This window comes from Aquabacter sp. DMC10, from assembly GCF_056314145.1.
This window is the reverse complement of sequence record NZ_JBQUYX010000008.1, coordinates 53822-166811: the sequence shown is the minus strand read 5'-3', so window position 1 is coordinate 166811 and position 112990 is coordinate 53822. Positions and strand designations below refer to the sequence as shown.

The following is a 112990-nucleotide window of genomic DNA, read 5'->3' as shown; positions in this document are numbered from 1 at the left end:
GCGCCGGATTGATGGCCAGCGTGGTGCTGGTGGCCAGCAGGAGCGTGTAGCCGTCCGGCGTCGCCCGCGCCACGAAATCGGCGCCCACCGCCGAGCCTGCGCCCGGGCGGTTTTCCACCACGAAGGGCTGGCCGAGCTTGTCCTGCAGCCATTTGGCCACCAGGCGCCCGAGCGCATCGCTGGCGCCGCCGGGGGCATAGGGCACCACCAGGGTCACGGGGCGGGTGGGATAGGTCTGGGAAAAGGCGGGTGTCGCCGCGACGAGGCCAGAGGCCAGAAGCCCGGCGGCGAGAAGCCCGGCTCCGCCGCGCAACAGGGCACGGCGGCAGATGGGCGCGCGGGTGATGTCCATGCAAAGGCCTGCGCGGCCGCGCGAGGCGGGGCGTGTGTCGACCATGGCGTCCTCCCTTTCGGAAACGTCCTTCCACCCCATGGGCGGCGGCGCCTCTCGCATGTCGTCCGTTTATTGGACAAAGACAGTCTGTCCCGACTGTGTGCATGTGCTTAACATATTAAATTCATCCGCAGCAAGAGCCGTTTGCCGTCGACAATCACCACCAGGCGTGGCAGAAACGGCGTCCAATTATCGGACGGAAGGTTGGGCATGAGCGGGGAAAGCATGGCGGCGGCCGGCAGTTTCGCGCGGGCGCAGCTGCTGTTGCGGGCCATTGCCCAGGCGGGGATGGAGGGGGCCGCCTTGCGGGACCTGATCCGCGCCACCGGCCTGCCGCGCCCCACCGTGCATCGGGTGCTGGCCATGCTGGAGAGCGCCGGCTGGGTGACCCGCTCCGGCGAGGGCCAGGCCTTCCGGCTGGGGCTGGAATTGCTGGCGCTGGGCGCGGGCGCCGCGGCCTGCCATCCGCTGGAAACCGTGGCGGGGGCGGCCATGGCGCGGCTTGCCCTGGCCATCGCCCAGCCCGTCTATCTGGTGGTGCGCGCGGGGCCGGATTCGGTCTGCATCGCCCGCGAGGAGAGCGGCCGGCGCATCCAGACCCTGGTGCTCCAGGTGGGCAGCCGCGAGCCGCTGGGCATCGGCGCCGGGTCCATGGCCCTGCTCGCGGCTCTGCCTGAGGCGGAGATGCAGGAGTTCATCGCCGCCAACCGCGCGCGCTATCACCAGCGCCCCGATTTCGACGAGGCTGCCTTTCTCGCGGCGGTGGAGCGCACGCGCCGGCTCGGGTTCGCCGAGCATGACGACCTGTTCACGCCGGGGGTGAGCGGTGTCGGGGTGGCGGTGCGCAACGGCCGGGGGGAGGCCATCGCCGGAATCAGCACCGCCTTTGTCGGCGTCTGGCTGTCGGCCGAGGCGCGGGCGGGCATTGTCCCCCGCATCCGGGAGGCGGCGCAGGACATTTCCGCCCGCCTGGCCGGCGCTCCGGCCGGTTCGCCCGCCTGAGAGAGAGCCGCTTCAGGCGCCGATCCAGCCGGCCAGCACCGTCAGCACCAGGGGAATGACCGCGGCCGCGCCCACCGTCTGCGCGGCGGTGATGCCGGCCATAAGCGGGGCATCGCCGCCCAATTGCCGGGCCATGATATAGGCGGAGGAGGCGGTGGGCAGCACCTGGAACAGGAGGGCGGTGGTGAGCGCCGGGCCGGTCAGGCCGAAGGGCACGGCCAGCAGCAAGGTGGCCAACGGCATCACCAGGAACTTCACCGTGGAGGAGGAGACCACCGGCCCCACCCATTGGCGGGCGGTGGAGAAATCCAGCGCCGCGCCCACGCACAACAGGCCAATGGGCAGCGAGGCCGCCCCCAGCGCCTTCAACGCCGGCTCGATGCCGGGCGGCACATGCAGGCCCAGCACCTGGAGCCCGATGCCGCCGAGGCACGCCAGCACCAGCGGATTGGTGGCGAGCTGCCGCGCCACGCCGCGCGCCGTCAGCCGCGCCGCGCCGTGGCGGGCGAAGACGAGCACGCACAGCACATTGACGGTGGGCACGATGGCCGCGTTGCAGATGGCCGCGAGCGCAATGCCCTTGGCGCCGAACAGGCCCGCCGCCAGCGTGACGCCCACATAATTGTTGAACCGCACGCTGCCCTGGAACACCGAGGTGAAGGCCGGTCCATCCACACCCAGCAACGGCCGCGCGGCCACCACCAGGCCGGCCACCAGCAAGGTGGAGGCGACGAGCGTCGTCACCAATTCCCAGACCGGCAACTGGTCGAGCGTGGCGGTGGCAAGGCCGTGGAAGAACAGCGCCGGCAGCAGCACGAAATAGCCGAGCCGCTCGGCCTGCGGCCAGAAGCCCTCGGCCAGGAATTTGCGCTGCTTCAGGAACAGCCCGAGGGCGATGAGCAGCACCACCGGCGCCAGCGCCAGCAGGACGGCGCCCGTCATGGCCGGCCCTCCAGCATCGCCGGCGCGCCTGAGCGGCGCGCCGCAACGGCCGAAGCGCGCGAGCGGGAGGGCGGTGACGTGCAGGTCATGACAGGGGCGCCGGAACGGAGGGAAGGGCACATTAGGGCGCGGCTGGGCGCGCGAAAAATTCATAATTCTCGTCCCACCGACGAGATATAGTCATGGGTGGCCACGGCCTGCCCCCGCGGAGGGCATCCGGCCACCGGAGATCCCCATGTCGCTTCGCGCGCTGCGCAGCCTGAAGGCCATTGCTCATCACGGCTCCTTTGCCCGGGCGGGGGAGGCGGTGGGGCTCACCCAGTCGGCCATCAGCCTTCAGGTGCGGGGCCTGGAGGAGGAGTTCGGGGTCCAGCTGTTCGACCGCTCCCGCCGCCTTCCCGTCCTCACCGAGGCCGGCCGCATCGTGCTGGCGCGCGCCGAGGAGGTGCTGGCGCTTTATGATCGCATTCCCGAGGCACTCAGCGACGAGCGCTCCCTCACCGGCCGGCTGAAGGTGGGGGCGATCCAGACCGCCCTTTCCGGGCCCATGCCCGGCGCCCTGGCGGACCTGCGCCGGGCCCATCCGCGCCTGCGGGTCCATGTGGGGGCGGGCATGTCGGTGGAACTGGCGGCGCGGGTGGCCAACGGGGAACTGGATGCCGCCGTCACCACCGAGCCGGTGCGACCCCACCCGCCCGATCTGTCCTGGACCGAGCTTTATGCCGATCGCTTCTGGATCATCGCACCGCCCGGCCTTGGCGCGGCGGACGGGGCGCGGCTCCTGGCCGAGATGCCGTTCATCCGCTTCGATGCCCGGGCCTGGGCGGGGCGCATGATCGCGCGGGAATTGCGGCGGCTGGGGCTGAAGGTGCGCGAGGAGATGGTGCTCGACAGCCAGGAGGTCATCCTGCGCATGGTCGAGCGCGGCCTCGGCGTGGCCGTCCTGCCCTTGCCCGACGCCGTGCTGGCGGACGCGGCCCTGACGTGCCTGCCGTTCGGCGAACCGCAGATGAGCCGCCGCGTGGTGCTTCTGGAGCGTCAGGACCGGCCCAGCCGGCGGCTGTGCCTGGCCCTGGCCGCGGCCATCCGCGCCGCCATGGCGCCGCCCCGTGCAGCCGCCTCCACCGCTGCGAAGAAGGCGCGGCGCCGCCCCGCCGTCGGCCCGCCAGATCCCGCCGGATAGGGCCGGCGGGGCAGGCGGAAGCGGAACAATATGAGGCAGGTCGCGTTGAGGGGTCCCGAGGGCCTTTGCCCTTACCCCCTTCCCGCGCCGGCCCCCGTGTCCGGCGCCTTCACGGACCTGGATATGACCCTCAGAGGCATTCTGAAGCAAGAGACGGAAGGCCACCACGCCCGGCTCGACGGCGCCCTTTCCGCCTTGAACCTCGCGGACGCCTCCGATTATGGCCGGTTCCTGCAGATCCATGCGGCGGCGCTGCACCCCCTTGAGCAGCGGCTGGAGCTGGCCGGCGTCGCCGCCCTCCTGGACGATTGGCCGAGCCGGGTGCGCCGGCACTCCGTTGATGCGGACCTCCGCGTCCTCGGTCTGTCGCGGCCCGCCCCGGTCGCTGTCGGGCCCCTGCTGGGCACCGACGAGATGCTGGGCGCCCTTTATGTGCTGGAAGGCTCGCGACTCGGCCATGCCATGCTGCTGCGCCAGCTCCCCTCGGCGGCGCCGACGCGCGCGGCCGTGGCCTTCCTCGCGCATGGCGCGGGCGCGCGCCTGTGGGGCGGCCTCCTCGCCGCGCTGGCGGAGCGGGAGGCGCAGGCGGTGGACCTCGCCCGCCTGGTGGGCGCCGCACACCGCGCCTTCGGGGCCTATCTGGAGGCGGCCGCGCGGATCCTTCCCGCCGCGCCCGCATCCCTGTCCGCCACCCCGCCGCCCTGCCTGGACCCCGTGTCATGAGGGAGGCATCCCGTCCCGACCTTCTGGAGGCCTGCGCCCAGGAGCCCATCCGCATCCCCGGCGGCGTGCAGCCCCATGGTGCCCTGCTGGTCCTGCGCCCCGCTGACCTGGCGGTGGTGCAGGCGAGCGCCAATGCGGCTTATGTGCTGGGCTTTCCGGTGGCCCCCGACGCGACCCCCCGCCTTTGCGACCTGCCGTTCGGCGGCGGCGCTTTCGTGGACGACATCGCCCGCTGGGCCGCTGGCGGGGAAGGCTTCTATCTGAGGGCCCACGCCCTGGCTGGGCGCATGTTCGAGGTCTCCGCCCATCGCACGGCCCAAGGGCTGGTGGTGGAGTTCGAGCCCGCGCCCGACCTCGGCGAGACGGCTGAGAGCTTCTACCCGCTCCTGCGCGATTTTCTGGAAGAGAGCGAGGCCCTGCCGGATACGCTGAGCCTCGCGCGGGCGGTGGCGGGGCGGGTGCGGCGGCTCACCGGCTTCAACCGGGTCATGATCTATCGCTTCGACGGGGATTGGAACGGCACCGTCATTGCCGAGGATGGCGATGGCACGTTGCCCTCCTATCTCGACCTGCGCTTTCCCGCATCGGACATCCCGGCCCAGGCGCGCGCGCTTTATCGCCTCAACCGGCTGCGCCTCATTCCCACCTGCGATTATGAGCCGGTGCCGCTGGTGCCGGACCTGAGCCCGCTGGACGGGGCGCCGCTGGACCTGAGCTTTTGCGCCCTGCGCAGCGTGTCTCCGGTGCACTTGGAATATATGCGCAACATGGGCACGACGGCGTCCATGTCCATTTCCCTCATGGTCGCCGGCAAGCTGTGGGGCCTCATCTCCTGCCATCACGGGCAGGAGCGCCGGGTGGGCGCGCAGGTGCGCGCGGCGTGCGACTTTCTCGGCCGCATGGTGGCCCAGCAGATCGACGCCCGCGAGCGCGGCGGCGAGATCACCGAGCGCCTGCGCCTCCACCAGGTGGAGACGGAACTGGTCGCCCATCTCGCCCGCGCGCCCGCCTTCCAGGCGGGGCTGGTGGAGCGGGCGGCCCAATGGCTGGAGATCGTCAACGCCCAGGGCGCGGCGGTGCTCACCGAGGGCACCCTGCTGACCGCCGGCGCCACCCCGCCCACCGAGCGGGTGGCGGAACTGGCGGAATGGCTGCGGACACAGAACATCGAGCAGGCCTTCGCCACCGACTGCCTCTCCCGCCACTGGCCGCAGGGCCTCGACATGGCGGATGTGGCGAGCGGCATCCTGGCCGTTCCCATTTCCCGCCTCCATGCCAGCTTCATCATCTGGTTCCGGCCGGAAGTCGTCCGCACGGTCACCTGGGGCGGCGATCCCGGCGCGGCCAAGCTACAGGATGCAGCCGGCCGCCTTCATCCCCGCCGCTCGTTCGAGAGCTGGAAGGAACAGGTGCGCCATCGCTCCGCCCCCTGGCGGGAGGCCGAATTGCTGTCGGCGGCGGATTTTCGCGTGGCCGTGGTCAATTTCGTGCTCCAGCGGGCGGAGGAACGGGCGCAATTGTCCGAGGAATTGCAGCGCTCCAACAAGGAGCTGGAGGCCTTCTCCTATTCCATCTCCCACGACTTGCGCGCACCCTTCCGCCACATCGCCGGCTATGCCCAATTGCTGGCGGAGGAGGAGCCGGGCTTGAAGCCGCTCTCCCACCATTATCTGGAAGGCATTTCCCGCGCCGCGCTCTCGGCCGGGCAATTGGTGGATGATCTGCTTCACTTCTCGCAGCTCGGCCGCGCCAGCCTGAAGACCTCGCGCATCGACATGGCCAAGGTGATGGAGGAGGTGCGCCACAGCCTGGACGCCACCGAGACCGGGCGGGTGATCGAATGGCAGGTGGGCGACTTGCCGCCGTGCTGGGGCGATCCCTCCCTGGTGCGCCAGGCCTTGTTCAACCTCGTTGAGAATGCGGTGAAATACACCCGCGGCCGCGATCCCGCGCGCATCCGCGTGGAGGGCCGGTTGGCGGGCGACCGGGTGGTCTACTCCGTCGCCGACAACGGCATCGGCTTCGACATGGCCTATGGCGGCAAGCTGTTCCAGGTGTTCCAGCGCCTGCACCGGCCGGAGGAGTTCGAGGGGACGGGCATCGGCCTCGCGCTGACCAAGCGCATCGTCGACCGTCATGGGGGAAGCGTGGAGGCCAAGGGCGCCGTGGGACAGGGCGCGACCTTCAGCTTCTCCCTGCCCGCAAACGCGAAAGGAAAAGGACGTGGCGACGCTTAGGCCCATCCTCCTGGTGGAGGACAATCCGGCGGACGTGGAACTCACCCTGGCCGCCCTCAAGAAGACCAAGCTGGCGAACGACATCATCGTCGCCCGCGACGGGGTTGAAGCCCTCGACTTCATCTTCTCGCAGGGCAAGCATGCCGACCGCGATACCGGTCATCCGGCCGTGGTGCTGCTCGACCTGAAGCTGCCCAAGGTGGACGGGCTGGAGGTGCTGGAGCGCGTGAAGCGCCATCCGCGCCTGCGCGCCATTCCCATCGTGATGCTGACCTCCTCCCGCGAGGAGAGCGACATCGTTCGTTCCTATCAGTTCGGCGTCAATTCCTTCGTGGTCAAGCCCGTGGAATTTACCGCCTTCTTCAAGGCCATTCGGGATCTCGGCGTGTTCTGGGCGGTCCTGAACGAGCCCCCACCCGGAGACATCTGACGGCAATGGCGACCCCGCTCCAGTTCCTCCTGCTTGAGGACAGCCCCGTCGATGCCGAGCTCATCTCCCACCAATTGCGCAAGGTGGACGGCGCGCCCGAGGTGTCCCTTGTGAGCATCCGCCCCGATTACGAGGCGGCGCTGGCGCGCCGGACCTATGACCTCGTCCTGTCCGACTATTCCATTCCCGATTTCCTCGGCCTCGACGCGCTGTCCATCGCCCGGCAAATCCAGCCGCAGACGCCGTTTATCTTCATTTCCGGGGTGCTGGGCGAGGAGCGGGCCACCGAGGCCATGCGGGCCGGCGCCACCGACTATGTGACCAAGCGCGACCTTGCCCGCGTGCCCATGGTGGTGGAGCGGGCGCTGCGGGAAGCGCGCGACCGCCGCGCCGCCCGCGAGGCGGCCACTGCGCTTGCGCTGAGCGAGGAGCGTTATCGCAGCCTGTTCAATTCCATCGAATCCGGCTTCTGCATCTTCGAGGTGGAGTTCGAACACAAGGGCCGGGCCTGTGATTATCTGTTCCTGGAGGTCAATCCCGCCTTCGAGCGTCAGACGGGCCTGCGCGACGCGGTGGGGCGGCGCATGCGGGAGCTGGCGCCGGCCCACGAGCCGCACTGGTTCGAGGTCTATGGCGAGGTGGCGCGCACCGGCGAGCCGCGCCGCTTCGAGCAGAAGGCCAGTGCCCTGGACGGCCGCTGGTTCGATGTCTTCGCCTATCGGGTGGGGCGGCCGGAAGAACGGCGCGTGGCCGTGCTGTTCAACGACATCACCCAGCGCCGGCTCAATGACGAGGCGCTGAAGGAGAGCGAGGCCCATTACCGTTTCGCCGTCGAGCTGAACCCCCAGGTGGCCTGGACCGCCACCCCCGACGGCCAGTTCGACCGCGTGGCCGAGCGCTGGTCCGCCTGGACCGGGACCAGTGGGCTCTGCGAAAGCTGGACGCACGGTATCCACGAGGAGGATCGCGCCCGGTGCCTTGCCGCCTGGCGCAAGGCGGTGGAAACCGGGGAGCCCTTCGACGTGGAGCTGCGCATCCTGCGCAAGACGGGCGAAGTGCGCTGGGCGCGCTCGCGTGCCTTTCCCCGCCGCGACGAGAGCGGCGCCATCGTCAAATGGTACGGCACCACCGAGGACACGCACGAGCGCAAGCTCGCCGAGGAAGGCTTGAAGCGCCTCAACGAGACGCTGGAGCAGCGCATCATGGAACGCACTGCCGAACTGGTGCGCGCCCAGGAGGCCCTGCGCCAGTCGCAGAAGCTGGAGGCCATGGGCCAGCTCACCGGTGGCGTGGCCCATGACTTCAACAATCTGCTCACCCCCATCATCGGCTCCCTCGACCTGCTCCAGCGCCGCAATGTGGGCGACGCGCGCACCAAGCCGCTCATCGAGGGCGCGCTCCAGGCCGCCGAGCGGGCAAAAACCCTGGTGCAGCGCCTGCTCGCCTTCGCCCGCCGCCAGCCGCTCCAGCCCACTTCGGTGGATCTGGCGGCCCTGGTGAAGGGCATGGGGGAGCTGGTGGCCTCCACCTCCGGTCCCCGCATCAAGGTGACCGCGCAGGCGCCCGACACCTTGCCGCCCGCCCACGCCGACGCCAACCAGGTGGAAATGGCCATTCTCAATCTGGCGGTCAACGCGCGGGACGCCATGCCCGATGGCGGCGAACTGCACATTTCCGCGCAGGAGGAGGAGGTCGGCGCCGACCATGCCGCCAAGCTGCCGCCGGGCCGCTATTTGCGCCTCTCGGTGGCCGACACCGGCACCGGAATGGATGCGGAGACGTTGGCCCGCGCGGTGGAGCCCTTTTTCAGCACCAAGGGCATCGGCAAGGGCACGGGCCTCGGCCTGTCCATGGTTCACGGGCTCGCCGCCCAGCTCGGTGGCGGGCTGACCTTGCAGAGCAGGCTGGGGCTCGGCACCCGCGCCGATCTCTGGCTGCCGGTGGCGCGAGAACCCGCCAGCGAGCCGGCCCGGCCCCACGATGGCGATGTGACGGCGGGGCGGGGCACCATCCTGCTGGTGGAGGACGAGCAATTGGTGCGCATCTCCACCGCCGAGATGCTCAATGATCTCGGCTATCAGGTAGCGGCGGTCGCCTCCGCCGAGCAGGCGCTGCATCTCCTGGCGCAGGGGCTGAAGCCCACGCTTCTGGTCACCGATCATCTCATGTCCGGAATGACCGGGGCAGAGCTGGCCCATTCCGACGCGGTGAAGGCGGCGGGCCTGCCGGTGGTGCTGGTGACCGGCTATGCGGATGATCCGCGCGTGGCAGAGAACCTCGTGCGCCTCAACAAGCCCTTCCGCCGGGCGGAACTGGCGCGGGCGCTGGTGGATGCCGGCCAGAAGCTGCCGGGCGCCCCGGCGGCATGACCTACCCCGCCACGTCGCGCAGCACGTCCGAGCGGGCGGCGATCTGGGAGATGGCGGTGCGGATGGCGCTCTGGAAGGCCAGCGCCAGCTGCGACTGGGGCAGGTCCCGCCGGTTCACCAGGACGGGTCGGATGGCCAGTTCCGGCACGAAGCGCACCATGGCGAGCGCGCCATAGGCCCCCGCCAGCACCGGGAAGGGATCGATGATGGCCACCCCCAGCCCCCGCGCCACCATGGCGCAGGCGGCGGTGGACTGGTTCACCGTGCTGGCGATCTGGAAGCGCGGATGGGTCTCGTGAAAGGCGCTGCGCACCGCCCGCCCGAGGGTCGTGGTATCGGAAAAGGTGATGATGGACTCGCCCGCCAGCGCCTTCGCGCTCAAGTGGGCGGCGCCGGCCAGGGGATGGTCGCGGGGCAGCACGCACACCATGTCCGCCTCGCACAGAACCGAAGCCTCAAGGCCGGGATCGCGCACCGCCACATCTGCGATGGCCAAGTCCGCCTCGTTGCGGCTCACCTGCTCGATGGCATCCTTGGTGGCATAGGCCATCACGTCCACGGACAGGCTCGGCCAGTCCTTGCGCAACAGGGCGACCGCGTCGGGCACGATGGAATTGGCGATGGAGGAGGAGGTGGCCAGCCGGATGCGCCCGGACCGGCCGTCGCGGATCTGGTCGGCCAGATCCCGCAGGTTTTCCACGAAGCCCGCCAGGCGCTTGACCTCCGGCAGGAGAAGCTGGGCCTCAGGCGTGGGCTGGAGGCGCCCGCCCACGCGGCGGAACAGCGGGATGCCCAGTTCCTGCTCCGCCAGGTGCACGGTCTTGGTGATGGAGGGCTGCGACACCCGCAGCCGCCGGGCCGCCGCGCTCACGGAGCCGAGGTCCATCACCAAATCGACGATCAGCAGGTGACGGATGTTCATGGCGAAACCGGGCTGGCTCCCCCCGCGCGGCGCCAGCGGGTGCGCGGAAATCCCGCTTTGCGGCGAAGGTAGTAGCCTTGAGGGTAGCCTTGCGCCTTCCGGGTGTCGAGCCATGGCGGCGGTGTCGCTCACAGCCCCAGGAAGGCGGCGGCGTTGTGGTATTTCCATCGGGCGCGCACATGGTCGGGAATGGGGAGCGCGTCAAGCTCTGCCACCGTGCGGGCCACCGGCAGCATGGGAAAGCCGGTGCCGAAGATGATCTGGTCTTTCAGCACCTTGGCGCCATAGACGAGGAGCGCCTCATAGCCCGCATGGGGGCGCTCCAGGAGGCTCGGGCGCACCGAGACGATGCCGATATTCAGGTTCTTGTGCCGCCAGGCCACCGCGATCAGTTCCTGCACCCAGGGCCAGCCGGGCGGGGAGGCGCAGATGCGCAGGTCCGGGAAGGTGCCGGCCACTTCGTCGAGATACGCGGGGCGGCCATAATCCAGGAGGCTGGCGGTGGAAAAGTTGATGCCGCAATGGATGTTGACGGGGATATTGAGCTCCAGGCACGCCTCATAGAGCGGGAACAGCAGCGGGTCGTTGGGCTTCAGGCGCAGTTCGAAGCATTGCAGGTTGAGGCCCTTCAGGCCGAGGTCGCGCACCGCATGGCGCAACTCGTCCACCGCCGCCGGACCCTTGTGCGGGTCCACCCCGGCAAAGCCGATGAAGCGGCCGCCCTGTCCGGCACAGAACTCAGCTACGTCCTCATTGGCGATCTTGAAGCCGAAGGTGGTGGTGAGATCCCGCGCCTTGATGACGATGTGGCGGGCGTCCACGCCGTCATAGGAGGCCAGATAATCGGCGAAGGCGTCGGGGCCGATCTCGGCGGCGCTGGCGGTCTCGCTGGATTTGTAGACGCGGCGATAATTGGCGAGGTGTCCGGCCGTCTTCTGGAATTGCGGCAGCGGCGGGCGGCTCGAAAAATCGATGAGCATGGCGGCCTCCCGGGATCAGTCGACGGGCAGGAGTTGGGCGGCATCCGCCGGCCAGCCCACAAAGACGGTGGAGCCCAGCACCGGCCGGGTGCGCAGGCGGTGGTTCAGCTCCTGCACCAGGAAGGTGTCGCCATTCTCCAGCCGCACCACATGCTTGATGCAGCTGCCCACCACCATGGAGGTCTCCAGCACGCCCTTCAGCGCGTGGGTCTCGTCCGGCGCGGCGGCGATGTTGGCGCTCTCCGGGCGCACATGGAGCATGGCGGCACATCCCTGCGTCGCGGCGAAGGCCGGGCGCGGCACCTGGCGGGAGGACCCGTTGCCGAGCGCGATCACCAGCCGCTCGGCCGCCTCGCCCGCCACGGTGCAGGGCAATTGGTTGGAATGGCCGATGAAATCAGCCACATAGGAAGAGGCGGGGTTGAAGTAAAGCTCGTCCGCCGTGCCCACCTGCACGCACCGCCCCTCCCGCATCAGCACGATGCGATCGGACATGGAGAGCGCTTCCTCCTGGTCGTGGGTGACGCACAGCATGGTGATGCCGGATTCCCGGTGCAGCCGGCTGATCTCGATCTGCATCTCCTCGCGCAGCTTCTTGTCGAGGGCGCCGAGCGGCTCGTCCATGAGGATCAGAGCGGGGCGATAGACCATGCAGCGGGCGAGCGAGATGCGCTGCTGCTGGCCGCCCGACAATTCACGCGGCATGCGCGCGGCCACATGGGGCATGCGAATGAGGTCCAGCGCCTCCGCCACCCGCCGCTTGATCTCGGCCTTGGGCACCCGGCGCACGCGCAGCGGAAAGGCGATGTTCTCGAACACGCTCATGTGGGGCATGAGGGCGTAGTTCTGGAAGACCATGCCGAGGTCGCGCTTGCTGGGCGGCAGATTGGTGACATCCACGCCATCGATGCGGATGGTGCCGGAGGAGGGCCGCGTCATGCCGGCGATGAGGTTGAGCAGCGTCGTCTTGCCCGATCCGCTCGGGCCCAGCAGGCTGACAAACTCGCCCTTTGCCACGGTGAGGTTGAACTCGGCGACCGCGAGGAAGTCGCCATAGCTCTTGGTCAGCCGTTCAATCTCGATCATCGACACCGGGGAAACTCCTGAAAACGGCAAGCCGGGCCGCAAAGGCGGCGGGCGATCGCAAGGGGCTCAACGACGCGATCAACGACGTTTGGCATCGCGCAGGATCTCGCGGGCGGCATTGTGGCCGGGCACACCGGTCACCCCGCCGCCGGGATGCACCGAGGCGCCGCACAGATAGAGGCCGGGCACCGGCGTGCGATAATCCGCATAGCCCGGCGCCGGGCGGCGCATGAACATCTGGTCGGCGCTGATTTCCGCATGGTGCACATGGCCGCCCGGCAGGTCGAACACGCGCTCCAGGTCCGCCGGGGAATAGATGTGGCGCTCGCGGACGAGGGCCTTGAAGCCGGGGGCGTAGGTTTCCAGCGTGTCCACCACCGCGTCCCCGATGGCCGCGCGGGCGGCGTCGGTCCAGCCGCCCTTCAGGTCATAGGGCGCATGGCCCGCCATGATGCTCATGAAGTGCTGACCGGGCGGGGCCAGTGTCTCGTCCAGCACGGTGGGCGTCATGGCCACCATGAAGGGATGGGGGGCATAGTCGCCATATTTGGCGGGATCGAAGCTCTGCTCCAGATAATCCACGCTCGGGCCGATGCGCACCTGGGCGGGATAAGGGAAGCCGGCGGCGGCGGGATCGAACGCGCTGAAGCGGGGCAGGGCGTCCAGCGCCAGATGCACCTTGTAGACCGAGCCCCGCGCGCGCAGATTCTGCACCGATTGCGTCACCTCCGCCGGCACATGACGGGCATCCAGAAGCCGCGTGAAGGTGGTGCGGGCGCTGGCATTGGCGGCGACGCGCCCCGCCCGCAGCGTCTCGCCGGAAGCGAGCACCACGCCGGCGGCGCGGCCATTCTCCACCAGGATGGAGGCCACCTCCGCATCGGTGCGCACCTCCATGCCATGGGCCTTGCCGGAGGCCGCGATGGCGCCGCTGATGGCGCCCATGCCGCCGCGCACGAAGCCCCAGCCGCCCGCCGCCGTCTCATGGTCGCGCACCAGGGGGCGTAGCAGCACATAGCCGGTGCCGGGGGAGCGCAGGCTCGCGCTGCCGCCGCCGCCGGTGGCGTAGAAGCCCAGCGCCGCGCGGATGGCGTCGTTCTCGAACCAGTGGCTGAGCACATCATGGGCGCTCAGCGTCAGCAGGTCATAGAGCTGGTAGAAATCCCCCACATAGCCGCGCTTGCCCCACAGGAAGCGGGCGGCGGAGAGCAGGTCGCGCGGGTTGGAGGACACGTTGAAGGGCGTGTCCCAGATGATCTCGCGCATGATGGGCGCAAGGCGCCGCATATAGCGCCGATATTCGGGATAGGCGGCCGCATCCTTCTTGGAGAATTTGGCGATCTCCGCGCAGGTGCGGTCCTCCTCGTCGAAGAAGGTGAGCGAGCGCCCGTCCGGGAAGGGCTGGAACATGGGCGGGGGCTTGAGGATCTCATAGCCATAGCGCGCCAGCTCCAGGTCCAGGATCACCTTGGGCTGGAGGAGCGCCATCACATAGGAGGCGGTGGAGACCTTGTAGCCGGGCCACACCTCCTCGGTGACGCAGGCGCCGCCGATGAGGGGCCGGCGCTCCAGCACCAGCACCTTCTGCCCGGCGCGGGCGAGATAGGCGCCGCAGACGAGGCCGTTATGGCCGGCGCCGATGATGATGACGTCGTAGCGGGCATCACGCATTTGCGGTGTCCTTCCGGGCTGAGTCCTTCAGGTGCCAGCCGGCGGTCACCCGGTCATAGGAATTGACCCGCAGGTCCGCCTGCTCGGCTTTGAGCACGTGCTTGGCCACCTTCAGCGAGGGCGTCTTGGGCAGGGCGGTACGGAACTCGTAGAAGCGCGGCACCTTGAAGGGGGCAAGGTTGCGCTGGCAATGGGCGATGACGGCCTCCAGCGTCGCCGCGTCCGGCGCCTCGCCTTCCTCCAGCACCAGATAGGCCTTGATCTCCTCGCCGCGGGTCTCGTCGGGCACGCCGACGACGGCCGCCTCCATCACCACGCCGGAGGCTTGCAGCACCCCTTCCACCTCGCGGGCGGCGATGTTCTCGGCGGAGCGGCGGATCATGTCCTTGGTGCGGCCCACGATGGTGAAATAGCCGCGCTCATCCACCCGGAACACGTCGCCGGTGCGGAACCAGCCGTCCAGGAAGGCCTCGCGTGTCGCATCCGGGCGCTTGTAATAGCCGCGGAAGATGCCCTTGCCGCGCACCACCATTTCCCCGTCCTCGCCCGGCTTCACCGGCCGGCCCTCGGCGTCCACCACCTTGCATTCGCGGAAGGGGCCGGGCTGGCCGCAGGCGCCCGAGCCCACCATGTCGGTGGCCTCGATGGGCATGAAGAGGGTGGGCCCCAGCTCCGTCATGCCGAAGGCTTCCCGCGCCACCAGGTTGAAGCGCTCCTCCACCGCCGCATGCATGGCTTTCGGCAAGCCATAGACATTGGCGCGGACGATGGCGTTGCGGCCATCATCGGGATGGGGCGGCTGCTTGAAGGCGAGGAAGGGGAGCAGGCAGAAATTGATATTGTAGGCCCGCACCCAGGACATGAAGCGCGAGGCGCTTTGCTTGGCCGCCACATAGAGCGTGCCGCGCTGATAGAAGGTCATCAGCAGCAGCCACTGGGGGTCCATGTAGAAAAAGGGCGTGGAGGCCAGGATCCGCCGATAGACGCGCCCGTCGCGGGTGGCATTCACCTTGCCGGCCACCAGCCAATAATCCTGCGCCAGCAGGCACCCCTTGGGATAGCCGGTGGTGCCGGACGTGTATTGGATGTTCAGAAGATCATCGTGCCCGACGGGCTCGGCGGGCACATAGGGCCCGGCCCCCTCCACTCGGCAGGCCTCCCAGGACGGATGACCCGCCGCCATGCCATCCACCAGGAAGGCCCGTTCCGCCGGCACGGTGATGGCCCCTTCAGCGCGGGCGGCCTCAAAGATGGGGCGCACGCTCTCGTGCAGCACCAGGAATTCCGCCTCGCTGTCATTGACCACATAGGCCAATTCGCGCTCGCGATAATTCACGTTCACCGGCACCATCACCGCGCCCATGACGCCCAGCGCCAGCCAGGTGAGCGGGAAGGCGGAGATATTGGGCAGCATCACCGCCACCCGCGTGCCCTTGCGCACGCCATGGCGGGCGAAGCCGTGGGCGAGCGCATGGACGGCGGCCTTCATTTCCCCGTAAGTGGCGCGCTCGTCGCTCTCGAAGAAGTGCCAGGCCAGCTGGTCCGGCACGTCGGCGGCGACCATCTCGATGAGGGCGGCGATATTGTCCGGCAGGGGCTCCGCCTCGATGGCGGCGCGCCGCTCGGCGACGGGGCGCACGGGCGCGGACAGGACTTCAACCTTGGACATCAGTGACCTCGGGGAGACTTGCGCAGGGCTATCAGGGCGATGCTGAAGACGAGCGAGAGCACGGTCAGCATGGCGGACACGGCGGCGATGACGGGGGAGATTTCCCAGCGCAGGGCGCTGTACATCTTCACCGGCAGCGTCGTTGTTGCGGGGCCGGCGACGAAATAGGACGCCACCACTTCGTCGAAGGAGATGAGGAAGGCCAGCAGCGCCCCCACCACCAGGGAATCCTTGATCTGCGGCACCACCACCTGGAAGAAGACCCGGGCCCGGGAGGCGCCCATGATGATGGCGACGCTCTCCAGCGCCGGATCGATCTGGCGCAGGCCCGCGCTCACCGACACCACCACGAAGGGGGCGATCAGGATGGTGTGGGCGAGCACCAAGGCCAGATCCGTGCCGCCGATGCGGAAGGTGTTGAAGTTCAAATAGAAGCCCAAGCCCAGCACCACCACCGGCACCAGGATGGGGCTCATGAGGAAGAGGTTCAGCGCCCGTCGGCCGAAGAAGTCGCCCCGCACCAGCGCATAGGCGGCGGGCACCGCCAAAGCGAGGGTGAGGAGGGTGGAGGCCACCGCGATCTTCAAGCTCTGCAATGCCGCGCCCCACCAGGAGGGATCGGCGAAGAATTGCGCGAACAAAGCCAGCGAGAGCCGTTCGGGCGGGAAGGTGAGGTTCTGCGAGCCGTTGAGCGACACCGGGATGATGATGAGCGTCGGCATCAGCAGGAAGAGATAGCCGGCCCAGGCGACAAAGCCCCCGGTGGCCCGCCAGAAGCGCGTGGTGCGGTCGACCAGTTCGTTCATGGCGCCCTCACAGCACTTCCGCCTGCCCGCCCCGCACGCGGGTGAGCAAGGCGACGATGGCGCCGGTGATGACCAGCAGGATCACGGCGATGGCGGAGGCGGCGGGCCAGTCCAGCGTCTGGCGGGTGTAGAAGTCCACGAGGTTGGCCAGCATCATGTCCGTGCGCCCGCCCAGCAGAGCCGGCGTGATGTAGGAGCCGATGGCCAGCGACAGGCACATGAGCACGCCCGAGAGCACGCCCGGCAGGCTCAGCGGCAAGGTGATGCGCAGGAAGATGCGCAGCGGCCCCGCCCCCATGGTCTGCGCCGCCCGCGCCAAGGCCGGGTCCTGCGCCATCAGGTTGCTCAGGATGGGCAGCACCATGAAGGGCAGCAGGAAGTTCAGCATGCCCAAGAGCACGCCGGTGCGGTTGAACAGCATCTGGATCGGCTCTTTGTTGCCGAACACGAAGGCGATGGCGCGGTTCATGAGGCCCGCATCGCCCAGCACGATGGTGAAGGCGAAGCTCTTCACCAGGATGGAGGTCCAGAAGGGCAGCATGACGAAGATCATCATCACCGCCCGATGACGGGGCGACAGCCGGGCCAGATGCATGGCGATGGCATAGCCCACCACCAGGGTCACCGCGGTGGCCTCGATGCCGATTTCCAGCGTGGTGGTGAGCACCTTGCGGAACAGGGTGCTGGTCAGCAGGTCCAGATAGGTGGAGGGGGCGAGCTTGGCGCCGTTGAGGCTGGTCCAGAGGATGGAGCCGGCGGGCAGCAGGAAGAAGAGCAGCATCACCACCATCAGCGGCGCCAGCAGCAGCGCCACGAAGCGGGTTTCCAGGGCATGGTTCATGGCGCGGCACCGGGCATGCGGGGGGCCTTTCGGAACGGCCTTCGGGAACGGGCCTTCGAGAGGCCGCCCGTAAGAGTGCCTCGGGTGCGGCCGCAAGGCACGGGGCATCACGCCTTGCGGCGCGCGGGAGGTCAGGCAGAAAGGGGGCGCGGGCGTTTTGGAAACCCGCGCCCGCCTTCCGTCAGATCAGCAGCCACTCCGTGAAGCGCTTCTGCAGCTTGGCGTAATTGTCGGACCACCACTCGTCATTGACCACCGCATTGGCGGGGTTCTTGAGGTCCGGCATGTATTGGCGCGCGGCGGGGCTTGCGGCGGCAAGGCCCGCCTTGGAGTTCGGGCTGAAGAACAGCATCTCCGCGAACGCCGTCTGCCGGTCGGGTTTCAGGACGAAGTTCACATAGCGCATGGCCGCCTCGCGATTAGGCGTGCCCTTGGGCACGGCCAGATATTCCAGCGAGTTCAGCGTCTGCTTGGTGGAGATGGCGATGGAGGCGCCGCCGATCTCGGCGGGCCGCACGCGGCTGATATAGGAATAGGTGAAGTCCAGCTCGTTGGCGGTGACGAGGGTCACCGTCTGCGGCGTGGTCTCGATCCATTTCTTGATGTGGGGCTTGATCTTGTCGAGGGCGGCAAAGCCGCGCTCCACGTCCAGCGGATAGAGCTTGGCGGGCTCCACGCCGCTGGCGATCAGCGCCATTTCCAGCGTCTCGGAAATGCGCGGGCGCAGGCCCCGGCGGCCGGGATAGGTCTTCACGTCCCAGAAGGCGGCGAAATCGGCGGGGGCCTTCTCCGCCGGGGTGCGCTTGGGATCGAAGGCGAGGCCCCCGGCGAACATGTAGGTGCCCACATAAGTGGGGCCACCGGGCACGAACAGGTCCGAGCGGTCGACGATCTTGGTGTCCACCGGCTCCCACAGATTGTCCTTGGCGCCGGCGGTGATCTGGGGGCCGACGCTGTCGAACACGTCCCATTCCACGCGCCCGCTCTCAACTTGCGCCTTCATGCGGGCAAGGTCCGCATTGTCCACCAGGCGCACGGCGATGCCGGTGGCCTCGGTGAAGGGTTTGGCGAAGCACCGTTCCACGCCGGCGCGGTAGTCGCCGCCCCAGCAGGTGACGGTGAGCGTGGTGTCCGCGCGGGCGCGGCCCGTAATGACCAAAGGCGCCGCCAGCGCGGCGGATGCACCGATGAGCAGCGACCGGCGATTGAGGCCGTGCGCGCCCGTTCCCCTCTTTTGTTGTGTCATGTTCTGTGCCTTCCCCTCACCAACCGGTTGTTTCCGGATCAGGTCGCGAACCAGACCGCTTTCAGGTCCATGTATTTCTCGATGGCGTGCAGGGACTTGTCGCGGCCGAAGCCGGACTGCTTGAAGCCGCCGAAGGGCACCGACATGGTGCCGCGATCAAAGCAGTTCACCCACACGACGCCGGCCCGGATGGCGCGCGCCGCGCGGTGGGCCTTCTTCACGTCCCGCGTCCAGATGGAGGCGGCGAGCCCATAGATGGTGTCGTTGGCGACCGCAAGGGCTTCCTCGAAGCCCTTCACGGGGATGGTGGCGAGCACCGGCCCGAACACCTCTTCCTGGGCGATGGCCATGCGGTTGTCGACGCCGTCGAAAATGGTGGGCTCGACGAAATAGCCCCCGGTCTCGGTGAGCACCCGCCCGCCGCCGGTGACGATGCGCGCGCCGGCCGCGGCGGCACCTTCCACATAGCCCATGACCCGGCTCATCTGCGGGGCGCTCACCAGCGGGCCGAGGCGGGTGTCGGCGTTGAGCGGATCGCCGGGCCGCAGGGACTTGGCGATGGCCGCGACGCGCTCCAGCAGGTCCTCGCGGATGGCCTCTTCCACCACCAGGCGCGAGCCGGCGTTACACACCTGGCCGGCATTGGTGAAGATGCCGGCGGCCACGGCGCGGGCGGCGGCGTCCAGGTCATCGCAATCGGCCAGCACGATCTGGGGCGACTTGCCGCCCAGTTCCAGGCTCACGCGCTTGGCGTTGGAGCGGCCGGCATATTGCAGGAACAGCTTGCCCACCTCGGTGGAGCCGGTGAAGGTGATGCAGTCCACATCCATGTGCAGGCCGAGCGCCTGTCCGGCGGTCTCGCCATAGCCCGGCAGCACGTTGAGCACGCCCGGCGGCACGCCCGCCTCGGTGGCCAGTTCCGCCATGCGCAGCGCCGTGAAGGGGGATTGTTCCGCCGGCTTCACGATCACTGAATTGCCGGCGGCGAGCGCGGGGCCCACTTTCCAGGCGGTCATGGAGAGCGGATAATTCCAGGGCACCACCGCGGCCACGACCCCCAGCGGCTCGCGCATGACGAGGGTGGTGAGGTCCGAAGAGGTGGGGGCCACCTCGCCATAAATCTTGTCGATGGCCTCGCCATAGAAGGCGATGCAATTGGCGGCGCTGGGAATGTCGCCGTTGAAGGCGCTGGTGATGGGCTTGCCCACGTTCAGCGTCTCAAGCAGCGCCAGCTCCTCGCGATGGGCCAGCAGCAGCTCGGAGAAGCGCAGCATGATGCGCTTGCGGTCGGCGGGCGCCATGCGCGACCAGGTGCCGGCCTCGAAGGCGGCGCGGGCGACGCGCACCGCACGGTTCACATCCTCCGCCTCGCAGGCGGCGACCTGGGCGATCTCCTGGCCGGTGCCGGGAAACACGCAGGGAAAGGTCTTGCCGGACGCGGCCGGGACGGACGTGCCGTCAATAAAGGCCTTGGTCGGCAGCGCCACAGCCTTTGCCCGCGCCGCCCAGTCCGTCGTCAAAATCTGAGACATCCCAATACCACCCGAATTCCGCCGTCATCCGTGTTGACGGGGGAAGTGTCGAGGCGGCTACCCATATAGTCAAATATATAGTTTTACGTCATAAAGTGCGATAAAGTTATATGTAAGCAAATAAATTTCCGGTTGTCTGCGGCACGCGTCTTCCCTCACCCCGCCTGCGTGCAAGCGATGAGGAAAGGCGCGGCGGCGGGGAGGGTGATCTCCCCGTCCGGCACAGGGAGAAAGGCGCCGTCGAGCCCCCGCCAGTCCGCTTGCGGCCAGGGGTCGAGGAAGCGCACGTTCGCCGCCTCGCCCGCATCCTCCGGCAGGCGGGTGGCCACCACCACGCGGAGCTTCGCGCCGTCCGCCTCCCGCTCGAAGCCGAACCAGCCCCAGGGGGAGGGGGCGAGCCGCAAGGGACGATAAAGCCCGCCCTGCAAGGCCGGCGTCGCGCGGCGTAGCGCCAGGAGGCGGCGGGTGAGGTTGAACTTCTCGCGGTCGGCGGGGTCCAGCTCTCCACCGCCCTGAAGGGCGGCTGCGCGGGCGTCCCAGTCCACGGGGCGGCGATTGTCCGGGTCCACCAGGGAGAAATCGCGGAATTCCGTGCCTTGATAGAGGTCGGGCGTGCCGGGCAGGGTGTGCTGGAGGATCACCTGGGCAAGACCTACGAGCCGTCCCGCCGGCTCCAGCCGTGCCGCCAGCCGGGCGAGCGCGTCGCGCACGCTGGCGCCGTCCTCCCCTTCGATCACCGCCGCGCTGAAGGCTTGCGCATGGGCCTCATAGGCTTCGTTGGGGGTCTCCCAATTGGTGTGGCGCTTGGCTTCGCGCAGCGCCTTGGTGAGATATGCGCCCATGCGCGCGACGCTCACGGGCCAGACCGAGACGAGGGTTTGCAGGATCAGAACCTGATCCAGGAGGTCCGGCTGAAGCACGCCGTCCTCCTCCCGCGCCAAGGCGGTGCAGGCTTCCCGCGTCTCTTCCATGAGGTCGAGCCAGGCCTGGGGCATGGTGCTCAAGGCGGCCAGGCGCGCGCGGGTGTCGGGGCCGCGCTTGGTGTCGTGGGTGGCGAGGGGCGTGAGGTCGCGGGCGCCGGCCGCCGCACGCACCATCTGGAGGTCGTGCATCTGCCCTCCGTCCCGCGCGGGATGGAGGAGGCTGCCGCCCACCTCATTGACGCACAGGAGCACGGGATGGCGGTAAAGCTCGGTGTCCTCGAACCCCTTGGCCATGGCCGGCCCGCTCAATTGCTGGAAGCGCTGGCGGAAGCGGCGGTCGCTGTCGATGCGGGGATTGCGCAGCCGGTCCAGGAGCACGGCGGCGGCAGCGGCGGTGAGCGGGTCTTCGGCGGCGACGAGCGCCTCGCCGATGGCATCCCAGATGGCCTCGTCCTCCGGCGCGTGGCGGTCCCAGGTGGCGTAGGAGCGATAGACCGGGCAATGCACCAGCAGCGCTTCCACCGCCTGCCGGATGGCGCCGTCGGTGAGGTCGCCTTCCTGCATGTCGCGGTCGAGCCCGTCGCGGGCCAGCGCGGTGAGCGCGTCTAACTCGGCGGCGAGGCTCGCTTGGAGCACCTGGCGCTTGGCGTCCACGAGGCGGGCGGCGGGGGTGCCGGTGAGGAGGTTGTGGGTGCGCAGGTCCCGCTCCAGGGTGGCATAGCCCTCCTCATCCACGAACAGGCCGTTGATGTCGTTGAGGCGCTCATAGCCGGTGGTCCCGGTGATGGGCCAGGCGCGCAGCGCCTCCCCCGGTTCCAGGATCTTCTCCACCAGAAGCGGCACGCCCGTCCCCACCGCCGCCCGCAGCCGGGCGCAATAGCCGGCGGGGTCGGCGAGGCCGTCCACATGGTCGATGCGCAGGCCATCCACGAGACCGCGCTCCACGAGATCCAGGGGCAGGCGGTGAAGGAAGGCGAACACCTCCGGGTCTTCCACCCGCGTGCCCACGAGGTCCGTGATGTTGAAGAAGCGGCGGTAATTCAGGTCATGGGCCGCCGCGCGCCACCAGGCGAGGCGCCAGTGCTGGTCTTCCAGAAGGGCGGCGATGTCCGCCTCCGCCAGCACGGCCTCCAGCGCCGCGCGGCTGTCCTGCGTCAGCGCCTCCCCCTCGTGAAGGCCGGCTGCGGCGCGCAGCGTCTCGACGCTTTCGTGGCGCAGGGGATAGGCATGATCGGCATAGCACAGCACGATCGCCCCGCTCTCCTTGAGGCTCAAGGAGAGCGCGCCCGCCTCCAGCGTCGCCTTCAGCGGATCGCCCAGCACGGGCAGCATGAGCTTGCCGGTCTCCCAGAACACGTCGAACAGCCGCGCGGCGGGGGCGTCGGGGCCCTGCTCCAGCATCTCCACCCAGAACGGATTGTGGCTGGAGGCGGCCATGTGGTTGGGCACGATGTCGAGGATCACCCCCATGCCATGGGCGTTGAGCAAGGCGGCAAGCCGCTCGAAGCCTTCCGCGCCGCCCAGTTCGGGATTGATGCGGGTGGGGTCGGCCACGTCATAGCCATGGGTGGAGCCGGGCACCGCCGTGGTGATGGGGGAGGCATAGAGGTGGCTGACGCCGAGGCCGGCGAGATAGGGAACGAGAGCCTCGGCATGGGCGAAGGTGAAGCCGGCGTGGAATTGCAGGCGATAGGTGGCGATGAGATCGCGCGTCATGCGGTGGCAAGGCTCCCGGCGGCAAGGTTCCCGGCTTCAAGGCTCCACAGGGCGGCGGAGAAGGGGGCGAGGGCGAGGTGTCCGTCCGCGCGGTCGGCTACCGCGCCAAGGGCCGCATCGGGCGCGCGCCCGGCGCATCCCTTCGGCCGGGCGAGGGAGGCGTGATGCGCGCCGGCATTGAGCACCAGCACGAGATCGCCGGCCTCGAAGCGCCAGGTGACGGCGAGCACATCGCCCGCCCGCTCCAGTCGGCTGTCCCGATAGGGGCTCGCCGTGAGCGGCCAGACAAGAGACCGACGCAAGGCGGCCAGGTCGCGGAAGGCGCGCAGGTGCGCCCGGGCGTCCTCGGTGGCGAAACCGGCGGGGGTGAGCTTGGCGGACTGGAAGGTCTGGTCCGCCAAAGGGTCGGGAAAAAGGGCCGTTCCATGGGCGGCGAAGAAGTCGGCGAATTCGCCCCGCCGGCCCTTGCGCACCGCATCCGCCAAATCGCCCTGGAAATCGCAGAAGAAGGGGAAGGGGGTGGCCAGCAGCGCCTCTTCCCCCTGGAAGAGAAGGGGAATGGCGGGCGAGAGCATCACCACGAAACGCAGCAGGGCGAGGCGCTCGGGGGGCTGGGTGCCGGCGAGGCGATCGCCCAGCGGACGGTTGCCGATATGGTCGTGGTTCTGTGTGAACACCACGAAGGCGTCGGGCGGCAGATGGGTGGAGGGCGCGCCGCGCGGAGGACCGTTCGCATCGGGATAGGGCTCGCCCTGGAAGACGAAGCCTTCGGCCAGCGCCCGGCCGGCGGCGGCCACCGGATCGGCGGCATAGGGGGCGTAATAGCCGGTGCCCTCGCCTGTGGCGAGGACGTGGAAGGCATGGTGCCAGTCGTCGTTCCATTGGGCGGTGAAGAGCCCGCGATCGCCCTCCATCCAGTGGGCGGCATTGTCGTGGTTTTCCAGCACCAGATAGGCGTCGGGCCGCACCGTGCGGCAGGCTTGCGCGATCTCTTCCAGCAGGCGGCCGGCGCTGGAGGTGGCCAGCGCATGGACCGCATCCAGGCGCAGCCCGTCAAAGCCGAACTCTGAGAGCCAATAGGCGGCGTTCTCCGAAAAGAAGGCGCGCACCCGGGCGTCGTCCAGATTGATGGCGGCGCCCCAGGGCGTGGCGATGTCCTCCCGGAAGAAGGACTTCGCGTAAAACGGCAAGTAATTCCCGCTCGGCCCGAAATGGTTGTAGACCACGTCCAGCATCATGGAGAGGCCGCGCCCATGGGCGGCGTCGATGAGGGCGCGCAGGTCGTTGGGGGTGCCATAGGCGCGGTCGGGCGCATAGAGCAGCACGCCGTCATAGCCCCAGTTGCGGCGGCCGGGAAAATCCGCCACCGGCATCAGTTCCAGCACGGTGAAGCCGGCATCGCGATAATGGTCGAGGCGATCGATGAGGGCGCGGAAGGTGCCCTCCGGAGTCGCCGTGCCCACATGGATCTCGGCGATCACCGCCTCGGTCCAGGGCCGGACCAGCGGGGCGGGCACGGTGGGTGGGGCGGTAAGCACGCTCCAGCCGTCGGCATCCTCCGCCTGCATGCGCGAGGCGGGGTCCGGCACCGCCCGTCCCTGGACCTCGAAGCGATAGCGCGTGCCGGGCCGTACATCTGGCACGAAGCGCTCGAACATGCCGTGCGGCCCGTGGGCCATGGGCAGGAAGCCTGCTCCGTCCAGCTCCAGCATCACCTCCGCCGCATCGGGCGCGAACAGGCGAAAGCGCGCGCCGGTGGCGGCCCATTCCGGTCCGAAGGTCCAGGCGGGAGCGGGGGACGGGGGGACGGCCGGGCGTTCCCCGCCCGAGGACATGGCCGGAACGGCGGCGGGGGCGCTGGGGAGGGGGGGCATGGGGCTGGGGACCGTCCTCTTCAAATGCAGTCGGACAACGGCCCCGGCCTCGCCGCGTTCCGCCCACGCCGGAGATTTCGCCCCCAAGCCCGGCCCAAGGCCGGCCCAAGCCCGGCCCAAGTCCGGCCCAAGCCCTGTCGCCCGGCCCCCCTTGCCTTTGCCCTTGCCCGGTCCCGGGCGATACGGGCGCCAGCAACGAAAAAGAAGCGGCATGGCGGACGGAAAGGGACTAGAACATCCCCGGTCAGCGGCGGCACCGACGGGGCGAGCCTTATGCGACGCAAGACGGGAGATCCGGCCGAAGCCGCGCCTCTGGCGCAGCGGGTGTCCGTGGGCCATGGCGCATTCGGCGCCCGCCTGCGGACCTGGCGGCGGCTCAACGGCATCAAGCAGGCGGCGCTGGCCGAGAGGATGGGCGTCTCCCAGACCACCATTTCCATCTGGGAGAACGGCCACGACCTGCCCTCCGCAGAGCGGCTGGGGCAGTTGGAAAGCCTGATGGCGCAGACCGTCAGCTCCGAATTGGCGGTGGAGCGCCTGTTTATCGAACGTCAGGGGGGCGTGCGGGCTCTGTTCGACGTGGATGGGACCCGCCTTCTGGCCGTCTCGGAGGGATATCGGGCCCTCTGGCCGCAGACCGCTGCCCTGCAAGGCTCCTTCTTTGTGGAATATCTGGTGAACGAGGCGCTGCAGATCACCACCGACCCCGCCCTGGCCCAGGCCATCCTGTCCGGCGAGCTGGTGCTGGCCAGCGGCTACAGCCTGCGCATGACCAATCTGGAACTGGACGCGATGGCTCCCCATCGCTGGCATGCCTGCTTCCGCCGCTATGGGGCGCGGATCATTGTGGATGTGGTCAGCGAAGTGGGCACACCGCCGCGCGAGCCCGGCATCGACGACATCGTCTATCTCGATGAGATCAAGCCCGAGTAACGGGCATCCGGCCCGGCCGCGTGCCGTCAATTCCGCCAGTCCATCATTGGAAAAGTGCGGCGAGGCTGGCAGAACCGTTATAGACTTGGGCGATCAAGCCTGAGCATCGACACCATGCAGATCAAGATGCGACCTCCGATCGGAAAGCCGGGCGACGGTCCCGTGATGGATCGGCCTCACGCGGTCGGGCAGGGCGCGTTTGCGGCCCGCCTGCGGACCTGGCGGCGGGTCAATGGCATCAAGCAGGCGACGCTGGCGGAAATGCTGGGCGTGTCGCAGACGGCGGTCTCCATCTGGGAGAATGGCCATGACCTGCCCTCCGCCGAGCGGATCGCGCGCCTGGAAACCCTGATGGCCGACACCGCGCGGGATGAACTGGCCCTGGAGCGCCTGTTCGTGGAGCGCCAGGGCGGCATCCGCGCCCTGTTCGACGTGGATGGGGTGCGGCTCCTGGCCGTCTCGCGCGGCTTCCACGAGGTGTGGCCCCTCACCAGCGAACTGACCGGCAGCTTCTTCATCGAATATCTGGTGGACGAGGCGCGGCGGCTGGCGTCGGACCAGAAATATGCCCAGGCGATCCTGTCCGGGGAACTGGTGCTGGCCAGCGGCTTCAGCGAGCGCATGACCAATCTGGGCATCGACCAGATCATCCCCCACAACTGGCATATGTGCTTCCGCCGCTATGGCGCGCGCACGGTGGTGGATGTGGTCTATGAGCCCGGCTCCGGCGAGCAGGGATCGGGCATCGACGACCTCATCTATCTCGATGACCTCAAGTCGGAGTGACCTAACGGTAGGCGACGTGGGGCAACGGGCCTGTTAGGGTCCCCTCCCACAGTCCGTTCGGTCAGGGGGCGCCGTGTTCTATCCATCCGGTAAGCCGTTCACCCGCTGGTGGTGGTTCGCCAGCGAGATCCGCCGGGCCGACATCACCACCCAATTGGAATGGCTGGAGGCCAATGGTTTCGGCGGGGTTGAGATCGCCTGGATCTTTCCTCCCCGGGGCGAGCGGCCCTGGCGGCGGCTGTTTCCCGACATCACCCCGCAGGAGGAGGCGCTGCGGGCCAAGGCCGCGCCGTGGCTCTCGCCGGAATGGACCGAGGACGTGGTGTTCGCCAAGGCGGAGGCGAACCGGTTGGGCCTTGGCTGCGACTTCACCTTCGGCACTTTGTGGCCGTTCGGCGACAGCCGCGTGCCGCTGGAGGATGCCAGCCGGCAAATTCGCATCGACGCCACCGGCGCCGTCGGCTTCCAGGTGCAGGAGATCGACCAGTCCTGGGAGATGCCCGTCAAGGGGCGGGTGATCGACCACCTCAACCGTGACGCCTTCGCCCGCTATGCCGCGCGCATGACCGCCGCCCTGGCGCCGGCCCTGGGCGGGGCGCCCTCCGCCCTGTTCTGCGAAAGCTGGGAGGTGCGCTCAGAGACCTTGTGGACGGAAGGGTTCGAGCAGGACTTCATGGACCGCTACGGCTATGATGTCCGGCCCTATCTGCCGGTGCTGTGGGCACCGGGCAGCGACCCGGATACCCGCTACGACTATCTGGCGCTGCTGTCGGACCGCATCATCGCCCATTTCTACCAGCCCTTCGCCGACCATGCCCGCGCCGTCGGCGCCTTCTCGCGCGCCCAGGTGGCGGGGGCGCCCGTGGACATGCTGCACGCTTATGCCCTGCTCGACGTGCCCGAGACCGAGGCCATGCTGTTCGAGCCGGCCTTCGGGCGCATCGTCGCCTCGGCGGCGGTGCTGGGCGGGCGGCCGGAGGTGAGCTGCGAGGCGTTCACCTGCCTTTACGGCTTTCCCCGCTGGGTGCCTGACACCCACCAGTTCCGCGAGGAGGTGGGCGATCTCAAGCTGGTGGCCGATGCCCTGCTCGCCCATGGGGTGAACCATTTCGTCTGGCACGGCACCCCCTTCACGCCGGACGGGGCGCAGCGCGATTTCCATTTTTACGCCTCCGTCCATCTGGGCCGGACCGAGGGCGCCCTCAGCGCCCACGCGAAGGGGCTGAACGCCTATCTGGAGCGGGTCTGCCAGTTCATGAAGCGCGGCCGCACCTACTCCGACGTGGCGGTCTGGCTGCCTCTGGAGGACGGCCGGATGGAGCTGGACTATCCGCCCGAGCGCCAGATCCCCGGCTCCAGCCACCCCTATGAACTGCGTTATGTGCGGGCGCCGGACGAGTTGGACGGCCACCATCCGCTTTATGTGTCCAACGCCCTGCTGCGGGGCGTGCCGGTGGTCAATGGCACGCTGACGGTGGGCGATGCGGTGTTTCGCGCCCTCTATGTGGATGTGAAATACCTGGCGATCGAGGCCCTGGAAACTCTCGTGCGGCTGGCCCAGGAGGGCCTGCCGGTGGTCCTGAAGCAGATCCCCCTCCAGCCGGGCCGGGCCAAGTCGCCCCGCTATGCCGCCCTCATCGCGCAACTGCGGCGGGCCGGCGCCCATGGCGACCTGCGCCAGATCATCCCCTGGGCGCCGCTGGTGCGCGCCGACGACGGGAAGCGCCTGCCCGACCATTGGGCCCGCCAGCTGGGACCGGACGATGTGCTCATCTTCTTCGCCCATCCTCAGGCGCAGGGCCTGTCCATCCCGGTGGAGCACGGCCTTGCCGCCCGCTGCGGGCGGCAGGAGCGGCGGGTGATCCTGTCGCTGGGGCCGGATGTGCAGCACAAGGTGCGCCTGCCCTTCGCGCCCGGCCAGTCCCTCCTGGTGCGGGTGCGGCCGGCGGGCGTTGAATTCGTGGAGATCGTCTCGCCCCGCCCGGCCTGAGGGCGCGGCGACTCCCGCCTGCAAAGGCGGTCTGACGGGGGGCGCTCTTACCTTACGTAAGGGAACATAAGGGGCGCGCGCATCATTCCCCCCAGGAGCCTGATCCGATCGGGCCAAATCGCCGATCGGGGAGACAGTCTCTAAGTTATTGCCGGAGAACGTATTTCCGTGCGGCGTGCGATGCCGTCCGCGCGGGCGTTGCTCTGGACAGCCCAAGGGAGACGCAGATGGCGGAGCGCGCGCGCCACGCAACCTATGACCAACCCGTGGGGGGCTGGGGGTCCGCCAAATCGCTCCTGAAGCACGCCACCGAGCAAAGCGCCGTCTCCGCCTTCCCGGGCCTGTTCTCCGATCACAACAAGACCGGCGGCTACATGTGCACCAGTTGCGCCTGGGCCAAGCCCGCCGTGCCCCATGCGGCTGAATTCTGCGAGAATGGCGCCAAGGCCACCTTCTGGGACCTGACCTCCAACCGCACCACGCCGGACTTCTTCGCCGCCCACCCGGTGCGCGAGCTTCTGGACTGGTCGGACTTCGCGCTGGAAAACCAGGGCCGCCTCACCCATCCCCTGCGCTATGACGCCGACACCGACCGCTATGTGGAGGTGACCTGGGAGGCGGCATTCGCGGGCATTGGCGAGCGGCTGCGCGCGACCGCGCCCGACGCGGCGGTCTTCTATGCCTCGGGCCGGGCCTCCCTGGAGACCTCCTATATGTATCAGCTGCTGGCGCGGCTCTACGGCACCAACAATCTGCCGGACAGCTCCAACATGTGCCACGAGACCACCTCCGTGGCCCTGCCGCCCAGCATCGGCACGCCGGTGGGGACCGTGCTGCTGGACGATTTCGAGAAGACGGACTGCATCTTCGCCTTCGGCCAGAATGTGGGGTCCAACGCGCCCCGCCTGCTCCATTCGCTCCAGGAGGCGCGGGAGCGGGACGTTCCGGTGGTGGTCTTCAATCCCTTGCGGGAGAAGGGCTGGGAGGAGTTCGTCAATCCCCAGCGCCCGGGCCAGATGGTGGCCAACAGCCCCACCCCCATCGCCACCCAATATTACCAGGTGCGCGCCGGCGGCGACATTGCCGCCATGATGGGCATGGCCAAGGCGCTTCTGGCTTTGGACGACGAGGCGCGCCGGTCCGGCGGCGCGCCGGTCCTGGACCATGGCTTTATGGCGGAGCACACCGCCGGCTTTTCCGCCTTCGAGCTTCTGGTGCGGGAGACCGGCTGGGACGAGATCCAGCGGGCCTCCGGCCTTCCCCGCGCCGCGCTGGAGGCGGCGGCTCACACCTTCTCCAAGGCGCGGGCGGTGATCGCCATCTATGGCATGGGCCTCACCCAGCATCGCCTGGGGGTCGACAGCGTGCAGATGCTGGTGAATTTGCTCCTGCTGGGCGGCCATATGGGCAAGCCCGGCGCGGGCATCTGCCCCGTGCGCGGCCATTCCAATGTCCAGGGCCAGCGCACGGTTGGCATTGCCGAGAAGGCGGAACTGGTGCCGCTGGATCGCCTCGCCCGGCAATTCGGCTTCGAGCCGCCGCGCCAGGACGGCATGGCGACGGTGGAGGTGTGCGAGGCGGTGATCGCCGGGCAGGTGCGGGCCTTCATCGGGCTCGGCGGCAATTTCCTGCGCGCCATCCCCGAGCGGGACCTGATGGAGCGGCACTGGCGGGACCTGGACCTGTCCGTCCATGTGGCCACCAAGCTCAACCGCTCCCATCTCATCACCACCCGCCACACCTATCTCTTGCCGACCCTGGTGCGCTCCGAGATCGACCGGCAGGCCAGCGGGCCGCAGATCGTCACCATGGAGGATTCCACCACCTGCATCCACGCCTCGCGCGGCAAGCACGCCCCCGCCGCGCAGACCTTGCTGTCGGAGCCGCGGATCGTGGCGGAGATCGCCAAGGCCACCTTGCCGCCCAATCCCCGCGTGCCGTGGGATCGCTGGGTGGACGATTATGGCCTGGTGCGCGAGGCCATCGCAGAGACTTTCCCCGACGATTTCCGCGACTTCAACGCCCGCCTCGACATCCCCGGCGGCTTCCCCCGGCCGGTGGGCGCCCGCGAGCGGCAGTGGGAGACGCCCAACGGCAAGGCCAATTTCCAGATTCCGCAAGGGCTCTGCGCCAGCTTCGACGACGACGCCGATGCCCGGGTCCTGCGCCTCATCACGTTGCGCTCCAACGACCAGTTCAACACCACCGTCTATGGCGACGTGGACCGGCTGCGCGGCATCAGCGGATCGCGCATGGTGCTGATGATGAACCGCGACGACCGCCTGCGCCTGGGTCTTGAGGAGAATGGCCGGGCGCGGATGGTGACGGCGGTGAATGACGGCGTGTCCCGCGTCATGGGCGGCTTCCAGCTGATCGACTACGACCTGCCGCCGGGCACCTGCGCCGCCTATTTCCCCGAATGCAACGCGCTGATTCCGCTGTGGCATTATGCCAAGGGCAGCAAGACGCCCGCCGCCAAGTCGGTGCCGGTGCGCGTCCTGCCCGAGTGAGGCGGGGCATGTCCACCCCGTCCATGCCCGACCCCTCCATGCCCGCTCCCTCCATGCCCGCGCCGCCGGAGCTGGCACAGGAGGTCTTCCGGGCGCTGGAAGACAAGGCGGCGCTCCCGTTCGGCGCCCGCCTGGTGCTCGGCATCCTCGCCGGCCTCTATATCGGCCTCGGCGGCCTGTTCGCCACCGTGGTGCTGGCGGGCGCGAACGACCTGCCTTATGGCGTCGGGCAGGGGCTGGCGGGGCTTGTCTTCTCGGTGGGCCTCGCCTTGGTGCTGATCGCCGGTGCCGAGCTGTTCACCGGCAATGTGCTGATGGTCGGTCCGCTGGCGGTCCGGCGCCTGTCGCCGGGCCGGGTGTGCGGGGCGCTCGCCACGGTTTATGGCGCCAATTTCATCGGCGCGCTCGGCCTCGGCGTGCTGGTGCTGGCGGCGGGCGTGCACGAGGCCGGCGACGGCGCGGTGGGGCAGGCGGCCCTCGACCTGGGCGCCAGCAAGACGGGCAACGGCTTTGCCGCCACGCTGGCCAGCGCCACCCTTGCCAACATGCTGGTGTGCCTTGCGGTGTGGCTCGGCTATGCCGGCCGCACGGTGACGCAGAAGATCGCCGGCGTGGCCCTGCCCATCGCGGCCTTCGTGGCCGCGGGCCTCGAGCATTCGGTGGCCAACATGTACCTGCTGCCCTATGCGCTGATGGTGCAGACCGTCACTGGCGTGCCGGAGGCGGGGATCTCGGTGGCGGCCATCGCCGCCAATCTGGTGCCGGCGACCCTCGGCAATATGGTGGGCGGGGCGGCGGTGGCGCTCGCCTATGGGGCCGTCTATGTGCCGCCGCGCCCCGCCTCCTGAGGCGGCGTGTCGCCCGCTGCCGTCCCCTTTCTGCGGAACCACGGCGCGGACTTGACGTTAGGGCAAGTGATCTGCCCGGCGGCGCGTGATGGCGGGTCCGACGCGCGCCGGCCGGGCCTGCCCGCGTTTGCCCTTTCGCCACGGAGACCGGCATGGACCCGATCATCCCCTATTGCGGTCCCGCGCCCGCCCCCGAGACGGTGCTGGCCGCCTGGACCTTCGCCCCCCTGCCGCTCGCCCTGACGCTGGCCCCGCTCGCCGCCCTTGTCCTGCCGGGCGCCCGGACGGGTCCGGCCTGGCTTGCCGCCGCCGCGCTCGGCCTGGCTTTCGTTTCGCCGCTCTGTGCGCTGACGGTGGCGCTGTTCACCGCCCGCGGGCTGCATCACCTGCTGGTGGTCCTGGTGGCGGCCCCCGCCCTGGCGCTGGCCTTCCCCCGCCGCCTGCCCCTGCCGGGGGCCCTGGGCTTCCTCGGCCTGTCGGTGACCCTGTGGCTGTGGCACCTGCCCGCCGCCTATCGCCTCGCCTTCGAGAACCATGGGGTCTATTGGGCGATGCAGGCGGCGCTTCTGGGCTTTGCCTTCGCCTTCTGGTCGCAGCTGCTCCATGCCCGGCCGGCGGAGCGGGTGGCCGGCGTCGGCCTGGTTCTGGCGCTGGCCGGCCAGATGGGGCTGATCGCGGCACTCCTGACCTTCGCGCCCCGGGTGCTTTATGCCGAGCACCTCGCCACCGCGCCCGCCTTCGGCCTGGAGGCGCAGGCCGACCAGCAACTGGCCGGGCTTGTCATGTGGGGGCCGGGCATGCTGCCGCTGGCGCTTCTGGGCGGTCTGCTGCTGCGCCGGTCCTGGCGGGAAGCGATGCCCGCATGATCGCGCTGTTCAAGGCCCTCCACATCGCCGCCTTAAGCCTGTGGTGCGCGGGGCTTCTGGCCTTGCCGCTGGTGCTGCAGCTCTACGGCCGGCGGGCGGAGGTGCGCACCCAGGCGGGCTTTTCCGAATTCCGCCTGCTGGTGCACGCCGCCTATACGCGCATCGTGACGCCCGCCGCCGTCATCGCCATTGCCGCCGGCACCGTCCTGATCTTCGCGGCGGAGCTGACGGACATCTGGCTCGTGGCAAAGCTGGTGGCCGTGGTGGGCCTGGTGCTCGTTCATGTCTGGCTCGGCCATCTCTCGGTGGAGGCCTCGGCGGGCCGGGGCTCCTATGAGATGCCGCCGGCCCTCCTGGCCGTCCCGCCCGCCCTCCTGTGCATGGGGGCGGTGCTCTATCTCGTCCTCGCCAAGCCCGACCTCCTGCCCCTCGTCGAGGCCCTGCCGCGGGTGCTCACAACCCCTCAGGGCCGGTCGCTCCCCTCCGATTTGGTGCCGATTTGATAGTCGAAGACCAGCTTCCCGCCATGCCAGCCCGTGAGCGCCGTCATGCCCGCCGCCACCAGCGACAGAGTGAGGCCCACCGGCAGCACCGCCCCTTGGGGGTCGCCGATCCGCACCATCCAATTGGCGCCGAGGAGGGAGAGCAGCATCACCGCGAGGATGAAGTGGCTCCAGCTGGCGGAGCGGTTGCGGATGCCCCGCACCAGCAGCAGTTCCGCCGTCCCGGTGAGCCCCGCCAGCACGCCCATGGCGAAGGCGCCGAACACCCCATAGCCCGCCACATGGGACCAGAAGGCGGCGCCCGTCCACCAATAGAGCAGGTCCGCGCCCAGGGTGCAGAACGACAGGGCGATGGGAAAGGCCACCAGCATGGCATGGAGGGGATGGCCGGCAATGGCGATCCGGGACTCCGTGTCCTCCAGGGCCCGGCGCTCCTCCAGGGGGTCGAGCAGGGTGGGGCGCGTGTCCATGGGCTCTCCTTTGCGTGGTCTGCGACCTCTGCGGTGAAGTGCGCGGCCTTGGGCGCGGTTCCCGTGCTGCTCGCCGGATGCCGGGGGCCGCTCTCCACCCTGACGCCGGCCGGCCCGATCGCGCAGGACATGGCCTGGCTCTGGTGGGCGCTGCTCACCGGGGCGGGCGCGCTGACCGGGCTGGTGCTGGGGCTCCTGGTGCTGTCCTTCGGTCCGCCGCGGCCGGTGCGGGAGGCGCGCTGGACCTTCGGCCTCGGCGTGTGGTTTCCCCTGGGCGTGCTGACCCTGACGCTGGGCGCCGCCATGGTCGTGGGGGAGCGCATCCTGCCCCATGGCCCCGCGCTGGAGGTGCGCGCCCACGCCCGCCAATGGTCCTGGACCTTCACCCACCCCGGCCCCGACGGCCCCGTTGAGAGCGAGGGCGTGCTGCATATTCCGGCGGGCCGGCCGGTGGACGTGCTCATCACGTCGCAGGATGTGATCCATTCCTTCTGGGTGCCGCAGCTGGGCGGCAAGATGGATGCCATCCCCGGCCGGCAGAACCGCCTGCGGATCGAGGCCACCCGGCCGGGAACCCATGAGGGCCTGTGCGCCGAATTCTGCGGCCTCGAGCATGCCTCCATGCGCTTCGAGGTGATCGCCCATGACGCCGCCAACTGGCCGCCCGGTGCGTCCTCCATCGTCACGCCCGCATCACCGGAGGCCGCCCGATGACCGTCCGCGCGGAAGCCGCCATCGCCATCCCGCCCAATCCACCCCGCCGGGCGCTTGCCCTGCACCGCGAGCTCAACCGGGTGTGGGCCAATGATCGCGGGCTGTGGGGCCAGCTCACCAGCGTGAGCCACTCCACGCTCGGCCTGCGCTTCATGCTGACGGCCTTCGTCTTCTTCGCCATCGGCGGGCTGCTGGCCATGCTCATCCGGGCGCAGCTGGCCACCCCCAAGGGGGCCTTCCTGGACAATGGCCTCTACAACCAGATCTTCACGATGCACGGCAGCATCATGATGTTTCTGTTCGCCATTCCCCTGCTGGAGGGGCTGGCCATGTATCTCCTGCCCAAGATGCTGGGCACCCGCGACCTCGCCTTTCCCCGCCTCTCGGCGCTCGGCTACTGGTGCTATGCCTTGGGCGGCACCATCCTCATCGTCGCGCTGCTGGCGGGGGTGGCGCCGGCCGAGGGCTGGTTCATGTACACCCCCCTGTCGGGGCGCGCCTATGCGCCGGGCATCAATGCCGATGTCTGGCTGCTGGGCATCACCTTCGTGGAGATTTCCGCGCTCTCGGCGGCCATCGAGCTGATGGTCTCCATCCTGCGCCTGCGGGCGCCGGGCATGAGGCTCACGCAGATGCCGCTGTTTGCCTGGTACATGCTGGGCACGGCGGCCATGATGCTGGCGGGCTTTCCCCCGCTTATCCTCGGCTCGGTGCTGCTGGAGCTGGAACGGGCCTTCGACTGGCCCTTCTTCGATCCCGCGCGGGGCGGCGACCCTTTGTTGTGGCAGCATCTGTTCTGGCTGTTCGGGCACCCGGAAGTCTACATCATCTTCCTGCCGGCGGCGGGGGTGCTCTCCACGCTCATTCCGGTGCTCTCCCGCACCCCCATCGTCGGCTATGGCGCCATCGTGGCGGCCATATTGGGCATGGTTTTCCTGAGCTTCGGCCTGTGGGTGCACCACATGTTCACGGTGGGCATTCCCCATCTGGCGCTCGCCTTCTTCTCCGCCGCCTCCATGTTGGTGGCGGTGCCCACCGCCGTGCAGATCTTCTCCTGGATCGCCACCTTGTGGCGCGGGCGGCCGGAACTGAAGCTGCCCATGTTCTATATTCTCGGCTTCTTCCTCACCTTCGTCATGGGCGGGCTGACCGGCGTGATGCTGGCGGTGGTGCCGTTCAACTGGCAGGCCCACGACACCGCCTTTGTCACCGCCCACCTGCATTATGTGCTGATCGGCGGCTTCGTCTTTCCCATGCTGGCGGGCATCACCTGGTGGACGCCCATGATGAGCGGGCGGCGCCCCATCAAGGGCCTGGGCGAGGCCGCCTTCTTCATTATCCTCATCGGTTTCCACGGCACCTTCTTCATCATGCACCTGACCGGCCTCATGGGCATGCCCCGGCGCATCCCCACCTATGGGGACAACCCGGAATGGATGGCGCTGAACCTGGTTTCCTCCATCTTCGGCTTCGTGATGACCATCGGCTTTGCCCTGTTCGTCATCGACATCGCGCTGCAGGCGGTGCTGGGGCGGCGGTCGGTGCGCAATCCCTGGCACGCGCCTTCGCTGGACTGGGCCCTGGCCCTGCCGCCGCCCAATTACAATTTCGCCTCGCTGCCCGGTCCCGCCCTTCAGGCGGCGGGGGCGCAGGGCGCCACCTTGCCCCTGGCGCGGGGCGAGGGGCTTCTGGCAGGGGCCCCGCGCGGGCGCCGCGAGATCCTGGTGACGACGGTGGGCGGGGCGCGGCCCGAGCATGTGGCGGTGCTGCCGCCCAACACCCTCCTGCCGCTCCTGGTGGCGCTGGCCCTGTGCGCCTTCGTGCTGCTCATGCTGGCGGGCTTTTATGCCGTCGCCCCGGTGGCGCTGGTGCCGGTGGTGGCCCTCGTCTGGATCTGGGCGCGGCGCGCGCCCGGCGGCGCGGCGGGGGAGAGGGTCGAGGTGGCGCCGGGCCTGTCCCTGCCGGTCGGGGCGGGGCGCGAGCCGAGCCTGGCCTTGAGCGGCCTCCACGCCTTCCTGTTCGCCGATGGCGCCTTTTTCGCCGCGCTGCTGTTCGGCCTGGCCTTCCTGGGCCTGGTCTCGCCCGGGCCGGCCCTGCCGGCCTGGGCGGAGGCGACGGGCGCGACCGCCACGGGCGCCCTCGTGCTGCTGGCGGGCCTGGCCCTGGCCACGGCGGGCGCCCGGTCTGCCCTTGCCCGCACGCAAGCCGGGCGCGGGGCGGGCGGGCGCCTCGCCCTGACCTGCGCCGCCAGCCTTGTGGCGCTTCTCGCCTTGGCGTCGATCGCGCTTGGCCCCTTGCCCGATCCCACCCGCCATGCGGGCGACGCGGTGCGCGCGGCCCTTGTGGCCTATGTGGGGCTGCATGGGGCCATCGCTGTCCTCATGGGTGCCTTCGCTGTGGATGCCGCCCTCCGGGGCGTGCCGGCGCGCATGGGCGGGCTGCGCTGCCTGTGCGCCTGGCAGGGCTACACGCTGGCCACCACGGCCGTGGCCGTCGCGGCCCTCTGGGCGCAAGGGGCGGCGGCATGAACGGGCACGGCGGAATGGGCGGCGACGGCCCGCACGGGCGCGGCGCGATGGGGCATGGCGCGATGGGGCATGGCGTGATTGGCCATGGGAGATTGGGCGGTGCCAAGAAGGGGCGCGCCGAGATCCAACATGGCGACGGATCGGGCGACGATGACATGGGCGACGATGACATGGGCGACGATGACTTGGGCGGCGGCGGGCTTCGGTGGCTCGCCTGGCTCCTGGCCGGGCCCACCCTGTGGGCGCTTGCCTTTTCCGCCGCCTATGGCCTGCACGGCCTCGGCTGCGCCTGGGGCTGGCCGGCGGTGCCGATCGGCCCCGTTTCCCTCCACCGCCTGGTCCTGATCGCCGTCTGGCTCGCCGGCCTGGTGGTCTGCGGTCTATTGGCCTGCGGTCTGCGGCTCCCCAGCCTCCGCCCTGCCCTCGGCCCCGCCGCCCGCCTGCCCCGCCTTGGTCTCTGGATCGGCTTCGTCGCCATCCTCTTCACCCTGGCGCCGGTCTGGGTGGCGTCGAGCTGCTAAGGGATCATCTCAAAGCAACGCGACAGTAATCGCGCGACATCATCCACCCGGGGAAGTTCCGGAATGGAAGGATCTGGCTGACCTTCAGATCAGATCGGAAGCGACACCACATGTCCCGCCAAGGTGGCGATGTTAGAAAAGGGCGATCCGCCGGAATTGCGCCATTCCAAGCGTGTGCGCCTGCGGAAAACCATCACCGCCCGGTCTTGCGCCGCGTCAGGGAGTAGGAACGCAACCATGTCCTTCAAGAACTTGCCAGTCATGGCGAAGATCAGCTCGCTCGTCATTCTGCTCGGATTGTGCGCCGTTGGCGGCAGTCTTTTCTCCGCGCGCATGATGGGCCAGATGTCCGAGGCCCTGAAGGTGACCATGAAGGAGGATGCCGGCTTCATCCAGCTGGCGCGCATGAACCGGCAGCTGGTGGACATGCAGCGCGCCGCCTATAAGCTCGTGGTGGCCGACACCGACGAGGCGATCCGCATCGCCGACCAGGAAATGGACCGCATCCGCAAGCTTGTCGACGAGCGCGCGGCCCAGGTGGTCACTGCGATCCCGCGCCTTGAGGCGCCAATGGCCGACATTCGCAAGCGCGTCGACACGGTCCTGTCTGTGACGTGTGGCCCAACGTTCGATTACGCCCGCAGCTCGACCGATGCGGAGAGCATCATCAAGGCGGGCAAGATGATGGTGAAGGATTGCGAGCCGGCCATTGGTGAGGTCGTGGCGCTGAACGCCAAGCTCATCGACGAGGCTGTTGTCCAGAACAAGAAGAGTGCTGCGGTACTCGAAGACGACATCACCACCAAGACCTACACGATCCTGTTCGGCATGGCCGGCGTGGTGGTCGTGGTGCTCGCGATTGCCTTCCTGGTCTCGCGCTATGCCATCGCCCTGCCCATTTCCCGCCAGATCAGCGTGATGGGCGACCTGTCCAACGATCGGCTCAACATCACCGTTCCCGATGCCGACCGCACGGACGAGGTGGGTCAGATCGCCAAGGCCCTGGAGATCCTGCGCCAGGCGCTTGTCGCGGCCGAGGAGGCCCGCAAGGAGGCCGCCCTTCAGGAGATCCGTACCGCCCAGCGCCTGAAGGAGGAGCGCGAGGCCATCGCGTCGGACTTTGAATCCAACATGGGCGCGCTCGCCAACGCCTTCGCCTCCTCCTCGCAGGAAGTGTCGGACGCGGCGCGGGGGCTGTCTGCCTCGGCCGAGGAGACCTCGCGGCAGGCGGAGGCCGTTTCCCACGCCGCCAGCAATGCCTCCACCAATGTGCAGACGGTGGCCGCCTCCACGGAGGAGATGAACGCCTCGGTGCAGGAAATCGGCCAGCAGGTGGAGCACGCCGCCTCCATCGCCAATCAGGCCTCCGAGGCGACCGACACCACTTATTCGGAAATCCGTGAGCTGTCCCGGGCCGCCGCCCAGATCGGCGAGGTGGTGGAGCTCATCACCACCATCGCCGGCCAGACCAACCTCCTGGCGCTGAATGCCACCATCGAGGCGGCGCGCGCCGGCGAGATGGGCAAGGGGTTCGCGGTGGTGGCCTCCGAGGTGAAGGAGCTGGCCTCGCAGACCGCCAAGGCCACCGAGGTGATCGCCAGCAAGGTCACGGAAATCCAGGGCGCCACCCAGCGGACTGTGGGCTCCATCGAGAATATCGTGACGATCATCTCCAACATTCGCAAGGCGACCGCCACCATTGCCTCCGCCGTCGAGGAACAGGGCGCCGCCACCCGCGAGATCGCCTTCAGCACCCAGCACGCGGCCCAGGGCACCCAGGGCGTGAACGACAATATTGCCGGCGTGGGACGGGCCGCCGAACTGACCGGCGCGGCGTCCACCCAGATGATGGCCCTCTCCGGCTCCCTGTCGGATCAGGCCGCCAATCTGCAGGAAGAGGTGCGCCGCTTCGTCAGCAACCTGCGGGCCGGCTGATCCGGCGCGGCCCCCGCTGGCGGACGACCGCCATCGGGGTGGCCTCCCGCCACCATCAAGGCAAAGGGCGCGCGGCTCCAGGGCGGCGCGCCTTTTCGTTTGGACCTGATGCCGTGTCGCCGATCCGCGGGACGGGGACGGATCGAGGCCGGATGGGGGGCGGGCGCGTGGGGCGGGGGAGAAACACGTTCGCACGTGCTGGGTCTCATCGTGCCTGCGATGCTCGGCCGATACATTGATTTTTCAGGAAAAGTGGCGCTCCCAAGGGGACTCGAACCCCTGTTTTCGCCGTGAGAGGGCGACGTCCTAGACCGCTAGACGATGGGAGCCGGCCGGGAAGGCGCTTCGTATATCCGCGAACGGGGGGCGCATCAAGCCCTCTTTCGCGTGTCCGGCATATTCGCCGGGCGGGCGGGGGCGGGCTGTGGATAAGCGCCGGCGGATCCGCTGCGCCGCCGGGCCTCCGCCGCCGCGATCCTCCGGGCCGGGCGGCCTCCGCCGTCAGCCTTCCCTCGGGTCGGGCGAGCGGCGGGTGTCCGCTGAGGCCCGCGCCCCCTTGGCGGGGCGCGGGGCCGTTTGGCGGATCAGTCCAGCTTCACGCCGGTGGCCGCCGCCACCTTCTTCCAGCGGGCCACGTCGTCCGAGATCTGGGTGGCGAAGGCGGCGGGTGTGTTGGCGACGGGCTCGGCGCCCACGTCCAGCAATTGCTTCTTCACCTCGGGCTTGGCCACGGCTGCCGCCACCGCCTTCTGGAGGGCGTCCACGATGGCCGGCGGGGTGCCGGCGGGGGCGAGCAAGCCGAACCAGCCGGAGACCTCATAGCCCGGCACCGTCTCGGCCACGGTGGGGATGTCCGGCGTGCCCGGCCAGCGCTGGGCGGTGGTCACCGCCAGCGCCCGCACCTTGCCGGACTGGATGGCGGAGACCGAGGAAGGCAGATTGTCGAAGCCCACCGGAATATGGCCGCCGATCACATCGGTGAGCATGGGCGCCGCGCCCTTATAGGGCACGTGGGTCATCTTGATGTCCGCCATCATCTGGAGCAGCTCCGCGCTCATGTGCGGCGAGCCGCCGGCGCTGGTGGAGCCATAATTGATCTTGCCCGGATCGGCCTTGGCGAGCGCGATCAGCTCGCCCACGGTTTTCGCCGGGAAATCCGGGTTGACGATGATGACATTGGGCGTGCTCGCCACCACGGTGATGGGGGCGAAATCCTTCACCGCGTCGTAGTTCAGGTCCGCCTTCACGGCCGAATTGATGCCGTGGGTGTTGGCGGTGCCCATGAGCAGGGTGTAGCCGTCCGGCGTCGCGCGCCCAACGGCCGAAGTGCCGATGGCCCCGCCGGCGCCGGGGCGATTGTCCACCACGAAGGGCTGCTTGAAGGTCTCGGCCAGTTGCTGGGCGATGATGCGGGCGATGATGTCCGTGGTGCCGCCGGCCGGATAGGGCACCACCAGCTTCACGGGCTTGGACGGATAGGTCTCGGCGACGGCCGGCAAGGCGGCGAAGGCGGTGAGCGCGAGGCCGGCGGCCAGCGCCGTGCGCAGGACGGCGCGGCGGGGCATGTGGGTGCGATCCATGAGGTTTCTTCCCGATTGTTTATGAACGAAAGCGCCGGGCTCTTGTGGGCCCGGTCGCGGACGTTGGGTGGGGCGGCTCAGGCGGCGTTCAGGCCCTTCAGGCGGGGCATGAGGGCCTCGGGCACCTCGATCTCGAAGCCCAGCACGGCGGCGGAGAGCGCCTTGCCGTAATTGTCCAGCGCCAGGCTGCGGGAGACCCCACCGCCCAACGCCCCATGGGCGACGAAGTTCAGGGCGTCGATATTATCAACCTCATAGCGCAGCACCTCGCCGGTGATGGCCGCGCCATAGAAGGCCTTGAAGGCCTCCGCCGTGAGCTGGTCCTTCAGGAGCGGATAGAAATCCGGCTCATAGGCGAAGACGGAGATGTTGGAGGTGTTGCCCTTGTCGCCGGAGCGGGCATGGGCGAGGTGCTGGAGCTTCACGCGCGGCATGGGTGCCTCTCCTCAGCTGACGAAATAGGACACGGACGGCGTCACCGCCGTGCGCGGCACGAGGGTGGACCACACGCCGATCACCTCGCGGGTGCGATCCTGGTGGGGCACGCGCTTGCCCGTATGGGCGATGCCCGACACCGCCATGCCGTCCACCTCGCGGCCGACCTTGGCGGCCTCCTCGCGGGTGCGGGTGCGGGCGGCGACGCGCACCGCGATCTCATAGGGCTCGGGCGCATCGGCCGGGGTGGCGGCACCATGCACCGCATTGAGCCCCAGGAAGTCGATGCGCATGTCCTCGGCCTTCAGATCGACGATCTTGAAGCGCTCGGTGAGGATGGTCTTGGCCAATTGCGCGCGGCGCAGCGCGCCGGGGCCGGCATAGAAGAACATGTCCTCGCCGATAAAGCCCTCGGTGCAGCCCATGGAGACTTTCAGGGTGGGCGTGCGCGGCTTGCCGGTAAGGCCGGTGACGCGCACCCGGTCGGGGCCGACCTGTTCGAGCTTGGCCTGGGTGAAGTCCACCACCACGTCGGGGGTGATGTAATTGGCGGGGTCGTGCACCTCGTAGAGCATCTGCTCCTTGACGGTGGCGAGCGAGACCGTGCCGCCCGTGCCCGGCGTCTTGGTGATGACGACGGAGCCGTCCGCCTCCACCTCGGCGATGGGGAAGCCGAAATTCCAGGGCTCGGGCACGTCCTTGAAGCCGGGATCGGTGAAATAGCCGCCGGTCACCTGGGCCCCGCATTCCATCAGATGGCCGATGCCATTGCCGGCGCCCAGACGCTCATAATCATCCGCCGCCCAGCCGAACTCATGCATCATGGGGGCGAGGAACAAGGAGGGGTCCGCCACCCGCCCGGTGAGGACGATCTGCGCCCCCCGCCGGAGCGCCTCCACGATGGGCTCGGCGCCCTGATAGGCTTCCGCCGAGATCAGGGTGTTGCCGAGCGTGGCGGTGGGGGCGCCGTTTTCCAGGATGGTGTCGGTCAGTTCGATCACCCGCTCGGTGATGAGCGAGCCGTTGACGGACGCCACCTTCACGCCCGTGGCGCCCAGCTCCCGCAGCAGCTCCACCACGCGCTGGGCGGCGCCGTCCGGATTGATCCAGCCCTGGTTGGAGATGATCTTGGTGCCCCGCTTCAACGCCGCCGGCAGCACGGCGCGCATGCGGTCGTCCAGATAGGTGTCATAGCCCGGGAAGGTGGGGTCGCGGCGCGCGCGCACCTGGGCGGCGGAGATGGTGGCCTCCGCCATGGTCTCGAAGCAGAGATAATCCAGATCGCCCCGCTCCGCATTGAGCCGCGCCGGCTCCACCCGATCGCCCCACCAGGCCGAGCCGGAGCCGATCCGCACGGTTTTGGTCATGGCTGTCCTCCCGTCGTCATTCTCGTTGCGGCCATTCTTCATCCGGGGTGAAATGGCGCAATGCCTCGCGCGGCAAAGGGGTTGTGACCCTGCTTCACAGGGCGGTGCAGCATGAAGGGGAGGGGCCGTGGACAAATATGGCGAGATGACCGTCTTCCTGGCGGTGGTGGCGGAAGGCTCCTTTTCCGCCGCCGGGCGCAAGCTCGGGCTCTCCCCGTCTGCGGTGTCGAAGCTCATCGGCCGGCTGGAGGCGCGGCTCAAGGTGGCGCTGTTCGAGCGCGTGGCGGGCACCCTGCGCCTGACGCAGGAAGGCGACACCTTCCGCGCCGCCGGGGAGCGGGTGGTGGAGGCCATGGCGGCGGCGGAGGATGCGGTCAGCGCCGGCAGCGGGGAAGTCTCGGGCCTGGTGCGCATCCACACGGCGCTGACCACGGCCAAATATCTCATCGCCCCCCATCTGCCGGAGCTCATCGACCGCCATCCCGGCCTTCGGCTGGAATTCGTGCTGGGCACGGAGCGGGCGAACTTCGCCCGGCAGGGCGTGGATGTGGCCATCCATTCCGGCCGGCCGACCGAACTCTCCCTCATCGGCCGCCCGCTCATGCGCCGGCCCTGGACCATCGCCGCCGCCCCCTCTTATCTCGCCCGCCATGGCGTGCCGGCGCGGCCGGATGACCTCCTCTCCCACCGCTGCCTCAACTTCACCATCCGCACCCAGTGGAATTCCTGGACCTTCCACGAGGAGGAGGAGGGGCTGAAGACCATCGACATTCCCAGCCATATGGGCGCCGACCAGGGGGAATTGCTGCGCACCTTCGCGCTGGTGGGGCTCGGCATCGTGCGCCTCGCTCATTTCCACATCGCCCATGACCTGGCCGCCGGGCGCCTCGTGCCGCTGCTCACCGATTTCCAGGAGCGCACCGACGATGACCGCTTCTATCTGCTCTATCTGCGCGGCCGCGCCCGCGCGCCACGGGTCAAAGCGGTGATCGACTTCCTGGCGCGCAAGCTGAGGTGAGGCCCTTTGCCTCTGGTCAAATCCCGCCGTGGCGTGCACGGCTAAGCTGTGCCTCAGATCCGCCACGCGGGCGGCGGAGCGGGGCGGCGACAATAAAGTGGGGTGTGGACATGCTCATCGATCGGCGCAACCTGTTGCGGGCAACGGCCCTTGGCGCGCTCACGGCTCCCTTTGCGACGGGTGGCGTCCTCGGTTCCGCGGCACGCGCCCAGACGGCGGGCGGCGACGCGCGCCCCGGCTTCTTCAAGGCCAAGGACATTGCCGAGGCCGCCTATGTGTTCGGCCTGCCCATCGTGATGAATTACGGCGTGATGTACGAATACATCATCGACCGCAACAGCGGGCAGTGGAAGGCGCCGTTCAACACCATCTATAACGAGGCGCGGGTCTTCACCTGGCAGGACACCACCATCGTCACGCCCAATTCCGACACGCCCTATTCTTTGCTGTGGCTGGATCTGCGCGCCGAGCCCCTGGTCATTTCCGTACCGGACGTGGACCCCAAGCGCTATTATTCGGTCCAATTCTGCGACGGCAACACCTATAATTACGGCTATATTGGCAGCCGCGCCACCGGCAGCAAGGCGGGGAAATATCTCGCCGTGGGGCCGGACTGGCAGGGCGAGACGCCCGCCGGCATCAACGGCGTGTTCCGCTCCACCACCCAATTCTCGCTGGCCATCTTCCGCACCCAGCTCTTTTCCCCCTCCGACATGGACCATGTGAAGGCCGTGCAGGCGGGCTATCAGGTTCAGCCCCTCTCCGCCTTCCTGGGCAAGCCCGCGCCCGCCGCGCCCGCCGAGGTCTCCTTCCCCGCCTTCTCCAAGGAAAAGGCGAAGACGGACTTCCTGGACTATCTCGACTTCGCGCTCACCTTTGCCCCCGCCCGGCCGGAGGAGGCCGAGATCCGCGCGGGGCTCGCCCGCATTGGGGTGGGGCCGGGCAAGACCTTCAATTTCAAAACCCTGTCGCTGGAGGACAAGGCCGAGGTGCTGCTGGGCCTTGCCGAGGGCAAGCGCAAGGTGGATGAGAAGGCCGCCTCCATCGGCACCGATGTGAATGGCTGGCGCCTGTCCTCCACTTTCGGCGATGCCGCCTTCTTCAACGGCGACTGGCTGCTGCGCGCGGCGGCCGCACAGCTCGGCATCTATGGCAATGACGCGGTGGAGGCGGCCTATCCCGTCACCCGCGTGGATGCCAAGGGCGAGACGCTGGATGGCGCGAAGAAGGCCTACACCATCACCTTCCCCGCCGATGCCCTGCCGCCGGTGAACGCCTTCTGGTCGATCACCATGTATGACGGCAAGACGCAGCTGCTCATCAAGAACCCCATCGACCGCTATCTCATCAACTCGCCCATGCTGCCGAACCTGAAGCGCAATGGGGACGGCTCGCTGACCCTCTATATCCAGGCCACCTCCCCCGGCCCGGACAAGGAAGCCAACTGGCTACCGGCCCCCGCCGGCCCCATGTACATCGCCATGCGCCTCTATTGGCCGAAGGAAACCCCACCCTCCATCCTGCCCCTCGGCCAGGGCACCTGGCAGCCGCCGGGGATCGTGGCGGGGTGAGGGGACACGGGGCGGCGGGGGGTGACCTGCGCCGCCTTGGTGGGGGGAGGAAGCGGAGAAGAGGGGTCAGAGGGGAGGTTTCGAGCGTGGGGCGGCTGAACCCAACATTGTATGTCCGTGCGTGAAAATCGCTACGCTTCGCTAAGACACAGCAGCTATTTTGCGTTTGGGCTACCGATGCTTTACGAACCTCTGACCCGTTTTTGGATTTGATTATGCCGGTTGTAAACAAGCCTCCGCACGAACTCTCGCTCGATCAGGTCAATCCACGTTTTGGCCTGGCGCATGCTGATTCCGAAGCGGAGGCGTTAGAGATCCTCGCCGAAACCGCAAATTTAAAGGAGTTGTGGGATTCGATCGCAGAGCGCGGCTACGAGCCCTTCGAGCCGTTGGTGGCAATGGAAGAGGGTGGTCGACTTATTGTTCTAGAAGGTAATCGGCGCCTTGCGGCGGTCAAGCTTCTGCTGGACCCCAATCTGCTGAGCAAGGAAGCTTTGCGTCGTCGCATACCGCGGCTACCGGACGATAAGCTCGATACGTGCGGGCAATTGCCCGTGATTATGGTTCGTAGCCGCGAGGAAGCTGCGGGATACATTGGATTCAAGCACGTTAACGGGCCGGCGCGCTGGTCTTCTCTCGCCAAAGCAAAGTTTGGCGTGGATTTCTATGAGTCGCTGAGCGCGCAGCAATCCCCACATGAGCGGATGAAGTCTCTAACAAAGCAGCTTGGTGATAGTCGTGGCCTGATCGTCCGACTTTTGGTAGCATACAAAATAGTTCTTCAGTGCAGTCGTCTTGGAATATTCGAAAAATTAAATATAGATGAATCAAATATTGAGTTTTCTCATCTTTATACGCTAATCAACAATCCGGACAGCAGGGCTTTTATTGGGCTTTCGCGTGCTCCGCTCAGTGAAAGCATGATCCGCGATAACCCCGTCCCGGACACTCACTATGTCGAATTGACGCAGCTGATGTCGTGGTTGTACGGGGAGAGGTCTGTCATCAAAGCGCAGGGTACGGATCGCCCTCGTCTGCAACGGGTGTTGGCAAGCGATGCCGGGCTCAGGGAGCTAAAGGCCACAGGGGACCTGGGTTCGGCGGAAGCCGTCGCTGGACTAAAGAGCGACGATTGGCTTGAGATGCTAGCAAAGGCAACTACGATTCTTACGAAAGCTACCACCGACGCTGCAGTGGTTTCCGTCGAGCTTCCGGAGGAGAGTGCCGAACAAGCGCGTTCCCTTATCAGGCGCATCGAACTTCAAACTAGGCAAATCAAGTCCGTGTTGGAGTAGTGGCGGTGTTTAAGTTCGGCCTTTCCGTTTTAAACTCTCCCCAGGTCACGTCCGACGTCTTGGCGTACTGGGAAGTCACGGCATTCTTCATAAAATCGGCATCTACGCAACTAATTGAACTCGACGTTGATGAGGCAACCGAATGGTACATAAACAACGTAGTAGACGAAAAGTCTAGGGACGATTACAGATCCGAGCGGCAAACTGCAGAAACCGAGATGATAGAGAGTTTTACGCAGGCCTTGACGAAGGCCGCGCGACAGAGATCTGCGGACTTGGGAGACCACTATCCGTTCGAGTTGGCCGATGCCGAATTGCGGCGCAAGGATCTGTCTGCGCTATCTAGTGTTGCGCTAAATTACATATCGCTTCAGTTCTATCGCTTAATAAAATCCGGATTTGTTGAATTTTATGGAGAAGAATTATCTGATTCAAAAATTAAAAAACAATCATTTCTTCGGAAATTTACTAGAATATTTGAGAATATAGCTGCGTATGCCGTTGCTGGCCACGCTTCTGGTTCGGCATTTATGACGTCAAGCTGCAGAAGTTCAGAAACACTTCATGCATTACTCTCGTCAATCTGCACGGCAATGGGTGCTGGAAAGGTTCTGGCTTACGATCAATGGAGCCAAGTGCAGAAGGAAGCAAACGACGGCGGCGTCGACTGCCTAGTGCGTGTTGGATCGCCGAAGGACAGGGGGAATTCGTTTCTCCGACTTGTGGGGGCCAGTATTCAGGAGTCCCAGATAGATAATAAGATCATGGGTGTAGACGCTCGCGAGCGTTTCAGCCGATTCTTCGTGGAGAAACCCGCCGCCTTTCAAAGTGCTTTCGCTAGGCCCCAAGATGAGACGTCGCTCATTAGAATCAAATGCCACGAAAAAGATTGTCTTCTTTATTGTTATGATGAAATTATTCGTGGATTCGGGATGTTGCAGTTTCCGATACGTTCGATGAATTTAAGAAGGGTTGGTGTCAAGTCGAGGTTTGAGTTAAAAGAATTGCGTTCGGCTACGCTCGTGCATGAATTCGAGGAGCATTCGCTCAACTAAAAGAGCTTCGATAAAGGAGCTCTTTTTCTGACCGCTTTCGACTAAGACTATAAGAGACCTCAATTAGGCTTTTTTGAATGTGCCTGTAATTCTCCCTGACAAGCGGGTGATCGTCGTAAGTTAGAAGCCAATGCGGAGCGTTGCCCGTGCTAAGCCAGTTAGCGAGATCGCGATGCCTATCCTCGCTCATGCCGTCGTAATACAGTCGCCCTCCGGCCCCGACGTATGGTGGATCGATGAAGAGGAATGTGCTGGCGAGCCTATTCTGCTTACCAAGCTCTCGGCAAAATTCGAGGCCGTCTTGGCACGATAGGGTAATCTGATCGCGAAGTGCTCCAAGCGCGACAACCCGCTTGGCAAGCGTCTCTCTATTGAACCGCACGTCAATCTTCCACCTCCCCTCTTGGGAGTACCCCCCGATAGGCCCGGATCCAATAATCACGCCCGAGCGACTGGTGCGATTGACGAAGAAGGCGGCAAAGCCGAGCTCAAAATCGTAATCTGGCAGCGAGGTCTCATAGAGACGAATGAGGGCGTCGTCCCAAGTGGTCAAATTGACTTCGACCGACGCGATCTTCTCTACGAAGCGGTCGGTTTCTGTCAGCATCGCCCGCCAAGCCGAATAAATCCGTCGGTCAGCGTCATTCAGGAACAGTTGCTCAACTTTACCCGCGATCAGCAAATTCGTGGCAGCCCCTGCTCCGCCGCAGTATGGCTCCGCAAAGTTGGGGCGCGACATGTCAAACCGTTTAGCAAGTTCCGCAGCCAATAAGGGGGTCAGGAAACCCTTACCACCGGGATAGCGGAACGGCGAGGCGGCGTTGCCAACGTACGGCCGACCAAAATCATTCAAATCGATAAACTTAGTTTCTAAATTTCGCACGTCTCGACTCGCGATGATGGTTCATCGCACCATGGTCATCGAGTGTGGGATTGCCAAGGGGGGGGAAGAAATGCGAGAACCCCATTCGCCGATCTGCCACATTTGAACAAATCATGAACTTATCCTCCTGGCGCAATCCAAACGGCACCCGTGGAGGGCCGGACACGACCGGCCCTGACGTCGCCTCTTCCTGGCAGGCGGTGGTACTTGGCCCCTCCCGCCCGCCACCCCCCGCCCCCCCTCAATCCACCTTCGCCCCCGAGGCCTTCACCACCGCCCCCCATTTGGTGATCTCCGCCGCCACATAGGCCCGGAAGCTCTCGGGCGTCGAGGGCGGGCAGACGGCGCCCAGGTCTGCGAAGCGGGTCTTCACCTCCGGCAGGGCCAGCACCTTTTCCACCTCGGCATTCAGGCGGGTGACGATCTCGGCCGGCGTGCCCTTGGGGGCGACGAGGCCGTTCCAAGCGGTGGCCTCATAGCCCGGCAGGCCGGCCTCCGCGATGGTGGGCACGTCGGGGGCGAGCGGGATGCGCGCGGTGGAGGTCACCCCCAGCGCCCGCAGCCGCCCCTCCTTCACATAGGGAAGGGCGGACTGGGTGGTGTCGAAGATCAATTGCACATGGCCGGCAATGACATCGGCGATGGCCGGCGCGCTGCCCTTATAGGGCACATGGGTCATCTTGATGCCGGCCATGGTGGCGAACAGCTCGGCTGCCAGATGCGTGGACTGGCCCACCCCGGAGGTGGCGAAATTGATCTTGCCCGGCTCGGCCTTCGCCGCCGCGATCAGGTCCTTCACCGTCTTGAAGGGCGAGGAGGTGGGCACCACCAGCATCAGCGGGTTCTCGGTGAGCAGCGCCACCGGCGTGAAGTTGTCGAGGATGTGGTAGGTCAGGTTGGTGAAGAGGGTCATGTTGATGGCATGGGCGGTAGTGGCCACCGCGAAGGTATAGCCATCGGGCGCCGAGCGGGCCGCCGCGTCCATGCCCAGATTCCCGCCCGCCCCGGCCCGGTTGTCGATGACCACCGGCTGGCCGATGAGGGGGGCCACCTTCTCCATGACGAGGCGCGCCGTGATGTCGGTGGAGCCCCCCGGCGGATAGGGCACGATGACCTTCACCGGGCGGCTCGGCCAGGTGTCCGCACGGGCGATTTCGGACAGGACGGGGAGGGCGCCGGCGGCGCCGGCGGCGAGCAAAAACGTGCGACGGTTGATCATGGGTTTTTCCTCCGGGAATTGGTCTTGTTCTGTTGGGGCTAAGCCGAGATCACAGGCCCGTTCCGGCCACTGCGAACACCACGGCATCGAGGGCCACATCGGCGCCTTCGCCCACCATGAAGGGGTTGATGTCCAGCGAAACGATGCGGTCATCCGCCCGCATGAGCGCGCCCACGGCCACGGCGGCATCGCAGTAAGTGTCTAGATTTACAGGGCTTTCTCCCCGCGTGCCGGCGAGCACCGGGGCGATGCGGAGCCTGGAGAGGGCCTCGCGCACATCCCTCTGGTCGAAGGGCGGCAGCAGGAGGGCGACGTCCGGCAGCGCCTCCACATATTTCCCCCCCTCTCCCACCACCACGACCGGCCCGAAGACGGTATCCCGATGTGCTCCCAGCAGCATCTCCCGGCGTCCCCGGACCATGCGGGAGACGATCACCCCATCGAAGGAAGCGTTCGCGTTTTCAATGGCTTGGCGGCAGGCGGCGAAGGCATTTTCGACCTCTTCCGGGGTGGTGAGGCCGAGATGCACAAGCCCCAGCTCCGACTTATGCGCCACATCCCGCGAGCAGCCCTTTACCGCCACCGGACCCTTCAACTCGGCGAGCGCCGCCAGGGCCTCCGCGGGCGTCCGGCAGAGCCGGTGCGGCACCACGGGGATGCCGGAAGATTGAAGGAAATCAAGGCTTTCCGCCTCGTTGAGAAGCATCGTCTCGCCCGCGCGGGCCGGCACGTTCGCCACCGGCCCCACCTTTCGGCGCTCCGCCCGGGCGATCAGCTCGTGATGCCCGATCAACTGGCTAAGCGCTTGAATCGCCTCGGCTTCTCCGGTGAACACGGGGGCGCCATGGGCCTTGAACCGCGCGGCCACCGAGGGCTGGGGGGCGGCCACCACCACTGGCTTTCCGGTCGCCTCCGCAAAGGCCGCCGTATCCCGGGCAAAGGCATCCACATCATAGCCGGCGCCCGCCACGGGCACTCCGACAAAGAAGGCGTCCGCCGCCTTATCCTTTGCAATCACAGGCAAAATTTCGCTGAAGAGGCGGCTGTTGGTGAGCAAGGCGGCGGTGATATCAACCGGATTCCGGGTCGCCGCAAAGCTCGGCAGGATGGCCCCCAGCGCCTCCCGCGTCTCCTGCGCCAAGGGCTCCAGGCTCAGCCCCCGGGCGGTCGCCGCATCCGCCGCCAGAACGCAGGTCGCCCCGGAATTGGAAATGGCCACCAGGCGCCGCCCCTCCGGCTTCCAGCCCTTCAGATAGACCTCGGCCGCCATCACTAAGTCACTGGTATCCTTGGCTCGCCAGATGCCGTGCTCCTCCAGGAACGCGTCCACCACAGTGTCTTCATTGGCCAAAGCGCCGGTGTGGGAGCGCGCCGCCGCCTGTCCCGCAGCGGTGCGCCCGGACTTCAGCGCGATCACCGGCACGCCGCGCTTCCGCGCGATGCGGGCGGCTTCGGCGAGGTGCTCGGGGTCGGGAATGCTCTCCAGATAGAGCAGCAGCAGCTGGACGCCGGGGTCCTCCGCCACCGCCATGGCAAGCTCGCAAACCGTTACGTCGCAATCGTTTCCGGTCGCATGGGCATGGCGCACGCCGATCCCGCGCCCCCGCAGCAGGCCATAGGGCACCACGCTCATGGCGCCGCTCTGGCTGACAATGCCCACCGGCCCGTCCTTCGGCTCCGCCTCGATGAACATGGTGGAGAAGGAGGCGATGGCGCCGGTGCCGAAATTGGCCAGCCCTTGGGAATTGGGCCCCACCACGCGCATGCCCCGCGCCCGCGCCCGCGCCACCATGTCCTTCTGGCGCGCTACGCCGTCCTCGCCCTCGGTCTCGCCGAAGCCGGAACTCATCATCAAGGCCAGCTTCACCCCGCTCTTGCCGCAGGCATCGAGCGCCTCCACCGCCGCCGCGCCGGGCACCGCGATGATGGCCATCTCCGGCGCCTCGGGGAGATCAAGCAGCGAGGCAGAAGTTGCAAGCCCTTGGACTTCCGTGCGTTTCGGGTTGATGGGATAGACCTTGCCCTGGTAGCCGAAGCGCGACAGATAGAGCAGCGGCCGCCCGCCAATCTTATTAGGGTTCTCCGAAGCGCCGATCACGGCGATGGACTTCGGGTTGAGGGCGACATCCAGGCCGCTGCGCATCGGGTTACTCCACGCGTTCAAAATAGGGAACAAGCCCGGCGCCGAAGGGCCGGAAGCTGGCGGCAACCGCATCGCCAATGGCGACGCCGGGGGCCGCGTGGGCCATCAGGCGGAAGCCCTCCTCGGCATCGACGAGGACGATGCAATAGGGCGCATGGGCCCGCAGCTCCTCGGATGGGGCGCGGACCACAAGGGTGGCCGCATGCACGGTCCCGCGCCCGCTGGCGGGACGGGTTTCCACGCCCTTGGCGCCGCAGCTCGGGCAGAAGCTGCGGGCGAACAGCCAGCGATGTCCGCAGGGCCGGCAGGCTTGGAAGGCAAGGGCTGGCTGGCCCTTGGTCCAGTCGCCGGAGAATGGGGTTTCATCGCTCATGCGGCGCGCTCCAGGACCAGCGAGACGTGGGAGGACAGGACACCGCCATCGCCATGAAGCAGCGCCAGGGGGGCGTCCCCGGTGATCTGGCGGTCCCCGGCGCGGCCCAGCATCTGCAGGCGAGCCTCCACCAGGTGCGCCATGGCCCCGCCCACCCCGCAATGGCCGTAGCTCAGGAGCCCGCCATGGGTGTTGAGGGGCAGGGCCCCGTCGCTGCCGAAATGACCCTCGCGAGCCAGCCGCCCGGACTGCCCGCGCGGGGCAAGGCCGATCTCCTCCAGGAGGATGGCAAGCGTGATGGTGAAGCTGTCATAGATCGCGGCATAGCCGATGTCGGAAAGCGAAACATCGGCCTCCGCCAAGGCCTTGGTGGTGCTCGCCTGGGCGCCGAAATGGGTCAGGCTCGGCGCGGCGGTGATGTGCTGGTGGGTGTGGGCCTGGGCGGCACCGATCACCCGCACGGCGGGCCCGCTCAGCGCATCCCGGCTGACGATGATCGCCGCGCCGCCGTCGGAAACGGGGCAGCAATCCAGGAACTTCAGTGGCGTGGCGATGGGCTTGGAGGCCATCACGTCGGCGACTGTGATCGGCGTGCGCAATTGCGCACCGGGATGGCGGACCGCATTGCGGCGCATGAGGACGGAGAGTTCCGCCAGATCCTCTTCCCTCAGGCCGAATTCGTGCATGTATCGGGAGGCGACGAGGCCGTAATAGGCGGGAATGGTCGGCCCCAGCGGCACTTCGTAGATCGGGTGACCCACCTGGGCGAGGGTCTGCACGGCTGCATCCCGGGTCTGGCCGGTGAGCCGGTTTTCGCCCGCCACCACCAGGATGTTGCGCGCCGCGCCCGATTGCACCAGCCGGTGAGCCAGCATCACCATGGCAAAGCCGGTGGCACCGCCCAATTGAATGGCATGGGCATAGTCCGGCGTCAGGCCGAAATGCTCGGCAAAGACGGTGGACAGCATGAGGTGAGGCAAGGTGGTGGAATAGCCGGTGATGAGGCCGTCAATGTCGGCGCGCACCAGTCCGGCATCGTCGAGGGCGGTCTGCGCGGCCTCGCTCATCAGCGCGAGCGTGTCGCAGCCCTCGCGCCGGCCGTAGGCGGTGTGGCCGGCGCCGGTGATAAAGCTCATGAGGTGGATTTCCTGCGTTTTCCGGCGACAGGCGGCGTCGCCATGCCAGACATCAATTCCCGTTTCATCAGGTCCGCTTCCCGCTGGAGGGCCTGGGCGAGCGCCTCCTCGCGGTCGCGGATGCGCTCGGTGAGGCCAGCAATGGAGAGGGCCGCGATGGGCCGGCCATGGGCATCGAAGACCGGCACGCCGATGGCGCCCATCTTGTCGATGACGAAGTCGAGCAGCATCACATAACCGCGCCGGCGGGCATGGGTCGCCGCCTCCTTCAGGCGCTCGATGGTAACTTGCGGATAAGGCTGGAGCCTCGGCCCCAAGACATCGAGCACCGCTTCCGCCTCCCGCTCCGGCAGGAAGGCCAGAAGCGCCATGCTGCCGGCGCCGACACCGAGCGGCCGCCGACTACCGATGTTCAAGTAATTGGCACGGATGGGGAACGAGCCTTCCTGGCGCTCCACGCAGACGGATTCAACCCCGCTGCGGATGGACAAGAGCGCGGTGTCGCCCGAATGCTCTGCCAGCCGCACGAGGCTTGCCCGCGCCAGCTCGCGCACATCGTCGGAGCGCTTCTGGGACGCGGAAAAGGCCAGCGCTTCCTGGCCGGGCACATAGGCTTTCCCATCCGGCGTCCGTTGAACGAAATTCTCCTGCACCAGCGTGTCGAGGATGCGCAGCGCGGTGACCTTGTTGAGCCCGGCCGAAGCGGCAAGCTCGGTGAGGCGTTGGGGCGCGTGGGCGCCGAGCGCACGCAGGAGCGCGCACACCTTCTGGATGGAGTTGCTGTCGTTCTGCGCGCCCGCGGCGCGGGGGGCGCGGGGGGCAGCAGGAGTGTTGGCTTCGTCCGTGTTCAGGGGCATGTCAGTCGACCTCGACGCCGCCGAGATAGACGCGGCGCAGGAGGGCGCTGTCCTGCAATTCGGCGGCGCTGCCCGCGCCACCGATGCGTCCCGTCTCCAGCAGATAGCCGAACGAGGCGTGGCGCAGGGCCTTTTCTACCAATTGCTCTACCAGCAGCACGGCAATGCCAGTGCGGCAAAGGGCGCTCGCCACATCGAGGATGCGGTCCACCACAAGGGGCGCGAGGCCGCCCGAGGGTTCATCCAGGATCAGCAGCGCCGGCTTGGCCGCCATGCCCTGGCCCACGGCGAGGATCTGCTGCTGGCCGCCGGATAGCCGCGAAGCCTGCTGGTGGCGCCGCTCCGCCAGCTCCGGGAAGGTCTCGTAGATGGGCTCCAGCACCGCGCGGTCGGCGACCGCGCCTGCATAGGCGCCGATCAGGAGGTTGTCCTCCACCGAGAGCGAGGTGAAGACCCGATGCCCCTCCAGCACCTGCACCATGCCGGTCCGCACGACATCCCGCGCGTTGGCCCGCGAGATGTCGGTCCCGGCAAAGGTAACGCGGCCCGCGCGCTTGGGAATGAGGCCCGAAATGGCGTGGAGGATGGTGCTCTTGCCGGCACCGTTGCGGCCGAGCAGCACCACGAATTCCCCCCGGTGCACGGTGAAGGAGACACCGTGCACCACCTCGGCCTTGCCATAGGCCACGTGGAGATCGTCCACCTCGAGAAGCGGCGTGCCGGGACGATTGGAGGCGAGCATGCTCAGGCTCCCAGATAGACCCGGACCACGTCCGCGTCGGTGCGGACCTCGTCGGGGGTGCCGTGCTTTATGATGCGTCCGCGGTCGAGCGTGGTGACGCGATCGGAAATGCGGAACACGAAGTCGGTGTGATGTTCCACCAGGAGGATGCCCACGCCGCTGTCGCGCACCACCATCAGGATGCGGCGCAGATGGTCGATCTCGGCGCCGGTGAGGCCGCCCGCCGGCTCATCCAGGAGCAGGAAGCGCGGGCGCAGCACAAGCGCCCGGGCGATCTCCAGGAAGCGCTGCTCGGCATGCTCTAGGAGGTTTGCGCGCCGCTCGATCACCTGGCCGAGGCCGACGCCATGGAGCATCTCGGTGGCCCGCGCGCGCATCTCCCGCTCCTCGCGGCCGGAGCGCGACAAGGCCAGGGCGGTGGCGATGAAGCCCGAGGCCACGTCCCGCCAGCCCCCGAGCATGGCATTGTCCAGGACGCTCAGGGAGCCGAGCAGGCGCGGCTTCTGGAAGGTGCGGGCGATGCCGAGGCGCGGGCGCTTCTGCACCGGCTGGCCGCCCAGGCTCGCCCCGTCCAGCAGGATGTCGCCGGCATCAGGGCGGTAATAGCCGCACAGCAGGTTGAGGAGCGTGGTCTTGCCGGAGCCATTGGGGCCGATGAGGCCATGGACCTCACCCCCCTTCAGGTCGAGCGCCACATGGTCGAGTGCCACCACGCCGCCGAAATGCTTGCCCACGTCACGGGCGACAAGGCCGGTCATGACGCACCTGCCTGCCCGTCCAGGGCGCGGGAGAGGCGGGGCAGGTCGGGCTCGATGGCAAAGCTCTCCTGCGCCTTGCGGCGGCCGAGCGAGACGATGCGTTCCAGGAGGCGCCCGATGCCGTCGGGCACCAGCAGGACCACCAGCAGCAAGGTCAGGCCGTAGAAGAAGTGGCCAAGCTTGGCCAGCGGCGCCACCAGCTCCGGCAAGGCGGTGAGGATCACCACGCCCACGAACGGCCCGATGATGCTGCCCCGCCCGCCGATGATGATGCAGACGAAGAAGAACAGGCCCATCTCGAACACGAAGGTGTCCGGCGTGATGTAGCTCTGGAGCGAGGCGAAGAGGGCGCCCGCAACCCCGGCGGTGACCCCGGAGAAGATGAAGACGGTGAGCTTCAGCCGGAAGATGCCGATGCCCAGCGAGGCCGCAGCCACCTCGCTGTCGCGCACCGCGATGAGGGCGCGCCCCCACATGCGGCTCGCCACGTTCCAGGTGAGCCAGGTCACGATGAGGCCCACGATGAGCACCAGCCAATATTGCCCCCAGGGCGTATCGAAAGGTGACGAGAAGAAGGGCACGGGAAGGCCGGTGCCGCCGCCGGTGAGGTCGCCGTGGGCCAGCGTCATCTCCGCGACGATGAGCGCAAAGGCCATGGTGGCCATGGCGAAATAAAAGCCCGGCAGCCGCAGAGAGGGCAGGCCCAGCAGCGCACCGGCAAGCCCGCCCAAGGCACCGCAGGCGATCATGGCCAGTTCCGGGTTCCAGCCCAGGGTGCCCGCCAGGATGGCGAAGGCATAGGCGCCCACCGCCAGCAGGCCCACATGGCCGATGGAGAGCTGGCCGGCATAGCCGACCACCAGATTGAGGCCGGACACCAGCACCCAATAGGCGCCGATGAGGGCGGCCAGATGAAGCTGGTAGAGGTCGGAGGTCCAATAGGGCAGGGCGGCCAAGAGGGCGATGCCACCCACGAGCGCGGGAAGGCGAAGAGACGTGCGCATCACACGGGCCTCACGCGCTTGGCGCCGAGGAGGCCCTCGGGACGCACGATCAGGACGAGGAGGAGGAGGCCCACCGCGATGGTCTGCTGGTATTCGCCGCCGAAGAAATAGGTGGCGAAGGCGCCCAGCAGCCCCAGCGCTATGCCGCCGAAAAGCGCCCCAAGATTGCTGCCGAGGCCGCCCACCGCCAGGGCGATGAAGCCGTTGAGCGTCAAGGTGAGGCCGAGGGCGAAATAGGCGAAGGTCAGCTGCCCGGCGGCAAATCCCGCCAAGCCGCCGATGACACCGGCCAGCGCATAAGAGAGGGCGCGCACCCGGTCCGTGGCGATGCCCCGGGCGCGGGCGGCGAAGGCATCCTCGGAGGTGGCGATGAACAGCTTGCCCCACAGAGTGCGCCGGTAGAACAGCTCCAGCGCCGCCACCAGGATCAGGACCAAACCGATGGGCAGCCAATATTTCTGGTCTAGCACGCCGGCCGAGAAATCCTGCGGGAAGAGGCGCGGGAAGGGGCGGGGCTCGGTGCCCCACCACAGGCCCACCGCCTGCTGCACCATGGTGGCGAGCGCCAGGGTGGAGAGCAGCCACAGATGCTCGTCGGAGAGCGCAAGTACGCGCCGCACGGCGATGACCTCGGTGAGCAGCCCGAACACCGCGCCGAGGACGATGACGCCCAGCAGCGCGAGCCAGATCGGCCAGCCCAGACCGGTGATGAACCAGGCGCCGAAGACGCCGCCCAGCATGCACAATTGCCCGGTGGAGACGCTCAGCACCTTGGAGGTGGAGAACATCACATTGTAGGCGAGGGCGACCGACGCATAGAGCGCGCCGATCGCAAGCCCGGAAACGATCACGGCCAGCATGATCTGATCACTTCATCGGAGCTGCGTCGTAGCAGCCGTCCTTGAAGCTGTCGGCGACATTGGCGACGATGTTGCTGTCCGGGAAGCCGTTATGGTTCTCTGCGGACCAAGAATAGGTGGCGTAGACACCAGGCAGGTCCTTGGTGCCTTCGAGGGCCGTCTTGATCTTGGCGGGCTCAAGCGAATTGGCCGTCTTGGCGGCGTGCTCGATGATCTTGACCGTGTCGTAACCGAGCGCCACCCACCAGAAGGTGAAGTCGATCTTGCCGCCGAACTCCGGCTTGATCTTGTCGATCAGGGCCTGGGTGCGCGGCGGAAGCTTGCCGTCGACGAAGGTGGTGCTGGTATAGCCGGCGGCGAAGGCGTTTTTCCAATAGTCCGGCTTGTTCAGCAGGCCCTTGATGGGCAGGGCCATGATGGCGGGATGGCCCACCACCGGCACGTCCCAGCCCATGTCGCCGCGCGTGTTGAGAATGCGGGCCATGAGGCCGGTTGCGGCGGTCCAGGGCATCACCACGTCGGCGCCGGCAGCCTTGGCTTTGGCCATTTCGTCGGTCAGGTCGGTCTTGTTGGGGTCGACCAGGACGGAATAGACGGGCTTGATGCCCTGCTTTTCCAGCAGTGCGGCGGCGGTCTTCGCGCTCGATGTGCCATAGCCGGAGGTGTCGCCGATGACGGCCACGTTCTTCTTCTTCAGGACATCGATGGCATAGGCATTCCCGCCCTCGATCCATTGGGTATTGGTGTTGATGGCGCGAAAGGCGAGGGGATATTTCTTGGGATCGATCAGCTCATCGATGGAGCCGATCACGATATTGGGGATGCCCGCGCGGGCCACGATGGGGATGGTCGCCAGCGACTCGCCGGAATTGACCGGGCCGATGACGAATTGAACTTTGTCGCTGAATACCAGTTGCTGGGCGAGGTTCACGGCCTTGGTGGGATCGCCTGCCGTGTCGCGGGTCAAGAGCTCGATCTTCTTGCCGAGGATGCCGCCGGACTTGTTGATCTCCTCCACGGCGAACTGCACGCCCTGGTTTTCCGCAATGGCGGCGGAAGACAGCGGGCCGGTCAAAGAAGACAGCCAGCCGATCTTGATTGTTTCCTGGGCATGAGCAGAAAAAGGCAAAGCAAAGATCATCGCGCCCATGAAAAGGGCGCGTGAGCGTGAAAGCACGCACATTGGATGTTCCTCCCGACCGAGTCCTTATGGATCTTCTGTCCTCCAGACGTTACGGCGTGGCCGATATCTGTCAAACAAAAATTCGGAATGCAGGAACAAAATTGGCGTGTTAGTGTGGAAAATCATCAAATTCAGCGAGTTTCGTTCCGAATGGCGGAACATAATAATGCGGTCGCGAACAGGTTCGTTTCGGTGAGTGAAACTTTTTGCGACTGCTAAATATCACCCCGAACGGTCATGGATGCTTTCGCACATCTTGGTCGGCAAAGAGGGCTGGGAGGACGGAAATGCAGGTTGAAATGAAGGATGTGGCCGTAGGGTTGCGGTTTCCGGAGGGGCCTGTGGCGCTTCCGGATGGTTCGGTTCTGGTGGTTCAGATCGCGTCTGGAACGCTCGATCGCGTCCGGCCCGACGGCACTGTCCAAGTGGTGGCAAACCTTGGCGGCGGGCCGAATGGCGCGGCCATTGGGCCGGATGGCGCGTGCTACGTCTGCAACAATGGCGGCTTCCGCTGGACACCAGAAGGAGACGAAACCGGCCTCAGGCCCATTGGCCAGGCGGAGGACTATTCGGGCGGCCGCATCGAGCGTGTCGACCTCGCCTCAGGCGCGGTCGAATGCCTGTATCGCGAGAGTGACAAGGGGCCGCTGAAGGGGCCAAACGACATCGTCTTCGACGGCCAGGGCGGCTTCTATTTCACCGATCTCGGCAAGACGCGCTCCCGCGACCATGATCGGGGCGCCATCTATTATGCCCGTGCCGATGGCAGCCACATCCATGAACTGGCTTTCCCTCTCTTCACGCCCAACGGCATCGGCCTGTCTCCCGACGGATCGGTGCTCTATGTGGCCGAGACCGAGACGGCGCGGCTCTGGGCGTTCGACCTGGAGGCGCCGGGTGTCATCCGTCGCGCGCCCTGGCCATCGCCCCATGGCGGGCGGCTGGTGATCGGGCTCGGCGGTTATCAGCGCTTTGATTCCCTGGCGGTGGAGGCTGGCGGCAATATCTGCGTCGCCACGCTGGTGACGGGCGCCATCTCGGTGATCTCGCCACAAGGCGAACTGGTGCGATCGGTGCCGTTCCCTGAGCGCTGGGTGACCAATATCTGTTTCGGCGGGCCGGACCTGCGGACCGCCTATGTCACCTTGTCCAGCACCGGCCGCCTGGTGAGCCTGCCCTGGCCCGAGCCGGGCCTTCCCCTGGCCAATCTCAATATCTGAACGCGCCAAGACGCCCGAAAACCAAGAATATGGGAGGAAACATGAAGCACGCCCTTGTGGTTGGCGGCCTTGGGGTGGCCGGCGCCGGCATCGTCCATGCCTTGTCGGACAAGCCGGACTGGAAGGTGACCATTCTTTCACGCCGGAAGCCGGAGGACGAGAGCGTCCCCTGCGTGTCCGTCGATCTGCTCGACAAGGCCGATGCGGAAGAAAGGCTCGCGACCCTCACCGATGTCAGCCACATCTTCTACACTGCCTATCAGGAGCGCCCCACCTTCGCGGAGGAGGTGGCCCCCAACCTTGCCATGCTGGTGAACGTGGTGGAGGCGGTGGAGCGCGCCTCGCCCGTCCTGGAACATGTCAGCCTGATGCAGGGCACCAAGGCCTATGGCACGCATCTCGGCCCCTATCCGACCCCGGCGCGGGAGAGCGATCCCCGCCACATGCCGCCCAATTTCTACTACGACCAGGAGGATTATCTGCGCGCCCGTGCGCCGAAGGCCCGCTGGTCCTGGTCAGCGCTGCGCCCGCGCACCATCTACGGCCATGCGGTCAACAGCCCCATGAACATGACCTCGGTCATCGGCATCTATGCGGCCATGTCCAAGGAGTTCGGGCTGCCGCTGCGCTTTCCCGGCACCCAGGCCTGCTATCGCACCATCCAGCAGACGGTGGATACCAACCTCCTTGGCCAGGCGGCGGTGTGGGCGGCCACCACGCCCAAATGCGCGGGCGAAGTCTTCAATGTGACCAATGGCGGGCTCTTCCGCTGGGAGCAGATGTGGCCGCGCATCGCCGCGATGTTCGACATGCCCTGTGGCCCGGTGATGACCATTCGCCTCGCCAACGTGATGGCGGACAAGGAAGCGCTGTGGAACCGGATGGTCGAGCAATACGGCCTCGTACCGCGCAGCTACCGGCAGGCGGTCGCCTGGACCTTCGGCGATTTCCAGTGGCACATGGACTATGACAGCCTGGTGGAGACCACCAAGATCCGCCGCTTCGGCTTCCATGAGATCGTCGACGACGAGGAGATGTTCGCCCGCCAGATTCGCGAGATGAAGGACATGCGGCTCATCCCGGACCATTGAGGGCGTCGGGGCGCGGGAGGCGCCCGCGCCTTAGCTGCCTTTGCCCTCCAGCGCCGCAAGCCGCATGTAAAGGGTGGAGCGCGCGATTCCGAGGCGGCGGGCGGCACGGGAGAGATTGCCGCCACAGGCCTCCACCGCGGCGCGGATCGCCGCCTCCTCCACCGCCTTGAGGTCGCCAGCGCTCGAGGTCCGGGCGGGTTCTTCGCGCACTTCCGGCGGCAGGTCCGCCATTTCCACCGGGCCCTCGCCCCGCTTCATGGCCACCAACATGTCCACCATGTTGCGCAATTCGCGCACATTGCCGGGCCAGCCATAGGCCGCCAAGGCGGCGCGGGCCTCTGGGGTGAAGTGTGGGCGGGGCAGTCCGGCGCGGGCCGCCGCGAGGGCGCCGAAATGGTCCAGCAGGAGGAGGGCATCCCCCTCCCGCTCCCGCAGCGGGGGAATGCGCAGGCGGAGCGCGGCGATGCGATAGAACAGGTCCTTTCGGAACCGTCCGGCCGCCACTTCCCCGGTCAGGTCGCGATTGGTCATGGACACCAGGCGCAGGTCCACCCGGCGCCCCTGGTGGCCCCCCACCCGATAGACCACGCCATCCTCCAGGACCCGCAGCAGATAGGACTGCAGTTCCAGCGGCATCTCGCCGATTTCGTCCAGACACAGGAGGCCGCCATCGGCCGCTTCCACCTTGCCTTGCTTGCCCGCCGCATCGGCGCCGGTGAAGGCGCCCTTCTCATAACCGAACAATTCACTGGCGATGAGCTCGCGCGGAAGCCCGCCGCAATTGAGCGGCACGAAGGGGCCGCAGGGCAGGCGGGCGCCGTGGATGGCGCGGGCAAACACCTCCTTGCCCACGCCGGTCTCACCTTCCAGGAGAATGGGCAGGCCGCTCTCCGCCATCCGGCGGGCTTTCTCCCGCGCCTCCCGCATCACCGCGCTTTCGCCGATGATGGCGTCAAAGGCCACGGGCTCCGGCTCGCGCGAAGTATCCTTGGCGGCGGGACGCAGCCGGCGCGGGGCGTGAAGCACCAGGACGCCGCCAATCTCCTCGCCATCTTCCCGCACCACTTCCACGCTGGCGCCCGGCAGGAGCGTCGCCACACGCGCCGGCCAGTCCTCAGGGCGCGTGTCCCGCAGGGCCGCGAGGCGCCCGTCCTCAACGAACCGGTCGGAACGGCGAGCAACCTCTTTCAGGGCCCGGTCGGTGGAATAGATCAGCGTTCCCGAGCGGCCGAAGGCGATGATCTCCTCGGACAGCCACAACGCGCGCTTGGAAAGGAAGTGGCGGAGAACCTGCTCGTTTTCCATCTCCAGCCGGCGGCCCAACACGGCCTCGATCTGGTGCGCCAGCGCCACCGCATGGGCCAGATTCTGCGGATTGAAGGTGTCGGTGGAGCCTGAAATGTCCACCGCGCCAATGACGCCTCCCTCAAGGGGGTGGCGCACAGGCGCGGCGGCGCAGGTCCAGCGCTGCACCGGCGCGCAGAAGTGCTCGGTCGCGTGGATCTGGACAGGGCGACCGGAGGCCAGCGCCGTGCCGATGGCATTGGTGCCGATCTCCGCCTCGCACCACAGGCCGCCCCGCTGAAGCTTGACCTCATGTCCGGTATCCACGGCACGGGCGTCACCCTCCGTCTCCAGGATGGTGCCGGCGGGGTCGGTCAGGATCAGCATGGAACTGGCGTCGGCGAGCAGATTGCGCGCTTCTTCCATGGCTGGCCGGGCCGCGGCCAGCAGGCGCATGTTCTGGCGGCGTCGGCGAAACAGCTCCGCCTCGCTCAGCAGGGGGGCCGCCGAGCGGTCGGCGGCGATGGCGTGCTGCCGCGACCGCTGCCAGGAGGCGAGCACGGCGGGCCGCACGACGGGGGATGTGACGCCGTCCCGGTGGAAAGCCTCCCAGGCACGGGCGATCTCGCGATAAGGCACCAGCACTGCCCTCCGGGCCGGGCGGCGCGGCGTTCCCGCTGGCGCCGCCTTAGCCGTTGGCCTCGCCTTCGGCCCGCGCGCTGCGTGCCTCCGGCGATGGCGGTTCACTCCCACTGTGCCGCTTTCGGTGTGGCGAAGTCATCCCGCCATGGCGGCTTGGTGCTCAGGATAGACGCTTGGGCAGGTTTATCGCAAGGCCTCACTGCCATTCCGGTCAGTCGTCGTCCGGGGCGTTGGAGGCTCGGACAACAAGTGTCCGAAAACCGGACAATCAAGCGCTTTGTGATTACATATTGCATTGCGAAAATTCGTTGGAACAACACGATGTCGCAAGTTTTTCAGTGGTTGGCACGGGATCTGCTCTTTGAAGGTCGAGCCGGCGCACACAAGCACGACCGGCACAACAGGGAGGACCCGAGCGTGAATATACCCGTGGGAAACCTGCGCAACGTCCAGGTGCTCGGCATCGATGCCGGCGGCACCATGACGGACACCTTCTTCGTGGATGCAGATGGCGACTTCGTGGTCGGCAAGGCCCAGTCCACGCCCCAGAACGAGGCCCTCGGCCTCATCGCCTCGTCGGAAGACGGGCTCGCCAATTGGGGCATGTCGCTGCATGACGCGCTCGCCCAGCTGCAGACCGGTGTCTATTCCGGCACCGCCATGCTCAACCGCGTGGTCCAGCGCAAGGGTCTGAAATGCGGCCTCATCGTCAATCGCGGCATGGAGGACTTCCACCGCATGGGCCGGGCCATCCAGTGCTATCTGGGCTATGCCTATGAGGATCGGATCCACCTCAACACGCATCGCTTCGACCCCCCCCTGGTGCCCCGCCAGCTGACCCGTGGCGTCGTCGAGCGCACCGACATGATGGGCGTGGAGGTGATCCCGCTGCGCGAGGACAGCGCCCGTGCCGCGGCGCGCGAGCTGATCGCCTCCGGGGTGGAGGGCATCGTCATCTCGCTGCTCCACTCCTACAAGAATCCGAAGAATGAGCGCCGGGTGCGCGACATCGTGCTGGAAGAGGTGGAGAAGAGCGGTCGCAAGGTGCCTGTCTTTGCCTCCGCCGACTATTATCCGGTGCGCAAGGAAACCCACCGCACCAACACCACCATCCTGGAAGGCTATGCGGCCGAGCCGTCCCGCCAGACGCTGTCCAAGATCTCGGAAGCCTTCAAGGAGCGCGGCACCAAGTTCGACTTCCGCGTGATGGCGACCCATGGCGGCACCATTTCCTGGAAGGCCAAGGAACTGGCGCGCACCATCGTGTCCGGCCCCATCGGCGGTGTCATCGGGGCGAAGTATCTGGGCGAGGTGCTCGGCTACAAGAACATCGCCTGCTCGGACATCGGCGGCACTTCGTTCGACGTGGCCCTCATCACCCAGGGCGAGATGACCATCAAGAACGACCCGGACATGGCCCGGCTCGTCCTCTCCCTGCCGCTGGTGGCCATGGATTCCGTGGGCGCTGGCGCCGGCTCCTTCATCCGGCTTGATCCCTACACCAAGGCCATCAAGCTCGGCCCGGACAGTGCCGGCTACCGGGTGGGCGTGTGCTGGAAGGAAAGCGGCATCGAGACGGTGACCATTTCCGACTGCCATATGGTGCTCGGCTATCTCAACCCCGACAACTTCCTCGGCGGGGCGGTGAAGCTCGACCGGCAGCGCTCGGTGGATGCCATCAAGACCCAGATCGCCGATCCGCTTGGCCTTTCGGTGGAAGATGCGGCCGCGGGCGTCATCGAACTGCTCGACAGCGACCTGCGCGATTACTTGCGCTCCATGATCTCCGGCAAGGGCTATTCGCCGGCGAGCTTCGTCTGCTTCTCCTATGGTGGGGCAGGTCCCGTGCACACCTATGGCTATACGGAGGGCCTCGGCTTCGAGGACGTCATCGTGCCCGCCTGGGCGGCCGGCTTCTCGGCGTTTGGCTGCGCGGCGGCGGACTTCGAGTATCGCTACGACAAGTCCCTCGACATCAACATGCCCCCGGATGCCCCCGAAGCGGACAAGGTGAAGGCGGCGGAAACCCTTCAGGCGGCCTGGGAAGAGCTGACCCACAACGTGCTGGAGGAGTTCAAGCTCAACGGCTATGCGCCCGAGCAGGTGACGCTCCAGCCCGGCTACCGCATGCAGTATCGCGGTCAGCTAAACGACCTGGAGATCGAGAGCCCGCTGAAGCAGGCGGGCACGGCCGAGGACTGGGACCAGCTCACCGACGCCTTCAACGCCACCTATGGCCGCGTCTATGCCGCCTCGGCGCGCTCGCCGGAACTCGGCTACTCGGTCACGGGCGCCATCATGCGCGGCATGGTGCCGATCCCCAAGCCCAAGATTCCGAAGGAGGCCGAGGAAGGCGAGACGCCGCCGGAGGAGGCCAAGATCGGCACCCGCAAGTTCTACCGCAAGAAGAAGTGGGTGGATGCGCAGCTCTACCGGATGGAGTCCCTGCGCCCCGGCAATCGCGTGATGGGGCCGGCCATCATCGAATCCGACGCCACCACCTTCGTGGTGCCCGGCGGCTTCGAGACCTGGCTCGACGGCCACCGCCTGTTCCACCTGCGCGAGGTGTGAGCGGTCGTTCCCCCTCCCGGAGACGGGAGGGGTCCGCGGCCGCCGCCGACCCAGGCGGCGCGCCGGAATTGCCAAGCCAATAAATGCGAAGGAAACGACCCGATGAACGTCAACGTCAATAAGACCAGTCTTCAGGGTGCGACCCGCGGCATCGTGCGCGGCGGTGAGACGCTGAAGGAGCACCGCGACCGCCTGATGGCGGCCACCAAGGCCACCGGCCGCTATGCCGGCCTTGAGAAGCTGGAGCTGCGCGAGAAGGAGCCCATCCTCTACAACAAGCTGTTCTCGCGTCTGCGGGCCGGTGTGGTGGATGCCCGCGAGACGGCCAAGAAGATCGCGGCCTCGCCCATCGTCGAGCAGGAGGGCGAGCTGTGCTTCACCCTCTATAATGCGGCGGGCGACAGTCTCCTGACCTCCACCGGCATCATCATCCATGTGGGAACCATGGGTGCGGCCATCAAATACATGATCGAGAACAATTGGGAGGCCAATCCCGGTGTTCGCGACAAGGACATCTTCTGCAACAACGATTCTCTGATCGGGAACGTCCATCCCTGCGACATCCACACCATCGTCCCCATCTTCTGGGAAGGGGAACTGATCGGCTGGGTGGGCGGCGTCACCCACGTCATCGACACCGGCGCGGTGGGGCCGGGCTCCATGGCCACGGGCCAGGTGCAGCGCTTCGGCGACGGCTATTCCATCACCTGCCGCAAGGTGGGCGAGAATGACACGCTGTTCCGTGACTGGCTGCATGAGAGCCAGCGCATGGTGCGCACCACCCGCTACTGGATGCTGGACGAGCGCACCCGCATCGCCGGCTGCCACATGATCCGCAAGCTGGTGGAAGAGGTGGTCGCGGAGGAGGGCATCGAGGCCTATTGGAAGTTCGCCTATGAGGCGGTGGAGCATGGACGCCTCGGCCTCCAGGCCCGCATCAAGGCCATGACCATTCCCGGCACCTATCGCCAGGTGGGCTTCGTGGACGTGCCCTATGCCCATGAGGACGTGCGGGTGCCCTCGGACTTTGCCAAGCTCGACACCATCATGCACGCGCCCTGCGAGATGACCATCCGCAAGGACGGCACATGGCGGCTCGACTTTGAGGGCTCAAGCCGCTGGGGCTGGCACACCTACAACGCCCATCAGGTGAGCTTCACCTCCGGCATCTGGGTGATGATGACCCAGACCCTCATCCCCTCCGAAATGATCAATGACGGCGCCGCCTATGGCACCGAGTTCCGCCTGCCCAAGGGCACCTGGATGAACCCGGACGACCGGCGGGTGGCCTTCTCCTACAGCTGGCACTTCCTGGTGTCCGCCTGGACGGCCTTGTGGCGCGGCCTGTCGCGCTCCTATTTCGGGCGCGGCTATCTGGAGGAGGTGAATGCAGGCAATGCCAACACCTCCAACTGGCTCCAGGGTGGCGGCTTCAACCAGTATGACGAGATCCATGCGGTGAACTCGTTCGAGTGCGCCGCCAACGGCACCGGCGCCACCGCCGTGCAGGACGGTCTCTCCCATGCGGCCGCCATCTGGAATCCGGAAGGCGACATGGGCGACATGGAGATCTGGGAGCTGGCCGAGCCGCTGGTCTATCTCGGCCGCCAGATCAAGGCGTCCTCGGGCGGGTCGGGCAAGTATCGGGGCGGGTGCGGCTTCGAGAGCCTGCGCATGGTCTGGAACGCCAAGGACTGGACCATGTTCTTCATGGGTAATGGCCACATCTCCTCCGACTGGGGGCTGATGGGCGGCTATCCGGCGGCTTCGGGCTATCGCTTTGCGGCCCACAAGACCAACCTGAAGGCGCTCATCGCCGAAGGCGCGGAAATCCCGTTCGGTGGCGACACCGATCCGGAAAACCCCACCTGGGATGCCATGCTGCCGGCCGCCCAGATCAAGCGCGACAAGCAGGCGATCACCACGGAGGAGATGTTCTCCGACTATGATCTCTACCTGAACTACATGCGCGGTGGCCCCGGCTTCGGCGATCCGTTGGACCGCCTTCCCCAGTCGGTCGCCGATGACCTCAACGGCGGTTACATCCTCGAGCGCTTCGCCGCCCAGGTCTATGGTGTGGTGGTGACCAAGGGCGATGACGGCCTCTATACGGTGGACGGGACGGCCACCGACGCCCTGCGGGCGCAGATCCGCAAGGACCGGATCGCCAAGTCCGTTCCCACCAAGGAATGGATGAAGGGCGAGCGGGAGAAGATCCTCGCCAAGGACGCGGCCACCCAGGTGCGGCAGATGTTCGCCGCCTCCTTCCACTTGGGTCCGCGCTTCGAGCAGCAGTTCAAGGCCTTCTGGGACCTGCCCGAAAGCTGGTCGCTGCCCGAGAGCGAGATCGGCGTGCCGGCCTATGGCTCGCGCTACTCCATGGACATCTCCGAACTGCCGGACGTGAAGACCGTGCAGTTCGTGGAGGAGTGAGCGCCTGCCGCCAATCCGCCCCTTCCCGTCTCCGGGGAGGGGCGCTGAACAACCCAGACATCAGGAGGAAACCCCCATGGCCTATACCCGCACCAAGATCGCCGATCTCGTCGACGGCAAGATCGATCCCGATACCCTGCACCAGATGCTCTCCACGCCGAAGGACCCGGAACGCTTCGTCACCTATGTGGACATTCTTCAGGAGCGCATGCCCTGGGATGACAAGATCATCCTGCCGCTGGGTCCCAAGCTCTTCGTGGTTCAGCAGAAGGTGTCCAAGCGCTGGACCGTGCGCTGCGAATGCGGCCACGATTTCTGCGACTGGAAGGACAATTGGAAGTTGCACGCCCGCATCCATGTGCGCGACACGCCCCAGAAGATGGAGGAGATCTACCCCCGCCTGATGGCGCCGACGCCCAGCTGGCAAGTGGTGCGGGAGTATTTCTGCCCGGAATGCGGTACCTTGCATGATGTGGAGGCGCCCACCCCCTGGTATCCGGTGATCCATGACTTCGAGCCGGACATCGATGCCTTCTACACCGAGTGGCTCGGCCTGCCGGTGCCGGAACGGGCGAACGCCTGAGACCTTCTGAACCGCAGACGCCAACAAGATCGGGGCGCTCCGCCGCGCGGAGCGCCCCCTTCATGCCTGGAAGAGGCGGTGGAAGCTGGGGGCGCCGATCTCGCTGCCCGTGAGGCTCTATGCCTCGTCCCACGCCATGGGGGCGAGCCGGGCGCCGGACTTGGTGGATTGCTTCACCTCATACATGGCGCGGTCGGCGATCCGGATGAGTTCCGCCGTGTCCCGGCTATGGTCGGGATAGACGGCGACGCCGATGGACGCACTGACCTGCACCGTGTTGGTCTGGCCTTCGCTGGAGACCGCATAGGGCTTGGCGAGATGGTGCACGAGCTCATGTGCCTTCGCCGCCGCCACCTCCCGCCCCGGCACGGGGGCGATGATGACCGCAAACTCGTCGCCGCTGAGGCGGGCGGTGATGTCCTCCTGGCGCACCGTCGCGCGCAGCCGCTGCGCGATGGCGGTGAGGACCAGGTCCCCCGCCGCATGGCCATGCCGGTCGTTGACCGCCTTGAAGCCGTCAATGTCGATATAGAGCAGCGCGAACTGCCCGCCGTGGCGGTCGGCGAAGGCGGCTTCCCGCCCCAGATGCTCCAGGAACAAGATGCGATTGCCGAGGCCGGTCAGCGCGTCATGGGTGGCCATGTGCCGGATCTGCTTCTCGATCCGCTTGCGCTCGTCGATCTCAGCTTCCAACTGGCGGTTCCGGCGCTCCAATTCTTCCAAGGCTGCCGTCAGGCGCAGTTTGCTGGTGTGGAGGTCCAAGAATACCGTCACCTTGGAAAGGAGAACGGCGTCGTTGATGGGCTTGGCGATGTAGTCCACGGCCCCGAATGTATAGCCCTTAAGTCGATTGAGGTCATCGATATAGGCGGCCGTAACAAAGATCACCGGGATGGTGCAGGTTCTGGGGTCGTCCGCCAGATGCTTTGCCACCTCGAACCCGTCCATGTCGGGCATGTGCGCGTCGAGCAGGATGAGGGCGAAGTCATGGTCGAGGCACAGGGCCAGCGCCTCATTGCCCGAACTGGCCTCGAACAGTTCGGCATTGACGCTGGCGAGCAGGCGCTGCATCGCCTTCAAGTTGGCTGCGATGTCGTCGACGATCAGGATCTTCGGCCTGTCGGTGCCATCGGAAAGGGCGGAGTGCAGCAGTGTCATCTCTCAAATAAGCCGTTCAAATAAGCCGCCAGATCCACCACCGGTGCGCATAGATCTGCCCCCGCCCGATCTAACGCCATGCGTGGCATGGTCTCTACACCTGCTTCGGCGGGGTCCTGGATCAAAGCTCTTCCGCCGTTCTGCCGGATCAGGCGCAGGCCTTCGGCCCCGTCCCCGTTTGCCCCGCTCAGAACGATGCCCACCAGACCCTGTCTATAGACCCTTGCTGCGCTCGCGAACAATACATCAATGCAAGGTCGTGAGAAGCGGACGCGGGGGTCGACCGACAGGGCCAGGCGGGCGGGGCTTTCGACCAGCAGGTGGTAATCGTCCGGTGCGACATAGGCGTGACCCGGCTCAAGGGGCGAACGCTCGGCGGCCACATGGACAGGAAGGGCGGAATGAAGGGCAAGTCCCTGCGCCAGAAGCGCCCCGCCGCCCCGTCCCACATGACTGACAATCATCACCGGCGCGGGCAGGTGGGGCGAAAGGTGCGCCAGCAAATGGTGGAGCGCCGGAGGCCCGCCTGCCGAGCTGCCGATCACCACAGCCTGCATCAGCCCTCCATCGCGCGTCTGAGCTTGTAGAGCTGCACATCCCCGTCCAGACGCTGGAACGGGGCTGCCGCTGCCAGCAGCAGGTTCTCCTTCTGACCCACGCACAGGAAACCGCCTCGGACCAGGGTTTGCGCGAACAGGCCCAAGGCCCGCGCCTGCAGGCGGTCGTTGAAATAGATCATGACGTTACGGCACAAGATGAGATGGGCTTCGCAGAACACCCCGTCGGTGGCGAGGTTGTGTTCGGCAAAGGTCACGTTCTCGGTGAGGCTGCTGTCCAGCTTCGCCAGGTCATAGCGGGCGTGATAGTGCACCGATAGGCTTTCGCTGCCCCCGCTTTGCAGGTAGCGGCGGCTGGCCTCCCGCATCTCGGCGGCGGGATAGATGCCTTCGGCAGCGGTGGTGAGGGAGGACTTCGAGATGTCGGTGGCAAAGATCCGGCATCGGGAATAAAGCCCGGCTTCCTTCAGCAGGATGGCGAGGGAATAGACTTCCTCCCCCCGGGCGCAGCCCGCCTGCCAGATGGTGATCTGCGGATAGGAGGCGAGCACCGGAAACACTTGGGTGCGCAGGGCATGAAACGTCTCGGGGTCGCGGAAGAATTCCGACACCGGCACCGACAGCGCGCCGATAACCTCACCGATACGGTCGGGCGCATGCAGCACCCGGGCTGTGAGATCGGTGATGCTGTCGGCCTTGAAGCGGCCCACCAGATTGTGGATGCGGCGGCACAGCGAAGCCCGGCCATAATCCCGGAAATCATAGCCATAGCGCCGCAGCAGCGCCTCGATGAACAGGTCCACCTCAAGGGTTTCGAGGTCGTTCGTTTCGCCTTCCGTCCTCATGTGTGCGGCAGCCATGCCCGGATCATGGAGATGAGACGAGGCACGTCAATGGGTTTGGCCATATAGTCGTTGGCACCAGCAGCCAGGCACTTTTCCCGGTCGTCTTTCATGGCCTTGGCGGTGAGCGCGATGATCGGCAGGCGGGCCCACGCCCCGCCCTTTGCGCGGATTTTGGCCATGGCTTCATAGCCGTCCATGACCGGCATCATGATGTCCATGAGGACCATTTCCACGTCCGAATGGGCCTCAAGCTGTGCCAGGGCCTTTGCCCCATCCTGGGCGAGCGTGACGGTCATGCCCTTGCCGCGCAGCACTTTGGCGAGCGCGTAAATATTGCGCATGTCGTCATCGACAACAAGAACGTGCCGCCCGGCCAGATCGCCGTCGGGACGGTCCGGCACCGTCCCCGTCTCGCCGCGGACGGAATGCAGGAAAAGGCTGACCTCGTCCAGAAGACGCTCCGGCGACAGCGCGCCCTTGATGACGATGCTGTCGGTATAACTGCGCAGCTTCAGGCTTTCCTCGCTGGTCACCTCGCGTCCGGAATAGATGACCACGGGCAGATGGCGCGACCTTGCTGCCAGATGCTCCAGCACGTCGAAGCCCGACATTCCGGGCAGACCGAGGTCGAGCACCAGGCAGTCGAACTCCGTCTCGTCCATGCGGGCGATGGCCTCCTCGCCGGAGCCGGTGGCGATCACCTCCACCCCTTCCCGCGACAGCAGCTTGTGAACGGCGCGCCGCGCCGCCTCGTCATCATCCACCACGAGGACCCGCCGCTGGCGTCCGGGGGCGAAATGGGCGAGGGCGGAGAGCGCCTCCACCAATTGCTCGGAGCGCACAGGCTTGGTCAGGAAGCCGATGGCGCCCATCTGCCGACCCCGGGGCGCCTCCTCCAGGGCGGAAACGATGTGCACGGGAATGTGGCGGGTCGCCGGATCCTGCTTCAGCTTCTCAATGACTGTCCAGCCATCCATGCCGGGCAGCATGATGTCGAGCAGAATGCCAGTGGGATTGTGGGCGCGGGCGAGGGCGAGGCCGGTTTCACCGTCGCCGGCGGCCAGGGCCTGGTAGCCGCTGCGGCGCACGATATTGACCAGGGTCCGGGCGAAGACTTGGTCGTCCTCCACCACGAGGATGCGGGGCTTGCCGTCCTCCAGACGGTCGCGATCATCCTCAACCGTGACCACGGCGCGCGGGGTGAAGCGAGGAGCGGGTGCGGGATCGTGAGAAATGGGCTTTGCCACGGAAGGCTTGGCACCCTCGCCACCCGCGAAGGCGAGGGGCAGGCGCAGCCGGAAGGTTGCGCCTGCATCCAAGACTGATTGCACCGTCAAGCTGCCGCCGAGCAGTTGGGCCAGAGAGCGGGAGATGGCCAGGCCGAGGCCTGTGCCGCCATATTGCCGCCGGCTGCTCGCGTCCACCTGCTCGAACGCCTCGAAGATGGCGTCCAGCTTGTCGGCCGGAATGCCGATGCCGGTATCGGTGACCTCGATCACGAGGCCGCGCCCCTCGTCCTCGGTGGCGAAAGTGACCTGGACGCCGCCTTGGTGTGTGAACTTGAAGGCATTGCCGAGGAGATTGTTGGTGATCTGCTCCAGCTTGCCTTCGTCGCAGATGAAGGTGGCTGGCAGATCGGCGGCGCAGTTCACGGAAAAATCGAGCCCCTTGTCCTGCGCCACATGTCGGAAATTGCGCTCCATGCGCTGGGTGAAGGCCGCCACCGATACCGGCTCGCGCAGCACGTCCATCTTGCCGGCCTCGACCTTGGACAGATCGAGGATCTCATTGATGAGGCGCAGCAGATTGGAGCCGCTGGAGTGGATGATGCTGGCCGATTCCACCTGCTCGGCATCCAGATTGCCGGAGCGGTTCTCCGCCAGATCCTGGGACAGGATGAGCATGCTGTTCAGCGGCGTGCGCAATTCATGGGACATGTTGGCCAGGAATTGGGACTTGTATTGATTGGCCCGCTCCAGGTCCGCCGCCTTGGCTTCGGTCTCCTGTTGCAGCGACAGCAGCCGGTCCTTCTGCTCGCTGACGGCTTCCGAATGCCGGCGCAGGTCGGCATTGGTCTTCTGCAGTTCTTCAGCCTGCACGCGCAGCTCTTCTTCTGAGGCAATCAGGCGTTGTGATTGCTGCTGGAGCTGGTCGTTGGTGGTGCGCAATTCCTCCTGCTGGACCCGCAACTCCTCCTCGGCCACCTGAAGCTCCTGGGCCTGCCGCTGGCTCTGTTCCAGAAGTTCGGCCGTGCGCAGAACGCGCAGCAGGTTGTCGAGGGACAGGCCGATCACGTCGGCGGCATCGTCCACCAGACGCTGGCGCATGCCGTCGAAAGGCTCGAAGCTGGCCAGTTCAAGGACGCCCAACAGGCGGCCCTTGGCCTGGATGGGCACCACCATGACGCAGCGCGGGCTTGCCTCTCCGGTGCCGGAATGAATGCGGATATAGTCCTCGGGCACGGGGCTGAGGAGGATCGGCTTGCGCTCCAGCCCGCACTGGCCCACGAGGCCCTCGCCCAGCCTGTAGGTGCTGGTCATATGGCGCCGCTCGCGAAAGCCGTAGCTCCCGGCGAGGGCCAGTTCCTCTTTGTCCTCGTCGAAGGCGAAGAAGACTCCCACGCCGGCATTCAGGCGGGGCGCAAGATCCTTGAGCAGCGTATCGGCAAATGTGCGCAGGTCCGCGCATTGCTGGATCTTTGCTGAGACGTCCCCCACGCCGGACTTCACCCAGTCGTTCTGAAAGGTGGCAATGGACATGGCCTTGAAGACTTCCAGGGCCTTGCCAATGGTGCCGACCTCGTCGCGCCGTCCCTGGTAGGGGATTTCGATGGAATGGTCATGCCGGGCGAGGCGCTCCATCAGCTCCGCCAGATGGCGCAAGGGGCGCGCGATGGACCGGGCCGCCATCAGGAACACACCGGCGCCCGCTGCGATCACAAGCAACAGTGCCGTGAGGTTGACATAGCCAAGGAGGGTCTCGCGCTCCTGGAGCAGGTCGCGGGTCTCGTCGAGCTTGGCGCTGGCCGCCTTGATGACAGCGTCGAGGCCGGAGACGATCATCCGGCTGCCCCCCTCCTGGGCTTCGGCGGCCAGGAAGTCGACCATTTTGCCGTCGCGTTCGGCCGGGGTGACGGTGCCCGCGCGTAGGTTTCGCGCCAGCTGAACCATGGGCAGCCCGCTGGAGCGGGCCCACTGGTCGTTCAGCACCATGGCACTCTGGATCAGCGCGCGCAGCTTGGGGGCATCGTCCACCAGTTCGGAGAGGGTGCGGAACTCGCTCGTCACTCCGCTGTTGGCGGCATCATAGGTCGCCTCGGATGCGTCATTGCCGCCAAAGACGAGGCGGATCAGCGCGATCTGCCGCCGGGCGAGCGACCGGGCGGTGACATTGCTCTGGTTGATGATCTGCGCCAGTTCGTCCGCCTCCCGCTGCGCCTGGGTGGCGTTGCGGACGGCGTAGGTATTCACGGCGAGGACCGCCATCATCATCGCGATGAGGGCGGCGATCACGGTCACGAGCTTCCAGTGAACGGGAAGATGGGCGAGCATGAAGCCATCGGACCGTGTCTTGCTCATTGCCGCTCTCCGTCCCATCCCCTTGTGCGGTCCCCGAGGGAAAAGGGGCCGCCGCCATCGCGCCGGGGCAGGCCCCGCGCAGTGCCTCGTCATGCTATGTGTCAGGAAAGGGTTGAGGAACCGTCAGCAGTCGCTTCTCCTCTCTGTGGGCGGCATGCCGTCCGCGCGCAGCGCTACACCGCGCGCCGCAGGCACGATAATCTGCCTTATCGGGTGCTCCGGCGTCATGCCGGATCGGACGGGAAGGGGGCGTGGCGTGGCCGGCAACATGCGTTTGACGGTGCCGCTCAATGCGCTGCGCGCGTTCGAGGCCGCGGCGCGGCATTTGTCCATCAAGGAGGCGGCCGCCGAGATCGGGGTGACGCCGTCGGCGGTCAGCCACCAGTTGCGTATCCTGGAGGACATGCTCGGGGTCGACCTGATGCGGCGCTCGGGGCCACGGCTTGAGCTGACGGAGGCGGGGCGGGCGCTGGCCCCAGATCTGACCGCCGGCTTCACGCTCATCATCTCCGCGGTGGGCACCCTGACGGCGGGACGGCGGGTGGGACCCTTGCGGCTGTCCATCCTGCCCACTTTCGCCGCCCATTGGCTGTCACCGCGCCTGGCGGCCTATCCGTTCGCGCGACCAGGGTTCGAGCTTGCCATCACCACGTCGCAGGCGGTTGTGGATCTCAGCGCCGGGGCGGCCGATGCGGCTGTCCGCCATGGCGCGGGGGCATGGCCGGGCCTCATGGGCGATCTCTTGTTCCAGGAGACCGTCGGCCTCCTCGGGCGCCCGCAGATGGGCGGGGGGAGCGAGGCGGATCTGCGCGGGGTCATCGCCCGGTCCAACCTGTTCCTGTCAGAACATCGCCGGCACCATTTCGACCGCTGGAACGCCAGCCTGCCGGGCGGGCCGGTGGTGCCCGGCGCCATCACGCTGGTGGATTCCGTCGGCCTCGGCCTGCAAGCGGCCATAGACGGTGCGGGAGTGACGCTGGCGGGCACGGAAATCGTCGCGTGCGACCTTGCCGCCGGGCGCCTGACCTTGCTGTTCCCGCACCGTATTCCCGCCGATGCCGGCTATTACCTAGTCTATCCCGAGGCCCTGGCACGGGATCGGCGCGTGCGCAACCTGCGCAGCTGGCTGCTGGCGCAGGTGGATCCGGCCGCGGACCCCTGTGCCTGCCATTGACGGGCTGCCCGTTCTTGCCCTCCAGCTTTCCGCGCCTGCTGCCCGTGCGCCTTGAGAAACCCTCACGGGTTGGGGAGAGATGCTCATTCGACACGCCCTGTCCGCTGCGGGAGGCTCGGCACCGATCCAATGACGGTGGACGGCATGCGCGTAATGGAAGGACGTGGCGAGCGGGGTTCGGCAGCGGGGCAGCCATTCCGCATCCGCACGGCGGATCGGGTGGACATCGGCGGCTTTATCTGGCGGCATCCGGCGGGGCGCAATGACCGCCCGGTGGTGGTCATTGCGACGGCCACCAGCGTGCGGTGCCGCTATTACAGCCGCTTCGCCGATTACCTGCATGCCAATGGCCTGAATGTGGTGACCTTCGATTACCGTGGCATCGGGGAATCCCGTCCGGCGTCCCTGCGCGGCCTGAAGGGGGATTGGGTGGATTGGGGCGAACATGACCTGGAGGGGGTCCTCCAGCATGTGCTGCGCATGTTCCCGGACCAGCCGGTTGACATGGTTGCCCATTCCATCGGCGGCTTCGCCATCGGCGCGGCACCTGCGGCGCGGCATCTCCGGCGCATCTTCACGGTGGGAGCGCAATATGCCCACTGGCGCGATTATGGCGCGGACCAGCGCCTGCGCATGCTGCTGAAATGGCACGTGGTGATGCCGGCCCTGACGGGCCTGTTCGGCTATTTCCCGGCCAAGCGCCTGGGCTGGATGGAAGATACGCCCGCGGGCGTGGTGCGCGATTGGAGCCGCATGACGGCCCGCTTCGAGGACACGGTTCGGCGAGGGGCATTCATTGCCGGCGAGCGGGAAGGGGACCTGATCCGCCGGCGCTTCGCCGAGGTCCGGGCGCCCATCCTGGCGGTGGGGCTGGAGGACGACCCGCACGGCACCGCGCCGGCGCTGGATCGCCTTCTCGACTATTTCACCGCCAGTTGCCGCCTGCATCTGCGCATCGACCCGGTGGAGATCGGGCACGAGGCGATCGGCCACTTTGCCTTTTTCCATGATCGCTTCAAGACGACGCTATGGCCAACCGCGCTGCACTGGCTGCGGACCGGCACCGTGCTGCCGGATGGGCCCGGCCGCGTCACGCGCCAGTCTCCCCCCTGCCGGCCGCACGCCCTTGCCCCGCCTTGAGAGCGGGAGGGCGCGTCGGGTGCCCCCTCACACGGGCTGCCACGGCTCCATCCGCAGCAGGGTGCCGCCCAACTGCGCAAAGGCACGCTGGCGGCAGGTGAAGACGATCACCTGCTGGCTGCCGGCTTGGTCGTGCAAGGCGTCGAACATCCGCTCGATCCGCGCATCATCCGAATAGACCAAGGCATCGTCCAGGATGACCGGCACAGCCTCTCCGGTGCGGGACAGGAGACGGGCAAAGGCCAGGCGCGTCAGGATGGCCAATTGCTCCCGCATCCCGCCGCTCAGGCCGCTGACGTCCTCGTCGAGGCCTTCCCGCCGCATGGTGCGGGGCAGCAGCGTGTCTGCGTCGAAGGTGACGGTGGCGTCCTCGAACAGAAGTCCCAGCAATGGCCGCAATTCCCGCAGAAGGGGTGCGAAATAATGATCCCGCGCCGTTGTGCGTGCGTCCTCAAGGGCGCTGCGCAGGCGCGTCAGGATGGCCACCTCACGGGCGAATGCGGCGACCTTCTTCTCCGCCGCGTCGAGCTGTTCGCGGGTTTCCTCCAGCGCCTCCTCCACCGCACTTTCCGCGCGGGTCTGGATGCGCCCATCAAGGGCCGCGGCCTGTTCCCGGGCCTCGGCGATCTCCTCGCGGGCGGCTTGGGCGACCGAGCGCAGGCGCTTGAACCGCGCTTCCAGTGCGCCAACGTCGGGCGCGTCCCGGGACAGGTCAGATATCCGCGCGGTGATGGTCTCAAGCGCCTGTTCGGCGGCGGCGGCCTCGGCCGCGAGCCGGGTTTCCCGTCCGCTGCGCTCGCCCTCCGGGCCGAGGCTTTCCGCGAGGCTTTCGAGGCTTGAGGCAAGGCTCGCGGCCCGGCGCTCCGTCTCCACCACCGCCTCGCCGGCCACGTCCTGCCGGGCCTGCAACGCCCGCACGTCTTCGCGGCCCTTGCGGATCTCCGCCTCCAGGATCAGCAGGCGGGCCCGGACACGCTCAGGATCGTCCATCACTTCCGAACCGCCCTGGGCCTTCGCCTCCCACTGCGCAATCTGCTCGCGCAGCGCGGCAAAGCCGTTGGGGGCGAGCATGGCGAGCCGTTGACGGGCCAGCTTCACCTCGCCTTCAAGGGCGCGGCATCGCGCCTCCCGCAGCCGCGCGGCCGCGAGGTCCGCCACACCCAGCTCCGCCAGCAGTGCGCGTTGTCGGGCTTGTGCCTTGCGGGTTTCCTCGGCTTCATCCGCCCGGGTTGGGAAGGACAAGGTCAGGTGGCCCACGCCATCGATCTCAAGGCGGGCGGTGTCCGCCAGGGCCCGTTCCTCGTGCTGGCCGAGGGGCGCGCCGTCGATCCGCACGCTGCCGCTGGCATCGGCCAGATAATCCATCCGCAGAAGAGGCGCCCTGGCGGCTGCGGACGCGCGCAGGGCGGCCAGCTGGGCTTCCACCTTTTCCAGCTCGGCGAGCTTGCTGGCGGGAATGGCCTGGCTCTTCTGTGCCGCCTCCGCGCTTTCCAGCTCCGCCCGGGCCGCCTCCGCCTGTCGCAGGGCGCCATGGGCGCTCGCCAAGGCCTGCCGGGCCGCGTGCGCGGCGAGTGCCCGCTCCAGAGTGGCGAGGAGGTCCCGCTGCGCCCTTTCCTGGCTCTCGGCCGCCGCCAGGCTTGCCGTCGCTCGCCGCACGTTTTCAACAGCCTGCCTCTGACGTTCGCGCGCCTGATCGCGCAGTGCGATGGCCTGGGCGGCCTCGCGGCTTACCTGGGCGTGGCGGGCGAGCGTCTCGCGGAAGCGTGTGAGAGCGCCCAGCGCTCCCTGGCTGCGGCTCTGGGCCGAAGCCGCCTCCGTACGTGCCGCCTTGAGCGCCTCCGCTTGGGCTTGGGCGGCGGCGAGGGCAGCTGCCGCCTGCGCCACTGCCTCTTCCCTTTCACGTACCAGGTCCGGGCTGTCGATCTCGGCGAGCCGGGCGCGCAGCGCGCGGCGGCGATCGAGCGCGTGGCGCAGGTCCGCCACTTCGCTCATTTGATGCCGCGCCAACTCGGCCAGCCGGTCGCGGGTCTTCAGGGCGGCATCATAGGGACCGTTGGCCTTGGGCTTTCCCGTGGCGGGGGTGACGAGCCGCCCGAGCTCGGCCTCGCACGCGGCGAGGGCCTGGGTCATGCGGCGGCCGCCGGTGAGCGCCTCCACTTCCCCCTGTACCAGGCCGAGCACGGTCTCTCGCGCCCGCTTCTCGGCCTCGTCCTCCGACTTGACGCGCCGCTCCATGCCGGTGAGCCCCTGGCGGACCCAGAGGAGACCGGCCGGGCCGGCGGCGCCGTCGCTGATGAGGCTGGTGATGAAGCGTTCCGCCTCGTCCGCCTGGGCAAGGATCCGGCCGCTGGCCTGCTCGCGCACTTGGGCGCGCTTGCCGGCGAAGAACTGCTTGGTCAGCCGGAAGGCGCCGGCGCTGGTGACGATGTCCGCCTCCACCAGGGGGCCGCCGCCGCTATAAGGCCGCAGCGCCTGGACCGCGCCTGCGGTGCTGGTATGGGCCTGGAAGAAGAGGGCATGAAGCGCATCGAAGCAGGTGGACTTGCCTTGCTCATTGGCCGCGCACAGCACATTGACGCCCTCGCCGATGCCCTCGATGCGGACGCCGGCACCGGCAAAGCGGCGGACATTGTGCAGACGCAGGGCGGTCAGCTTCATGAGGGCAGGGCCGCGCAATAGGAGAAGAGGCGCATGAGGGCTTCCCGCGCCACCTCACGCTCGGCGGTTGGACGATCGGGGTCCCGGCTCTCGCCGAGCAGGGCATCCGCTGCCTGCCGCAATGCCCCGGATCGGTCGATCAGCTCCAGATCTGTGGTGTCGCAGGTGATGGCGAGCCCTTGGGCGTCCAGCTCCAGCAGGGCAAATTCCGGCGCCGCCGCCGTGATCGCGCCCTCCAGGACGCCGCGCGCCTCCGGGCGGGCATGGCCGGTGGCCGCGATGCGCAGCAAGGTCTGCCGGCGCGCGGGGCCTGCCGGCAGGAGCGCGGCGAGGGTGTGGGCCAGGTCCTCGTCCGGCAGGGCTTCGAGCGAGGCGGTGCGCCAGGTGAAGAGGCCGGTCTCCACCGGCTCCACTAGGGGCGGAGCGCCGGCGCCCGTCAGGGTGACGCGCAAGGCGCGACCGGGCGCGTCATGCTTGAAGCGATCGGGTTCCGGCGTGCCGGCATACCAGGTCCGCGTGCCAAGGCTGATCTGTCCGTGCCAATCCCCCAGGGCGAGATAGTCGAGGCCCGCCCGCGCCGCGCGATCGGGGGCGATCACATCGTCGGCGTTTCCATCCTCGGAAAAGGTCTGCACCGGCCCGTGGGCAAGGCCGATGCGCGCCACCCCTTGCTCCGTTGCGGCCTCATTCATCCAGGCGGTGAGGTCGCGCCCTGGCCGCCTGGCGATGCAGGGGGCGGGGAGCACCACGGCATCGGGGCCGAGGGACAGGGGCGTGGCCGTGAGCGCGAGCGTGACATTGTCGGGCCGGGCCCGGGCCGCGCTCGCCCACAGCTCCTCGGCGACGAGCGAATCATGATTGCCCGGGAGGATGAGCCAGCGCAGGTCTGCGTGATGGGCCATGGCCGCCAGCGCCTGGCGGAGCACGGCCGGGCTCGGCGTCTCGGTGTCGAACACGTCACCCGCGAGCAGGATGACAGGCGCTCCCCCCTCGCGGGCGCATGCCGCCAGCCGGTCGAGCACGGAGTGGCGGGCCTCCCGGAGCCGTCCGCGCACCTCCTCCGGCATGGAGCCGTAGGGCTTTCCCAGATGCAGGTCGGCGCTGTGCAGAAATCGGATCATGTCCGCTCTATAGCAGCAAGGGCGGCGCCCCGCATTGGCAGGTCAGAAGCGGCTCAGAAGATCGGAGCGGAAGGAGGCGTCCAGGCGCCGCATGAAGCCTTCGGCGCAGCACATGTGCTCATGCATGATCTGCCCGGCCTTCTGCGCGTCATTGGCCCTGAGCGCGGCCAGGAGCTGCCTGTGGCTGGCGATGTTCTCGTCCCCGAACCGCTCGTGCTCCGTCATGCTGGAGGAGCGGAAGCTCACGAGGTCCCGCAGCATGGCGTTCAGGAAGCGGCACATGAAGACGAGGATGACATTGTCGCACGCCTCGCACAGGATGTCGTGAAACTCGGTCTCCGCGGCGCGAACAAGCGACCGTGCGGCGCGTTGATTGGCCTCCTCGCACAGGGTGATGTTCTCTTCCAACCGCCGGTACTGGTCCTCGGTCAGCTTGCCGATGACATTTTCGACCAGGATGACTTCCAGCACCTTGCGCAATTCATAGACGTGCTTGAAATCCACGGTCTGGAAATGGAGATACTGGCGCAGCTGCTGCATTACGATGTCGATGGACGAGCTCTGCACCTCCGGCCCGCCATTGGGGCCGGAGACCATGCGCACCAGCCCTTCCACCTCCAGGGCCTTGAGCGCCTCGCGAATGGTGCCCTTGGAGCAGGCATAGCGCTCCATGAGGGCGCGCTCATTGGGCAGACGATCGCCGGGCTGGAGGCTGTCGCGGGCGATCTGCCGGCGCACGTCTTCGGCAACCTGGTCGGACAGTTTGATGCGCGGCAGTTTCCTGACATCCGTGCCGGATGAAGTGCGCCCGCCGCTCATCTGTTCATGCTTCCCAATTCAAGTCCCCGTCGAGGGGATATATGGGGCGCTTCACCTTTTTGAAAGCAAACAAACCATAGTCGGATGCGGTGACCCCGTTACCGGCGCATTCCACCACCTCCGCACACAGCGGCTCGAAGACCGGCCGGCAATACATGCGTGACTTCAACAGAAGGAAGCGTGCGGGGAGCGGGTCGATGCCGAGGCAGGAGAATACCCCGAGGTCCAGGGGCTCGTGAGGCTGCTCGCACACCACGATGATGGCCTGCTCGGTCTCGAAGGCCGCCGCGCGGCCCATGGAGAGCATCTGGCCCGTATAGATGGGGCCGGTGACGGTGTAGCTGCCGGCGCTCAGCGCCCGAACGCGGCCGGTGAGGCGCAAGGGCGGCCGGGGGGCGGGCAGGCCTTCGGCCGGCGTCTTGTTGCCCAGCTCCAGGGTAAGGGTTGCGCCCTCTCCCGCCGCGAAGAGGGTGGCCACCGCCTGCCGGTCTGCGATGGGGCCCACCGCGATGCCGGTTTCCCCGGTGGCGAGCAGGGCCTCCAGCACGTCCATGGAATCGCACGGGCCGCCGGAGTTGCAATTGTCGCTGTGGTCGAGGAGGAGGACCGGCTGGCCGTGCCCTGCCGCCTCCCGCGCGCGCGCCACCGAAGCGGGGAGCGGCTCCTGGTCATAGACGAAGGCCGCCCGCTTCTCCCAGGCCGCGCGGCCGATCTCGTCGGCGACCGTCCGGGCAAGGTCCGGCGTATCCGCCACCGTGACAATCGACACGCCCGTCTCCGCCAGATCCGCGATGGGGAAACCGCCGAACACGGTGACCGCCTGCACGCCCGGTCGCGCTTCGGCCGCGCGGGCGAGGGCGATGAGGTCCGCCATGGCCCCGGGCACCGTGGTGTTCATGCACAAGGTGGCGGCGAGCATGGGCGGGTGGCACAGCGCCATGGCGGGGCGGGGCGCCCCGTTCAGCAGCGGCGCCATCAGCCGCACCACATGTTCGCCGGTCTCCACCATGTCCACGTGGGGATAGGTCTTGAAGCCGACGATGACGTCGCAGTGGTCCAGCAGGCGCTGGGTGATGTTGCCGTGCAGGTCCAGGGCGACGCCGATGGGCGTATGGGGGGCCGCGCGCCGCACGCGGGCGACCAGCTCGCCTTCCGCGTCATCATGGCCACGCGTGACCATGGCGCCATGCAGGTCCAGAAGGATACCGTCGCACCCCTCAGCCACCGCAGCCAGGATGGCGTCCGCCATGGCATCGAAGGTGGCGTCGTCGGCGGGGCCAGAGGGGTCCGCATGGGCGATCAGCGGCACGCGCGTCTCGGCGCCCAGGCGACGTGCGAAGGCGGCGAAGGCGCCGAGGGCCGTCGGGTGGCCCTGCGCGGCAGTGCGGGCCGCCTCTCCCCAGAGCGGCCGGAAGGCCGAAAGCGGCGTCGGGACCGGGGAGAAGGTGTTGGTCTCGTGATTGAGCCGGGCCAGGACGAGGCGCATCAGGCGGCTCCCTTGACCGGCTGGGCGGCAGCGGTGCGGCGGTCATAGTCGAGCACCGCGCCGAGCAGCACCTGCGCCCCCGCGTGGCACTGCGCCTTAGAGGTGAACTCGGCGGGATTGTGGCTCAGCCCCTTTTCCGAGGGCACGAAGATCATGGTGGTGGGTGCCACCGCCGCCACATGGGCGGCGTCATGCCCGGCACCAGAGATGATGTCGCGCATGGGCAGGCCCGCCGCCTGCGCCGCGCGCCGCACGCTGGCGATGAGATCAGGATGGAAAGCCACCGCCGGCACCCGCGAAATGGGGCGCAGGTCGAAGGTGAGGTCGAGCTCGGCCACCACTTTCTCGATCAGCGCCTTGACCTCCGCCTCCAGGGGATCAAGCACGGCGTCGTCATGATGCCGCAGGTCCACGGTGGCGCGTACCTTGCTGGCGATGACATTGTGCGAATTGGGCGTGATGTCCAGGAAGCCGATGCTGCCCACCGCGTCGGGATAGGTCTTGGCGATGCGGTCGATGCCGTCGATGATGCGCGCCATGCCCAGCAGCGCGTTGCGGCGCATGCCCATGGGGGTGGACCCGGTATGGGCGGCGGTGCCGTTCACCTCCAGGTCGAACCAGCGCATGCCCTGCACGCCCTTCACCACGCCGATGGCGGCGCCTTCCGCCTCCAGGATCGGGCCTTGTTCGATGTGAAGCTCGAACATGGCGCCGATCTTCACCGCGCCAGCCTTTTCCTGGCCGCGATAGCCGATGGCCTCCAACGCGGCGGCGAAGCTCTCACCGGTCACGTCCTCCCGGCTGTCGCAATATTCGCGGCTATAGGCGCCGGCATAGCAGCCCGAGCCCAGCATGGCCGGTGCAAAGCGGGAGCCTTCCTCATTGGTCCAGTTGGCGATCATCAAGGGCGCCTCGGTGCGGTAGTCCGCTTCATCCAGCGTGCGCACCACTTCCAGCGCGGCGAGGACGCCGAGCACGCCGTCGAACTTTCCGCCCGTGGGCTGGGTGTCCAGGTGGCTGCCCATGGCGATGGGGGCAAGATCGGCCCGGCGGCCGGGGCGGGTGGCGAACATGTTGCCCACCTCGTCCACGAGGATGGTCATGCCGAGGCTTTGGCACTCACCTGAAAACCAGTCGCGCGCAGCCTTGTCTTCGTCGCTCAAGGTCAGCCGGGCAATGCCGCCATCCGGTGTGCCACCCATGCGGGCGGTGTCCATCAGGGCTTCCCAGAGGCGGTCGCCGTTCACATTCAGGTTGGACATTCTCTTCTCGCTTCCCGCTCAGGCGGCCTTGACGCCCAGATAGCGGTCGATGATGGACGTATCGGTGCGGAATTCCCGGGCGCTGGCCTCGTGCGCGATGCGGCCCAGTTCCAGGATGTAGTGCCGGTCTGCCAGCTGACCGCAGACCGCCAGGTTCTGCTCCACGAGGAGGATGGGCACGCCGGCGTCGCGGATCTTGCGGATCTGGTCGACGATCTCCTCCACGATGATGGGCGCAAGGCCCTCCACGGGCTCGTCCAGCATCAGCACTTTCGGCCCGCCGAGCAGCGCGCGGGCGATGGACAGCATCTGCTGTTCGCCGCCGGACAGCTGGCCGCCGCCATTGCGGGACCGCTCTTTCAGGCGGGGGAAGATGCGATAGATGTCAGCCAGCCCCCAGCGGGCGCCCTTGCGCTGGGCGATGCGCAGGTTTTCCTCCACCGAGAGCAGGTGGAAGATGCCGCGGTCCTCCGGCACCAAAGACAGGCCGGCGTTGGCGATCCTGTAGGCGGGTCGTCCGGTGACATCCTGGCCCCCCAGCTCCACCCGTCCGCGTGCAGGGGTGATGAGGCCCACGATGGATTTCAGCGTGGTGCTCTTGCCCGCCCCGTTGCGCCCGAGCAGCGTGACGATTTCGCCCTCGCGCACCTCCAGGGAGACGCCGTGCAGAATGTGGCTCTTGCCGTAGAAGGAATGGATCTCGTCGACCCTCAGGGCCGGTGTCATGCCATGTCCCCCGTAATCATGTTGCCGAGATAGGCGCGCTGCACTTCCGGGTCGGCACGGACCACGGCCGGCGGCCCCTCCACCAGCTTGCGGCCGAGGCGCATGACGGTGACGGTGTCCGAGATGTTCATGACGATGCCCATATTGTGCTCGATGAACAGCACCGTATGGTCGCGGCCCAAATCCCGGATCAGCGCCTTCATGTCCTCGATGTCGTCGATGCCCATGCCGGACGTGGGCTCGTCCAGGAGGATGAGCTTGGGACGGGCCGCCATGGCCATGCCCACTTCCAGACGCCGCTGCTGGCCGTGGGAGAGCTCGCCAGCCAGTCGGTTCGCGACGCCGGTCAGCGCAAGGCGGCCGAGCACATAGTCCACCGTTTCCAGGGCTGCGGCGTTGGCCTCGGCCCGCCCCCAGGGCAGCAAGGCCGGCCAGGGGGTGCGGCCCTGGCTGGCGAGACGCAGGTTCTCGCGCACGGCGAGGTTCGGGAACAGGCTGGTAACTTGGAAGGAGCGGGCAATTCCGGCGCGCACCCGGTCATCGTCCGAGGTATCGGTGATGTCCCGGCCTTCCATCAGGATGCGTCCGGCGGACGCCCGCACCCGGCCGGTGAGGGCATGGAAGAGGGTGGTCTTCCCCGCCCCGTTGGGGCCGATGATGGAGTGGACGGAGTTCTTTCGGATGGTCAGGTCCACCCCGGCGAGCGCCACGAACTTGCCATAGGTGATGCCGAGGCCCCGGGTCTCCAGGGTGATGTCCGGGCTGGCATTCGAGGTCTCAGACATGACCACCCTCCCGCGCGTCCTTGTCCGCCGTCTTGCGGCTCGTGAGGGCGGCGCTGGCCTTCTCAACCAAGCCCCAGAGGCCGCGCTGCATGAACAGCGCCACCACGATGAGCGCGAGACCCAGCAGCAGGAGCCAGCGTGGCCAGATGGTGGAGAGCGCATCTGCCATCAGCAGGAAGAAGCCCGCCCCCAGCACCGAGCCGAACAGGCTCGACGTGCCGCCGATGATGGTCATGATGAGGATCTGCTCGCTGGTGTGGTACTCGATGTTGGACAAGGGGGCGACGCCGATCAGCATGGCGTGGAGCGCACCGCCGAAGGCGGTCACCGCGCCGGAAATGGCGAAGGCCTGGGTCTTGAAGACCTTGGTGGGAAAGCCGATGGCGGCGGCGCGCGGCTCGTTCTCGCGGATGGCCAGCAAGGTCCGCCCGAAGGTGGATTGGGTGACCACCAGCAGCAGGCCGAACACGGCCACGAAACACACCGCCACGAAGGCATAATAGGACCAGGGATCGTTCAGCACGCCGCCTATGTTCGGGCGCGGCACATCGAGGATGCCATTGTCGCCGCCGGTCAGGTCACTGAACGTATAGGCCAGGAAGTAGAAGAGCTGGGAGAAGGCCAGCGTCAACATCACGAAATAGACGCCCTGCCGGCGGATGGAGAGCCAGCCCACAGCGGCGGCCAGGACGGCCCCGAGCACCGTGGCGCCCACCAGCACGACCGGCACCGCAAGGCCGTAACGCGTCAGTCCCACGCCGGCGAAATAGGTGCCCAGCCCGAAGAAGATGCCCTGGCCGAAGGACAGGAGCCCGGTATAGCCGAGCAGCAGATTGCAGGCGGCCACCACGATGGCGAAGATGAGCACTTCGCTCGCCAATATGCCGGAGGACAGGCAGAGGGGAAGGGCGAGGGCCACCGCGACGGCGAGGCCGAATTGAACGAGAGGGCGATCGACCACGTTCATCTCATGCCCTCCCCAGGAGGCCACGGGGACGCAGGGCAATGACCAGCGCCATGGCCACATAGATCATCAGCCGCGCGCCTTCGGGCCACAGCGTCGTCATGAGGCTCTGGATGACGCCCACGAGGATGCCGGCCACCAGTGCGCCCGTGTAGCTGCCCATGCCGCCGATCACGACCACCACGAAGGCAATGGCCAGCGCCTCCGCGCCCATGAAGGGCTCGACGCCGCGGATGGGCGCAGCGAGCGCTCCGGCCAAGCCTGCCAAGCCCGCGCCGAAGCCGAACACCGCGGTGTTGATGCGCAGCGTGTCATAGCCGAGCAGGGCCATGTTGGAATGGGATTCAGACCCGGCCCGCACGACGGCGCCGAGGCGCGTGCCTTCCAGCAGCCACCACAGCAGGCCCGCCAGGACGGCGGTGAAGCCGATGGTGAAGAGGCGGTATTCCGGATAGACGAAATTGCCCAGGATCACCACGCCCTGAAGGCCTTCGGGCGCCGGCACGCTTCCCCCGAGCGGACCCCACAAGATGATCGTGACCTCCTGCACCACCAGCGCGAGGCCCACCGTCACCAGGATGTGGAAGGAGTGGGGGAGGTTGTAGATGCGCCGCAGGAGCAGCACTTCCACCAGGGCCGCAAGGCCCGCGACGATGAGCGTCGCAATGGGCATGGCGAGCCAGAAATCGAACCCGCGCGAGACCAGGTCATAGGTGAGATAGGCGCCCAGCAAATAGAAGGCGCCGTGGGCGAAGTTGACGAACTGGAGCAGCCCGAAAATGACGCTCAATCCCACCGCCAGCAGGAAGTAGAGCATCCCGAGGCCGACGCCGTTCAGGATCTGGAACAGATAGATCAAGCGACACTCCCGATCGCCAGGGACAGCCCGCCGCAGGCGCGTCACTACCGCCCCGGCGCCGGCTAGGCGGTCCAGGAGACCTTGCCGGCGTGTCGGCCCATGACGCGAAATGCGGAGCGGGATCCGCCCGGCGTGCGGGCGGATCAATGGCTGGAGGACGGGCGTCCCCGTCCGGACAGCGTCAGGCGGGCATCTTGCAGCCGGCCTGCTCGGGCGAGAGGAAGGATTTGCCAGAGCTCAGGATCTCGGCGAAATCGTCCTTGTCCGTCATGGCGCTCTTCGCCTTGCCCTTCAGCAGATAATAGTCCTTGATCACCTGGTGATCTGCGGCGCGGATTTCCTCGGGGCCTGTCGGGCCTTCGTAGCTCAGCCCCTCCAGCGCCTTGGCCACCGCCGGGCCGTCGGTGGATCCCGCCTTCACGGCGCCGTCCAGCAGCAGCTTTGAGCAGATATAGGAGCCCACGAACGAGTAGTTCGGGCTCGAGCCATACTTCTCGCGCACCTTCGGCACGATGTCGCGATTAAAGGCGGTGTCGGCCGTGTGCCAATACTGGGCACCGAAATAGATGCCCTCGCATAGGTCCGCGCCCAGCGCCTCGAACTGCTCGAGACCGGAGGCCCAGGCCACCAGGATCGCCATGCGCTTCTTCATCCCAAAGCTCAGGGCCTGGCGCAGCGTGTCGGAAGACTGCGAGCCGAAGTTCAAAAGAAGGAGAACATCCGGCTGGGCGGCCATGGCGTTGGTGAGATAGCCGGAGAATTCCTTGTCGGTCAGCGAGTGGTAGCTGTTGCCCACATGCTGGATGCCCTTCTCGGCGAAGATGTCCTTGGCGGCCTTCAGGAGGCCCTCGCCGAAGACATATTGGGGCGTGATCGTGTACCACTTCTTGGCATTGGGCAGCAGGTTGATGAGCGGCCGCACGGTCTGGTTGATGGCGCCATAGGTGGGCACGGACCAGCGGAAGGTGGCGCGGTTGCAATCGACGCCCGTGATCTCGTCCGCCCCGGCCGTGGTCATGAACGCGCCCTGACCGCGATCCACTTCCTTGCCCATGGCGAGGGACTCGGAGGACAGGATGCCGCCGGCGAACAGCTTCACGCCATTCTGCGCCATGGCGTCCTGCACCTTGCGTACGGCGACCGCCGGCTTGCCCTCGGTGTCGAGATCGAGCGTGGAGACCTGCTTGCCGCTCGCCTTGGAGACAGCTTCGGCCGCCATCTGGGCGCCCATGGTGGCGTACTTGCCGTTGGCGGCATAGGCGCCAGAGATTGGCACGGGAACGCCGATGCGCAAGGGCTCGTCCGCCGCTAAGACGCGGCGCGACAAGCCCGGCGCGGCAACCGCCGCCGCCGCCAGACCCGTGGTGACAAGGAATTGCCTGCGATCCATCTCCGGTCCCTTTCTGTGAAGGTTCATTCTTCTATTCATCATATTTATGCGTATAGATCGGATAGAGGCAAGCGCATTCTGGCGCGCACTCATCGCCCCCTCGCCTGGGCGAGATGCAGGCCGGATCAGGGGAGAAGGCGTGCAAACGGCGGGGGTGAAGGGCCGAGGCGGCGCCTCGGTTGGTGCCGCGAGCGCCTGCGTCGCGCCGTGTCAGGCGCGGGGCGGCGGAAAGCCGTAGAGCTCCGCAGGGTTTGTGACGAGGATGCGGTGCCGGTCTTCAGGGGAGACAAAATCGAGCCCGTCCGCCAGATCCACGTCATCCGGCATGCCGCTCCACAATTCCGTATGCGGCCAGTCGGTGGCCCACAGAAGGCGATCGGAGCGGCAGGCGAGAAGGGCGGCCATGAAGGGTTTGAGATCCGCATAAGGCGGCCCCTGCCGCGACACCCGATAGGGCGCCGACATCTTCACCCAAAAGGCGCCGGTCTCCATGAGTCGGAGCACGGCGTGGAAGCGCGGGTCGTCGATGGGCCAGCGTGGGTCGAGAAAGCCGAAATGGTCGAGCACCAGGGGCACGGGGCATGTCGCGGCCAGCTGCTTCAGTTCGAGGCCGCCACGCAGTTCGATCTGCAGCTGAATGTGCCAGCCGAGCGGGGCGATGCGCCGGGCGAGGCGCACGGCATCCTCCAGCGAAAGGCCACCAGGATTGCGCCGGTTGATGCGGATGCCACGCACGCCTGCGCCATCCATGTCCCGCAAGGTGGCGTCGCATGTTTCGGGATCAACCACCACAATTCCGCGCAAGCGGTCCGGCCGCCGGGCGAGGGCGTGCAGAAGCGCGGCATTGTCGGTGCCATAGACACTGGGCTGAACCACAACCGCCCGCTCGATGCCCAGCGCCTGCATCACCTTTTCATAATCCTCCAGCGTCACCGGCACGGGCGTGTAGCCACGCTGCGGGCTGAGCGGGAAGCGCTCCGCCGGCCCGAACACATGCATGTGGGTGTCGCAAGTGCCGGCCGGGAGCTTGCGCCCGCCGGCCCCGCGCGGGGCGAGCGGGGGCAAGCACAGGCGCGGTTCTGCCGTCATTCCTTCGCGCCGGGGTGGCGCACCAGGAAGTCGAAATCGCATCCTTCGTCCGCCTGGAGAACGCTCTGCTGGAAGAGCCGCGCATAGCCCCGTTCCGGCAAGGCGCGGGGCGGTATCAGGGCAAGCCCCGCGCGGCGGCGCTCCAGCTCGTCCTCCTGCACCAGCAGGTCGATGCTGCGTCCTTTCACGTCGAGCCGGATCATGTCGCCGCTTTGCACCAGGGCGAGCGGGCCGCCAATGGCGGACTCAGGGGTGATGTGCAGAACGATTGTGCCGAAGGCGGTGCCGCTCATGCGGGCATCCGAGATGCGCACCATGTCCTTCACGCCCTGCCGGCCGAGCTTTTTCGGGATCGGCAGATAGCCCGCCTCCGGCATGCCGGGCGCCCCCTTGGGGCCAGTGTTGCGCAGGACAAGGACGTCGTCCGCGGTCACGTCCAGATCGGGATCATCGATGCGGGCGGCCATGTCCACCACCGATTCAAACACCACCGCGCGGCCCGTGTGCTGGAGCAGCCGCTCGGTGGCTGCCGCCTGCTTCAGGATGGCGCCGCCGGGGGCCAGGTTCCCCCGCAGCACCACCATGGAGCCTTCCCGCTTGATGGGGGCGGAGCGATCGCGGATGACATCTTGCCCGGGCACGTCCTCAGCCTTGGCAACCACGTCCCGCAGCGTGCCGCCGGCCACGGTTGGGGTGTCGAGGTCGATCAGTTCTCCCAACTGCTTCAATAGCTTGGGGACGCCACCCGCATGGTGGAAGTGCTCCATGTAATGGGCGCCGGAGGGCTTGAGATCCACCAGCACCGGGACATCGCGGCCGATCTCGTCCAGGGTCGCCAGTGACAAGGCGTGGGGCGTCCGGTTGGCGATGGCGGAGAGATGGATGATGCCATTGGTGGAGCCTCCGATGGCCTGCATGACCACCATGGCATTGCGGAAGGCGGCGGGGGTGAGCAGCTCGCTCGGGCGTGGGCCGTCTTCCACCGCAAGCCGCGCCGCCACCTTCCCGCTCGCCTCGGCAAGGCGCACGCGCTCCGCATGGGGGGCGGGAATGGTGGCACTCATGGGCAAGGACAGGCCGAGCGTCTCGGTGATGCAGGCCATGGTGCTGGCGGTGCCCATGACCATGCAGGTGCCCACCGAAGGCGCGAGCCGGCCGTTGACGGTGTCAATCTCGGCCTCGTCGATCTCCCCCGCCCGGTGCGCGCTCCAGAGCCGCCGACAATCGGTGCAGGCGCCCAGCACCTCGCCGCGATGGTGGCCCACCACCATGGGCCCGACCGGTACGACAACCGTCGGCAGGTCCACGCTCGCCGCCGCCATGATCTGCGCCGGCAAGGTCTTGTCGCAGCCGCCGATCACCACCACCGCGTCCATGGGCTGGGCGCGGATCATCTCTTCCGTATCCATGGCCATGAGGTTGCGCAGGAACATGGAGGTGGGGTGCGCGAAGCTCTCATGGATGGAGATGGTGGGGAACACCATGGGCATGGCGCCCGCCAGCATCACGCCGCGCTTCACCGCCTCGATGAGCTGGGGCGCGTTGCCGTGGCAGGGATTGTAGTCGGAATAGGTGTTGGTGATGCCGACGATGGGCCGGTCGAGGGCATCATCGGAATAGCCCATGGCCTTGATGAATGCCTTGCGCAGGAACAGCGCGAAGCCGTCGTCGCCATAACTCGTCAAGCCTTTTCGCAGTCCTCGGGCCATTCGCGCCTTCCTCGTGTCGATCATCGCCGACCTGGAGGGGAACAATCCGCGTGCATGGGAAAATTGTCAATAATGAATGGCCGGGTATCAGGATCTGCCGCCAAAAAATGCGCATGATCCGGAATCATTATTGACAATTTAGGCCTCCATCCTCAGTCTCCCGGCAAAGCCCAGACATAACGGGCAAGACGGGAGCGACGCGGATGAGGAGCATTCAAGGCGTGGGTGCGGCGGTCATTCTGGCCACTGCCATGGGCTGGGCGGGCCATGCCGCCGCCGAGCCGACCGAAATCACCATGTGGAGCAACTGGCCGGACGAGCCCGCCAAGAAGGAATGGGTGACGGCGCGCGTCAAGGATTTCGAGGCCGCAAACAAACAGTGCACGGTGAAGCTGAGTTTCATCCCCAAGGCCGACATCTACACCCAGGCCAAGTCCGCCGTGCGCACCGGGCAGGCGCCCGACATCTTCTACATGGAGCCGGACCAGCCGGAATTCCTGGCCGGCGGCTTCCTTGAGCCCCTCGACGGTTACATCGACCTCAATGGTCTTGAAGACTGGGCAAAACCGGCCTGGACCTCAAAGGGCAAGGTCTATGGCGTGCCGGTGGAGGCTTATACGGTCGAGCTTTACTATAACAGGGACCTTGTCAAGAAAGTCGGCGTGGACGTGCCGGCTTCCTTCCAGCTCACGCAGGCCCAGTTCCTGGATCTCGTGAAGAAGGGCGTCGCTGCGGGCATCACTCCGGTGTCGCAAGGCGTGGGCGATCGCCCCTTTCCCGGTGGTCAGCTGCTGTTCGAGTCGCTGCTGCGCAAGCTCGGGCCGGACGATTATAAGAAGCTCTTGAGTGGCGAATTGTCCTTCAAGGATCCCCGGGTCCAGGAGGTGATGACCTGGGTGAAGGAACTGGTGGATGCCGGCGCCTATCCCAAGAGCTTCTCGACCCTGAAGCTCGGCGAGTCCCACTTCTACTTCTACAATACGCCGGGCGCGCTGACCTTCCCCGATCCCAGCTGGTTCACGGGGCGCGCCTTTGCGCCGCCGGAGAAAGGCGGCATGCCCGCGGGCTTTCCGCTCGGCATCATGAAGTTCCCCGCCATGGACAAGGGCGATTGCCCGAACTGCAAGACGCTGGCGGTGGCCGGCAGTTTCGTGATGTATTCCAAGGGCAAGAACAAGGATTGTGCCGGCGCCCTACTGAAGTCCATGGCCACGGCCGAGAATGGCACGAAGTGGATCAGCGAAGTCTCGCTCCAGAGCGGCCTCAAGTCCGATCCCACCAAGATCGTCAGCCCGCACAAGGCCTATTTCGACGAGCTGAACGCGCGAAACAAGGACGTGACCTACTTCTTCGGCACGCCGCTGCTCTATTACAGGGCCAAGTGCGCCGAAACCTATGTGCAGGTCATGAACAATGCCTTCCCCGCCGGCCTCATCAGCGTCGCCGATGCGGCGGACAAGATGGATGCCGCCTGCCTGAAGAAGTGAGCGATGCCCGACGTTCTCTCCTTGCAGACCTCGGCCAAGAGCGGGGAGGCGAAAGCCTCCTCGCGGGCCACCCTCGCCGATCCCCGGCGCGCCACGCGGCTTGTTCTGGCCATCTTTCTCGGACCGGGGCTCCTGGTCTATTGCGGGCTGACGGCCTATCCGGCGTTCCGCACCATCTATGACAGCTTCTTCACCATCGAAGGGCTGGACGCCACTTTCGTGGGACTTGCAAATTATCGTGACCTGATGGGCGACGAGACCTTCTGGGTCGCGGTGCGCAATACGTTCATCTGGTCTTTCGTGGCGCCAATACTGGACGTTGCGACCGGCCTTCTGCTGGCGCTTGCCCTTTATGCCGGCGTGCCGTTTGCCCGTTTCCTGCGGGTGGCGTGGTTCACGCCCGTGCTCCTGTCCTATGTGGTGGTCGCGATCCTGTGGATGTGGATCTACAATTATGACTGGGGCATCCTGAATGTGATGCTGCGGGCTGTGGGCCTCGGCGCGCTTGCCTCGTCCTGGCTGGGCGATCCCAACCTCGCGCTCGGCTCGGTCATCGTGACCCATGCCTGGAAATGGGCCGGCTTCAACATGGTGGTGTGCCTCGCCGCCATCCACTCCCTGCCCAAGGAAGTGCTGGAGGCCGCCGACCTCGACAATTGCGGCTGGGGCGCGAAGCTGCGCTACATCATCATTCCCATGCTGCGGCCCACACTGCTGAGCCTCTACATCCTCTCTTTCATCGGCAAGATGAAGGTGTTCGACCTGGTCTGGATCATGACGCAGGGCGGGCCGCTCTGGGCCACCGAGACCGTCTCCACCTACGTCTACAAGCGCGCCTTCAACTGGAACACCTTCGACCTCGGCTATCCCTCGGCCATTGCGACGGTGTGGTTCCTGGTGGTGTGCGCCTCGGTCATCATCCTCAACCGCGTGCTCGGCTCGCGTGAGCGCCTGGAGTATTGAGATGTCCGCATCCCACGCCGTCCGGGAGGGCAGGGCGCCCCTGCCGCGCCTGTTCTCGCGGGGCATTCTCGGCCTCGTGCTGGCGATCTACACCATCTACCAGCTCGGCCCCTTCCTGTGGCTCGCCACCATGTCCGTGCGCACCACGGCGGAGATCAGCGCCGATCCTTATGCCTTTCCGACCCGCTTCCATTTCGACCAGTTCCGCACCGCCTGGGTGGATTCCGCCTTCGCGACCTATTTCTGGAATTCAGCCCTTGTGGTGGTGGGCGCGGTGGCCGTGGTGACCCTCATCGGCGCGGCGGCGGCCCATGCGCTCGCGCGCTATCGATTCCGGGGCAACCGGCTGATCTATGGGGTGCTGTTCTCCTCCATCATCTTCCCACCGCAGATCACGCTGATCTCGCTCTACCAGATCCTGGTCGAGTATAATCTCTACAATAGCCTGTTCGGGCTGGCGCTGGTCTATGTCTCCCTTCAATTGCCGCTGACGGTCTACCTGCTGGAAGGCTTCTTCGCCCGCATCCCGCAGGACCTGTTCGACGCCGCCAAGATGGATGGCTATGGTGACCTGGAGATCTTCTGGCGCATCGTCCTGCCCGTGGGCATGCCGGCCATCGCCACGACCTTGATCTTGAACTTCATCCAGCTTTGGAATGAGTTCCTGTTTGCGGTGGTGCTCATCACCGATCCCGACAAGCGCACCTTGCCCATCGGCATCCGCGCTTTCATGGGCGACCATTTCCAGGACATCGGCATGATCGCCACGGGCGTCATGATCTCGGTCATCCCGGTCATCGTCGCCTACGTCTTCTTCTCCGAAAAGCTGATCCGCGGCATGACCGCCGGCGCGATCAAGTGAGGCTGCCATGGCCGTCGTGAAACTGGACAAGATCGTCAAGCGCTATGGGCTGGTTGGCCCGACCGTGGTGGAGAATGTGGACCTGACCATCGCGGATGGCGAGTTCATGGTGCTGCTGGGCCCCTCCGGCTGCGGCAAGTCCACGACGCTGCGCATGATTGCGGGGCTGGAGACCATTTCGGGGGGCACCCTCTCCATCAATGACAGGGTGGTCAATGACGTGCCGGCCAAGGATCGGGACATCGCCATGGTGTTCCAGTCCTATGCGCTCTATCCGCATATGAGCGTCGCCGAGAACCTCGCCTTCGGCCTGCGCCGACGCTCCTTTCCCGCGGCCGAGGTGGAGCGGCGGGTGGCGGAGGTGGCGACCTTGCTCGGCCTGTCGCCGCTGCTTTCCCGCAAGCCCAGCGCCCTTTCCGGCGGTCAACGCCAGCGCGTGGCGCTGGGGCGGGCCATGGTGCGCGAGCCGCAGGTGTTCCTGTTCGACGAGCCGCTCTCCAACTTGGACGCGGCCCTGCGCGTGAACACCCGCAGCGAGATCATCAAGCAGCATCATCGCCTGGGCTCCACCATGATCTATGTTACCCACGACCAGGTGGAAGCCATGACCATGGGCACGCGCATCTGCGTCATGAATGCCGGCAAGGTGGCGCAGATTGGCGCGCCGCTGGAGGTCTATTGGCAGCCGACCAACACCTTCGTCGCCCGCTTCCTCGGCTCGCCGCCCATGAATCTGATGACCGCCCGCATCGCCGCCAGCACGGGCCGGGCGCAAAGCGCGGCCCTCAATGTTCCGCTCATCCGTTGGAGCGATGCCACCCTTAATGTCCACGAAGGGCGCGAGGGCGTCATTGGCGTGCGCGCCGAGGACATGATGATCGATCCGGCGGGACTGGAAGGTGCGCCCTACGGCACGGTGAGTGGGCGCACCATCGCCGTGGAGCCGTTGGGCGCCGAGACCTTGCTGCTGCTGGAGCTGCCCGGCGGTGGCGAGATCACCGCCCGCCTGCCGCGCCATGTGACTTCCGTGCCTGACGAAGCGGTCACCCTCTACTTCCGCGCCGATGCTGCCTATCTCTTCGACGGCCAGACCGGCGATGCCGTTCCCATGCGGGAGGGCGGAGCGGCCGCGGTGCGCGCGGCAGTGCAGCGGAGGACCCATTGATGAGCGAGCCCCTGAAGGTCGGCCTCATCGGCGCGGGCTGGGTGACGCAGCACCATCTGAAGGGCTGGGCGACCATGCCGGAGGCCGCGCAGGTGGTGGCCATCGCCGATCCCTCCCTGGAGCGGGCCCGCGAACGCGCGGCTGCCTTCGGCATTCCCGCCGTGTTCGAGAGCGCCGAGGCGATGCTGGCCGCCGGCGGGATCGATGCGGTGGATATCGCCGCGCCCAGGGCGGTGCATGCGGATCTGGTGCGGCTCGCGGCGGACCATGGCCTGCCCATCCTGTGCCAGAAGCCATTGGCGCCGACGCTGGCGGAAGCCGAAGTGCTGATTGCCCATATCGGCGGTCGCGTGCGCCTCATGGTGCATGAGAACTGGCGCTTCCGAGCCTATTACCGCCAGGCCGCCGAATGGCTCCACGCGGGCCGCCTCGGCACCGTGCGCGCGGCGCATCTCTCCCTCGTCACCTCCGGCACCGTGCCGGATGCAGAGGGCCGGCTCATGGCGCTGGAGCGCCAGCCCTTCATGCGCACGGAGCGGCGCATGCTGGTGGCGGAGGTGCTCATCCACCATCTCGATACGCTGCGCATGCTGCTGGGTCCCCTTCAGGTGAAAGCCGCGGCGCTCAGCCGCACGTGCCCGGACATGGCCGGCGAGGATGGCGCTGTGATCCAGATGGAGACCGCCTCCGGCGCTGGCGTGTCCATCTTCGCCACCTTCGCCGCCTATGGCGCGCCAGCCCAGCAGGCCGACCGGCTCCTGGTGATCGGCGACGAGGGAACGCTGCGCCTGGAGGGAACGGATCTCGCCCTCATCGGCCCTCGGCCCGAACAGCGCGGCTATGACCATGAGGCCACCTATGCCGGCTCCTACGCCGCCGCCATCGCCCATTTCATCACGGGCCTGAAGAGCGGTGCGCCTTTTGAGACCGGGGCCCTGGACAATCTTGAAACCTTGCGGCTGGTGGAGGATTGCTACCGCCTTTCGGGATTCGAGACGCGCAACGGATCTGCCACATGAGCGAGCCATCCCTCTCTCCGTCGCGGGCGGACGAGCAGGCGGACGTCCTGCGCCGCCTGGAGGACGACATCATTTTCGGCCGCCTCGCGCCGGGTGCGCGCCTGGTCGAGGACAATCTGATGGCCCGCTATGGCGCCTCGCGCCATTATATCCGCCAGGCCCTGGTGCAGCTGGAGCGCACCGGCGTCGTGCGGCGCGAGAAGAATGTGGGCGCCACCGTCTGCTCCTATTCCGCGCAGGAAGTCGCCCAGATCTACCAGGTGCGGGAGATGCTGACGCGCCAGGCGGCGCTGTCCATTCCGCTGCCGGCGCCGCCGGACTTCATCGCCCGCCTCAAGGCCATCCAGGCGGATTATTGCCGGCACGCGGAAGCCGGCAATCTGCGCGGCATCCACGAAACCAACGACTTGTTCCACCTGACCCTGTTCTCCGGCTGCGGAAACCCCTATCTGGTGCGCACCCTGCAGGACTATATGGGATTGACCCTGCCCATGCGCGCCAAGAACCTCGCCGACCGGGACGGCCTCGAACTTTCCCGCCGCCAGCACGACATCATGATCGAGCTGCTGCAGGGCACGGACCATTGGGCGCTGGCGCAGCTGTGCGTCGACCACATGCAATACAGCAAGGCGGATTATTTGGAGCGCACGGCGAGCGGACCCGCCAATGGTCCGCTCCGGCCCGCCGATTGAGGCGGGGCGCCGCCCACTCTTTTCACGAAGGACGTGTCTCATGGATCTTGGATTGAACGGCAAGGTGGCGCTGGTGCACGGCGCCGGTGGCGGCCTGGGCGGCGCCATGGCGAAGGCGCTGGCGGCGGAAGGCGCGCGGGTTGCGGTCGCCGGCCGCACGCTGGCCAATGTGGAGCGCACGGTGGCGGCCATCACCGAGGCCGGCGGCACCGCGCTCGCCCTGCAATGGGATCTCGCCGACCTCTCCGTCATCGAGGGCCAGTTCAAGGCCATCGAGGACAAGCTCGGGCCGGTGGACGTGCTGGTCAACAATACCGGCGGCCCGCCGCCGACCACCGCCGCCGGACAGTCGCCGGACCTGTGGGCCAAGAGCTTCCAGCAGATGGTCCTCTCGGTCATCGCCATCACCGACCGCGCCTTGCCCGGCATGCGCGCCCGCAAGTGGGGGCGTGTCATCACCTCCACCTCGTCCGGCGTGGTCTCGCCTATTCCCAATCTCGGCATTTCCAACGCGCTGCGCCTGTCGCTGGTGGGCTGGTCGAAGACGCTGGCCCGCGAAGTGGCGCGGGACGGCATCACGGCCAACATCGTGCTGCCCGGCCGCGTCGCCACCGATCGCATCACCTTCCTGGACGAGCAGAAGGCCAAGCGCGAGGGCCGGACGGTGGAAGAAGTGGCCGCCGAGAGCAATGCCGCCATTCCCATGGGCCGGTATGGCGATCCCACCGAATATGGCGACGTGGTCGCGTTCCTCGCCAGCACCCGCGCCTCGTATCTCACCGGCTCCGTCATCCGCGTGGATGGCGGGCTGATCGCCAGCATCTGAAGGTGACTGCAATGGCTCTGACCGCCGAGGCCGCCGGCCTCTTCCCCATCGCCCCGACGCCCTTCCTGCCGGACGGCCGCATCGATGTGGCCTCCGTCGACACGCTCATGGAGCGCTATCTGGCCGCCGGGGCCACCGGCGTGACCGTGCTCGGCATCATGGGCGAGGCGCCCAAGCTGGAGCCGGACGAGTCCCTCGACATCGCCTCCCGCTTCGTGACCGGAATGGCCGGCTTGCCGGTGATTGTCGGCGTGTCCGCCCCCGGCTTTGCCGCCATGCGCTCGCTCGCCCGGGCGGTGATGGACAAGGGCGCCGCCGGTGTGATGATCGCGCCCGTGCCCTCGCTGCGCACCGACGACCAGATCCTGACCTATTATCGCCAGGCCATCGAAGCCATCGGCGATGACATCCCCTTCGTGATCCAGGATTATCCGCTCACTCTCTCGGTGCAGATGACGCCGAAGGTGATCCGCCAGATCGTTCAGGATCATCCCTCCTGCGTGATGCTGAAGCACGAGGACTGGCCTGGCCTCGACAAGATCTCCACCTTGCGCGGCTTCCAGAAGGACGGGTCGCTGCGGCCCATCTCCATCCTCACCGGCAATGGCGGCCTGTTCCTGGACTTCGAGATGGAGCGCGGCGCCGATGGTGCCATGACCGGCTATGCCTTCCCGGAGATGCTGGCCGATGTGGTCCGCCTCCAGAAGGAAGGCGAGCGGGATGCGGCGCACGATCTGTTCGACGCGCACCTGCCGCTGCTGCGCTACGAGCAGCAGCAGGGCGTTGGCCTTGCCGTGCGCAAATACGTCCTGATGCGGCGCGGCTTCATCGCCTCCGACGCCCAGCGCAAGCCCGGCGGCACGCTCAATGCCGCCGCCCGCGCCGAGGTGGACTATCTGCTGGAGCGACTGGCCCACAAGGACGCCCGCGCCCGGCTGTGACAGGGCAGGGCGGCTCAGCGCCGCCCCGCTTCCTTCGGGGGAAGCGACCGGACGAAAGACAGCGCGGCGACCAGCAGCCGCCGCGCGAAATCCTCATCGGAAAAGGCGTCGGGCGAGACGCGGATCCAGCCCGACATGGGCCGGCCCTGCATCACCATGGGCTGAACGCCCTCGGCCTCCAGCGCCCAGGCCTCATTGCCCTTGCCGAGGCGCAGCAGCACGCCATCGGTTCGCGCGCCGCACAGGAGGTTGCCGTCGATGAGCCAGGCCCAGCCGCCGAACATGGGGCCTTGCGTGAGCCCAGCCTCGCCCGCGACCAGATCCCCCACCACTTCCTCCAGTCCCCTGTCCCGAGCCATTGCCGCCTCCGCACCCCGTCCGGCGCATGGTGACGCATCGACGGCCGGGGATCACGGCGTTCTTTCACCCCGCTGTTGCTACTCAGCCGCGACCGGACCCGGGTTCGGCTATCTTGCGATGCTGCTCGGCCAATGTGCCGGCGGGCATGACATTGGCGAGGGCCGCCTGCATGCGGTTTTTCCACCCCGCCACCACATCGCCCTCGCCAGACATCATGGCGTCGAAGCCGGCGCGGGCGACGTCCTGCGGGCGGTCCTTCTTGTCCTGGCCGACCTGGGTGTCCATGAGGTGCGCCCGCGCGAAGAACTCGGTCTGGGTTGGCCCGGGCATCAGGCAAGTGACGGTGACGCCGCTGTCCTTCAGTTCATTGCGCAAGGCCCAGGAGAAGGAGTCGATGAAGGCTTTGGTGCCATTATAGACCGCCTGGAAGGCGCCCGGCATGAAGCCGGCGATGGAGCCGGTGATGAGGATGCGGCCGAAGCCTTGCGCCCGCATTCCATTGCCGAGGCGATGCAGCAGATAGAGCGTGCCGGTGACATTGGTGTCCACCACATGCCGGGCAGCCGCGAAGTCCTGGTCCAGGAAGGCCTTGCCAAGCCCGTGGCCGGCATTGGCGCACAGGATCGCGACGGGCTTGCCGGTCCGCTCCACGTCGGCGCAGAGCCGGTCGACCCCTTCCGTCGTCGAGAGGTCGACCTGCACAGCATGGACGGCAACGCCCGTGCCCTTCAGTGCCGCCGCCGCGCTCTCGATGCCCGGCTCGTCGGCGGCAATGACGAGATCATGGCCTTGGGCGGCGCAGAGCTGGGCCAGCTCGTAGCCGATGCCGGAGGAGGCGCCGGTGACGACGGCAAGGCCGGGTGCGGCCGGACGCGACTTCGCCATGGAGGTTCCTGTCATGGCTTGAGCACCACCTTGATGCAGCCGTCCGCCTTGTCGCGGAAGGTGCGGTAAAGATCCGGCCCGTCCTCAAGCTTCGCCTCGTGGGTGATGACAAAGGAGGGGTCGAAGGTGCCGTCTTCGATCAGCTTCAGGAGGCGCGGCAGATAGCGCTGCACGGGCGTCTGGGCCATGCGGAAGGTCAGGCCGCGATTGATGGCCGAGCCCATGGGGATCTTGTCCAGGAAGCCGCCATAGACGCCGACGATGGAGACCACGCCGAAGTTCCGGCAGCACTGAATGGCCTGGCGCAGCACATGGGGCCGGTCCGTCCCCGTGAAGGTCGCCACCTTGATCCGGTCGATGCGGGCATAGAGGGAAGAGGAGGCGTCCGCCTCCGTGCCCACCGCATCGATGCAGGCATCCGCGCCGCGCCCGTGGGTGAGGTCGCGGATGCGCTCGTAAATGTCCTCTTCCAGGAAATCGAGGGTCTCCGCGCCGCCGGCCCGTGCCAATGCAAGGCGCTCGGGCACGGTATCGATGGCGATCACCCGCTCGGCGCCCAGCAGGAAGGCGCTGCGGATGGCCATCTGGCCCACAGGTCCGCAGCCCCAGATAGCGATGGTCTCGCCGCCTTTGATGTCGCAGAATTCCGCGCCCATATAGCCGGTGGGGAAGATGTCCGAGAGGAACAGCACCTGCTCGTCGGTGAGGCCCTCCGGCACCTTGATGGGGCCGGAATCGGCGAAGGGCACGCGCAGATATTCCGCCTGCCCGCCCGAATAGCCGCCCAGCATGTGCGAGTAGCCGAACAGGCCGGCGGGCGAATAGCCCCACATCTTCTCGGCCATCTGGTGGTTGGGGTTGGAGCGCTCGCAGCCCGAATAGAAGCCGCGCTGGCAGAAGAAGCAGTGGCCGCAGGCGATGGTGAAGGGCACCACCACCCGGTCGCCCACCTTCAGCGCGCTGTTGCCCGTGCCCACCTCCACCACCTCGCCCATGGTCTCGTGGCCGAGCACGTCGCCATGCTCCATGGAGGGGATGACCCCGTCATAGATGTGCACGTCCGAGCCGCAAATGGCGCAGGCGGTGACCTTGATGATGGCGTCGCGCGGATCCTCGATGCGCGGATCGGGCACCTCCTCGCAGCGGATGTTGCCTTTGCCCTGAAAGGTCAGCGCCTTCATGTGCGTCTCCGAAGCTGCGGGGGTCGCCCGCGCTGCGGCTGCTCGATAGGGCGCGGCGGGGTGCCTCAGGAACCGCCCGTCTCGCCACTTGTTCCTCCGGCCGCGCTTGCCGATCTCTGGTGGGCCGCCAAGGTCAGGCTCGCGGAACGGGCGCCCCGAGCCGAGGTTGTTCTTCAAGGGGTGTTCAGCGGGGCAGCAACCGGATGGGCCAGGCGTGTCTATGGAGACGGGGAGCGTCAGGCGTGCCCGCGCCGTGAGGTGGCTGCCCTGCGTGGCGCCCTGGCGGGCCTGCCGCCGGCGTCCAGCGGGCTGCGGCGCCAGGATGCGCTGACTGTTCTTTTCATCCGCGCCGCGGAGCTTGCCCAGGGCCTTGCGGATGACGCCTTCGCCCGATGGGGCGAGGATCGCGATGACGGGGTGGTTCCGCTTGGCCACGCCTTGGTGCGCGCGCTCGCCCGCCTCGCCCGGGCCTATGCCACCCGCCTCGCCCATGTGCTGGAGGCTGTGGCCGGCCATCCGCCCGCGGTGTGAGCCGTGCGCGGGCGCCGTCCCACGGACCCGGCGACCGGCCAAGCCGAAGCGGCACGTCCCACCCGCTGCCCGCATGGTTCCGGGAGAGGTCAGGGCTTCCGCCGGGAAGGCGAAGCCGTCTGCGGGATGATGAAGTGGCTGGGGGACCTGGATTCGAACCAGGATTAACGGAGTCAGAGGCGGGTTAGTCTCATTGAAAATATTCAACAAATTCTCAAATGGGGCGGAATCCATCTGGTGCCATATCAATGGCTTAGGGGCAAAATGCAAAGCCAGATTAGGCAACCACCCGCACCTTTCCGGCCGCCTTTTGCTTAGAGAAAATTTTCTACCCATACGATTCTTAGGTTGTGTCAAATTATTTTTTGTAACCCGTGATTGCGCGCTGCTGGGGCCGCCCTCATAATTCATTCTGCCAAGTGGGGGCGGACTATGAATAAGCCAGACGCTGCTACGTATATTGCTGATATGGCTGACCAATTGCGCATTATCGCGATGGCTCACCGGCTTGACCTGGAGGCATATCTCCTCGACATGGCAGCAATGTCGGCGAGGGGCTCGGCGGCCGCCTATGAGGATGTGCAGGTCGAGATGACCTCAGGCAACGTCGTGCCGCACGTTATTCACGGCGAGGTGCAGGCCACCGCCGGGTAGGTCCGGCGGGCGGGGCGTGTGCACCAGGTCCGGCAGCATGATGTGACAGACCGCCATCAATTTCGGCACCCGCCGCACCTTCCAGGGGCGCGGGTACCGGCAGCGGCGGCCGGCGATCTGGTCGAGCAGATCCTCCAGGCTGATGTCGGCGCCGAACCGCTCGGCCAAGCGCGCAAGCCGATAGCGGCCGCGCCGGCCGCAGAGGCCGCACTCGATCCGCACGACCACATAGGGATAATCGGCGAGGGTCTTAGGCGCATCCGTCATTGCCGGCGGGATGGCCTCCGGCGGCCCTTCAGGGCGGCCGCCCGCTCGCCGGTGAGGGCGCGTTCCAGTATCGCATTGGCGATGAGCAACGCGCGTATGGTGGCGCGCGCATCCCCGTCGCATGCGGCCAACGCCCGGTCGATGTCGCCAGGCGACACGTCAAAAATCTGGTCTGTCTGTCCCATGGCCTGCCTCCTTCGGCATATGGATTCCATGAGAACGAAAAGAGAACAAGCCGCTACATCTTGTGCGTCAGCGCGTCACGAGATGCAATGGCCGGAAGGCGGGAGGCTGGCACCATGGATATGAGCGAAGAGGATCGGGCCTTCGTCACCGAGACGGTGGAAACGCTTAAGCGGTTGATCCGGGAGGCCCCGGCGGCGACGCTTCACCACCCTCGGCTATCTCCTGGAGATGGCTCTTTTGGAAGCGCGGACGAAGCGCAACCACGACGTCTAAATTGCAGCGTCATGCTACATTTGTTCTTGTGGTTTTGCAGCGTCATGCTACATTCCCGTTGCAAGAAACGGTGAGGCGGCGCGGCGAGTAAGGTGCAAAAATGGAACGCTTGATCACATCAGAACAAGTCGAAACGTTCATGGCTGACATTAAGGCGGCAGTTGCAGCACATGAACTTTGCCTCGCCGCCCTCAATCCGTTGATGGAAACAGAGGCAGCAGATGCTGCAATGCGCATGCACGCTGCGGCAAGTCGGGAACTTGTTGCTTGGTGCCTCCCTGCTGCCCGCGAATTGAACCGCCTAGGCCCGCTCACACAGGCGCAGGCTCAGGCAAAGCTGTATCGCGGCGACCTATTCGACGGGCGATGCGAAACGTACCGCAATGAAGGGTTTGAATTTGAACCCGGAATGAATGAAGTGGACGCGACATCATTTAATGATGAGCAGGTTAGGCGTGTTGCATCTGCGGTGTCAGACCACGTTAAACGCTATGATTTTGCTAGCGCTGCTTTAGAGGTTATCTGCATCATAGTCGGGCGACTAATTGTCGGGCGCGCAGTTGAGACGCAGCGCCTTGGTGACGTGTACTGAGGCGTATAGTAAAATGGCACCAGAAACATTTCGCGCGTGGCGCAAATCAAAATACCGTTCTCAAACAGAGGCGGGGGCAGCGATCGGGAAAAGCAGGCACACAATCGCTCGCTACGAACAAAATGGCGTGCCAGCAGATGAGCACCGAACCATCGCCCTTGCAATGCAGGCCCTCAATCATGGGCTGAGGCCATTTGCAGATGAAGATCACTCCCCCAGCCTCCCCACATAGGGCGTTCCAGCCGGCTCACTCGCCACCGGCTGAATAGGCCGCCGCCCCCGTTGCTTGACCTCGTCGCGCAACGCCGCACTGCCATCCGCCACCAGGGTGGCCAGTTCCCCGAGCGAAAGGGGGAGCACTTCCGGCGGGCCGCCGGGGCGCAGGATGTGGAGGGCGACGCCGTCCGCGTCGGTGATGATCCGCTTGAAGATCACGCCGCCTCCTCCCCTTGCCAGGACACCCAGGTTTCCCCCGCCTGCGCCGGCGGGGCTTCCACCTTCACCGACCAGCGGGACGTGATTCCCCGCCGGGGGTGCACGAACCACAAGGGTTGTGACGGCTCGCTCGGCGGCGCCCGCAGGGCGTTCTTGGCGAACTCGTCGAACCCCTTGAGCGAGTTGGCGACGATGGCGCGCGGGAGCCACAATTCCTGATGCCAGTGGCCCATGATCAAGATGTCATAGTCGCGGCCGGCGCTCGCCGCCTGGCCCCGGGTTTTCACCTCGCCGCGCATGATCGGCCCGATGGAGCCGATGATGCCGTCGCCGCCTTTCACCCCCAGCATGTCGCCATGGAGGGCCAGATAGCGCTGGCCAAAGACGCGGTAGCGCACCTCATTCGCGCTCGGGATGTCGAACCGGATCTCGCGCCGCCCCTCGAAATGCCGGGCCAGGAGCTGATAGATCAGCCAGTCATAATTCTTGTAGACGTAGCGCTTGAACTCGGGCTTCAGGGTCGCGCGCCCATGGTTGCCGGAAGCGCATGGCACATAGACGTGCCCGAACTCGGCAATCATCCGCTCCAGCGCCCACACCAGGAGGTCGCGGCAGCGGAGCGCGGCGGGGATGCTCTCCTCCGCATCGGTCTTCGCCAGTTCCGCATGGAGCCCGCCAGAGACGAAATCCCCCAGCAGATTGACGACGATGCCAGGGTAGCGGCCGGGCCCGTGGTTCCGGCACAGATCGATGACCGAACCCACCAGGCGCTTTACCCGGGCCTCGGCAATCTCCAGGTCATAGCCGCCGAGGCCGGCGGTCTCGGCTGCGGAGACCGTCTCGCCCATATGCCAGTCCGACCAGATGGTGACCGGCACTTCCGCCGTGCGCTGGCCGCGCGGCTTGGAGGGGCGCACCAGCCAGTCGAGCGGTTCGGCCGGCGCCGCGCCCAGCGTGCCGAGAATGGCGCGCACGGCGTCTTCGTCCAGGCTTTCCCGGTGGGCGGCCTTCAGCTCGCGCCGGAGCCGCGCCACCTCGTCTTCCAGCGCCACGATGCGCTTGTCTGCCGCCGAACCGCCCAGGCGGTGCGGGCCGGGTTCGCCTGGTTGCTGAGCCGGCCTTTCGTCCGGGGCCGGGCCGGCGCCCTCCGCCCGCAGCGCCGCAGCGCGCCGGTTGGCGGTCTTGCGGTTGACGCCGACGCGCCGGGCCGCCTCCGCCGCGCTCACACCATCAGCCAACAGCGCGTCCAGCCGGGCCCGCTGGGCGGGCGTCATGTGCTTGCCTGTGCCGCTCATGGCCAAAGCCTCCGGAAGGCCGCGATCACGTCCGCCCAGAACGTGGTCAGCAGATACCAAAGGCCGCCGGCGAGCAGGGTCACGGCCGAGCCGGCGAGCGCCACCACCGCGCCCACCCGGTTGCGAAACAGCTCCAGGCCCTCGACGCGCTTTTCGAGCGTCGCGTCGCGCCCGTCGAGCCGCGCCTCCAGGCCATCGAGCTTGGCGAGCATGCGCCGACGATCATCGGAGGCCGTGTGGCGCTCCTCGGTAATCATGCGCTCGATGCCGTCGAGCCGCTGGGCCTGGGCGTCCTGCCGCGCGCCGATGGCGCCGAGCTTTTCCAGGGCCTGGGCGGTGAGGGAAGGGGGGCGCGTCATGTCATCGTCCTCCATAGGCCGCAGCTTGGGCGTCGTAGAAAGCCAGCAACCGCTTGCCGCAGGCGGAGAGGCGCAGCTCGCTCTGGCGCAGATGCGCGATCACCTCGGCCACCTGCGCCGCGCTCAGCGCGCCCGTGCCGGACGGACGCTCGGTGAGCGTATCGAAGCAGGCGCGCAGATCGGGCGGCACCAGGGCAAGGGCCGGCTCAGGGGCGGGCGGGCCAGAGGTTGCGCAGCCGGTCAGACAGAGCAGCGTCAAGGCAAGGGCCAGTAGGCGGGGTGGAAAGAATCTCACGGATCTGCTCCTGGAGGGCGAGGGCCTCGACCCGCGCGGTGGCGGCGGCGGCCGTATCAGCCGCCGCGGCGGCCTGGTGGGCGGAAAGGGTGCGGCGCAAGGCGTTCACCTCGGCCTCGGCGCGCTCGGCACGGGCGGTGAGCGCGGAATCCGCCTTGCCGGCGGCATAGCCCAGCCCATGGGCCAGAGGCCAAACGAGCGCGGCCGTGACGCAGACAATGGCGGCCGCCGCGACAATGCGGCCGATCTGGGTGCCGAGCACCCAGGCAAGGATGGACGAGATCATGAGGAGCCCTCGGGAGATGAGGTGTCGTCATCCCGGCGCCCGCGCCGGCGGCCGAGCGCCAGGGCGTTGCGGTCATCCCAGACGGCGCCGAACACATAGGTGCCGATCACGGACCCGGCGAGCAGCAGGATGCCGTTCGCGATGCTCTCATGCAGGGCCGTGTCGCGGCCCCACACGGTGAGATAGAGCGTCTCGCCAGCGCAAAACAGCAACGTGGCGATGATGATGCGCCGGCGGATCGCCCAATGGGCGGCAGGCCCGGCAGGCGCCGGGCTCACGCCACGGCCGGTGCGGGCGCGAGGCGCGGGGGCACCTCGCGGGTGCGGGCGGCCTGGAAATGCATGCCGTCCGGCCGCGACCAGTGGCCGCCCCACTCCCAGCCCTCGCGCTCGAATTCCTCGATTACGCGCCGGTCCATGGCCGGGGTGGAATCACCGAGCCCGTTATGGTCCGGGTCGAAATCCACCGCGCAGCCATAGGCGTGCATGGACAGGGTGGCGAGCCCGCGCCCGCGCCGGAAATTGTAGGAGCCGCCATAGGCGGACATGCCGATGCGGTCGATCTCTGCCTGGGCGCGCCCGCAGCGCGCCCAGATGGCATCGAGCACACGCGCCAGCGAGGGCGCGCACCGGCGGTGAATGCGGATGCCCCGCACCGCCTGGCCCTCATAGCGCAGCAGCCAGGGGCAGGGCACCAGCACCAGATTGCCAGATTCCCACTTGTCGGAGGGGCCGCCATCGCCCCCCCGGGGATTGCCATAATAGGAATCGACCTCGCGTTGCAGTGGCCAGGGCGACATGGATGCCTCCAATAAAAAAGCCGCCCGAAGGGGCGGCGTGGGGAAGAAGAAGAGGACGTGGCGGCGCCTGGCCGCGCTATTGCTCGGAGGTGAGGAACTCCAGCCCCGCGGCCGTGCCATTGGCGGTGCCGAGCAGCCGGCGGACAGGATGAGGGAGCACCTCAGATTGGCCAGGCGCGAGGGACAGCGTCACCGGCGTGGCGTCGTCATTGCCCACCGGCACATAGCGCACCACCGGGCTGGCAACCGAGAACGGCGCGAACACCCGCACATAGGCGTAGGGGTCCAGGTCCACATCAGTGGTGGAGAGGGTGATGTTGCGGCCCCGCGTGCCATAGTCGGAGCGGGCAGCCGGCGACGAAGAATAGCGGTCCTTGGTGCGGTCGTACGGCATGGATCTGTCTCCTAATCCTCAATGTCGGGGGCAGGCCACTCGGTGGGCGCGATCTCGCGCTGTGGCAGGTCGGCCAGCAGGTCCCATTTGGGAGCGTGCGCGGGGTCGACCAGCACGCGCGCCGGCAGCACCCATGTGGCCCCATCGGCCAGGCACACCGGCTCCAGCCACGTCCAGGGGGACGTTTGTCCTCGCGCGGCGTCCGCCTGCGCAGACGTGAGGATGATATACAGGTCGCTCATGATGTCGCTCCCAGCGCAATGAGATAGAGCCGCAGGGCGGAATACAGGGCGGCCTGCTGGGAATCCGTGAGGAGGCCGCCAGCTACGACTGCGGAGATCTCCGCATCGGAGTAGAGCGCGCTCGTCGTGCCCAAGACATACAGCTTGTTGGAGAGCGTTGTACTCGGCGCTGCATCGGTCTTCACCACAATGCCGTTTTTATACAGAGTCTTGTTCGCCGCATCCCCGCGCGACACCACAAACAATCCGGCGGTGTCGCCCCCCGGGCCATAGGCCGTCGAGCCGTCATTGAGCCGATAGGCATAATCGCCGTTCGTATTATTCCTCCTACCGAGGCGGCCAGCCTCGGTGAACAGGTCCAGTCCCCCAACCGTTGAGGGCGCGCGCACCCACACGCCTGCGATCGCGGTATTGATCTGCATGTTCGCGGCTGTCGCCGCGGGATTGTAGCCGGGAGAGAACAACACGCCTGTGCCGACGCCCTTGAACCCCGTGCCCGTCCAGGTCGGGCTGTTCGCGGCGGCGAGGTCGTAGGCTGGGGTGATCCAATTGAGCAGCGCAGCCTGCTGGGCATGCGCCGCCAAGGGGGCGAACACATCAAGTTTCGCCCACACCCCGGCCGCCATAAGCGCGGAGATACAGGCATACATCGCCTCCGCCCGGCCAGCCGGCGGCGCCGTGGTCATGCGCGCCACGATAGACGCGACCGCACTCTTGGCCGCATTGGGCATGGTGAAAACGGCCGGCGCGGACGGCGCGCTGGGGGAGCCGGAAATGGTCTGGGTCACCGTCACCGTCCGCGCCCCGTCCGGCAGGCCATAGGGCGGCAACAGGTTGAGAGCGCCGGACGCGTCCAGCGTGCCGGTCAGCGTCGTGACCATGGATCCTCCCACGGATATGGTGGCGGTGACCGGCGCACCGGGCACGCCGAGAACGGTGATGTAAGGCGCCGTGGCGACCACCAGAGGCGCGGACGACGCCGCCAGGCGCCGCGCGCCAGGGGCGAGGGCGAAGCCGAATTTCATCTGAGGCCTCTCAGGAAATCATCGCGGCGCAGAAATAGGTCAGCGTCTCGCCTAGGTAGAGGGACATGGCGCTCTCCACCCGCAGCCCCAGCACGTCCCCTGCGGTCAGCGGCGCCAGGTAGGACGTGCAAAGCAGCAAGCCCGTGGTACCGCCCTGCCCGACCACCGAGAAGGAGGCTGCATTGTTGAGTGTGGTGTAGACGCGCCCCGCCGAGCCGGCGACGATCAACGCCGACATCGACATTTGGTAGAGGCCAGTTTTCGGGACCACCAGCCCAGCGCCAGAGAGGGCTCCAGCGATCGTCGTCGTGGTCCATCCGCCCTGGTTGAGCCCCAAGGTGCCCGCCCAGCCATAATTTCCGGCGGCCAGCGCCGTGATGCCGTCCGTGCGATAGGCCCGCACAGCCGGCTGGCCGAGAATTCGCAACGTCTTCCCGGCGGAGATAGTCACGTTGTCCGTGAATGTGGTCCCGGCCACCTGCAATGACCGGATATTCCAGGCGCTGGCGCCGCGCATGTAGAGCTCGAGCGCCGTGGTATCGATGGCCATGGCCCCCACGCTCGGGGCCGAATAATACCAGGCGCTGCCGGTCCAGCGCGCGAATTGCCCGGCACGCCCCGCCCATGCACCGGTGGGCGACGTGCCAATCACATAGGTGTCGCCGCTCGCGGGCGAGCCCGGAGGGGCGTTGGTGCCCACTGCCACGCAGAGGATGGGGTTCCCGGACGCCGTCAGGAACTGCGCCTGTTTGATGAGATCGGCGATGGAGCTCGCCACCTCCGCCGCTGCCTGCCGCGTCGGTGCCGCCAGCACTGCACGATAGCCCGTCCCGCCGGCCACCGCCGTCTGCAACGGGACGCCGATGGTGAGCGCCGTGTCCGATGCAACAGCCGTGATCGGGTAGACGTAGCCGCCCACGTACAGCTGATCGCCCGCCCGGAGTGGAGACGGCCCACTGGCCCAGGCTGTGCCCGAACCGGTCACAATGGTGCCGCCGGAAGATCCTGAGACCGTTCCGGTGGAAATGATGTCCCCATAAGCCACTGTCAGGCCTCCACAATCACAATGAGCGGCGCGGCGGGGCGCCAGGGCGGGGGCAGCGCGAGCTCATAGGCCCAGCTGCCGGACGCGGTGGGGATGTGCAGGATCTCGCCGGCGGCAGAGAGCGCCGCCGGGCCGCCATTGATGGTCACCAGCGTGCCGGCGGGGAGTGGGGGCGACACCGCCACCGGCGCAGCACCCACCGCCAGCGCCACGGGGCTGGCCAGCGCCAGATTAGGCCGCAGCGCCAGGGCCGGCGGGTCGCCGGTCACGTAATGCTCGGCATCCGCCGCACCGCCACCCACGAGAACGGATTCGCCCTCCTGCGCTTGAAGACGCGCCAGGTCTTCAGTAACGGCAAAGCCCGTCTGCAAGATGAGGCCCGTTGAAGTGCAGTAGACCGCGAAGTCCGGCATTGTTCACCTGCGAAATTCGTTTGTCTTCAGGTAACTATAAAGAACAGTCGCCCCGTAGGAGAACGGGTTCAGCGTGGCGGTCTGCGCGCCGTGGGTCATGGTCGTGCTCACAATTCGCAGGCGGTATGTACAGTTTCCGTTCTGCGCGGGCTTGTCATCAGTAAAGGGAATGGAATAGAAGGGCAGGCTGGCATACACCCAATAGACGTTGTTGAAAGCCAATGCGCCGGTTGTTTGCATGGGCACATCGCGCGACAATACCGTTGTCACAGATCCATCGGGGTTTACACGGTCAACGACGACATTGATCGTCGCCGACTGCCCTGCGGCGGCGCCTGAATAGGCGAAATTCACCGCATATTGCGTGACCTGGAATGAGATCATGATATCCACGGGCGTGTCCGCGAGACGTGGCATCACATTGGATTTAATGAGATTTGTGGTGACCGCACCCTCGGTGTAGGACGCCACATAATTGGTCGCCGCCAGCAGGGCGAGGTTGTCCACCTGCACGCCGCCCAACGTCAGGATGTCGGTGGACACCGACCGCGCCGCAAACATGCGTCCGACGATGGAGCCATCGGCGATCACATCACCCTTGATGTAAACCCGGCTGCCCACCACGTCGAAGACAGCAAACGGCGCTCCACCTGCGGCGCGGAGAAAGAATTTCTCCGTATCGGCTGCAATATAGGCGCCTTCCGTGGTCGAAACGATATAGAGCCCGGAGAGCTTTCCATCGGCGACGGTCTGGAATTGCGCGGCGGAAACGGCCCCGGCCGGGGTGGTGGCGGACGTCAACCGCACATTGACGTTGGCCGCGATGTAGGCGTTGGTGTTTTCCAGGGAGGCCGCGACATTGGCCGCATAGGTCGAGATCGCCGATGTGGTCGTGGTCAGCGTCGAGATCTGAGAGCCAAACGTCGCCAGCGTCCCCTCGGCGGCGCCCAGCCGGCTCTCATGAGCCGTTGTGGTGGCGGTGAGGGCCTCATCCGCGCTGGCCCGCACCAGGGTCTCCTGCAACACCGAGGCCGCCACGGTCTGCGTCGTGGCAACGGCCGCGTCCACCCGCCGCGCCAGCGCGCTGTCGGGGCCGGCTGCCTTGTCGATCTGCGAGGTCACGTCCGCGCGGACTTCGCCGGGCATGGCCCGCAGGCGCTGCGCGGTCTCGCTCTGCGCCAGCGCCACCGCCGCAATGGCCTCGGCCGAGCGCAACTGCGCGGCAGCCAGGGCGGCGTCGAACTGCTGGGAGACCTCCCCCATCTGCCGCAGCGCCTCGGCGAGCGAGCCTGTCACATTGCCCACGTCAACCTTGATGGCGGCCGCGTCGATGGTGGGCGCGTCCAGATCCACCACGCTCCAGGCCCCCTGGCCGGAGCCCACGGCGGCCACGCGCAGGGAGAGGGCGCGCGGCTCCACCACGACGGACAGTGAGGCCGCATAGACCTGCGTGAGCGGCACCCAGGTGGCGCGGCCGTCATAGCTCACCTGGACGATGTAATAGAGCGCCCCAGCCGCGGGCCACCAGGAGGCGGACAGCACCGGCTCCAGCACATTTTGTTCGATGCTCGCCACCAGCCCCGCCACCAGCGGCGCCTTGGGGATGGAGAGCGCGGCCGCCGGCGGCGCGGCGCCGGGGTCGCCGCTGTCGTCATGCACCTCCGGCGCATCCACCACCAGGCTCAGCGCCACCCGGTCCCCGTCCGGCGAGCCGGAGAGCACCTTGGCGCGGCGAATCCAGGCGG

General features: G+C 67.1%; 102 protein-coding genes and 1 tRNA gene (2 of these 103 cut by a window edge). 39 read left to right on the top strand and 64 right to left on the bottom strand.

Annotated features, from left to right (window positions below; all coding sequences use genetic code 11):
• On the bottom strand, positions 1 to 397 hold the beginning of the coding sequence (locus ACT54L_RS20360; RefSeq protein ID WP_476087464.1) for a Bug family tripartite tricarboxylate transporter substrate binding protein. The gene continues 665 nt to the left of window position 1, outside the view; only the first 397 of its 1062 coding nucleotides appear in the window; the start codon lies at positions 395 to 397; its stop codon lies off the left edge, out of view.
• Positions 398 to 604: 207 nt separating this feature from the next.
• On the opposite strand from ACT54L_RS20360, the gene ACT54L_RS20355 reads away from it, so the two are divergent.
• The gene (locus tag ACT54L_RS20355; protein ID WP_476087463.1) at positions 605 to 1396 is read left to right on the top strand and encodes an IclR family transcriptional regulator; all 792 of its coding nucleotides are present in this window, start codon (positions 605 to 607) and stop codon (positions 1394 to 1396) included.
• A gap of 12 nt (positions 1397 to 1408) precedes the next feature.
• Here ACT54L_RS20355 and ACT54L_RS20350 read toward each other — a convergent pair whose 3' ends face one another.
• Positions 1409 to 2338: an AEC family transporter gene (locus ACT54L_RS20350; RefSeq protein WP_476087462.1), complete on the bottom strand. Its 930-nt coding sequence runs from the start codon at positions 2336 to 2338 to the stop codon at positions 1409 to 1411.
• A 235-nt stretch (positions 2339 to 2573) separates the two neighbouring features.
• Between ACT54L_RS20350 and ACT54L_RS20345 the strand changes: the two genes are divergently transcribed.
• The 5 genes from ACT54L_RS20345 to ACT54L_RS20325 all read left to right on the top strand — a co-directional run bounded on the left by ACT54L_RS20345 (position 2574) and on the right by ACT54L_RS20325 (position 9280).
• On the top strand, positions 2574 to 3521 hold the full coding sequence (locus ACT54L_RS20345) for a LysR family transcriptional regulator (protein ID WP_476087461.1): 948 nt from the start codon (positions 2574 to 2576) through the stop codon (positions 3519 to 3521).
• Positions 3522 to 3644: 123 nt separating this feature from the next.
• Positions 3645 to 4244: a biliverdin-producing heme oxygenase gene (locus ACT54L_RS20340; protein WP_476087460.1), complete on the top strand. Its 600-nt coding sequence runs from the start codon at positions 3645 to 3647 to the stop codon at positions 4242 to 4244.
• Positions 4241 to 6481: an ATP-binding protein gene (locus tag ACT54L_RS20335; RefSeq protein WP_476087459.1), complete on the top strand. Its 2241-nt coding sequence runs from the start codon at positions 4241 to 4243 to the stop codon at positions 6479 to 6481. Before ACT54L_RS20340 ends, ACT54L_RS20335 begins: the two co-directional genes overlap by 4 nt.
• Positions 6468 to 6911, top strand: coding sequence for a response regulator (locus ACT54L_RS20330; RefSeq protein WP_476087458.1), 444 nt, complete (start codon positions 6468 to 6470; stop codon positions 6909 to 6911). Before ACT54L_RS20335 ends, ACT54L_RS20330 begins: the two co-directional genes overlap by 14 nt.
• Positions 6912 to 6916: 5 nt before the next feature.
• Positions 6917 to 9280 carry a response regulator gene (locus ACT54L_RS20325; protein WP_476087457.1) on the top strand — a complete coding sequence of 788 codons (2364 nt, stop codon included), beginning with the start codon at positions 6917 to 6919 and terminating at the stop codon, positions 9278 to 9280.
• Position 9281: 1 nt separating this feature from the next.
• On the opposite strand, the gene ACT54L_RS20320 is transcribed toward ACT54L_RS20325, so the two are convergent.
• The 11 genes from ACT54L_RS20320 to treZ all read right to left on the bottom strand — a co-directional run bounded on the left by ACT54L_RS20320 (position 9282) and on the right by treZ (position 24546).
• The gene (locus ACT54L_RS20320; protein WP_476087456.1) at positions 9282 to 10202 is read right to left on the bottom strand and encodes a LysR family transcriptional regulator; all 921 of its coding nucleotides are present in this window, start codon (positions 10200 to 10202) and stop codon (positions 9282 to 9284) included.
• A gap of 128 nt (positions 10203 to 10330) precedes the next feature.
• The gene (locus ACT54L_RS20315; RefSeq protein WP_476087455.1) at positions 10331 to 11182 is read right to left on the bottom strand and encodes an amidohydrolase family protein; all 852 of its coding nucleotides are present in this window, start codon (positions 11180 to 11182) and stop codon (positions 10331 to 10333) included.
• Positions 11183 to 11197: 15 nt separating this feature from the next.
• Positions 11198 to 12268, bottom strand: coding sequence for an ABC transporter ATP-binding protein (locus ACT54L_RS20310; RefSeq protein ID WP_476087454.1), 1071 nt, complete (start codon positions 12266 to 12268; stop codon positions 11198 to 11200).
• A 78-nt stretch (positions 12269 to 12346) separates the two neighbouring features.
• Positions 12347 to 13939, bottom strand: coding sequence for a phytoene desaturase family protein (locus ACT54L_RS20305; protein WP_476087453.1), 1593 nt, complete (start codon positions 13937 to 13939; stop codon positions 12347 to 12349).
• Positions 13932 to 15608: a class I adenylate-forming enzyme family protein gene (locus ACT54L_RS20300; RefSeq protein ID WP_476087452.1), complete on the bottom strand. Its 1677-nt coding sequence runs from the start codon at positions 15606 to 15608 to the stop codon at positions 13932 to 13934. Before ACT54L_RS20300 ends, ACT54L_RS20305 begins: the two co-directional genes overlap by 8 nt.
• A complete protein-coding gene (locus ACT54L_RS20295) occupies positions 15608 to 16414 on the bottom strand; it encodes an ABC transporter permease (protein ID WP_476087451.1) in 807 nt (268 codons plus the stop codon). Before ACT54L_RS20295 ends, ACT54L_RS20300 begins: the two co-directional genes overlap by 1 nt.
• A 7-nt stretch (positions 16415 to 16421) precedes the next feature.
• A complete protein-coding gene (locus ACT54L_RS20290) occupies positions 16422 to 17255 on the bottom strand; it encodes an ABC transporter permease (RefSeq protein ID WP_476087450.1) in 834 nt (277 codons plus the stop codon).
• Positions 17256 to 17436: 181 nt separating this feature from the next.
• Positions 17437 to 18501 (bottom strand): ABC transporter substrate-binding protein, encoded by a 1065-nt coding sequence (locus ACT54L_RS20285; protein ID WP_476087449.1) that lies wholly within the window; start codon positions 18499 to 18501, stop codon positions 17437 to 17439.
• A 38-nt stretch (positions 18502 to 18539) separates the two neighbouring features.
• Complete coding sequence (locus tag ACT54L_RS20280) at positions 18540 to 20033, bottom strand: aldehyde dehydrogenase (RefSeq protein ID WP_476087448.1); 1494 nt, start codon at positions 20031 to 20033, stop codon at positions 18540 to 18542.
• Between the two features lie 155 nt (positions 20034 to 20188).
• The gene (treY, locus tag ACT54L_RS20275; RefSeq protein WP_476087447.1) at positions 20189 to 22672 is read right to left on the bottom strand and encodes a malto-oligosyltrehalose synthase; all 2484 of its coding nucleotides are present in this window, start codon (positions 22670 to 22672) and stop codon (positions 20189 to 20191) included.
• Positions 22669 to 24546, bottom strand: a complete 1878-nt coding sequence (gene treZ / locus ACT54L_RS20270) for a malto-oligosyltrehalose trehalohydrolase (RefSeq protein WP_476087446.1) — start codon at positions 24544 to 24546, stop codon at positions 22669 to 22671. Before treZ ends, treY begins: the two co-directional genes overlap by 4 nt.
• Before the next feature lie 273 nt (positions 24547 to 24819).
• Between treZ and ACT54L_RS20265 the strand changes: the two genes are divergently transcribed.
• From ACT54L_RS20265 to ACT54L_RS20235, 7 genes are all read left to right on the top strand, one after another.
• Positions 24820 to 25479: a helix-turn-helix domain-containing protein gene (locus tag ACT54L_RS20265; protein ID WP_476087445.1), complete on the top strand. Its 660-nt coding sequence runs from the start codon at positions 24820 to 24822 to the stop codon at positions 25477 to 25479.
• Positions 25480 to 25644: 165 nt separating this feature from the next.
• Positions 25645 to 26265, top strand: coding sequence for a helix-turn-helix domain-containing protein (locus ACT54L_RS20260; RefSeq protein ID WP_476087444.1), 621 nt, complete (start codon positions 25645 to 25647; stop codon positions 26263 to 26265).
• Positions 26266 to 26338: 73 nt separating this feature from the next.
• Complete coding sequence (locus ACT54L_RS20255; RefSeq protein WP_476087442.1) at positions 26339 to 28255, top strand: glycosyl hydrolase; 1917 nt, start codon at positions 26339 to 26341, stop codon at positions 28253 to 28255.
• 227 nt (positions 28256 to 28482) lie between these two features.
• Positions 28483 to 30765, top strand: a complete 2283-nt coding sequence (locus tag ACT54L_RS20250; protein ID WP_476087441.1) for an FdhF/YdeP family oxidoreductase — start codon at positions 28483 to 28485, stop codon at positions 30763 to 30765.
• A gap of 8 nt (positions 30766 to 30773) precedes the next feature.
• Complete coding sequence (locus tag ACT54L_RS20245) at positions 30774 to 31613, top strand: formate/nitrite transporter family protein (protein ID WP_476087440.1); 840 nt, start codon at positions 30774 to 30776, stop codon at positions 31611 to 31613.
• Positions 31614 to 31765: 152 nt separating this feature from the next.
• Positions 31766 to 32479, top strand: coding sequence for a cytochrome c oxidase assembly protein (locus ACT54L_RS20240; protein ID WP_476087439.1), 714 nt, complete (start codon positions 31766 to 31768; stop codon positions 32477 to 32479).
• Positions 32476 to 32982, top strand: a complete 507-nt coding sequence (locus tag ACT54L_RS20235; protein WP_476087438.1) for a CopD family protein — start codon at positions 32476 to 32478, stop codon at positions 32980 to 32982. The genes ACT54L_RS20240 and ACT54L_RS20235 overlap by 4 nt, the downstream gene beginning before the upstream one ends.
• Here the strand turns inward: ACT54L_RS20235 and ACT54L_RS20230 are convergent.
• Positions 32943 to 33452 (bottom strand): DUF2231 domain-containing protein, encoded by a 510-nt coding sequence (locus ACT54L_RS20230; RefSeq protein WP_476087437.1) that lies wholly within the window; start codon positions 33450 to 33452, stop codon positions 32943 to 32945. The two genes, ACT54L_RS20235 and ACT54L_RS20230, sit on opposite strands and share 40 nt — an antisense overlap.
• 48 nt (positions 33453 to 33500) lie before the next feature.
• On the opposite strand from ACT54L_RS20230, the gene ACT54L_RS20225 reads away from it, so the two are divergent.
• The 4 genes from ACT54L_RS20225 (at position 33501) to ACT54L_RS20210 (ending at position 39150) form a co-directional block, all read left to right on the top strand.
• Positions 33501 to 34166, top strand: a complete 666-nt coding sequence (locus tag ACT54L_RS20225) for a cytochrome c oxidase subunit II (protein ID WP_476087436.1) — start codon at positions 33501 to 33503, stop codon at positions 34164 to 34166.
• Complete coding sequence (gene ctaD, locus ACT54L_RS20220; RefSeq protein ID WP_476087434.1) at positions 34163 to 36694, top strand: cytochrome c oxidase subunit I; 2532 nt, start codon at positions 34163 to 34165, stop codon at positions 36692 to 36694. Before ACT54L_RS20225 ends, ctaD begins: the two co-directional genes overlap by 4 nt.
• Before the next feature lie 155 nt (positions 36695 to 36849).
• Positions 36850 to 37215 (top strand): hypothetical protein, encoded by a 366-nt coding sequence (locus tag ACT54L_RS20215; protein WP_476087433.1) that lies wholly within the window; start codon positions 36850 to 36852, stop codon positions 37213 to 37215.
• A 237-nt stretch (positions 37216 to 37452) separates the two neighbouring features.
• On the top strand, positions 37453 to 39150 hold the full coding sequence (locus tag ACT54L_RS20210) for a methyl-accepting chemotaxis protein (RefSeq protein WP_476087432.1): 1698 nt from the start codon (positions 37453 to 37455) through the stop codon (positions 39148 to 39150).
• Between the two features lie 253 nt (positions 39151 to 39403).
• Here ACT54L_RS20210 and ACT54L_RS20205 read toward each other — a convergent pair.
• From ACT54L_RS20205 to ACT54L_RS20190, 4 genes are all read right to left on the bottom strand, one after another.
• Positions 39404 to 39479, bottom strand: a tRNA-Glu gene (locus ACT54L_RS20205).
• A gap of 255 nt (positions 39480 to 39734) precedes the next feature.
• On the bottom strand, positions 39735 to 40730 hold the full coding sequence (locus ACT54L_RS20200) for a Bug family tripartite tricarboxylate transporter substrate binding protein (RefSeq protein ID WP_476087431.1): 996 nt from the start codon (positions 40728 to 40730) through the stop codon (positions 39735 to 39737).
• Between the two features lie 77 nt (positions 40731 to 40807).
• On the bottom strand, positions 40808 to 41164 hold the full coding sequence (locus ACT54L_RS20195) for an AtuA-related protein (protein ID WP_476087430.1): 357 nt from the start codon (positions 41162 to 41164) through the stop codon (positions 40808 to 40810).
• A gap of 12 nt (positions 41165 to 41176) precedes the next feature.
• Positions 41177 to 42532 carry an acyclic terpene utilization AtuA family protein gene (locus tag ACT54L_RS20190; protein ID WP_476087429.1) on the bottom strand — a complete coding sequence of 452 codons (1356 nt, stop codon included), beginning with the start codon at positions 42530 to 42532 and terminating at the stop codon, positions 41177 to 41179.
• A gap of 127 nt (positions 42533 to 42659) precedes the next feature.
• Between ACT54L_RS20190 and ACT54L_RS20185 the strand changes: the two genes are divergently transcribed.
• The 4 genes from ACT54L_RS20185 to ACT54L_RS20170 all read left to right on the top strand — a co-directional run bounded on the left by ACT54L_RS20185 (position 42660) and on the right by ACT54L_RS20170 (position 47471).
• Positions 42660 to 43550: a LysR family transcriptional regulator gene (locus ACT54L_RS20185; RefSeq protein WP_476087428.1), complete on the top strand. Its 891-nt coding sequence runs from the start codon at positions 42660 to 42662 to the stop codon at positions 43548 to 43550.
• Positions 43551 to 43660: 110 nt separating this feature from the next.
• Complete coding sequence (locus ACT54L_RS20180) at positions 43661 to 45121, top strand: DUF1254 domain-containing protein (RefSeq protein ID WP_476087427.1); 1461 nt, start codon at positions 43661 to 43663, stop codon at positions 45119 to 45121.
• Positions 45122 to 45324: 203 nt separating this feature from the next.
• A complete protein-coding gene (locus ACT54L_RS20175; protein ID WP_476087426.1) occupies positions 45325 to 46416 on the top strand; it encodes a hypothetical protein in 1092 nt (363 codons plus the stop codon).
• Between the two features lie 5 nt (positions 46417 to 46421).
• On the top strand, positions 46422 to 47471 hold the full coding sequence (locus ACT54L_RS20170) for a hypothetical protein (protein ID WP_476087425.1): 1050 nt from the start codon (positions 46422 to 46424) through the stop codon (positions 47469 to 47471).
• Here the strand turns inward: ACT54L_RS20170 and ACT54L_RS20165 are convergent.
• The 11 genes from ACT54L_RS20165 to ACT54L_RS20115 form a co-directional block, all read right to left on the bottom strand.
• Positions 47464 to 48354: a DNA adenine methylase gene (locus ACT54L_RS20165; RefSeq protein WP_476087424.1), complete on the bottom strand. Its 891-nt coding sequence runs from the start codon at positions 48352 to 48354 to the stop codon at positions 47464 to 47466. The genes ACT54L_RS20170 and ACT54L_RS20165 overlap by 8 nt on opposite strands.
• A gap of 241 nt (positions 48355 to 48595) precedes the next feature.
• Positions 48596 to 49573 carry a tripartite tricarboxylate transporter substrate binding protein gene (locus ACT54L_RS20160; RefSeq protein WP_476087423.1) on the bottom strand — a complete coding sequence of 326 codons (978 nt, stop codon included), beginning with the start codon at positions 49571 to 49573 and terminating at the stop codon, positions 48596 to 48598.
• Between the two features lie 49 nt (positions 49574 to 49622).
• Positions 49623 to 51716: an acetate--CoA ligase family protein gene (locus ACT54L_RS20155; RefSeq protein WP_476087422.1), complete on the bottom strand. Its 2094-nt coding sequence runs from the start codon at positions 51714 to 51716 to the stop codon at positions 49623 to 49625.
• Between the two features lie 4 nt (positions 51717 to 51720).
• Positions 51721 to 52089 carry a Zn-ribbon domain-containing OB-fold protein gene (locus ACT54L_RS20150; RefSeq protein ID WP_476087421.1) on the bottom strand — a complete coding sequence of 123 codons (369 nt, stop codon included), beginning with the start codon at positions 52087 to 52089 and terminating at the stop codon, positions 51721 to 51723.
• Positions 52086 to 53225, bottom strand: a complete 1140-nt coding sequence (locus ACT54L_RS20145; RefSeq protein WP_476087420.1) for a thiolase family protein — start codon at positions 53223 to 53225, stop codon at positions 52086 to 52088. Before ACT54L_RS20145 ends, ACT54L_RS20150 begins: the two co-directional genes overlap by 4 nt.
• A complete protein-coding gene (locus ACT54L_RS20140) occupies positions 53222 to 54082 on the bottom strand; it encodes an IclR family transcriptional regulator (RefSeq protein ID WP_476087419.1) in 861 nt (286 codons plus the stop codon). The genes ACT54L_RS20145 and ACT54L_RS20140 overlap by 4 nt, the downstream gene beginning before the upstream one ends.
• A gap of 1 nt (position 54083) precedes the next feature.
• Positions 54084 to 54824, bottom strand: coding sequence for an ABC transporter ATP-binding protein (locus tag ACT54L_RS20135; RefSeq protein WP_476087418.1), 741 nt, complete (start codon positions 54822 to 54824; stop codon positions 54084 to 54086).
• A 2-nt stretch (positions 54825 to 54826) separates the two neighbouring features.
• A complete protein-coding gene (locus ACT54L_RS20130) occupies positions 54827 to 55582 on the bottom strand; it encodes an ABC transporter ATP-binding protein (RefSeq protein ID WP_476087417.1) in 756 nt (251 codons plus the stop codon).
• Positions 55579 to 56586, bottom strand: coding sequence for a branched-chain amino acid ABC transporter permease (locus ACT54L_RS20125; RefSeq protein ID WP_476087416.1), 1008 nt, complete (start codon positions 56584 to 56586; stop codon positions 55579 to 55581). The genes ACT54L_RS20130 and ACT54L_RS20125 overlap by 4 nt, the downstream gene beginning before the upstream one ends.
• On the bottom strand, positions 56586 to 57446 hold the full coding sequence (locus tag ACT54L_RS20120; RefSeq protein ID WP_476087415.1) for a branched-chain amino acid ABC transporter permease: 861 nt from the start codon (positions 57444 to 57446) through the stop codon (positions 56586 to 56588). Before ACT54L_RS20120 ends, ACT54L_RS20125 begins: the two co-directional genes overlap by 1 nt.
• A gap of 7 nt (positions 57447 to 57453) precedes the next feature.
• Complete coding sequence (locus ACT54L_RS20115; RefSeq protein WP_476087414.1) at positions 57454 to 58575, bottom strand: ABC transporter substrate-binding protein; 1122 nt, start codon at positions 58573 to 58575, stop codon at positions 57454 to 57456.
• Positions 58576 to 58916: 341 nt separating this feature from the next.
• Between ACT54L_RS20115 and ACT54L_RS20110 the strand changes: the two genes are divergently transcribed.
• The gene (locus tag ACT54L_RS20110; RefSeq protein ID WP_476087413.1) at positions 58917 to 59849 is read left to right on the top strand and encodes an SMP-30/gluconolactonase/LRE family protein; all 933 of its coding nucleotides are present in this window, start codon (positions 58917 to 58919) and stop codon (positions 59847 to 59849) included.
• Positions 59850 to 59890: 41 nt separating this feature from the next.
• The gene (locus ACT54L_RS20105) at positions 59891 to 60940 is read left to right on the top strand and encodes an SDR family oxidoreductase (protein WP_476087412.1); all 1050 of its coding nucleotides are present in this window, start codon (positions 59891 to 59893) and stop codon (positions 60938 to 60940) included.
• Between the two features lie 30 nt (positions 60941 to 60970).
• Here the strand turns inward: ACT54L_RS20105 and ACT54L_RS20100 are convergent, their stop codons facing one another.
• Positions 60971 to 62869, bottom strand: a complete 1899-nt coding sequence (locus ACT54L_RS20100) for a sigma-54-dependent Fis family transcriptional regulator (RefSeq protein ID WP_476087411.1) — start codon at positions 62867 to 62869, stop codon at positions 60971 to 60973.
• A 414-nt stretch (positions 62870 to 63283) separates the two neighbouring features.
• Here ACT54L_RS20100 and ACT54L_RS20095 point away from each other — a divergent pair, with 414 nt between their 5' ends.
• The 3 genes from ACT54L_RS20095 to ACT54L_RS20085 all read left to right on the top strand — a co-directional run bounded on the left by ACT54L_RS20095 (position 63284) and on the right by ACT54L_RS20085 (position 68453).
• On the top strand, positions 63284 to 65437 hold the full coding sequence (locus ACT54L_RS20095) for a hydantoinase/oxoprolinase family protein (RefSeq protein ID WP_476087410.1): 2154 nt from the start codon (positions 63284 to 63286) through the stop codon (positions 65435 to 65437).
• 102 nt (positions 65438 to 65539) lie between these two features.
• The gene (locus ACT54L_RS20090; RefSeq protein ID WP_476087409.1) at positions 65540 to 67870 is read left to right on the top strand and encodes a hydantoinase B/oxoprolinase family protein; all 2331 of its coding nucleotides are present in this window, start codon (positions 65540 to 65542) and stop codon (positions 67868 to 67870) included.
• 76 nt (positions 67871 to 67946) lie between these two features.
• Positions 67947 to 68453, top strand: coding sequence for an acetone carboxylase subunit gamma (locus ACT54L_RS20085; protein WP_476087408.1), 507 nt, complete (start codon positions 67947 to 67949; stop codon positions 68451 to 68453).
• A 117-nt stretch (positions 68454 to 68570) separates the two neighbouring features.
• Here the strand turns inward: ACT54L_RS20085 and ACT54L_RS20080 are convergent, their stop codons facing one another.
• Genes ACT54L_RS20080 through ACT54L_RS20065 form a run of 4 tightly spaced genes read right to left on the bottom strand, consistent with a single transcriptional unit; the run spans position 68571 to position 74591 of the window.
• Entirely contained in the window at positions 68571 to 69611 is a 1041-nt protein-coding gene (locus tag ACT54L_RS20080; protein ID WP_476087407.1) for a diguanylate cyclase domain-containing protein, read from the bottom strand.
• A complete protein-coding gene (locus ACT54L_RS20075; RefSeq protein ID WP_476087406.1) occupies positions 69608 to 70168 on the bottom strand; it encodes a chemotaxis protein CheB in 561 nt (186 codons plus the stop codon). The genes ACT54L_RS20080 and ACT54L_RS20075 overlap by 4 nt, the downstream gene beginning before the upstream one ends.
• Complete coding sequence (locus tag ACT54L_RS20070; protein ID WP_476087405.1) at positions 70168 to 71028, bottom strand: CheR family methyltransferase; 861 nt, start codon at positions 71026 to 71028, stop codon at positions 70168 to 70170. Before ACT54L_RS20070 ends, ACT54L_RS20075 begins: the two co-directional genes overlap by 1 nt.
• Positions 71010 to 74591, bottom strand: coding sequence for a response regulator (locus tag ACT54L_RS20065; RefSeq protein ID WP_476087404.1), 3582 nt, complete (start codon positions 74589 to 74591; stop codon positions 71010 to 71012). The genes ACT54L_RS20070 and ACT54L_RS20065 overlap by 19 nt, the downstream gene beginning before the upstream one ends.
• A 268-nt stretch (positions 74592 to 74859) precedes the next feature.
• Here ACT54L_RS20065 and ACT54L_RS20060 point away from each other — a divergent pair, with 268 nt between their 5' ends.
• Entirely contained in the window at positions 74860 to 75765 is a 906-nt protein-coding gene (locus ACT54L_RS20060) for a LysR substrate-binding domain-containing protein (RefSeq protein WP_476087403.1), read from the top strand.
• Between the two features lie 144 nt (positions 75766 to 75909).
• Positions 75910 to 76905: an alpha/beta hydrolase family protein gene (locus ACT54L_RS20055; protein WP_476087402.1), complete on the top strand. Its 996-nt coding sequence runs from the start codon at positions 75910 to 75912 to the stop codon at positions 76903 to 76905.
• A 27-nt stretch (positions 76906 to 76932) separates the two neighbouring features.
• Here the strand turns inward: ACT54L_RS20055 and ACT54L_RS20050 are convergent, their stop codons facing one another.
• The 12 genes from ACT54L_RS20050 to ACT54L_RS19995 all read right to left on the bottom strand — a co-directional run bounded on the left by ACT54L_RS20050 (position 76933) and on the right by ACT54L_RS19995 (position 91773).
• Positions 76933 to 79563, bottom strand: a complete 2631-nt coding sequence (locus tag ACT54L_RS20050; protein WP_476087401.1) for an AAA family ATPase — start codon at positions 79561 to 79563, stop codon at positions 76933 to 76935.
• Positions 79560 to 80684, bottom strand: a complete 1125-nt coding sequence (locus tag ACT54L_RS20045; protein ID WP_476087400.1) for a metallophosphoesterase family protein — start codon at positions 80682 to 80684, stop codon at positions 79560 to 79562. Before ACT54L_RS20045 ends, ACT54L_RS20050 begins: the two co-directional genes overlap by 4 nt.
• A 42-nt stretch (positions 80685 to 80726) precedes the next feature.
• Positions 80727 to 81503 (bottom strand): FadR/GntR family transcriptional regulator, encoded by a 777-nt coding sequence (locus ACT54L_RS20040; protein ID WP_476087399.1) that lies wholly within the window; start codon positions 81501 to 81503, stop codon positions 80727 to 80729.
• Positions 81504 to 81507: 4 nt separating this feature from the next.
• The gene (locus ACT54L_RS20035; RefSeq protein WP_476087398.1) at positions 81508 to 82989 is read right to left on the bottom strand and encodes a M81 family metallopeptidase; all 1482 of its coding nucleotides are present in this window, start codon (positions 82987 to 82989) and stop codon (positions 81508 to 81510) included.
• Positions 82989 to 84251, bottom strand: a complete 1263-nt coding sequence (locus tag ACT54L_RS20030; RefSeq protein WP_476087397.1) for an allantoate amidohydrolase — start codon at positions 84249 to 84251, stop codon at positions 82989 to 82991. The genes ACT54L_RS20035 and ACT54L_RS20030 overlap by 1 nt, the downstream gene beginning before the upstream one ends.
• Before the next feature lie 18 nt (positions 84252 to 84269).
• Positions 84270 to 84977, bottom strand: coding sequence for an ABC transporter ATP-binding protein (locus ACT54L_RS20025; protein ID WP_476087396.1), 708 nt, complete (start codon positions 84975 to 84977; stop codon positions 84270 to 84272).
• Positions 84974 to 85762 (bottom strand): ABC transporter ATP-binding protein, encoded by a 789-nt coding sequence (locus tag ACT54L_RS20020; protein ID WP_476087395.1) that lies wholly within the window; start codon positions 85760 to 85762, stop codon positions 84974 to 84976. The genes ACT54L_RS20025 and ACT54L_RS20020 overlap by 4 nt, the downstream gene beginning before the upstream one ends.
• Positions 85755 to 86729, bottom strand: a complete 975-nt coding sequence (locus tag ACT54L_RS20015) for a branched-chain amino acid ABC transporter permease (RefSeq protein WP_476087394.1) — start codon at positions 86727 to 86729, stop codon at positions 85755 to 85757. The genes ACT54L_RS20020 and ACT54L_RS20015 overlap by 8 nt, the downstream gene beginning before the upstream one ends.
• A gap of 1 nt (position 86730) precedes the next feature.
• On the bottom strand, positions 86731 to 87585 hold the full coding sequence (locus tag ACT54L_RS20010; RefSeq protein ID WP_476087393.1) for a branched-chain amino acid ABC transporter permease: 855 nt from the start codon (positions 87583 to 87585) through the stop codon (positions 86731 to 86733).
• Positions 87586 to 87766: 181 nt separating this feature from the next.
• Positions 87767 to 89002 carry an ABC transporter substrate-binding protein gene (locus tag ACT54L_RS20005; RefSeq protein ID WP_476087392.1) on the bottom strand — a complete coding sequence of 412 codons (1236 nt, stop codon included), beginning with the start codon at positions 89000 to 89002 and terminating at the stop codon, positions 87767 to 87769.
• Positions 89003 to 89185: 183 nt separating this feature from the next.
• Positions 89186 to 90064, bottom strand: a complete 879-nt coding sequence (locus ACT54L_RS20000; protein ID WP_476087391.1) for an amidohydrolase family protein — start codon at positions 90062 to 90064, stop codon at positions 89186 to 89188.
• The gene (locus tag ACT54L_RS19995) at positions 90061 to 91773 is read right to left on the bottom strand and encodes an IlvD/Edd family dehydratase (protein ID WP_476087390.1); all 1713 of its coding nucleotides are present in this window, start codon (positions 91771 to 91773) and stop codon (positions 90061 to 90063) included. The genes ACT54L_RS20000 and ACT54L_RS19995 overlap by 4 nt, the downstream gene beginning before the upstream one ends.
• 203 nt (positions 91774 to 91976) lie before the next feature.
• Here ACT54L_RS19995 and ACT54L_RS19990 point away from each other — a divergent pair, with 203 nt between their 5' ends.
• Genes ACT54L_RS19990 through ACT54L_RS19955 form a run of 8 tightly spaced genes read left to right on the top strand, consistent with a single transcriptional unit; the run spans position 91977 to position 99728 of the window.
• Positions 91977 to 93260, top strand: a complete 1284-nt coding sequence (locus tag ACT54L_RS19990) for an ABC transporter substrate-binding protein (RefSeq protein ID WP_476087389.1) — start codon at positions 91977 to 91979, stop codon at positions 93258 to 93260.
• 3 nt (positions 93261 to 93263) lie between these two features.
• Complete coding sequence (locus ACT54L_RS19985) at positions 93264 to 94223, top strand: carbohydrate ABC transporter permease (RefSeq protein ID WP_476087388.1); 960 nt, start codon at positions 93264 to 93266, stop codon at positions 94221 to 94223.
• A gap of 1 nt (position 94224) precedes the next feature.
• A complete protein-coding gene (locus tag ACT54L_RS19980; RefSeq protein ID WP_476087387.1) occupies positions 94225 to 95085 on the top strand; it encodes a carbohydrate ABC transporter permease in 861 nt (286 codons plus the stop codon).
• Positions 95086 to 95092: 7 nt separating this feature from the next.
• On the top strand, positions 95093 to 96250 hold the full coding sequence (locus ACT54L_RS19975; protein ID WP_476087386.1) for an ABC transporter ATP-binding protein: 1158 nt from the start codon (positions 95093 to 95095) through the stop codon (positions 96248 to 96250).
• Entirely contained in the window at positions 96250 to 97269 is a 1020-nt protein-coding gene (locus ACT54L_RS19970; RefSeq protein ID WP_476087385.1) for a Gfo/Idh/MocA family protein, read from the top strand. The genes ACT54L_RS19975 and ACT54L_RS19970 overlap by 1 nt, the downstream gene beginning before the upstream one ends.
• Complete coding sequence (locus ACT54L_RS19965) at positions 97266 to 97961, top strand: GntR family transcriptional regulator (protein WP_476087384.1); 696 nt, start codon at positions 97266 to 97268, stop codon at positions 97959 to 97961. The genes ACT54L_RS19970 and ACT54L_RS19965 overlap by 4 nt, the downstream gene beginning before the upstream one ends.
• 40 nt (positions 97962 to 98001) lie before the next feature.
• Complete coding sequence (locus ACT54L_RS19960) at positions 98002 to 98787, top strand: SDR family oxidoreductase (RefSeq protein WP_476087382.1); 786 nt, start codon at positions 98002 to 98004, stop codon at positions 98785 to 98787.
• An 11-nt stretch (positions 98788 to 98798) separates the two neighbouring features.
• Positions 98799 to 99728 (top strand): dihydrodipicolinate synthase family protein, encoded by a 930-nt coding sequence (locus tag ACT54L_RS19955; protein WP_476087381.1) that lies wholly within the window; start codon positions 98799 to 98801, stop codon positions 99726 to 99728.
• 14 nt (positions 99729 to 99742) lie between these two features.
• Here the strand turns inward: ACT54L_RS19955 and ACT54L_RS19950 are convergent, their stop codons facing one another.
• The 3 genes from ACT54L_RS19950 to ACT54L_RS19940 all read right to left on the bottom strand — a co-directional run bounded on the left by ACT54L_RS19950 (position 99743) and on the right by ACT54L_RS19940 (position 102154).
• A complete protein-coding gene (locus ACT54L_RS19950; RefSeq protein ID WP_476087380.1) occupies positions 99743 to 100087 on the bottom strand; it encodes a TfoX/Sxy family protein in 345 nt (114 codons plus the stop codon).
• A gap of 82 nt (positions 100088 to 100169) precedes the next feature.
• A complete protein-coding gene (locus ACT54L_RS19945) occupies positions 100170 to 100973 on the bottom strand; it encodes an SDR family NAD(P)-dependent oxidoreductase (RefSeq protein ID WP_476087379.1) in 804 nt (267 codons plus the stop codon).
• Between the two features lie 11 nt (positions 100974 to 100984).
• Positions 100985 to 102154 carry a zinc-dependent alcohol dehydrogenase gene (locus ACT54L_RS19940; RefSeq protein WP_476087378.1) on the bottom strand — a complete coding sequence of 390 codons (1170 nt, stop codon included), beginning with the start codon at positions 102152 to 102154 and terminating at the stop codon, positions 100985 to 100987.
• A gap of 258 nt (positions 102155 to 102412) precedes the next feature.
• On the opposite strand from ACT54L_RS19940, the gene ACT54L_RS19935 reads away from it, so the two are divergent.
• Complete coding sequence (locus tag ACT54L_RS19935; RefSeq protein ID WP_476087377.1) at positions 102413 to 102685, top strand: hypothetical protein; 273 nt, start codon at positions 102413 to 102415, stop codon at positions 102683 to 102685.
• 597 nt (positions 102686 to 103282) lie between these two features.
• Here the strand turns inward: ACT54L_RS19935 and ACT54L_RS19930 are convergent.
• Together ACT54L_RS19930 and ACT54L_RS19925 are read right to left on the bottom strand one after the other, a co-directional pair.
• A complete protein-coding gene (locus ACT54L_RS19930) occupies positions 103283 to 103606 on the bottom strand; it encodes a hypothetical protein (protein ID WP_476087376.1) in 324 nt (107 codons plus the stop codon).
• A complete protein-coding gene (locus ACT54L_RS19925; protein WP_476087375.1) occupies positions 103603 to 103791 on the bottom strand; it encodes a CUE domain-containing protein in 189 nt (62 codons plus the stop codon). Before ACT54L_RS19925 ends, ACT54L_RS19930 begins: the two co-directional genes overlap by 4 nt.
• Before the next feature lie 374 nt (positions 103792 to 104165).
• Here ACT54L_RS19925 and ACT54L_RS19920 point away from each other — a divergent pair, with 374 nt between their 5' ends.
• Both ACT54L_RS19920 and ACT54L_RS19915 read left to right on the top strand, forming a co-directional pair.
• On the top strand, positions 104166 to 104657 hold the full coding sequence (locus ACT54L_RS19920) for a hypothetical protein (RefSeq protein ID WP_476087374.1): 492 nt from the start codon (positions 104166 to 104168) through the stop codon (positions 104655 to 104657).
• Positions 104658 to 104670: 13 nt separating this feature from the next.
• Positions 104671 to 104889: a helix-turn-helix domain-containing protein gene (locus ACT54L_RS19915; RefSeq protein WP_476087373.1), complete on the top strand. Its 219-nt coding sequence runs from the start codon at positions 104671 to 104673 to the stop codon at positions 104887 to 104889.
• On the opposite strand, the gene ACT54L_RS19910 is transcribed toward ACT54L_RS19915, so the two are convergent.
• From ACT54L_RS19910 to ACT54L_RS19850, 13 genes are all read right to left on the bottom strand, one after another.
• On the bottom strand, positions 104865 to 105092 hold the full coding sequence (locus ACT54L_RS19910) for a hypothetical protein (RefSeq protein WP_476087372.1): 228 nt from the start codon (positions 105090 to 105092) through the stop codon (positions 104865 to 104867). The two genes, ACT54L_RS19915 and ACT54L_RS19910, sit on opposite strands and share 25 nt — an antisense overlap.
• Positions 105089 to 106387: a hypothetical protein gene (locus ACT54L_RS19905; RefSeq protein ID WP_476087371.1), complete on the bottom strand. Its 1299-nt coding sequence runs from the start codon at positions 106385 to 106387 to the stop codon at positions 105089 to 105091. The genes ACT54L_RS19910 and ACT54L_RS19905 overlap by 4 nt, the downstream gene beginning before the upstream one ends.
• Positions 106384 to 106746, bottom strand: coding sequence for a hypothetical protein (locus tag ACT54L_RS19900; protein WP_476087370.1), 363 nt, complete (start codon positions 106744 to 106746; stop codon positions 106384 to 106386). Before ACT54L_RS19900 ends, ACT54L_RS19905 begins: the two co-directional genes overlap by 4 nt.
• 1 nt (position 106747) lies before the next feature.
• Positions 106748 to 106936, bottom strand: coding sequence for a hypothetical protein (locus ACT54L_RS19895; protein ID WP_476087369.1), 189 nt, complete (start codon positions 106934 to 106936; stop codon positions 106748 to 106750).
• A 16-nt stretch (positions 106937 to 106952) separates the two neighbouring features.
• Positions 106953 to 107327, bottom strand: coding sequence for a hypothetical protein (locus tag ACT54L_RS19890; RefSeq protein ID WP_476087368.1), 375 nt, complete (start codon positions 107325 to 107327; stop codon positions 106953 to 106955).
• Complete coding sequence (locus ACT54L_RS19885; protein WP_476087367.1) at positions 107324 to 107605, bottom strand: hypothetical protein; 282 nt, start codon at positions 107603 to 107605, stop codon at positions 107324 to 107326. The genes ACT54L_RS19890 and ACT54L_RS19885 overlap by 4 nt, the downstream gene beginning before the upstream one ends.
• A complete protein-coding gene (locus ACT54L_RS19880) occupies positions 107602 to 108126 on the bottom strand; it encodes a M15 family metallopeptidase (protein WP_476087366.1) in 525 nt (174 codons plus the stop codon). Before ACT54L_RS19880 ends, ACT54L_RS19885 begins: the two co-directional genes overlap by 4 nt.
• A 76-nt stretch (positions 108127 to 108202) precedes the next feature.
• Positions 108203 to 108520: a spike base protein, RCAP_Rcc01079 family gene (locus ACT54L_RS19875; RefSeq protein WP_476087365.1), complete on the bottom strand. Its 318-nt coding sequence runs from the start codon at positions 108518 to 108520 to the stop codon at positions 108203 to 108205.
• 11 nt (positions 108521 to 108531) lie between these two features.
• Positions 108532 to 108762: a hypothetical protein gene (locus ACT54L_RS19870; RefSeq protein WP_476087364.1), complete on the bottom strand. Its 231-nt coding sequence runs from the start codon at positions 108760 to 108762 to the stop codon at positions 108532 to 108534.
• Entirely contained in the window at positions 108759 to 109787 is a 1029-nt protein-coding gene (locus ACT54L_RS19865; protein ID WP_476087363.1) for a hypothetical protein, read from the bottom strand. Before ACT54L_RS19865 ends, ACT54L_RS19870 begins: the two co-directional genes overlap by 4 nt.
• Positions 109788 to 109797: 10 nt before the next feature.
• Positions 109798 to 110832, bottom strand: coding sequence for a DUF2793 domain-containing protein (locus ACT54L_RS19860; RefSeq protein ID WP_476087362.1), 1035 nt, complete (start codon positions 110830 to 110832; stop codon positions 109798 to 109800).
• Between the two features lie 2 nt (positions 110833 to 110834).
• Positions 110835 to 111245 (bottom strand): hypothetical protein, encoded by a 411-nt coding sequence (locus tag ACT54L_RS19855; protein ID WP_476087361.1) that lies wholly within the window; start codon positions 111243 to 111245, stop codon positions 110835 to 110837.
• 3 nt (positions 111246 to 111248) lie between these two features.
• Positions 111249 to 112990: the 3' end of a host specificity factor TipJ family phage tail protein gene (locus ACT54L_RS19850; protein ID WP_476087360.1), read on the bottom strand. It continues 2176 nt past the right edge of the window; 1742 of the gene's 3918 nt are visible here — the last part of the coding sequence; the start codon falls outside the window, past its right edge; the stop codon is at positions 111249 to 111251.

What these genes read in the sequence shown, in the direction of transcription:
- ACT54L_RS20140 (WP_476087419.1), bottom strand. Translation starts at nt 54,082, where the DNA reads ATGCCCCTGAACACGGACGAAGCCAACACTCCTGCTGCCCCCCGCGCC.
- ACT54L_RS19950 (WP_476087380.1), bottom strand. Translation starts at nt 100,087, where the DNA reads ATGGCTCGGGACAGGGGACTGGAGGAAGTGGTGGGGGATCTGGTCGCG.
- ACT54L_RS19940 (WP_476087378.1), bottom strand. Translation starts at nt 102,154, where the DNA reads ATGAAGGCGCTGACCTTTCAGGGCAAAGGCAACATCCGCTGCGAGGAG.
- ACT54L_RS20150 (WP_476087421.1), bottom strand. Translation starts at nt 52,089, where the DNA reads ATGAGCGATGAAACCCCATTCTCCGGCGACTGGACCAAGGGCCAGCCA.
- ACT54L_RS20090 (WP_476087409.1), top strand. Translation starts at nt 65,540, where the DNA reads ATGAACGTCAACGTCAATAAGACCAGTCTTCAGGGTGCGACCCGCGGC.
- ACT54L_RS20160 (WP_476087423.1), bottom strand. Translation starts at nt 49,573, where the DNA reads ATGATCAACCGTCGCACGTTTTTGCTCGCCGCCGGCGCCGCCGGCGCC.
- ACT54L_RS19875 (WP_476087365.1), bottom strand. Translation starts at nt 108,520, where the DNA reads ATGCCGTACGACCGCACCAAGGACCGCTATTCTTCGTCGCCGGCTGCC.
- ACT54L_RS20230 (WP_476087437.1), bottom strand. Translation starts at nt 33,452, where the DNA reads ATGGACACGCGCCCCACCCTGCTCGACCCCCTGGAGGAGCGCCGGGCC.
- ACT54L_RS20065 (WP_476087404.1), bottom strand. Translation starts at nt 74,591, where the DNA reads ATGAGCAAGACACGGTCCGATGGCTTCATGCTCGCCCATCTTCCCGTT.
- ACT54L_RS20020 (WP_476087395.1), bottom strand. Translation starts at nt 85,762, where the DNA reads ATGTCTGAGACCTCGAATGCCAGCCCGGACATCACCCTGGAGACCCGG.
- ACT54L_RS20315 (WP_476087455.1), bottom strand. Translation starts at nt 11,182, where the DNA reads ATGCTCATCGATTTTTCGAGCCGCCCGCCGCTGCCGCAATTCCAGAAG.
- ACT54L_RS20055 (WP_476087402.1), top strand. Translation starts at nt 75,910, where the DNA reads ATGCGCGTAATGGAAGGACGTGGCGAGCGGGGTTCGGCAGCGGGGCAG.
- ACT54L_RS20040 (WP_476087399.1), bottom strand. Translation starts at nt 81,503, where the DNA reads ATGAGCGGCGGGCGCACTTCATCCGGCACGGATGTCAGGAAACTGCCG.
- ACT54L_RS20035 (WP_476087398.1), bottom strand. Translation starts at nt 82,989, where the DNA reads ATGCGCCTCGTCCTGGCCCGGCTCAATCACGAGACCAACACCTTCTCC.
- ACT54L_RS20155 (WP_476087422.1), bottom strand. Translation starts at nt 51,716, where the DNA reads ATGCGCAGCGGCCTGGATGTCGCCCTCAACCCGAAGTCCATCGCCGTG.
- ACT54L_RS20265 (WP_476087445.1), top strand. Translation starts at nt 24,820, where the DNA reads ATGCGACGCAAGACGGGAGATCCGGCCGAAGCCGCGCCTCTGGCGCAG.
- ACT54L_RS20250 (WP_476087441.1), top strand. Translation starts at nt 28,483, where the DNA reads ATGGCGGAGCGCGCGCGCCACGCAACCTATGACCAACCCGTGGGGGGC.
- ACT54L_RS20105 (WP_476087412.1), top strand. Translation starts at nt 59,891, where the DNA reads ATGAAGCACGCCCTTGTGGTTGGCGGCCTTGGGGTGGCCGGCGCCGGC.
- ACT54L_RS20285 (WP_476087449.1), bottom strand. Translation starts at nt 18,501, where the DNA reads ATGACACAACAAAAGAGGGGAACGGGCGCGCACGGCCTCAATCGCCGG.
- ACT54L_RS19900 (WP_476087370.1), bottom strand. Translation starts at nt 106,746, where the DNA reads ATGACGCGCCCCCCTTCCCTCACCGCCCAGGCCCTGGAAAAGCTCGGC.
- ACT54L_RS20350 (WP_476087462.1), bottom strand. Translation starts at nt 2,338, where the DNA reads ATGACGGGCGCCGTCCTGCTGGCGCTGGCGCCGGTGGTGCTGCTCATC.
- ACT54L_RS20085 (WP_476087408.1), top strand. Translation starts at nt 67,947, where the DNA reads ATGGCCTATACCCGCACCAAGATCGCCGATCTCGTCGACGGCAAGATC.
- ACT54L_RS20335 (WP_476087459.1), top strand. Translation starts at nt 4,241, where the DNA reads ATGAGGGAGGCATCCCGTCCCGACCTTCTGGAGGCCTGCGCCCAGGAG.
- ACT54L_RS20130 (WP_476087417.1), bottom strand. Translation starts at nt 55,582, where the DNA reads ATGACCGGCCTTGTCGCCCGTGACGTGGGCAAGCATTTCGGCGGCGTG.
- ACT54L_RS20260 (WP_476087444.1), top strand. Translation starts at nt 25,645, where the DNA reads ATGGATCGGCCTCACGCGGTCGGGCAGGGCGCGTTTGCGGCCCGCCTG.
- ACT54L_RS20200 (WP_476087431.1), bottom strand. Translation starts at nt 40,730, where the DNA reads ATGGATCGCACCCACATGCCCCGCCGCGCCGTCCTGCGCACGGCGCTG.
- ACT54L_RS19980 (WP_476087387.1), top strand. Translation starts at nt 94,225, where the DNA reads ATGTCCGCATCCCACGCCGTCCGGGAGGGCAGGGCGCCCCTGCCGCGC.
- ACT54L_RS19890 (WP_476087368.1), bottom strand. Translation starts at nt 107,327, where the DNA reads ATGATCTCGTCCATCCTTGCCTGGGTGCTCGGCACCCAGATCGGCCGC.
- ACT54L_RS20120 (WP_476087415.1), bottom strand. Translation starts at nt 57,446, where the DNA reads ATGCTGGCCGTGATCGTTTCCGGGCTTGCGATCGGCGCGCTCTATGCG.
- ACT54L_RS20215 (WP_476087433.1), top strand. Translation starts at nt 36,850, where the DNA reads ATGGGCGACGATGACATGGGCGACGATGACTTGGGCGGCGGCGGGCTT.
- ACT54L_RS20345 (WP_476087461.1), top strand. Translation starts at nt 2,574, where the DNA reads ATGTCGCTTCGCGCGCTGCGCAGCCTGAAGGCCATTGCTCATCACGGC.
- ACT54L_RS19995 (WP_476087390.1), bottom strand. Translation starts at nt 91,773, where the DNA reads ATGGCCCGAGGACTGCGAAAAGGCTTGACGAGTTATGGCGACGACGGC.
- ACT54L_RS20030 (WP_476087397.1), bottom strand. Translation starts at nt 84,251, where the DNA reads ATGTCCAACCTGAATGTGAACGGCGACCGCCTCTGGGAAGCCCTGATG.
- ACT54L_RS20180 (WP_476087427.1), top strand. Translation starts at nt 43,661, where the DNA reads ATGCTCATCGATCGGCGCAACCTGTTGCGGGCAACGGCCCTTGGCGCG.
- ACT54L_RS20060 (WP_476087403.1), top strand. Translation starts at nt 74,860, where the DNA reads ATGCGTTTGACGGTGCCGCTCAATGCGCTGCGCGCGTTCGAGGCCGCG.
- ACT54L_RS19985 (WP_476087388.1), top strand. Translation starts at nt 93,264, where the DNA reads ATGCCCGACGTTCTCTCCTTGCAGACCTCGGCCAAGAGCGGGGAGGCG.
- ACT54L_RS20305 (WP_476087453.1), bottom strand. Translation starts at nt 13,939, where the DNA reads ATGCGTGATGCCCGCTACGACGTCATCATCATCGGCGCCGGCCATAAC.
- ACT54L_RS20145 (WP_476087420.1), bottom strand. Translation starts at nt 53,225, where the DNA reads ATGAGCTTTATCACCGGCGCCGGCCACACCGCCTACGGCCGGCGCGAG.
- ACT54L_RS20110 (WP_476087413.1), top strand. Translation starts at nt 58,917, where the DNA reads ATGCAGGTTGAAATGAAGGATGTGGCCGTAGGGTTGCGGTTTCCGGAG.
- ACT54L_RS20240 (WP_476087439.1), top strand. Translation starts at nt 31,766, where the DNA reads ATGGACCCGATCATCCCCTATTGCGGTCCCGCGCCCGCCCCCGAGACG.
- ACT54L_RS20015 (WP_476087394.1), bottom strand. Translation starts at nt 86,729, where the DNA reads ATGAACGTGGTCGATCGCCCTCTCGTTCAATTCGGCCTCGCCGTCGCG.
- ACT54L_RS20000 (WP_476087391.1), bottom strand. Translation starts at nt 90,064, where the DNA reads ATGACGGCAGAACCGCGCCTGTGCTTGCCCCCGCTCGCCCCGCGCGGG.
- ACT54L_RS20210 (WP_476087432.1), top strand. Translation starts at nt 37,453, where the DNA reads ATGTCCTTCAAGAACTTGCCAGTCATGGCGAAGATCAGCTCGCTCGTC.
- ACT54L_RS20290 (WP_476087450.1), bottom strand. Translation starts at nt 17,255, where the DNA reads ATGAACCATGCCCTGGAAACCCGCTTCGTGGCGCTGCTGCTGGCGCCG.
- ACT54L_RS20075 (WP_476087406.1), bottom strand. Translation starts at nt 70,168, where the DNA reads ATGCAGGCTGTGGTGATCGGCAGCTCGGCAGGCGGGCCTCCGGCGCTC.
- ctaD (WP_476087434.1), top strand. Translation starts at nt 34,163, where the DNA reads ATGACCGTCCGCGCGGAAGCCGCCATCGCCATCCCGCCCAATCCACCC.
- ACT54L_RS20070 (WP_476087405.1), bottom strand. Translation starts at nt 71,028, where the DNA reads ATGGCTGCCGCACACATGAGGACGGAAGGCGAAACGAACGACCTCGAA.
- ACT54L_RS20295 (WP_476087451.1), bottom strand. Translation starts at nt 16,414, where the DNA reads ATGAACGAACTGGTCGACCGCACCACGCGCTTCTGGCGGGCCACCGGG.
- ACT54L_RS19970 (WP_476087385.1), top strand. Translation starts at nt 96,250, where the DNA reads ATGAGCGAGCCCCTGAAGGTCGGCCTCATCGGCGCGGGCTGGGTGACG.
- ACT54L_RS19955 (WP_476087381.1), top strand. Translation starts at nt 98,799, where the DNA reads ATGGCTCTGACCGCCGAGGCCGCCGGCCTCTTCCCCATCGCCCCGACG.
- ACT54L_RS20080 (WP_476087407.1), bottom strand. Translation starts at nt 69,611, where the DNA reads ATGACACTGCTGCACTCCGCCCTTTCCGATGGCACCGACAGGCCGAAG.
- ACT54L_RS19960 (WP_476087382.1), top strand. Translation starts at nt 98,002, where the DNA reads ATGGATCTTGGATTGAACGGCAAGGTGGCGCTGGTGCACGGCGCCGGT.
- ACT54L_RS20125 (WP_476087416.1), bottom strand. Translation starts at nt 56,586, where the DNA reads ATGCGCACGTCTCTTCGCCTTCCCGCGCTCGTGGGTGGCATCGCCCTC.
- ACT54L_RS19930 (WP_476087376.1), bottom strand. Translation starts at nt 103,606, where the DNA reads ATGACGGATGCGCCTAAGACCCTCGCCGATTATCCCTATGTGGTCGTG.
- ACT54L_RS20005 (WP_476087392.1), bottom strand. Translation starts at nt 89,002, where the DNA reads ATGAACCTTCACAGAAAGGGACCGGAGATGGATCGCAGGCAATTCCTT.
- ACT54L_RS19920 (WP_476087374.1), top strand. Translation starts at nt 104,166, where the DNA reads ATGGAACGCTTGATCACATCAGAACAAGTCGAAACGTTCATGGCTGAC.
- ACT54L_RS19855 (WP_476087361.1), bottom strand. Translation starts at nt 111,245, where the DNA reads ATGCCGGACTTCGCGGTCTACTGCACTTCAACGGGCCTCATCTTGCAG.
- ACT54L_RS20340 (WP_476087460.1), top strand. Translation starts at nt 3,645, where the DNA reads ATGACCCTCAGAGGCATTCTGAAGCAAGAGACGGAAGGCCACCACGCC.
- ACT54L_RS19905 (WP_476087371.1), bottom strand. Translation starts at nt 106,387, where the DNA reads ATGAGCGGCACAGGCAAGCACATGACGCCCGCCCAGCGGGCCCGGCTG.
- ACT54L_RS20045 (WP_476087400.1), bottom strand. Translation starts at nt 80,684, where the DNA reads ATGATCCGATTTCTGCACAGCGCCGACCTGCATCTGGGAAAGCCCTAC.
- ACT54L_RS19965 (WP_476087384.1), top strand. Translation starts at nt 97,266, where the DNA reads ATGAGCGAGCCATCCCTCTCTCCGTCGCGGGCGGACGAGCAGGCGGAC.
- ACT54L_RS19865 (WP_476087363.1), bottom strand. Translation starts at nt 109,787, where the DNA reads ATGAAATTCGGCTTCGCCCTCGCCCCTGGCGCGCGGCGCCTGGCGGCG.
- ACT54L_RS20190 (WP_476087429.1), bottom strand. Translation starts at nt 42,532, where the DNA reads ATGACCAAAACCGTGCGGATCGGCTCCGGCTCGGCCTGGTGGGGCGAT.
- ACT54L_RS20050 (WP_476087401.1), bottom strand. Translation starts at nt 79,563, where the DNA reads ATGAAGCTGACCGCCCTGCGTCTGCACAATGTCCGCCGCTTTGCCGGT.
- ACT54L_RS19915 (WP_476087373.1), top strand. Translation starts at nt 104,671, where the DNA reads ATGGCACCAGAAACATTTCGCGCGTGGCGCAAATCAAAATACCGTTCT.
- ACT54L_RS20245 (WP_476087440.1), top strand. Translation starts at nt 30,774, where the DNA reads ATGTCCACCCCGTCCATGCCCGACCCCTCCATGCCCGCTCCCTCCATG.
- ACT54L_RS19925 (WP_476087375.1), bottom strand. Translation starts at nt 103,791, where the DNA reads ATGGGACAGACAGACCAGATTTTTGACGTGTCGCCTGGCGACATCGAC.
- ACT54L_RS20235 (WP_476087438.1), top strand. Translation starts at nt 32,476, where the DNA reads ATGATCGCGCTGTTCAAGGCCCTCCACATCGCCGCCTTAAGCCTGTGG.
- ACT54L_RS19990 (WP_476087389.1), top strand. Translation starts at nt 91,977, where the DNA reads ATGAGGAGCATTCAAGGCGTGGGTGCGGCGGTCATTCTGGCCACTGCC.
- ACT54L_RS20195 (WP_476087430.1), bottom strand. Translation starts at nt 41,164, where the DNA reads ATGCCGCGCGTGAAGCTCCAGCACCTCGCCCATGCCCGCTCCGGCGAC.
- ACT54L_RS20325 (WP_476087457.1), top strand. Translation starts at nt 6,917, where the DNA reads ATGGCGACCCCGCTCCAGTTCCTCCTGCTTGAGGACAGCCCCGTCGAT.
- treZ (WP_476087446.1), bottom strand. Translation starts at nt 24,546, where the DNA reads ATGCCCCCCCTCCCCAGCGCCCCCGCCGCCGTTCCGGCCATGTCCTCG.
- ACT54L_RS20280 (WP_476087448.1), bottom strand. Translation starts at nt 20,033, where the DNA reads ATGTCTCAGATTTTGACGACGGACTGGGCGGCGCGGGCAAAGGCTGTG.
- ACT54L_RS19880 (WP_476087366.1), bottom strand. Translation starts at nt 108,126, where the DNA reads ATGTCGCCCTGGCCACTGCAACGCGAGGTCGATTCCTATTATGGCAAT.
- treY (WP_476087447.1), bottom strand. Translation starts at nt 22,672, where the DNA reads ATGACGCGCGATCTCATCGCCACCTATCGCCTGCAATTCCACGCCGGC.
- ACT54L_RS20135 (WP_476087418.1), bottom strand. Translation starts at nt 54,824, where the DNA reads ATGCTCGCCTCCAATCGTCCCGGCACGCCGCTTCTCGAGGTGGACGAT.
- ACT54L_RS20300 (WP_476087452.1), bottom strand. Translation starts at nt 15,608, where the DNA reads ATGTCCAAGGTTGAAGTCCTGTCCGCGCCCGTGCGCCCCGTCGCCGAG.
- ACT54L_RS20355 (WP_476087463.1), top strand. Translation starts at nt 605, where the DNA reads ATGAGCGGGGAAAGCATGGCGGCGGCCGGCAGTTTCGCGCGGGCGCAG.
- ACT54L_RS19945 (WP_476087379.1), bottom strand. Translation starts at nt 100,973, where the DNA reads ATGGCGAAGTCGCGTCCGGCCGCACCCGGCCTTGCCGTCGTCACCGGC.
- ACT54L_RS19870 (WP_476087364.1), bottom strand. Translation starts at nt 108,762, where the DNA reads ATGAGCGACCTGTATATCATCCTCACGTCTGCGCAGGCGGACGCCGCG.
- ACT54L_RS20310 (WP_476087454.1), bottom strand. Translation starts at nt 12,268, where the DNA reads ATGATCGAGATTGAACGGCTGACCAAGAGCTATGGCGACTTCCTCGCG.
- ACT54L_RS20025 (WP_476087396.1), bottom strand. Translation starts at nt 84,977, where the DNA reads ATGACACCGGCCCTGAGGGTCGACGAGATCCATTCCTTCTACGGCAAG.
- ACT54L_RS20320 (WP_476087456.1), bottom strand. Translation starts at nt 10,202, where the DNA reads ATGAACATCCGTCACCTGCTGATCGTCGATTTGGTGATGGACCTCGGC.
- ACT54L_RS19975 (WP_476087386.1), top strand. Translation starts at nt 95,093, where the DNA reads ATGGCCGTCGTGAAACTGGACAAGATCGTCAAGCGCTATGGGCTGGTT.